95 protein-coding genes, 1 tRNA gene and 2 pseudogenes (2 of these 98 only partly in view) are annotated in these 115343 nt (G+C 57.1%); 62 read left to right on the top strand and 36 right to left on the bottom strand.

Annotated elements, in window-relative coordinates:
- The 4 genes from ACU6HM_RS08630 to ACU6HM_RS08615 form a co-directional block, all read left to right on the top strand.
- A protein-coding gene (locus tag ACU6HM_RS08630) for a class II aldolase/adducin family protein (protein WP_446763674.1) crosses the window boundary here: on the top strand, positions 1–741 show its 3' portion. 51 nt of this gene lie to the left of the window's left edge; 741 of the gene's 792 nt are visible here — the last part of the coding sequence; its start codon lies beyond the left edge, outside the window; it ends in the stop codon at positions 739–741.
- A 27-nt stretch (positions 742–768) separates the two neighbouring features.
- Positions 769–954: a 4-oxalocrotonate tautomerase gene (locus ACU6HM_RS08625; RefSeq protein WP_009461108.1), complete on the top strand. Its 186-nt coding sequence runs from the start codon at positions 769–771 to the stop codon at positions 952–954.
- 373 nt (positions 955–1327) lie between these two features.
- Positions 1328–2812: a nucleobase:cation symporter-2 family protein gene (locus ACU6HM_RS08620; protein WP_022983253.1), complete on the top strand. Its 1485-nt coding sequence runs from the start codon at positions 1328–1330 to the stop codon at positions 2810–2812.
- A 195-nt stretch (positions 2813–3007) separates the two neighbouring features.
- Positions 3008–3883 carry an outer membrane protein OmpK gene (locus ACU6HM_RS08615; RefSeq protein ID WP_446763673.1) on the top strand — a complete coding sequence of 292 codons (876 nt, stop codon included), beginning with the start codon at positions 3008–3010 and terminating at the stop codon, positions 3881–3883.
- 61 nt (positions 3884–3944) lie between these two features.
- Here ACU6HM_RS08615 and ACU6HM_RS08610 read toward each other — a convergent pair whose 3' ends face one another.
- Positions 3945–4862: a LysR family transcriptional regulator gene (locus ACU6HM_RS08610; protein WP_021446969.1), complete on the bottom strand. Its 918-nt coding sequence runs from the start codon at positions 4860–4862 to the stop codon at positions 3945–3947.
- Between the two features lie 110 nt (positions 4863–4972).
- Here ACU6HM_RS08610 and gcl point away from each other — a divergent pair, with 110 nt between their 5' ends.
- From gcl to pyk, 6 genes are all read left to right on the top strand, one after another.
- Entirely contained in the window at positions 4973–6748 is a 1776-nt protein-coding gene (gcl, locus tag ACU6HM_RS08605) for a glyoxylate carboligase (RefSeq protein WP_009461112.1), read from the top strand.
- Between the two features lie 28 nt (positions 6749–6776).
- Positions 6777–7565: a hydroxypyruvate isomerase gene (hyi, locus tag ACU6HM_RS08600; RefSeq protein ID WP_026485030.1), complete on the top strand. Its 789-nt coding sequence runs from the start codon at positions 6777–6779 to the stop codon at positions 7563–7565.
- A gap of 39 nt (positions 7566–7604) precedes the next feature.
- Complete coding sequence (locus ACU6HM_RS08595; RefSeq protein WP_254499765.1) at positions 7605–8489, top strand: 2-hydroxy-3-oxopropionate reductase; 885 nt, start codon at positions 7605–7607, stop codon at positions 8487–8489.
- Positions 8490–8710: 221 nt separating this feature from the next.
- Complete coding sequence (locus tag ACU6HM_RS08590) at positions 8711–9988, top strand: glycerate kinase type-2 family protein (RefSeq protein WP_035271254.1); 1278 nt, start codon at positions 8711–8713, stop codon at positions 9986–9988.
- 22 nt (positions 9989–10010) lie between these two features.
- Complete coding sequence (locus ACU6HM_RS08585) at positions 10011–10409, top strand: GlcG/HbpS family heme-binding protein (RefSeq protein WP_009461115.1); 399 nt, start codon at positions 10011–10013, stop codon at positions 10407–10409.
- 29 nt (positions 10410–10438) lie between these two features.
- Complete coding sequence (pyk, locus tag ACU6HM_RS08580; protein ID WP_446763672.1) at positions 10439–11860, top strand: pyruvate kinase; 1422 nt, start codon at positions 10439–10441, stop codon at positions 11858–11860.
- A gap of 606 nt (positions 11861–12466) precedes the next feature.
- On the opposite strand, the gene coq7 is transcribed toward pyk, so the two are convergent.
- Genes coq7 through ACU6HM_RS08550 form a run of 6 tightly spaced genes read right to left on the bottom strand, consistent with a single transcriptional unit; the run spans position 12467 to position 17355 of the window.
- Entirely contained in the window at positions 12467–13135 is a 669-nt protein-coding gene (coq7, locus tag ACU6HM_RS08575) for a 2-polyprenyl-3-methyl-6-methoxy-1,4-benzoquinone monooxygenase (RefSeq protein ID WP_250756696.1), read from the bottom strand.
- 31 nt (positions 13136–13166) lie between these two features.
- On the bottom strand, positions 13167–13802 hold the full coding sequence (locus ACU6HM_RS08570; RefSeq protein ID WP_239055110.1) for a hypothetical protein: 636 nt from the start codon (positions 13800–13802) through the stop codon (positions 13167–13169).
- On the bottom strand, positions 13802–14437 hold the full coding sequence (locus ACU6HM_RS08565) for an SCO family protein (protein ID WP_009461119.1): 636 nt from the start codon (positions 14435–14437) through the stop codon (positions 13802–13804). Before ACU6HM_RS08565 ends, ACU6HM_RS08570 begins: the two co-directional genes overlap by 1 nt.
- A gap of 21 nt (positions 14438–14458) precedes the next feature.
- Positions 14459–15046 carry a c-type cytochrome gene (locus tag ACU6HM_RS08560; RefSeq protein ID WP_009461120.1) on the bottom strand — a complete coding sequence of 196 codons (588 nt, stop codon included), beginning with the start codon at positions 15044–15046 and terminating at the stop codon, positions 14459–14461.
- A 55-nt stretch (positions 15047–15101) separates the two neighbouring features.
- Complete coding sequence (locus tag ACU6HM_RS08555; RefSeq protein ID WP_026485025.1) at positions 15102–15692, bottom strand: cbb3-type cytochrome c oxidase subunit II; 591 nt, start codon at positions 15690–15692, stop codon at positions 15102–15104.
- Positions 15693–15699: 7 nt separating this feature from the next.
- Positions 15700–17355 carry a cbb3-type cytochrome c oxidase subunit I gene (locus ACU6HM_RS08550; RefSeq protein WP_446763671.1) on the bottom strand — a complete coding sequence of 552 codons (1656 nt, stop codon included), beginning with the start codon at positions 17353–17355 and terminating at the stop codon, positions 15700–15702.
- A 593-nt stretch (positions 17356–17948) separates the two neighbouring features.
- Here ACU6HM_RS08550 and ACU6HM_RS08545 point away from each other — a divergent pair.
- From ACU6HM_RS08545 to ACU6HM_RS08535, 3 genes are read left to right on the top strand one after another with little or no spacing between them, the layout of a single operon-like run.
- Positions 17949–18371: an OsmC family protein gene (locus tag ACU6HM_RS08545; protein WP_009461122.1), complete on the top strand. Its 423-nt coding sequence runs from the start codon at positions 17949–17951 to the stop codon at positions 18369–18371.
- A 7-nt stretch (positions 18372–18378) separates the two neighbouring features.
- A complete protein-coding gene (locus ACU6HM_RS08540; RefSeq protein WP_009461123.1) occupies positions 18379–19179 on the top strand; it encodes a thymidylate synthase in 801 nt (266 codons plus the stop codon).
- Entirely contained in the window at positions 19176–19670 is a 495-nt protein-coding gene (locus ACU6HM_RS08535) for a dihydrofolate reductase (RefSeq protein ID WP_376911190.1), read from the top strand. The genes ACU6HM_RS08540 and ACU6HM_RS08535 overlap by 4 nt, the downstream gene beginning before the upstream one ends.
- 171 nt (positions 19671–19841) lie before the next feature.
- On the opposite strand, the gene gcvH is transcribed toward ACU6HM_RS08535, so the two are convergent.
- The 7 genes from gcvH to apbC all read right to left on the bottom strand — a co-directional run bounded on the left by gcvH (position 19842) and on the right by apbC (position 31442).
- A complete protein-coding gene (gene gcvH / locus ACU6HM_RS08530; RefSeq protein WP_446763670.1) occupies positions 19842–20216 on the bottom strand; it encodes a glycine cleavage system protein GcvH in 375 nt (124 codons plus the stop codon).
- 86 nt (positions 20217–20302) lie between these two features.
- A complete protein-coding gene (locus tag ACU6HM_RS08525; protein WP_009461126.1) occupies positions 20303–21532 on the bottom strand; it encodes an NAD(P)/FAD-dependent oxidoreductase in 1230 nt (409 codons plus the stop codon).
- A 6-nt stretch (positions 21533–21538) separates the two neighbouring features.
- On the bottom strand, positions 21539–23812 hold the full coding sequence (locus ACU6HM_RS08520) for an arginine/lysine/ornithine decarboxylase (RefSeq protein ID WP_009461127.1): 2274 nt from the start codon (positions 23810–23812) through the stop codon (positions 21539–21541).
- 9 nt (positions 23813–23821) lie between these two features.
- Positions 23822–24385, bottom strand: a complete 564-nt coding sequence (gene dcd, locus ACU6HM_RS08515; protein WP_446763669.1) for a dCTP deaminase — start codon at positions 24383–24385, stop codon at positions 23822–23824.
- A gap of 128 nt (positions 24386–24513) precedes the next feature.
- Positions 24514–28572, bottom strand: coding sequence for a translocation/assembly module TamB domain-containing protein (locus tag ACU6HM_RS08510; protein ID WP_404833538.1), 4059 nt, complete (start codon positions 28570–28572; stop codon positions 24514–24516).
- Positions 28572–30350, bottom strand: a complete 1779-nt coding sequence (locus ACU6HM_RS08505) for an autotransporter assembly complex protein TamA (RefSeq protein ID WP_009461130.1) — start codon at positions 30348–30350, stop codon at positions 28572–28574. Before ACU6HM_RS08505 ends, ACU6HM_RS08510 begins: the two co-directional genes overlap by 1 nt.
- Before the next feature lie 6 nt (positions 30351–30356).
- Positions 30357–31442 carry an iron-sulfur cluster carrier protein ApbC gene (apbC, locus tag ACU6HM_RS08500; protein WP_009461131.1) on the bottom strand — a complete coding sequence of 362 codons (1086 nt, stop codon included), beginning with the start codon at positions 31440–31442 and terminating at the stop codon, positions 30357–30359.
- A 102-nt stretch (positions 31443–31544) separates the two neighbouring features.
- Between apbC and ACU6HM_RS08495 the strand changes: the two genes are divergently transcribed.
- The 3 genes from ACU6HM_RS08495 (at position 31545) to ACU6HM_RS08485 (ending at position 35183) form a co-directional block, all read left to right on the top strand.
- Complete coding sequence (locus tag ACU6HM_RS08495) at positions 31545–31802, top strand: hypothetical protein (RefSeq protein ID WP_009461132.1); 258 nt, start codon at positions 31545–31547, stop codon at positions 31800–31802.
- Between the two features lie 218 nt (positions 31803–32020).
- The gene (gene metG / locus ACU6HM_RS08490; RefSeq protein WP_446763668.1) at positions 32021–34090 is read left to right on the top strand and encodes a methionine--tRNA ligase; all 2070 of its coding nucleotides are present in this window, start codon (positions 32021–32023) and stop codon (positions 34088–34090) included.
- Positions 34091–34286: 196 nt separating this feature from the next.
- On the top strand, positions 34287–35183 hold the full coding sequence (locus tag ACU6HM_RS08485; RefSeq protein WP_009461133.1) for a cation diffusion facilitator family transporter: 897 nt from the start codon (positions 34287–34289) through the stop codon (positions 35181–35183).
- A gap of 42 nt (positions 35184–35225) precedes the next feature.
- Here the strand turns inward: ACU6HM_RS08485 and ACU6HM_RS08480 are convergent, their stop codons facing one another.
- A complete protein-coding gene (locus ACU6HM_RS08480; protein ID WP_021446976.1) occupies positions 35226–36131 on the bottom strand; it encodes a LysR substrate-binding domain-containing protein in 906 nt (301 codons plus the stop codon).
- 231 nt (positions 36132–36362) lie between these two features.
- Here ACU6HM_RS08480 and ACU6HM_RS08475 point away from each other — a divergent pair, with 231 nt between their 5' ends.
- The 10 genes from ACU6HM_RS08475 to ACU6HM_RS08430 all read left to right on the top strand — a co-directional run bounded on the left by ACU6HM_RS08475 (position 36363) and on the right by ACU6HM_RS08430 (position 47083).
- A complete protein-coding gene (locus tag ACU6HM_RS08475; RefSeq protein WP_009461134.1) occupies positions 36363–37199 on the top strand; it encodes a bifunctional allantoicase/(S)-ureidoglycine aminohydrolase in 837 nt (278 codons plus the stop codon).
- Positions 37200–37373: 174 nt separating this feature from the next.
- On the top strand, positions 37374–37847 hold the full coding sequence (locus tag ACU6HM_RS08470; protein WP_446763667.1) for a nucleoside deaminase: 474 nt from the start codon (positions 37374–37376) through the stop codon (positions 37845–37847).
- Between the two features lie 131 nt (positions 37848–37978).
- Positions 37979–39148 (top strand): YncE family protein, encoded by a 1170-nt coding sequence (locus ACU6HM_RS08465; protein ID WP_446763666.1) that lies wholly within the window; start codon positions 37979–37981, stop codon positions 39146–39148.
- 370 nt (positions 39149–39518) lie between these two features.
- Positions 39519–40928, top strand: a complete 1410-nt coding sequence (locus ACU6HM_RS08460; protein WP_446763665.1) for a GNAT family N-acetyltransferase — start codon at positions 39519–39521, stop codon at positions 40926–40928.
- Between the two features lie 13 nt (positions 40929–40941).
- Positions 40942–41121 carry a hypothetical protein gene (locus ACU6HM_RS08455; RefSeq protein ID WP_137430725.1) on the top strand — a complete coding sequence of 60 codons (180 nt, stop codon included), beginning with the start codon at positions 40942–40944 and terminating at the stop codon, positions 41119–41121.
- 181 nt (positions 41122–41302) lie between these two features.
- On the top strand, positions 41303–42088 hold the full coding sequence (locus tag ACU6HM_RS08450; RefSeq protein ID WP_026485007.1) for an aldolase: 786 nt from the start codon (positions 41303–41305) through the stop codon (positions 42086–42088).
- A gap of 39 nt (positions 42089–42127) precedes the next feature.
- Complete coding sequence (locus ACU6HM_RS08445) at positions 42128–43456, top strand: MFS transporter (protein WP_446763664.1); 1329 nt, start codon at positions 42128–42130, stop codon at positions 43454–43456.
- Positions 43453–44061: a 2-hydroxychromene-2-carboxylate isomerase gene (locus ACU6HM_RS08440; protein WP_009461141.1), complete on the top strand. Its 609-nt coding sequence runs from the start codon at positions 43453–43455 to the stop codon at positions 44059–44061. The genes ACU6HM_RS08445 and ACU6HM_RS08440 overlap by 4 nt, the downstream gene beginning before the upstream one ends.
- 692 nt (positions 44062–44753) lie before the next feature.
- Entirely contained in the window at positions 44754–45632 is an 879-nt protein-coding gene (locus tag ACU6HM_RS08435) for a response regulator transcription factor (protein WP_035271274.1), read from the top strand.
- A gap of 311 nt (positions 45633–45943) precedes the next feature.
- Entirely contained in the window at positions 45944–47083 is a 1140-nt protein-coding gene (locus ACU6HM_RS08430) for a calcium:proton antiporter (RefSeq protein ID WP_446763663.1), read from the top strand.
- Between the two features lie 132 nt (positions 47084–47215).
- Here the strand turns inward: ACU6HM_RS08430 and ACU6HM_RS08425 are convergent, their stop codons facing one another.
- Together ACU6HM_RS08425 and ACU6HM_RS08420 are read right to left on the bottom strand one after the other, a co-directional pair.
- Positions 47216–47671, bottom strand: a complete 456-nt coding sequence (locus ACU6HM_RS08425; protein WP_009461144.1) for a GNAT family N-acetyltransferase — start codon at positions 47669–47671, stop codon at positions 47216–47218.
- Positions 47672–47739: 68 nt separating this feature from the next.
- The gene (locus ACU6HM_RS08420) at positions 47740–48642 is read right to left on the bottom strand and encodes a LysR family transcriptional regulator (protein ID WP_060186258.1); all 903 of its coding nucleotides are present in this window, start codon (positions 48640–48642) and stop codon (positions 47740–47742) included.
- 193 nt (positions 48643–48835) lie between these two features.
- Here ACU6HM_RS08420 and ACU6HM_RS08415 point away from each other — a divergent pair, with 193 nt between their 5' ends.
- Complete coding sequence (locus tag ACU6HM_RS08415; protein ID WP_009461146.1) at positions 48836–49609, top strand: SDR family oxidoreductase; 774 nt, start codon at positions 48836–48838, stop codon at positions 49607–49609.
- A 129-nt stretch (positions 49610–49738) separates the two neighbouring features.
- On the opposite strand, the gene ACU6HM_RS08410 is transcribed toward ACU6HM_RS08415, so the two are convergent.
- The 3 genes from ACU6HM_RS08410 to ACU6HM_RS08400 all read right to left on the bottom strand — a co-directional run bounded on the left by ACU6HM_RS08410 (position 49739) and on the right by ACU6HM_RS08400 (position 51551).
- Positions 49739–49948 (bottom strand): helix-turn-helix transcriptional regulator, encoded by a 210-nt coding sequence (locus ACU6HM_RS08410; protein ID WP_009461147.1) that lies wholly within the window; start codon positions 49946–49948, stop codon positions 49739–49741.
- On the bottom strand, positions 49949–50359 hold the full coding sequence (locus ACU6HM_RS08405) for a hypothetical protein (RefSeq protein WP_009461148.1): 411 nt from the start codon (positions 50357–50359) through the stop codon (positions 49949–49951).
- Between the two features lie 244 nt (positions 50360–50603).
- Positions 50604–51551, bottom strand: coding sequence for a helix-turn-helix domain-containing protein (locus ACU6HM_RS08400; RefSeq protein ID WP_446763662.1), 948 nt, complete (start codon positions 51549–51551; stop codon positions 50604–50606).
- Positions 51552–51836: 285 nt separating this feature from the next.
- Here ACU6HM_RS08400 and ACU6HM_RS08395 point away from each other — a divergent pair, with 285 nt between their 5' ends.
- Positions 51837–52472, top strand: coding sequence for a cysteine hydrolase family protein (locus tag ACU6HM_RS08395; RefSeq protein WP_009461152.1), 636 nt, complete (start codon positions 51837–51839; stop codon positions 52470–52472).
- Between the two features lie 108 nt (positions 52473–52580).
- Here the strand turns inward: ACU6HM_RS08395 and ACU6HM_RS08390 are convergent, their stop codons facing one another.
- The 3 genes from ACU6HM_RS08390 to ACU6HM_RS08380 form a co-directional block, all read right to left on the bottom strand.
- Positions 52581–53618, bottom strand: a complete 1038-nt coding sequence (locus tag ACU6HM_RS08390; protein ID WP_446763661.1) for a DUF72 domain-containing protein — start codon at positions 53616–53618, stop codon at positions 52581–52583.
- Between the two features lie 245 nt (positions 53619–53863).
- Positions 53864–54277: a helix-turn-helix domain-containing protein gene (locus ACU6HM_RS08385; RefSeq protein WP_009461154.1), complete on the bottom strand. Its 414-nt coding sequence runs from the start codon at positions 54275–54277 to the stop codon at positions 53864–53866.
- A 436-nt stretch (positions 54278–54713) separates the two neighbouring features.
- Positions 54714–55355, bottom strand: a complete 642-nt coding sequence (locus ACU6HM_RS08380; RefSeq protein ID WP_415302137.1) for a substrate-binding domain-containing protein — start codon at positions 55353–55355, stop codon at positions 54714–54716.
- Positions 55356–55476: 121 nt separating this feature from the next.
- Here ACU6HM_RS08380 and ACU6HM_RS08375 point away from each other — a divergent pair, with 121 nt between their 5' ends.
- A complete protein-coding gene (locus tag ACU6HM_RS08375; protein WP_071037998.1) occupies positions 55477–55782 on the top strand; it encodes a helix-turn-helix domain-containing protein in 306 nt (101 codons plus the stop codon).
- 37 nt (positions 55783–55819) lie between these two features.
- Here the strand turns inward: ACU6HM_RS08375 and ACU6HM_RS08370 are convergent, their stop codons facing one another.
- Positions 55820–56710 (bottom strand): LysR family transcriptional regulator, encoded by an 891-nt coding sequence (locus tag ACU6HM_RS08370; protein WP_446763660.1) that lies wholly within the window; start codon positions 56708–56710, stop codon positions 55820–55822.
- Between the two features lie 278 nt (positions 56711–56988).
- Here ACU6HM_RS08370 and ACU6HM_RS08365 point away from each other — a divergent pair, with 278 nt between their 5' ends.
- The 13 genes from ACU6HM_RS08365 (at position 56989) to ACU6HM_RS08305 (ending at position 78996) form a co-directional block, all read left to right on the top strand.
- Positions 56989–57903 (top strand): WYL domain-containing protein, encoded by a 915-nt coding sequence (locus ACU6HM_RS08365; RefSeq protein WP_415302135.1) that lies wholly within the window; start codon positions 56989–56991, stop codon positions 57901–57903.
- 4 nt (positions 57904–57907) lie between these two features.
- The gene (gene brxF, locus ACU6HM_RS08360) at positions 57908–58432 is read left to right on the top strand and encodes a BREX-3 system P-loop-containing protein BrxF (RefSeq protein WP_415302134.1); all 525 of its coding nucleotides are present in this window, start codon (positions 57908–57910) and stop codon (positions 58430–58432) included.
- Positions 58417–62169, top strand: a complete 3753-nt coding sequence (locus ACU6HM_RS08355; protein ID WP_446763659.1) for a DUF6079 family protein — start codon at positions 58417–58419, stop codon at positions 62167–62169. Before brxF ends, ACU6HM_RS08355 begins: the two co-directional genes overlap by 16 nt.
- 36 nt (positions 62170–62205) lie before the next feature.
- Complete coding sequence (locus tag ACU6HM_RS08350; protein WP_022580054.1) at positions 62206–63576, top strand: SIR2 family protein; 1371 nt, start codon at positions 62206–62208, stop codon at positions 63574–63576.
- Complete coding sequence (locus ACU6HM_RS08345; protein ID WP_415302132.1) at positions 63573–65705, top strand: ATP-binding protein; 2133 nt, start codon at positions 63573–63575, stop codon at positions 65703–65705. Before ACU6HM_RS08350 ends, ACU6HM_RS08345 begins: the two co-directional genes overlap by 4 nt.
- Positions 65706–67049, top strand: a complete 1344-nt coding sequence (locus tag ACU6HM_RS08340; protein ID WP_446763658.1) for a hypothetical protein — start codon at positions 65706–65708, stop codon at positions 67047–67049.
- The gene (locus ACU6HM_RS08335) at positions 67042–67710 is read left to right on the top strand and encodes a hypothetical protein (RefSeq protein WP_415302130.1); all 669 of its coding nucleotides are present in this window, start codon (positions 67042–67044) and stop codon (positions 67708–67710) included. The genes ACU6HM_RS08340 and ACU6HM_RS08335 overlap by 8 nt, the downstream gene beginning before the upstream one ends.
- Complete coding sequence (locus ACU6HM_RS08330) at positions 67694–70534, top strand: DNA methyltransferase (RefSeq protein ID WP_446763657.1); 2841 nt, start codon at positions 67694–67696, stop codon at positions 70532–70534. The genes ACU6HM_RS08335 and ACU6HM_RS08330 overlap by 17 nt, the downstream gene beginning before the upstream one ends.
- Positions 70535–70556: 22 nt before the next feature.
- On the top strand, positions 70557–72347 hold the full coding sequence (locus ACU6HM_RS08325; RefSeq protein WP_415302128.1) for a Fic family protein: 1791 nt from the start codon (positions 70557–70559) through the stop codon (positions 72345–72347).
- Positions 72344–75157: a DEAD/DEAH box helicase gene (locus ACU6HM_RS08320; RefSeq protein ID WP_446763656.1), complete on the top strand. Its 2814-nt coding sequence runs from the start codon at positions 72344–72346 to the stop codon at positions 75155–75157. Before ACU6HM_RS08325 ends, ACU6HM_RS08320 begins: the two co-directional genes overlap by 4 nt.
- Positions 75154–77196, top strand: coding sequence for a BREX-3 system phosphatase PglZ (gene pglZ / locus ACU6HM_RS08315; protein WP_446763655.1), 2043 nt, complete (start codon positions 75154–75156; stop codon positions 77194–77196). Before ACU6HM_RS08320 ends, pglZ begins: the two co-directional genes overlap by 4 nt.
- Entirely contained in the window at positions 77193–77915 is a 723-nt protein-coding gene (locus tag ACU6HM_RS08310; RefSeq protein WP_446763654.1) for a hypothetical protein, read from the top strand. Before pglZ ends, ACU6HM_RS08310 begins: the two co-directional genes overlap by 4 nt.
- A gap of 67 nt (positions 77916–77982) precedes the next feature.
- Positions 77983–78996, top strand: coding sequence for a DUF4917 family protein (locus ACU6HM_RS08305; RefSeq protein ID WP_022580065.1), 1014 nt, complete (start codon positions 77983–77985; stop codon positions 78994–78996).
- Positions 78997–79093: 97 nt separating this feature from the next.
- Here ACU6HM_RS08305 and mobH read toward each other — a convergent pair.
- Positions 79094–80935, bottom strand: a pseudogene (mobH, locus tag ACU6HM_RS08300) (MobH family relaxase).
- A 319-nt stretch (positions 80936–81254) separates the two neighbouring features.
- Here mobH and ACU6HM_RS08295 point away from each other — a divergent pair.
- The 13 genes from ACU6HM_RS08295 to ACU6HM_RS08235 all read left to right on the top strand — a co-directional run bounded on the left by ACU6HM_RS08295 (position 81255) and on the right by ACU6HM_RS08235 (position 99972).
- Complete coding sequence (locus ACU6HM_RS08295; RefSeq protein ID WP_446763653.1) at positions 81255–81881, top strand: integrase; 627 nt, start codon at positions 81255–81257, stop codon at positions 81879–81881.
- Between the two features lie 12 nt (positions 81882–81893).
- Positions 81894–82526, top strand: coding sequence for an RES family NAD+ phosphorylase (locus tag ACU6HM_RS08290; protein WP_058195259.1), 633 nt, complete (start codon positions 81894–81896; stop codon positions 82524–82526).
- Between the two features lie 17 nt (positions 82527–82543).
- Positions 82544–82915, top strand: a complete 372-nt coding sequence (locus tag ACU6HM_RS08285) for a DUF3742 family protein (RefSeq protein ID WP_121738022.1) — start codon at positions 82544–82546, stop codon at positions 82913–82915.
- A gap of 17 nt (positions 82916–82932) precedes the next feature.
- Positions 82933–86889 (top strand): AAA domain-containing protein, encoded by a 3957-nt coding sequence (locus ACU6HM_RS08280; protein WP_446763652.1) that lies wholly within the window; start codon positions 82933–82935, stop codon positions 86887–86889.
- A complete protein-coding gene (locus ACU6HM_RS08275; protein WP_446763651.1) occupies positions 86886–89294 on the top strand; it encodes a PIN domain-containing protein in 2409 nt (802 codons plus the stop codon). Before ACU6HM_RS08280 ends, ACU6HM_RS08275 begins: the two co-directional genes overlap by 4 nt.
- Entirely contained in the window at positions 89203–90444 is a 1242-nt protein-coding gene (locus tag ACU6HM_RS08270) for a hypothetical protein (RefSeq protein ID WP_239003420.1), read from the top strand. Before ACU6HM_RS08275 ends, ACU6HM_RS08270 begins: the two co-directional genes overlap by 92 nt.
- Positions 90441–92303 carry an AAA family ATPase gene (locus ACU6HM_RS08265; RefSeq protein WP_446763650.1) on the top strand — a complete coding sequence of 621 codons (1863 nt, stop codon included), beginning with the start codon at positions 90441–90443 and terminating at the stop codon, positions 92301–92303. The genes ACU6HM_RS08270 and ACU6HM_RS08265 overlap by 4 nt, the downstream gene beginning before the upstream one ends.
- A 20-nt stretch (positions 92304–92323) precedes the next feature.
- Complete coding sequence (locus ACU6HM_RS08260; RefSeq protein ID WP_200973296.1) at positions 92324–92893, top strand: 4Fe-4S single cluster domain-containing protein; 570 nt, start codon at positions 92324–92326, stop codon at positions 92891–92893.
- 186 nt (positions 92894–93079) lie between these two features.
- Positions 93080–94039: a hypothetical protein gene (locus ACU6HM_RS08255; RefSeq protein WP_415302120.1), complete on the top strand. Its 960-nt coding sequence runs from the start codon at positions 93080–93082 to the stop codon at positions 94037–94039.
- Positions 94036–94902 (top strand): histidinol-phosphatase, encoded by an 867-nt coding sequence (locus ACU6HM_RS08250; protein WP_058195286.1) that lies wholly within the window; start codon positions 94036–94038, stop codon positions 94900–94902. The genes ACU6HM_RS08255 and ACU6HM_RS08250 overlap by 4 nt, the downstream gene beginning before the upstream one ends.
- A gap of 2 nt (positions 94903–94904) precedes the next feature.
- A complete protein-coding gene (locus ACU6HM_RS08245) occupies positions 94905–96029 on the top strand; it encodes a hypothetical protein (protein ID WP_153163444.1) in 1125 nt (374 codons plus the stop codon).
- A 770-nt stretch (positions 96030–96799) separates the two neighbouring features.
- On the top strand, positions 96800–98887 hold the full coding sequence (locus ACU6HM_RS08240; protein ID WP_446763649.1) for a capsular polysaccharide synthesis protein: 2088 nt from the start codon (positions 96800–96802) through the stop codon (positions 98885–98887).
- A 62-nt stretch (positions 98888–98949) separates the two neighbouring features.
- Positions 98950–99972 (top strand): IS30 family transposase, encoded by a 1023-nt coding sequence (locus ACU6HM_RS08235; protein WP_415302119.1) that lies wholly within the window; start codon positions 98950–98952, stop codon positions 99970–99972.
- A 49-nt stretch (positions 99973–100021) separates the two neighbouring features.
- Here the strand turns inward: ACU6HM_RS08235 and ACU6HM_RS08230 are convergent.
- The 7 genes and pseudogenes from ACU6HM_RS08230 to ACU6HM_RS08200 form a co-directional block, all read right to left on the bottom strand.
- A pseudogene (locus tag ACU6HM_RS08230) lies at positions 100022–100801 on the bottom strand (ParB family protein); the annotation flags it as partial.
- Positions 100794–101042: a hypothetical protein gene (locus tag ACU6HM_RS08225; protein ID WP_012205954.1), complete on the bottom strand. Its 249-nt coding sequence runs from the start codon at positions 101040–101042 to the stop codon at positions 100794–100796. The pseudogene ACU6HM_RS08230 and the gene ACU6HM_RS08225, both read right to left, overlap by 8 nt.
- Positions 101026–101901 carry a ParA family protein gene (locus ACU6HM_RS08220; protein ID WP_446763648.1) on the bottom strand — a complete coding sequence of 292 codons (876 nt, stop codon included), beginning with the start codon at positions 101899–101901 and terminating at the stop codon, positions 101026–101028. Before ACU6HM_RS08220 ends, ACU6HM_RS08225 begins: the two co-directional genes overlap by 17 nt.
- Positions 101902–101943: 42 nt before the next feature.
- A complete protein-coding gene (locus ACU6HM_RS08215; RefSeq protein WP_077575457.1) occupies positions 101944–102156 on the bottom strand; it encodes an AlpA family transcriptional regulator in 213 nt (70 codons plus the stop codon).
- Positions 102157–102274: 118 nt separating this feature from the next.
- Entirely contained in the window at positions 102275–103030 is a 756-nt protein-coding gene (locus tag ACU6HM_RS08210) for a hypothetical protein (protein WP_446763647.1), read from the bottom strand.
- 564 nt (positions 103031–103594) lie between these two features.
- A complete protein-coding gene (locus tag ACU6HM_RS08205; protein WP_446763646.1) occupies positions 103595–105523 on the bottom strand; it encodes a tyrosine-type recombinase/integrase in 1929 nt (642 codons plus the stop codon).
- 238 nt (positions 105524–105761) lie between these two features.
- A tRNA-Gly gene (locus tag ACU6HM_RS08200) sits at positions 105762–105835 on the bottom strand.
- 202 nt (positions 105836–106037) lie between these two features.
- Between ACU6HM_RS08200 and trmB the strand changes: the two genes are divergently transcribed.
- The 4 genes from trmB to lysM all read left to right on the top strand — a co-directional run bounded on the left by trmB (position 106038) and on the right by lysM (position 108566).
- The gene (gene trmB / locus ACU6HM_RS08195; RefSeq protein WP_009463250.1) at positions 106038–106805 is read left to right on the top strand and encodes a tRNA (guanosine(46)-N7)-methyltransferase TrmB; all 768 of its coding nucleotides are present in this window, start codon (positions 106038–106040) and stop codon (positions 106803–106805) included.
- Positions 106802–107749: a prolyl aminopeptidase gene (gene pip / locus ACU6HM_RS08190; RefSeq protein ID WP_009463248.1), complete on the top strand. Its 948-nt coding sequence runs from the start codon at positions 106802–106804 to the stop codon at positions 107747–107749. The genes trmB and pip overlap by 4 nt, the downstream gene beginning before the upstream one ends.
- A gap of 42 nt (positions 107750–107791) precedes the next feature.
- Complete coding sequence (gene thiS, locus ACU6HM_RS08185; protein WP_026484989.1) at positions 107792–107992, top strand: sulfur carrier protein ThiS; 201 nt, start codon at positions 107792–107794, stop codon at positions 107990–107992.
- 130 nt (positions 107993–108122) lie between these two features.
- The gene (lysM, locus tag ACU6HM_RS08180; RefSeq protein WP_009463244.1) at positions 108123–108566 is read left to right on the top strand and encodes a peptidoglycan-binding protein LysM; all 444 of its coding nucleotides are present in this window, start codon (positions 108123–108125) and stop codon (positions 108564–108566) included.
- Positions 108567–108667: 101 nt separating this feature from the next.
- On the opposite strand, the gene ffh is transcribed toward lysM, so the two are convergent.
- Positions 108668–110092: a signal recognition particle protein gene (gene ffh, locus ACU6HM_RS08175; protein WP_009463242.1), complete on the bottom strand. Its 1425-nt coding sequence runs from the start codon at positions 110090–110092 to the stop codon at positions 108668–108670.
- A gap of 103 nt (positions 110093–110195) precedes the next feature.
- Here ffh and ACU6HM_RS08170 point away from each other — a divergent pair, with 103 nt between their 5' ends.
- Genes ACU6HM_RS08170 through ampD form a run of 3 tightly spaced genes read left to right on the top strand, consistent with a single transcriptional unit; the run spans position 110196 to position 111931 of the window.
- Positions 110196–111047: a cytochrome C assembly family protein gene (locus ACU6HM_RS08170; protein WP_009463240.1), complete on the top strand. Its 852-nt coding sequence runs from the start codon at positions 110196–110198 to the stop codon at positions 111045–111047.
- Entirely contained in the window at positions 111040–111291 is a 252-nt protein-coding gene (locus ACU6HM_RS08165) for a PP0621 family protein (protein ID WP_009463238.1), read from the top strand. Before ACU6HM_RS08170 ends, ACU6HM_RS08165 begins: the two co-directional genes overlap by 8 nt.
- 4 nt (positions 111292–111295) lie before the next feature.
- The gene (ampD, locus tag ACU6HM_RS08160) at positions 111296–111931 is read left to right on the top strand and encodes a 1,6-anhydro-N-acetylmuramyl-L-alanine amidase AmpD (protein ID WP_250756689.1); all 636 of its coding nucleotides are present in this window, start codon (positions 111296–111298) and stop codon (positions 111929–111931) included.
- Here the strand turns inward: ampD and ACU6HM_RS08155 are convergent.
- From ACU6HM_RS08155 to ACU6HM_RS08145, 3 genes are all read right to left on the bottom strand, one after another.
- Positions 111919–113031, bottom strand: a complete 1113-nt coding sequence (locus ACU6HM_RS08155; protein WP_446763645.1) for an alpha-hydroxy acid oxidase — start codon at positions 113029–113031, stop codon at positions 111919–111921. The genes ampD and ACU6HM_RS08155 overlap by 13 nt on opposite strands.
- 21 nt (positions 113032–113052) lie before the next feature.
- Positions 113053–113733: a Fe2+-dependent dioxygenase gene (locus tag ACU6HM_RS08150; protein WP_250756687.1), complete on the bottom strand. Its 681-nt coding sequence runs from the start codon at positions 113731–113733 to the stop codon at positions 113053–113055.
- Between the two features lie 98 nt (positions 113734–113831).
- A protein-coding gene (locus ACU6HM_RS08145; RefSeq protein WP_251196513.1) for a TonB-dependent receptor crosses the window boundary here: on the bottom strand, positions 113832–115343 show its 3' portion. It continues 684 nt past the right edge of the window; only the last 1512 of its 2196 coding nucleotides appear in the window; the start codon falls outside the window, past its right edge; its stop codon occupies positions 113832–113834.

The following is a 115343-nucleotide window of genomic DNA, read 5'->3' as shown; positions in this document are numbered from 1 at the left end:
CGTCCGGCCGATATTGATCCTGAGCACTGGCGCGCCCGTGTCAATCTGGCCGCCGCCTACCGGCTGGCGGCCCGCCAGGGCTGGGACGATATCATCTACACCCATATCTCCCTGCGCCTGTCCGGCCACGACGACACTTTCCTGATCAATCCCTTCGGTTTGCGCTTTGATGAAATCTGCGCTTCCAATCTGCTCTTGATTGATACCCAGGGCCAGGTTGTGGACGGCACTGGCCGTCGTGCCAACCCCAGCGGTTTTGCCATTCACGGAGCCGTTCACCGCGCCCGAGCGGATGCACACTGTGTCATCCACTTACATACAGATGCCTCGATTGCCGTCTCGGCTCTGTCCTGTGGACTGCTGCCTCTATCGCAACACGCCATGCGGTTCTGGCAGGATATTGGCTATCACGACTATGCCGGTCTGGCCTTCCCGCCCCAGGAGCAAGAGGCCCTGCTCAAGCAATTAGGCTCCTATCCCGCCCTGCTCTTGCGCAATCACGGTGCCCTGACCTGTGGCCGTACTGTTGCCGAAGCTTATGTCCTGATGGATGCCTTGGAGCGCGCCTGTCGCATTCAGCTCTCGGCCATGGCTGCCAGCCCGCAACTGCACCTGCCCCCGACGGATGTGCTGGATTTGACACATCGCCAGCTTTTACCCGGGGATGAGCCAGAGGGCTTGTTAGAATGGCCAGCCTTGCTGCGCAAGCTCTATCAGAGCGAGCCGGATTTTTGCCGCTAAGACCCTTTCCACCCCTACGGAGCTTTTATGCCTTCTATTAACGTACAACTATTCGACGGCCGTCCCGTGGAAATCAAGCGTGAGCTCGCCCAGGCCCTGACTAAAGAAGCCTGTCGCGTGCTTGGCTGTACCCCGGAGGCCGTCGATGTGGTCTTTACCGATGTCAAACGCGAGGACTGGGCCACGGCCGGCGTCCTGTGGTCGGACAAGTAAATCAGACCCATGAAAAAGCGGCCACAGGGCCGCTTTTTTTATATCTTTCAGCACCTTAACGGCTCTTCAAACGTAAATCAAACAGTAGTTTGGAGGCTACTAACATAGATTTTCAGGATGGACTAGGTGGGCAATACCCCTAGCGCTGAAAAATGCATGAAAAAAGCAGGAATCTGCTAGGGCGTGGCCTGAACACAGGCCCCATCTACAGGGCATATATCCTTCCCCCCCTGTCAGCATCAGCCTGCCATACGCTTTTACGTATTCTACTTATCAAGCCGTACTGCCTTCCAGTGATAGGGCCCATCCGATAACTTTATGCTTACGCGGCCCAGGCATCGGCTGCGCATAACGTATTAATAAGGAGACCCGGATGTCCGCCAACCCAGAAGTGTCCACACCTGCTGCTTGTGACGGTGTAGACGAACGCCTACCAACGGGGCGCCTGGCAACCCTTGGTTTGCAACACGTCATGGTGATGTACGCGGGCGCAGTTGCTGTCCCCCTGATCATTGGTGCGGCCTTGGGCCTGTCCAAGGAACAGATCGCATTCCTGATTAATGCCGACCTGCTGTGCTGTGGCCTGATCACCATCATCCAGGCTCGTGGCCTGGGTATGTTCGGCATCAAACTGCCCGTCATGATGGGCGTATCCTTTGCAGCGGTCAGCCCCATGATCGCCATTGGCCTGGATCCACAACTGGGCCTGCCCGGTATTTTTGGCGCCACCATCCTGGCCGGTATCTTCAGTATTCTGATTGCTCCGGTATTTAGCCGTCTGATGGGCCTGTTCCCCCCGGTCGTGACCGGCATCATCATCACCGTTATTGGTGTGACACTGATGCGTGTAGGTCTGAACTGGATTGGTGGCGGCGCTCCCACTATTACAGATCCGGCCACCGGCCTGTCCATCCCCAACCCCGAATACGGCTCGCTGGAAAACCTGGGCATTGCCCTGATGGTGCTGACTGTGATCCTGCTGATCACCAAGTTTGCACGCGGTTTCCTGGCAAACGTGGCAGTGCTGATTGGTCTGCTGGTCGGTTTCTTTGTCTCTTTGGCCATGGGTCGCATCACCTTTGAAGGTCTGGATCAGACCAGCTGGTTTGCGGTGGTGACTCCATTCCACTTTGGCGTGCCTACTTTCAGCTGGGCCCTGCTGGGCGCAGCGGCAGTCCTGTCCCTGATCATGGTGGTGATCATGGTTGAGTCTCTGGGCATGTTCCTGGCATTGGGTTCCATCTGCGGCCGTCCTACCGACCGAGAAGCGCTGGTGCGCGGTCTGCGTACCGACGGTCTGGGTACCCTGGTGGGCGGCATCATGAACACCTTCCCGCACAGCTCGTTCTCGCAAAACGTGGGCCTGGTCAGCGTGACCGGCGTGCGCAGCCGCTGGGTATGTGTCATGGGTGGTGCCTTCCTGATCATGCTGGGCCTGTTCCCAAAAATGGCTTTCATTGTGGCCTCCATCCCCAACTACGTTCTGGGCGGTGCTGGCATTGTGATGTTCGGCATGGTGGCCGCTACCGGCATCAAGATCCTGATGTCGGCCAACCTGAACCGCAACCCTTACAACCCCTATATCGTGGCCATCAGCCTGGGCTTTGGCATGATTCCCCTGGTTGCCGAGCACCTGCTGGACAAGATGCCCCCTGCTCTGGCTCCCTTGCTGCATAGCGGAATCTTGCTGGCTGCCGTATCTGCCATCTTGTTGAACCTGTTTTTCAACGGCATGGAAAAATACGCCGACCAAGGCCACACCGTTGAATCCACCGCTGCTACCCAGGCCCGCAAACAGGCCGCTGCTCAAAAAGCGACTGAAGACAGCGGCAATCACCTGGCCTCGCAAAACGGCTAAGCCCCTTTTTGAACAGCCGTCCTGCCTGAAATGGGCGGCTGTTCAAATTTCCGCAGTACCTTCATAAAAGTATCGACTGCCCATAATTAATCTAAGCAAGGTCAGTAACACCCACTCAAAGAAAACTAAGGCCGCAGGCCATAAGGGACATCAGATCCCAGGGACCTGCTTGTGCTCAAACAAAGAGGAGACACCATGAAAAAGCTACACCCTGCTCGCTGGGCATGCGCCCCGCTGGCCGCCGCCCTGCTGTCCAGCCCCGCCTTGGCAGCTGACTGGAGCGACACCTTTTTAGGCTACCGCTTCAGCACGCAATACACCGAGCCGATGAACGATCGGACTATTCAGAAGCACATCCTGAGCCTGACACACGTCAACGGCTACAGCCTGGGCCAGAACTTCTTCAACCTGGATATCCTGCAGTCGGACCGCTACGATCCCTCCAACGGGAATGGCAGCAATGGCGCCACCGAGTTCTACGCCACCTATCGTCACCAGCTCTCCATGGGCAAGGTATTCGACAAGGATCTGAGCTTCGGCCCCGTAAAAGATGTGGCCATCACAGCGGGCTTTGACCTGAACACCAAAAACACCGCCTTTGCACCGCGCAAACGCCTGCTGGTACTGGGCCCAACCTTCAAATTCGATGTACCCCGAGGCTTTGTGGACCTGAGCCTGATGGTGGGTAAGGAGTGGAACCACTGCGGTCTGAGTGCTCCCGCCTGCCCGGACAGCCGCCGCTCTTTCGACACCCAGTTTTTAGCCAGCCTGAACTGGAATCTGCCCTTTGATGTGGGTTCAGTGCCTTTGAAGTTCCAGGGCTTTGCCAACTACGCCGGCCCCAAAGGTGATGACTACGCGGGCATCAGCACCAAGTCTGAAGTATTGGTCCGTACATCCCTGATGGCCGACGTGGGTAAAGTGGCCTTCGACAAGAAGAACACCTTGTGGGTGGGGATTGGCTACGAGTACTGGTACAACAAGTTCGGTAACCGCTACAAGGCAGACGGCAGCCTGAAACCCGGTATCAAAACCAGCGCTCCAACCGTACAGCTGGAATGGCATTTCTAAGTCGTACGCAGCAAAAAAACCGCTTTTCGAAGCGGTTTTTTCATTCCAAAGCGTAAAAATCCTAGAACTGCACCTCACCGTCCCAGTAACCCGGCGTGTTGTAGATGGCACGCAAATAATCAATAAAGCGCCGCACTTTGGCCGGCAGATAGCGCTGCTGCTGATACACCGCCTGAATGTCATAACTGGGAATCTCGAACTCGTTCAGCACCGTCACCAGCTCGCCCCGCTTGAGCTCTGGCTGAATTTCCCAGGTGGAGCGCCAACCTATCCCCCAGCCCTGCTTGACCCAGTTAAAAAGCAATTCACCGTCATTGCAATCCAGATCACCATCAACCCGTACCGCCAAAGGACGACCATCCCGCAAGAAGGTCCAGCCGCGTTGCTGCCCACCCTGCAAGTTGAAGGCCAGACAGTTATGACGGGCCAGATCTTCCGGTACGCGCGGCACCCCGTGACGCTCGAAATACTCGGGCGTACCACACACCACACGGCGGTTCGGATACAGACGTACCGCCACATAGTTGGGGTCAGTGACCTCGCCAATACGCAAGGCCATGTCATAACCTTCGCGCACCAGATCCACCACGCTGTCGGTGAAGTTGAAAGATAGTTTCAGCTCGGGGTAACGCTTCTTGAAGGACAAGGCATGCGGTGCCACATGACGGCGCCCAAAGGCAGCCGGAGCCGATACCACCAAGTGCCCGCGCACCACTCTACGCTGGGCGCTTATGCTGGCTTCGGCTTCTTCAAAATCCTTCAGAATTTGTTTGCACTGCTCCAGAAACTGCTCGCCCAGATCAGTCAACGTCAGCCCGCGCGTGGACCGGTGCATCAAACGCACCCCCAGTCTCTGCTCCAAGGCATCCAGGCGCCTACCCATCACCACCGGGGTAACGCCTTCGATCACGGAAGCAGCCGCAAAACTGCCTTTTTCAGCGACCAGCGCAAAACTTCGAATTTCGGTATAACGGCTCATTCAATACTCCAAGTATCGATAGAAACAATCGTACCACCATTTCTAGGCAGGGCTATCACTCCTTATTATCGAGTTGTGAATTTCGTCAAACGATGATCTAGGAGATATCAATGGCTCGAATGAGAGCAGTGGACGCCGCCGCCGCGATTTTACGTAAAGAAGGCGTGAGCACCGTATTTGGCGTGCCTGGCGCCGCAATCAACCCCTTCTACTCCGCACTGCGCAAGGAAGGTGGCTTTGATCACATTCTCGCCCGCCACGTGGAAGGCGCTTCCCACATGGCCGAAGGTTTTACCCGTGCCAATCCCGGCAATATCGGCGTATGTATCGGTACTTCCGGCCCCGCTGGCACAGACATGATCACCGGCCTGTACTCCGCATCGGCTGACTCGATCCCAATTCTGTGCATTACCGGCCAGGCCCCTCGTGCCCGCCTGTACAAGGAAGACTTCCAGGCTGTGGACATTGAATCCATTGCCAAGCCCGTGACCAAGTGGGCCGTCACCGTGCGCGAACCCGATCTGATCCCGCGCGTGTTCCAGCAGGCTTTCCACATCATGCGCTCTGGCCGTCCTGGTCCTGTGCTGATCGATATGCCTATCGACGTGCAGATGGCCGAGATCGAATTTGATCTGGATACCTACTCCCCGCTGGAAGCCTACAAGCCTGCTGCCACCCGTGCCCAGGCTGAAAAAGCCATCGAACTGCTGAACGCTTCCGAGCGTCCGCTGATCGTATCCGGTGGCGGCGTCATCAACGCCAACGCATCCGAGCTGCTGCAGGAATTTGCCGAGCTGGTCAACGTACCCGTTATCCCGACTCTGATGGGCTGGGGTACTGTGGCCGACGATCACCCATTGATGGCTGGCATGGTTGGCCTGCAAACCTCGCACCGCTACGGCAACCAGACCTTGCTGGCATCGGACTTTGTATTCGGTATCGGTAACCGCTGGGCCAACCGCCACACCGGTTCCGTAGACGTCTACACCGAAGGCCGCAAGTTCGTGCACGTGGACATCGAGCCTACACAGATCGGCCGCGTATTTGGCCCTGATCTGGGCATTGCCTCGGACGCTGGCGCTGCATTGAAACTGTTCATTGAAGTCGCCAAGGAATACAAGGCTGCTGGCAAGCTGCGCGACCGCGCCGCCTGGGTAGCCGACTGCCAGAAGCGCAAGGCCACCTTGCAGCGCAAGACCAATTTCGACAACGTACCCCTGAAGCCTCAGCGCGTTTACGAAGAAATGAACCGCGCCTTTGGTCCTTCGACCACCTACGTCAGCACCATTGGTCTGTCGCAGATTGCTGCCGCCCAGTTCCTGCACGTGTACAAACCACGTCACTGGATCAACTGCGGTCAGGCAGGCCCATTGGGCTGGACCATTCCCGCCGCCCTGGGTGTGGTCGCCGCTGACCCAGGTCGTGAAGTGGTGGCCATTTCGGGCGACTACGACTTCCAGTTCATGATTGAAGAACTGGCCGTGGGCGCGCAGTTCAAGCTGCCTTACATCCATATTCTGGTCAACAACGCCTACCTGGGTCTGATCCGTCAGGCACAGCGTGGCTTCGAGATGGACTATTGTGTACAGCTGGCCTTTGACAACATCAACGCCCCTGAAACCGAAGGTTATGGTGTGGATCACATCACCGTGGTGGAAGGTCTGGGTTGCAAGGCCATCCGCGTACACAAACCCGAAGACATCCAGCCCGCCATTGAACAGGCTCGCGCATGGATGAAAGAGTTCAGCGTGCCGGTTGTGATCGAACTGATCCTGGAGCGCGTCACCAACATTGCCATGGGTACCGAACTGCACAATGTGACGGAATTCGAGTCCCTGGCCGAAGCGGGTATTGACGCCCCCACCGCCATCTCGCTGATGGACTGATTGCTGATTTAAAAAACGGAGTAGCACTATGCCAAAATTTGCCGCCAACCTGACCATGCTGTTTAACGAGCACGACTTCCTGGATCGCTTCCAGGCAGCGGCCGAAGCTGGTTTCAAGGGAGTGGAGTACCTGTTCCCCTACGCCTACGACAAACAGCAGCTGGCTGACAAACTGCAACAACACGGTTTGACCCAAGTGTTGCACAACCTGCCTGCGGGCGACTGGGACGGCGGCGAGCGCGGCATTGCAATCCTGCCCGAGCGCGTGGGTGAATTCCAGGACGGCGTAGGCCGTGCCATTGAATACGCCACCGCGCTGGGCTGCAAGCAAGTCAACTGCCTGGCTGGCAAGCTGGCCGAAGGTGCAGACCGCGAACTGGCTCACAAGACCTTGGTCAGCAATCTGCAGTTTGCTGCCGCCAAGTTGAAAGACGCCGGCCTGCGCCTGCTGGTTGAACCCATCAATACCTTCGACATTCCCGGTTTCTACCTGAACCGTACCGAACAGGCCGCGGCGCTGTTGCAGGACGTGGGTTCGGACAATCTGTTCATCCAGTACGACGTCTACCACGCCCAGCGCATGGAAGGCGAGCTGGCTGCCACCATGAAAAAGCACCTGGACAAGATTGCACACATCCAGATCGCGGATAACCCAGGCCGCAACGAACCGGGCACAGGCGAGATCAACTACGCCTGGCTGTTCAAGTACATCGACAGCATTGGCTACCAGGGCTGGATCGGCGGCGAGTACAAGCCCGCCGGCGTGACCAAGGATGGCCTGGGCTGGATGACTGAACTGACTGAAGTCACTGCCTGATCGTCGAATACCTGCAGATAATTATTAGGAGATTACACAATGGCTAAAATCGGTTTTATTGGTTTGGGCATCATGGGCGCACCCATGGCCGTCAACCTGATCAAAGGTGGTCATGAGCTGTTTGCCTACACCCGTGGCGACTTCCCCAAAAGCGTGAAAGAAGCTGGCGCCACCGTTTGCGCCAACGGCACCGAAGTAACCCGTCAGGCTGACATCATCATCACGATGGTGCCCGACACCCCGCACGTGGAAGATGCGCTGTTTGGCGAAGACGGCATTGCCGCCGGTCTGACCGCTGGCAAGATCGTGGTGGACATGAGCTCCATCTCCCCCGTGGCCACGAAAGACTTTGCCGAGCGCATCGTCAAGCTGGGCTGCGAATACCTGGACGCTCCTGTGTCCGGTGGCGAAGTCGGTGCCAAGGCTGGCTCGCTGACCATCATGGTCGGCGGCAAGCAGGAGGCCTTCGACAAGGTCAAGCCCCTGTTTGAACTGATGGGCAAGAACATCACCCTGGTCGGCAGCTACGGCGACGGCCAGATCACCAAAGTGGCCAACCAGATCATCGTGGCCTTGACCATTGAAGCCGTGGGCGAAGCCCTGTTGCTGGCCTCCAAGGCCGGTGCCGATGCAGGCAAGGTTCGTGAAGCGCTGATGGGCGGTTTCGCAAACTCCCGTATTCTGGAAGTTCACGGTGAGCGCATGGTCAAGCGCACGTTTGATCCAGGCTTCCGCATCGAACTGCACCAGAAAGACTTGAACCTGGCCCTGACCACGGCGCGCCAGCTGGGTGTAGCACTGCCCAACACCGCAACGGCCCAGGAGCTGTTCAATACCTGCGCCGCCCACGGTGGCGCCGCACAAGATCACTCCGCCATGGTCCGCGCTCTGGAAATCATGGCCAACTACGAGATTGGTCAATAAGATCGGTTCAAGGATGCTCCTGTCCGGGCTGGTTTCTTCCATGCATCAAGCCACCACGGTCGGGGCATCCAGCAAGCGGGCTGCGGCCCGCTTTTTTTTACCGCCAAGCCCCCCAGACAGCACAATCTTTCTCGAAGGCTGCAAGTCAAAGCGGGGAGGTGAAGGCGTGTTGTAGCGCAGTAAGATGGTTTGTTGCCGTCACTCTGCATTAGGATTGACCCATGAAGATCGAGCCACAAGACTTACTCAGCAAAATGTTTCAAGCTGCCGTCAACGCGGCTCAGCCTGAACATTGCATCCCGCCTTATCTGCCCGATGCTCCCAAAGGCCGCACCATTGTGATCGGTGCTGGCAAAGCATCGGCAGCGATGGCCCAGGCACTGGAGCGTCACTGGGACAAAGGCCCCATCAGCGGTGTTGTCGTCACCCGCTATGGCTACGGCGTGCCTTGTGATCACATCAAGATTCTGGAGGCCTCTCACCCCGTGCCGGACCAGGCCGGTGAAGACGCGGCCCGCGAAATTTTGCGCACGGTCAGCGATCTGAACGAAGACGATCTGGTTATTTGCCTGATTTCCGGTGGCGGCTCGTCTCTGCTGCCTTTGGCCGGAGAAGGCATCACCCTGGCGGATAAACAAGCCATCAACAAAGCGCTGCTGAAATCGGGCGCTTCGATTGGTGAGATGAACACGGTACGCCGCCACCTGTCCGCCATCAAAGGTGGCCGTCTGGCAGCGGCTTGTGCCCCCGCCCGCGTCCTGAACCTGCTGATTTCCGATGTTCCCGGCGACAAGCCCATGGACATCGCTTCTGGCCCCACGGTGGCAGATCCCACCACATGCGAGCAAGCGCTGGAAATCATTACCCGCTACGGCATCGAAATTCCTGCCGCAGCCCGCGCCCTGCTGGAGAGCGGCGATGGCGAAACCATCAAGCCTGACGATCCACGCCTGGCTCATGTCACCACCCATCTGGTCGCCACACCCCAACTGGCCCTGCTGGCTGCAGCTCGTGTCGCTGAAGCCCGTGGGGTGCGTCCCGTCTTGCTGGGCGACAGCATTGAAGGCGAAGCGCGCGATGTAGGCAAAGTCATGGCTGGTATTGCCCTGAGCGTTTCCCAGCATGGCCAGCCTGCCCAGGCCCCCTGCGTGCTGCTCTCGGGCGGAGAAACCACCGTGACCTTGCGCGGCCAGGGCCGTGGCGGTCGCAATGTGGAGTTTCTGTTGTCCACCGCCATTGCCTTGAACGGGGCACCCGGTATCTACGGTTTGGCCGGCGATACCGACGGTGTGGATGGCCAGGAAGAAATTGCCGGAGCCTTCTGCGGTCCGGACACTTTGGAGCGTGCCTGGCAACAAGGTATACGCCCAAGGGCCAGTCTGGACAATAATGATGGTCATGGCTTCTTTGAAGCCTTGGATGACGCTTTGGTTACGGGCCCTACCCTGACCAACGTCAACGATTTCCGTGCAATTCTGGTTTTAACCCCTAGCGATTAACGCTTTTCTTAAAGGACTGGACATGAGAGACACGAAAGTACTGACCCTGGCCGATGTTAAAAAAATTGCTGCTGCTGCCGAGCAAGAAGCGCTGAAGAACAACTGGGCTGTCAGCATCGCCATTTGCGATGCAGGCGGTCACGCGCTCTGGATGCAACGTATGGACGGCGCTCCCTTGATGAGCGCGCAGGTTGCTCCCGCCAAGGCACACACATGCGTGCTGGGCGGTGGCAAGCCCAGCAAGGTTTTTGAAGACATGGTCAACAATGGTCGCTTTGCCGCTCTGTCCATGCCCATCACGCCACTGGAAGGCGGCGAGCCGATTGTGGTGGACGGTCAAGTCATTGGTGCAGTCGGCGTGTCCGGCGTAAAGGCACCTGAAGACGCTCAGATCGCCCGCGCCGGTATCGCTGCTCTTTGAGCTATCGATCCCCCTAAGGACAACAACCCATGAAACGTCAACGTCATTCCCGCATTCTGGCTACCCTGGGTCCTGCCAGTTCTACGCCAGAACGCATTCGTGAACTGTTCGAGGCCGGCGCTGATGTGTTCCGCCTGAACTTCAGCCACGGCACACATGAAGACCATGCCGCGCGCTATCACACCATTCGTCAGATTGAACAGGAAACCGGTCGCAGTATCGGTATTCTGATGGACCTGCAAGGGCCCAAGCTGCGCGTTGGCAAAATGCAAGATGGCCGCGTGACATTGGAAACCGGCCAGAAATTCCGCCTGGACCTGGACCCCGCCGAAGGGACCAGCCAGCGTGCCTACCTGCCTCACCCCGAAATCTTCGCTGCACTGGAAGATGAGACAGACCTGCTGCTCGATGACGGCAAGCTGCGTCTGCGTGTGGACAGCTTTGGTCCGGATTTTGCAGAAACCACGGTCATGGTCGGCGGCCCGCTGTCCGACCGCAAGGGCGTGAACGTACCCGGCGTGGTACTGCCTATCTCGCCCTTGACCGAAAAAGACCTGATCGATCTGAAGTTTGGACTGGAATTGGGCGTGGATTGGGTTGCGCTGTCCTTTGTGCAACGTCCTGGCGACATCCGTGAAGCCCGCGAGCTGATCGGCGACAAGGCCTGGATCATGGCCAAGCTGGAAAAACCGCAAGCGCTGGAACACCTGGAAGAAATTGTCCAGCTGTGTGATGGCGTGATGGTGGCACGTGGCGACCTGGGCGTGGAAGTCCCACCCCAGCGCGTGCCTGTGTTGCAGCGTCAAATCGTGCGTACTGCCCGTGCGGCAGGCCGTCCGGTGGTTGTCGCTACACAGATGCTGGAATCCATGATTACCTCGCCGGTGCCTACACGTGCTGAAGCTTCCGACGTGGCTACCGCCATCTATTCGGGTGCCGATGCCGTCATGCTGTCCGCCGAATCGGCCTCCGGCCAGTTTCCACTGGAAGCAGTGTCCATCATGGATAGCATCATCAAGGAAATCGAAAACGATCCTAGCTGGCGCACCATTCTGGAAGCCAACCACAGCACCGCTGAAGCCAGCACCGCAGACGCGATCTGCTGCGCCCTGCGTCGCGTGGCCAGCATTCTGGAACCGGCAACGAACGTGGCCTACACCACGACTGGCTTTAGCGCCTTGCGTGCCAGCCGTGAACGGCCCATCGCCCCTATCCTGGCACTGACACCCCGTGTGGAAACCGCACGCCGTCTGAGCTTGGCCTGGGGTGTCCATGCCGTGCCTTGCGAGGACGTCAGCGATCTGGGCGAGATGATCGACCACGCTACCGATATGGCAGCGCAACATGAGTTCGCCCAGGCGGGCGACACCATCGTGATGATTGCCGGTGTTCCTTTTGGCACCAGCGGTCGCACCAACCTGCTGCATGTGGCCACGGTTCCACAGAAGTAAGTTCGCTCAACCTTGGCGATAAAAAAAGCCTTGTCCATCCACTATGATGGGCAAGGCTTTTCCTATTCAGACTGTGCAGTATTTTTTTTCATGTGAAGCCAAAACAGCGGCGGCGAGCCGCACGGGTATCAACAAGGCCAGAAGCCCCGTAAATGCTGGCCCTTCAAGACAGGACACTCACAAACAAAAGATACGGGCAAAAAAAACCCGAGATCTAGAGATCTCGGGCAAATCCACCAAAGGAGGAGGGTGGAGGAGACAATCGTGGCAAGTTGGGCTACCAGATAAAGTATCGAGCCAGAAAGCTAAGGGTTATTACGCTTGTTTTTCCCGCTTTCTTTTCAACATCCAATAACTAAAGTCTACCCACAAAAATGGTGCAATGCAAGATAAATGCTGTGGAAAACCCTTAGATGCGTATCTTGTCGCATTAATGCATCAATTTCCTAACGCAAATATCAGTCCAGGTATCTAGTCGTTAACCCTAAGCCGCCAAACAAGCTCCAAACCCACAAAGAAAAACGGGTCAGTAATTGACCCGTTATTGCTGCTTGCATCCCTGAAAGCTCAGCACTCACGAAGAAGTGACTAGGCCCAGAACCCCTTTTACAAGCGATACGCCGTTGTCGTCATGACTTTGGACATCATGCGCATCAAGGTTTTGACAGGTGGAGGCAAACCCACAGCCCCATGATTCTCGGCGGTACGACGATGCTCAATCTCGTCATCGCGCATTTTTTCTACGATCCGGCGCGAACGATTGTCTGTAGCAGGCAAGGACTCCAGATGGCTTTCCAGATGCTCTTCAACCTGGCGCTCGGTCTCGGCCATAAAGCCCAGGTTATAAGGCACCCCTGCCCGGCTGGCGAGCAAGCCTAACGCGAAAGAACCGGCATACCACAAGGGGTTGAACACGCTGGGGCGGCTATCGAGCTCGCGCAAACGGTCATCGCACCAGGACAGGTGATCCACCTCTTCCTGCGCAGCTTGCAGCAGCACTTCGCTTGCCTGGGGATCTTTGCACAACATGGCCTGGCTACGGTACAAGGCTTGGGCGCAAATCTCGCCTACATGGTTCACACGCATCAGGCCGGCAGCATGGCGGGCTTCGTCAGCCGTGATCTCGGACACTTCCTTGCCAGCGGGATTCGGGCGCGACGCGCGTGCCGAACGTCCCAATACTTCCAGGGCCCGATTCGTCTCGCTCAGAATCTGGTCAAAAAAGCTGTTGCGTCGGTACAGACGGGTATCGCTGTTGGAAACGGTATGGCTCATGAGGACACCTGCAAAACAAAATGGATGGGTATTATTGCCGCAAAAAGGCGATCACTGCCTTGCTCTCAGACAAGAGCCAAAGCAATGGCAGCACACAAGCCATGATAACCAGGCCTATGCCGGCAATCTCTTGGTCAGACTGCAGATAGAAATTACAGAGCCGAACCGGATTGTCGTAATACAGCAGACCAACAATGGCCATCATCCAACTGAAGTTACCAAAGAAGAACAGACGAAACACCAGATGGGCGCGGCGCCAGGACTCCATGAACAACATGCCCATCAAGACCAGACCGATATATTTGGCAGTAGCCATGGGAGGCGATACCAGCACATCGTCCAGTGCTTTGGGAACCATCCAGTAAGCCGCCGCAAAGCTGACCATGATCAGGCCAGGCAAACCATATTCATTCAAGGCGTAATACGGGCGTAGTAAAGACTGCATGGCAGCCGAACGTCCAACTCCCTGGTAGCGCAAGGCCAGTTGCAAGGTAATGCCCGACAGGACCAACAAGGGAATATGCACCAGCATGTGCAGACTCATGGAGGCGGTCAGCGGGCGATCCCAGAAGGCTGCGGCAGCAAACAGCAAAGCTGCCACCAATGCCAGGGCACTACCAAAATAAGGACGTACTTTAGGGGAGTCGACGACACGTTTTAAGGACATTACATCGCTCCCTTCTTATCCAGATCCTCGAGGGCACGCTTGGCATACGCCAGGGCCAACATAGGTTCACCGTAATCCACGATACGACCCAGGCGCGGTTCGGCACTGACAACGTGATAGGCCGCGTTGTGCTCGTACTCATCAAAAGGGGCGGGAATAACGACGATACCAAAATCATCCAGCACACGTTGACGCTGTTCGCCGGGCATCATGGTGACAAATTGCCAGACGTCCGGATTGGCCTTCATGGTTTTGCTATAGCGGCGCAGGTGATCAGGCGAATCGGTGGGATCAAAACTGATGCTCAGCAGGCGGATACGGTCCTGCAAGCCTTCGTCCACAATCGCTTTTTGCAGTTGCTGATACTCCGAGCCCATCGCCAGACATAGCGTGACACAGCGGGTATAGATGAAATTGACGATGGTAATACGGCCATCGTTTTGCAGCAGAGAGCTTAGTTGGGTACTGCCCCCGGCAGGGAGCAGTACTTCGACATCGGAGATCAGACGCGGCGAGGCGGCAACATCATTGCGACGGGCCGTCTCGGCTGTCAGGGCGGAGAACCCTTGCGTCAAATGGGCCAGTGCCCCAATACCCAGGGCGAAGACCAGGAGAATACTTATAAATAGTCTCATCGCTGGCCCATCATTTCAGTCTTACTCTTCCATGGGAGCCAGATCAGCGTCCCCATTCCAAGGATCGGTTTTATCAGCTGTTTTTTCACGTTCGGCTTTGACAAAGGCCACGTCCACAGGATCGGCGCTATTGCCACCCAATTCTGTACGCAGGTAATTAACAACGGCCGTCATTTCCTCGTCATTGAACTTCTCGCGGAACTCGGGCATCGCACCATTGTACTTATTACCCTTGACCGTGATCTCACCCGTAATACCGTGCAGCATGATCTGGACCAAAACTTCAGGCTTGCGCAGTACCCATTCGGAACCCACCAGCGGAGGGAACACGCCTGGAACACCGGCACCCGTTGCCTGGTGACAGGCGGCACATTGGGCTACGAACAGCTGCTGACCATCTACCGCGCCTTCTGGCAATTCGAAGTCGGCAACGATACGGTTGTCGCCCACGGTTGCGTCATGGCTCAGGTCACTGCTGAAAATATAGTAGATGCCCCACAGGAACAGACCTGCAATGATCAGCAGAACCACCCAAGGGATCGGTGCTGCGTTTTCTTCCGGATCGGAATGCTCACGCAGCTGTGCTTCATATTTACGATTGTCGCTCATTCTAATTCTCCGAGGCGCCCCGCCTTGCGGGGCGCGCTAGCTCAGCAATGCCTGTTTATTTGATAACGCTGGCTGGCGCTACGGGATACGTACGATCCAGCGCCAACAGGTATTCAACCAGGTCCAGGGCCTCTTGCTTGGCCACAACCACCTTGCCTTCTGGTGCGAAATCACCTGGCAAGTTGACAACCTTGTCGCCTTCCTCTGCCTTGTCCTTGAGCTCGAACATGAAGGGGTAAGAAGGCATATTGCTGCCAGGAGTATAAGCACGAGGCTGATACAAGTGACCCAGGTGCCAGTCCACGCTAGGCTGACGAGCACCAATATTGAGCAAGTCTGGACCAGTACGCATGGTGCCGAGCAGGTGAGGTGTGTCGTAGAAGTAGTCGCCTGCTACCGAGGCACGACCCCAGCCACGCTGGAAGTCAGGAGCCTGGTTCTGGCTGCGTGGCTGCTGCGAGTGACAGTAGACACAGCCCATATCAATGTATTGCTGACGGCCGCGCAGTTGCACTTCCGTGTAAGGCTTCAGACCTGGAGAAGGCTCCACCTTTTTAACTTGCAGGTAAGGGACAACGACCAGAGCCGATGTGGCCAGGGCGAGCGTCACCATGGCGCCGCCCAATAGTTTGTATTCGCTTTCCATGACTAAATCATGCCTCCACTACATTGCGAGTTGCCGAGCGCTGGTGAAACAGGGCTGGACCAATACGACGGCTGCCATAGCGCAAAGCCATTGCCACAAAGTGGAAGGCAAACACAAGGTGACCCAGAGTCATCAAACCACCACCAATCGAGCGCGACTTCAGGTAAGGCATCGTGACAAACACCGATTCCATGAAGGCTTTGGCAGGATCAAGCATGGCCAGACCTTGCAGCCAACCGCCAATGCTCAGACCAATAGCGTAGATGGAGAAACCAATCACAACCAGCCAGAAGTGCAGGGAGATCAGTTTAGGGTAAGGCCATTCCCAGGACAGCACGCGTGGCATCACGTAGTAGATGGCACCGAACATCACGATGGTAAAGAAGCCGTACAAGCCGATGTGGGCGTGGGCAACCGTGAAGTGCGTGAAGTGGGTAATCGTGTTGATGCTGCGCAGCGCTTCAAAAGAACCTTGAATGGAGCTGACGGTGTACATCATGCCGCCCAGCACGATAAAGCGCAGGGTAGGCGAGTGAATCAGGGTACGGAAGTGACCCTTCATGGTGTAGTGCTGGTTGATCGAGAAAGCCAGCACGGGGATGATCATCATCATGCTTTGCACGATGGACAGGGTAACCATCCACTGCGGCACAGGACCGCCAACCAGGTGGTGACCACCAACCTGACCGTAGAAAAATGCCAGACCCCAGAAACCCACCAGAGACAGGTTGTAGGAGCTGATAGGCTGACCGATGATCTTGGGCAGGAAGTAGTACACCGAAGCCAGAGCCATCGGGGTGTAGAACAGACCCAGCACGTTGTGGCCAAACCACCAGTTCATGGTTGCTTGTTCAACACCCACGTGCACGGCAGGCAGGTTACCGACCAGGAACAGGATGGGGAACCAGAACAGGGCTGCGCCCATGTACCACACCGACACATACAGGTGGTGAGCACGACGGTTTTGCAAGGTGAAGACCAAAGGCAAGGCAGCCAGAGCACCACCGATAACCATCAGGATATCAACCTGCCAAGGCATTTCCAGCCATTCCATACCGTCGGTGATACCCATCGCGATACATGTCAGACCGATAGCCAGGCCAATGTTCCACAAGATCCCGCCCGTGATGGCATAACGCGCACCGATCAGGGGAGTCTTGAGCAAACGAGGCAGCATCCACATGGCAACGCCGAACGCGGCCATTGGAGCCCAGCCGTAAGCCACACCGTTCAGGTGCAACGTACGCATGCGACCAAAGGTCATCCAGGCGTGTTGCGTCAGAAATTCGGGATCGTGCAGCTTGATCGAGCTGATCAAGCCTGCCGTCGAGGCAAAGAGCAGCCAGAAGACCGAACAGGCCAGCAAAATGAAAGTGACCTTGGCGGAGGAGCGGTCGGCTTCCACGCGTTCTGCCAATTCAAGGCTCAGCGCCTGACGATCTTCAGCCGAAATTGCCTTGCGGCCCATTTCTTCTTGAAGTGCCTGACGTTGTTCAGGGGTGGCGGAGGGGTCATCTACCTGCCCGATTTCGCCTTTGGAGAAGATCTCTCGCGAAGCAGCGGGACTGTGGTCAAAGAAGTTACGGCGTAACGACCAGATGAAAACAAAGAGTCCTGTAACGGACAATATGAAAGCTAGTAGCAGTATTGAAACGGTATTCACAATGATCCAGGCCTGGTTAATGTGAAGCTGCCAAGCAGCTCGGCGGCACCTTGACGCGTCGCAGATCAAAAGAGCATGGACGCAAAAAATCTGCGACTGCCTAGGTCGCGAGAGCCGTCATGTTAAAACACCCGCTTGTGACGTCCGAATAAAGCCCCCATTGAAAGCAAGGTTTATTGAGACAGAACAAATACGAGCACGACATTTTTTGGTATACGGGCGACAGCCATTATAGGCGAGGGTAAACCCCTGTGACATATCTGTTTCAAAATGCCGTGTACCGCACAGCAGTTTATCCTAGGACAAACAACAAAACCAGTCTAAATCTTACAAAGAGCATGGTTCTGCTCTGATTTGTCCATATGGAATTTCTTATACGGGTGCCACATCCGCCACCATCAGATGCCCTGAGAAGTAACAAGGCCCACATCCGGGCTTCACATTTCAATTAGCAATAAAGCTGCAAAAATCCGCATCAAATCACGCTAAACCTGGTTTCCATCCAGGCGCGACACAGCCCTCATCAAAAAGTACAATCACCGCTATCAATCTACTGACGAGTCTTGGCTCGCACTGCAAACAAAGGAATTCTTATGGAATGCACAATCGACTGGGGCGGCAAAGACGGAATGTTGTTCGTTGCCCGTACAGGCAGTGGTCATGTGACGGCCATGGACGGTGCACCCGAAGGTGGCGGCAATAACCTGGCTCCACGCCCCATGGAAATGCTGCTGACCGGCGCCGGTGGCTGCGCAGCCTACGACGTGGTGCTGATCCTCAAGCGTGGTCGTCACGCCATTACCGGCTGCCAGGTCAAGCTGACGGCCGAACGCGCCGACACCGACCCCAAAGTCTTTACCAAGATTCACTTCACTTTTGTGGTCACTGGCAAGGATCTGCCCCAGGCCGCGGTTGAGCGTGCCGTACAACTGTCGCACGACAAGTACTGCTCCGCTTCGGCCATGCTGGGCAAAACAGCCGAGATCACCTATTCCGTCGACATTCAGCAAGCCTGAGGCCACCATGTCCCTGTATCCCTACGAAGACCTGCTGCGCCTGGTCTACACCCAAGGCACTCCCAAAGGGGACCGCACCGGCACCGGCACGAACTCGGTATTTGGTCACCAAATGCGCTTCGATCTGTCGCAGGGTTTCCCGCTGATCACCACCAAGAAACTGCATACCCGCAGCATCTTTATTGAGTTGCTGTGGTTTTTGCGTGGTGAGTCCAACGTGCGCTGGCTGCAAGAGCGCGGCGTCTCCATCTGGGACGAATGGGCCGACAAGGACGGCAATCTGGGCCCGGTCTATGGTGTGCAATGGCGTTCCTGGCCCACTCCCGATGGCCGTCATATCGACCAGATCAGTCAGTTGGTGGAACAGATCCGCAAAAATCCCGACTCACGCCGCCTGATTGTTTCGGCCTGGAACGTAGCGGATGTGGGCCAGATGGCCCTGCCCCCATGCCATGCCCTGTTCCAGTTTTATGTGGCAGACGGCAAGCTGTCTTGCCAGCTCTACCAGCGCAGTGCCGATATTTTCCTGGGCGTGCCCTTCAATATCGCCAGCTACGCCTTGCTGACTCACATGATGGCGCAGCAATGTGATCTGGAAGTGGGTGATTTCATCTGGACTGGTGGTGACTGTCACCTGTACTCCAACCACTTCGAACAAGCAGAGCTACAGCTCTCGCGCGAGCCTCGCCCCTACCCCAAGCTGACGATCAAGCGCAAACCTGCCAGTCTGTTTGATTACGAGTACGAAGACTTCGAAATCACCGACTACGATCCTCATCCCCACATCAAGGCGCCGGTTGCCGTATGAGTTCCACTCCTTTCATTCGCCTGGTCGTTGCCTATGCGGCCAATCGCTGCATTGGCAAGGACAATGACCTGCCCTGGCGCCTGCCTTCCGATTTGCAGCACTTCAAACGCGTAACCATGGGTTTGCCCATCATCATGGGCCGTAAAACCTGGGAGTCTCTGGGCCGCCCCTTGCCCGGCCGCCCGAATCTGGTGATCAGCCGCAATGCGGATTACCAGGCAGAAGGTGCGCAGGTATTCAGCAATCTGGACGATGCCCTGGCAGCCTGCCCCGGCTTTGAAACCGCTTGTGTGATTGGTGGCGAACAGCTTTTCCGTCTGGCCCTGCCTGTGGCGCAAGAACTGATTGCGACCGAGATCAAGGCTGATGTGGACGGAGATACTTTCTTTCCGGAACTGCCCGCCGGTGAGTGGCAAGAAGTGGAGCGCCTGCCTCAGCCTGAGGAAAACGGTTTCACTTACGACTACGTGACGTACCGCCGCCGTAGTTAAGAAAACCGGCTACTTGGCCCAAGCTATCCGTCTCACTGCACGCTTAACCGCGTAGGCTCGAAACCAAATAAAAGGCCTGAATCCGATGACACGGATTCAGGCCTTTTTTGCGATCAGTCCGCCAAAATCAGGCAAGACCAAGGCGTATTCCTGCTAACTCAATATCTGAACTTACTCAGCCACCGCGGCATAAGCAGGGCCATCCAGCAAACCTTGCAGATCAGCCGGATTGTCAGCCTTGAGCTTGAAAATCCAGGTATCAAATGGAGCTTCATTGATCAGATGCGGTGCATCGGACAAGGCCTGGTTGAACTCCACCAGCTCGCCCGCTACAGGCGCGTAAATGTCGGAGGCGGCCTTCACCGACTCCACCACACCCGCTATAGCACCCGCAGCCAGACGCGTCCCTGGGGTGAAGTCACCCACAAACACCAGGTCGCCCAACTGATCTTGAGCAAAGTCGGTAATGCCAACCAGCACAACACCGTCTTCATCTTTGGCCCACTCGTGGCTTACTACGTACTTTCTATCTCCTGGCAGCTGCATATCGCCTCCCTGACTGACCAGCCAACAATCCCGATGATTTCAGAAACGGCAGCAGACCATGCCCACTGCCCTTCCTGCTCGCATACTTAACCCTGCTCTGCCTGTGTCTTCAAGGCGCGTGCACACGCTGCTGCCGACGCCCAGGCCCATTGGAAGTTATACCCGCCCAGCCAGCCGGTGACATCGACCGCTTCACCGATGAAGTACAGACCAGGTACTTTACGCGCTTCCATGCTCTTCTGATTGAGCTCGCGTGTATCCACGCCACCGCTCATCACTTCCGCCTTTTTATAGCCTGCGGTGCCACTAGGTTTCAACTCCCAGCCATTAATCACCTGTCCCACCGTGCGCAACACGCGATCCGGCAGATCAGCCAGACGTTGCTGTCCCACGCCTTTGGGCAACAAGTCCGAGGTATCCAGCCATTGTTCGACCAGACGGCGCGGCCACAAGGTCGACAAGACCGTGACCAGTTGCTGACGGTTACCCGCTTTCAGATCCAATAATTGTTGCGCGATGTCCTGACCGGGAGCCAGGTCCACACTAATGCTCTCGCCCGACTGCCAGTAGCTGGAGATCTGCAAGATACCCGGCCCGGACAAGCCACGGTGCGTAAACAGCAGATCTTCCAGAAAGGCCTGACGTTGCTTGCCCTGCCCTGTGCTGACTTCCACCTCCAAAGCCATGCCACTCAAGGCAGAAAATGGCTTCCAATCCCGACCGTCAAAGGTCAAAGGGACTAGAGCGGGGTGTGGCTCAATCACTTTCAGCCCAAAGTGACGCGCCACGCGCAAGGCATAGTCCGTGGAACCCAGCTGCGGAATCGCCATGCCGCCCGTGGCAATCACCACTTGCAAGGCATTCAAATCCCCCTGACCGGTGCGCAGCACAAAGCCGTCCTCGGTACGGCCAATGGACTGCACCGAACAGGGCATGCGCCAGGACACCTGCCCTTTCAAACACTCCTGACGCAGCATCTGGATGATGGACTCGCTGGAGTCATCACAAAACAACTGGCCTTTGTGCTTTTCATGAAAGCCGATGCGGTACTCCCGCACCAGTTCCAGAAAATCCTGAGGGGTATAGCCCGCCAAGGCCGAACGGCAAAAATGCGGGTTCTTGGAGAGAAAATTCTCGGGTGAGGTGCCCGTATTGGTGAAGTTGCAGCGCCCTCCACCGGAAATACGGATTTTCTCGGCCAGCTTTTCAGCGTGATCAATCAGTACCACTCGCAAGCCACGCTGGCCTGCGATACTGGCAGCCATCATACCGGCCGCACCTGCGCCGATGACGGCAACATCAAAAAAAGGGATCACGCGGATTTACTCGTTGGTTTCAGACTCAAGCACACAATCTACGTAGTAGCGTGGCAGTCCATCAGGGCCGATATCCTGCGCCAGTCCATGCACATAGGTCTCAAAGCCAGGGAAGCGGGCATTGAACTCGCGTGCAAATTGCAGGTACTCCACAATGCGCGAGTTAAAGCGTTCGCCAGGAATCAGCAAGGGAATACCGGGCGGGTAAGGCGTCAGCAAGACACCCGTTACACGGCCTTCCAGTTCGTCAATGCCAACGCGCTCGATATCGCCGTGCGCCATCTTGGCATAGGCATCCGAAGGCTTCAAAGCGGGAACCATGTCGCTCAGGTACACCTCGGTCGTCAGACGGGCCAGATCATACTTGCGATAGGCTTGGTGAATCTGCTGACACAGGTCACGCAAACCCATGCGCTCGTAGGTAGGCTGAGTCTTGCAGAAGTCCGGCAAAATGCGCCACATGGGCTGATTGCGGTCGTAATCGTCCTTGAACTGCTGCAAGGCGGTCAACAAGGTATTCCAACGGCCCTTGGTGATGCCAATAGTGAACAGAATAAAGAAGGAGTACAGGCCGGTTTTCTCGACTACCACGCCGTGCTCGGCCAGATACTTGGAGACCAGAGCGGCAGGAATACCCTGTTCAGCAAAGGTGCCGGAAATATCCAGGCCAGGAGTCACTACCGTGGCTTTGACCGGGTCCAGCATGTTGAAGTTGGTCGACAACTTGCCAAAGCCGTGCCACTCCGCATCGGAGCGCAGAATCCAGTCGTCGCGCTCGCCTATGCCTTCTTCAGGCAGATTGTCCGGGCCCCAGACCTTGAACCACCAGTCGTTCTCGCCATATTCCTTTGATACCTTGCGCATGGCGCGACGGAAGTCCATGGCCTCGCAAATGCTTTCCTCGACCAGGGCGGTACCGCCGGGCGGCTCCATCATGGCCGCCGCCACATCACAGGACGCAATAATCGCGTACTGCGGGCTGGTGCTGGTGTGCATCAGGTAGGCTTCGTTGAACACGTTGCGGTCCAAGGGGCGGTTCTCCGCATCCTGCACCGTAATCTGGGACGCTTGCGACAAGCCAGCCAGCATTTTATGCGTGGAGTGCGTGGCGTAGATCATGGTGTCTTTGGTGCGCGGACGGTCCGCACCAATGGCGTGCATGTCGTGATAGAAATCGTGGAACGCCGCATGCGGCAACCAGGCTTCATCAAAGTGCAGCGTGGGGATCTTGGAGTCCAGGGTTTCCTTGATCATTTCCACGTTGTAGATCACACCGTCATAGGTGCTTTGCGTCAGCGTCAGAATACGGGGCTTCTTGTTCTTGGCCTTGCTGGCAAAGGGGTTGGCCTCGATCTTGCGCGCAATGTTTTCCGGCAGGAACTCATCTTGCGGAATCGGGCCAATAATGCCCAGGTGGTTGCGCGTGGGGCGCAGAAACACCGGGATAGCGCCCGTCATGGTAATGGCGTGCAGAATCGACTTGTGGCAGTTACGGTCCACAACCACCACGTCGTTATTGGCCACATTGGCGTGCCAGACGATCTTGTTGGACGTGGACGTTCCGTTCGTCACGAAAAAGCAGTGGTCGGCATGGAAGATACGGGCAGCATTGCGCTCGGCCTCGGCCACCGGGCCGGTGTGGTCCAGCAGTTGGCCCAATTCATCGACCGCATTACAGACGTCGGCACGCAACATGTTTTCACCAAAAAACTGGTGAAACATCTGACCAACCGGGCTTTTCAGAAAGGCTACGCCTCCCGAGTGCCCTGGGCAGTGCCATGAATAGGAGCCGTCAGAAGCGTACTTGACCAGCTCGCGGAAAAACGGCGGCGCCAGGCTTTCCAGGTAGGAGCGGGCTTCGCGGATGATGTGACGCGCCACGAACTCGGGCGTGTCCTCGAACATGTGAATGAAGCCGTGCAGCTCGCGCAAAATATCGTTGGGGATATGCTGCGAGGTGCGTGTCTCGCCGTACAGATAGATGGGGATGTCCTCGTTGCGGAACCGCAGCTCGCCAATAAAGGAGCGCAGGTTCTTGATCGCATTGGCGACATCCTCCGGGGAATCCACATCGAATTCCTCATCATCAATCGACAAAATGAAGGCGCTCGCGCGGCTTTGCTGTTGCGCAAAAGAACTAAGGTCACCATAGCTGGTGACCCCGAGAACCTCTACGCCTTCGGCCTCTATCGCCGAGGCCAGGGCTCGAATGCCCAGGCCCGACGTATTTTCGGAACGGTAGTCTTCGTCGATGATGACGATGGGAAAACGAAACTTCATCCAGAACTCCTAGGTACGAGGCAGGGTAACGCCTAGCTGACCTTGATATTTGCCGCCGCGGTCGCGGTACGACACTTCGCACACTTCATCGCTTTCAAAGAACAACATCTGTGCACACCCTTCACCGGCGTAAATCTTGGCTGGCAGCGGGGTGGTGTTGGAAAACTCCAGGGTGACGTGGCCTTCCCACTCGGGTTCCAGCGGAGTCACGTTCACGATGATGCCGCAACGGGCATAGGTGCTCTTGCCCAGACACATGGTCAACACACTGCGAGGAATACGGAAGTACTCAACCGTGCGGGCCAGCGCGAAAGAATTGGGCGGAATAATGCACACATCACCGACAAAATCCACAAAGGATTTCTCATCGAAAGCCTTGGGGTCCACGATGGTCGAGTTGATGTTGGTGAAAATTTTGAATTCGTTGGCACAACGCACATCGTAGCCATAGCTGCTGGTGCCGTAGCTGACGATACGTTGTCCGTCTACATTGCGCACTTGGCCTGGTTCGAAAGGCTCGATCACGCCCTGGGCAGCAGCCCGCCGAATCCAACGGTCGCTTTTGATACTCATAAGAAATTAGCCGCCTTAAATCAGTAACCGGTTATTTTATCGTTTAGATACACACACAAGCCAATTGCGGCGCAAATATGTCATTTGCGCCACAATTCTCTGCCCGCTTTGCGCCGGGCAAGCCCGCATCAATCCTTCGAGAACCAGCGGTAAATCAGGGCCAGACCGTTTACCGTACCGGCGCTGACCTCAGCCGTCAGGCCTCGTGCCAGGCGGTAGCTGGCTCGACCCACCGTTCCGGTATCGGCCATGGCCTGCTCCAGGCTAACGGAAATATCCGCCGTCAGTGCCTTGGTGATCGCAATAAACTTGCGCTCTTCGTTGCTGGTGCCGCTGTTCAGGGATTTGACCACACTTTCCACCGGCAAAATGCTACCGGCACTGCCCAGGTCGCCCGAGCGCATGGCCACTTCATCAATCCCGAACTTGCGGTAGAAGGGCTCGCCATCGCCCAGGAAGGACGTCCCGACACTGAGCAGCAAGGCCATGTCACCACCAGAATCATCCGGCCCGTGGCCCAGCAGGAGCCAGGACAGTTTTTCAACTTCGCTGACTTCCGGGTAGGACACCAAATCAATTCTGGGCTTGCGAGCCGTACCGGCTACCTTAACACCTGCCTCTACTGCCTGACCGGTACGCAAGGCTTCGATGTCCAGAATAGGCGAGGTAATGTCACCCTGGAAGGTCACGGTTCCACGCTTGAGCAGCAACTTCTGACCATAGAGCTCAATTCGCCCGCCACGAGTGCGCAAGGCACCCATGCCGGTCAACTTGCCGCCGATCATGGTGACCCTCAGGCTGCCAACCAGACCGGAGTTCACGCCGTAACCCGTCAGGTAAAAACGCGGCCCCAGATCCACATCAATTTCCATGCTCATGTCGGTTGCAGCCTGGGAAGGCTCGGAAGCCGGTTCGTCGCCTGCCCGCACAATCACCACATCGCTATCAACAGTGGGAATACCACCCAACATGTCCAGGTTGAACCAACCCGCATCAGCAACAACCTTGCCGGTAATGGCAATACGCGGCAGTTCCATGTCCAGATTGATATTGCCGGACATCATGGCGTAACGATCGGAGCGCTGCAGAATCGGGAAGCGGAAAATATCCACGTCAAAGGCCCCTTGCTGAGTGCTCAGGTTCCACTGCCCCGACACAGTCAGCTTGCCATCCTTGGCGTCCGGGCTCTCTTTCAGCCAGGTTGCGGTACGCCATTCCTGCGGCTCTACTCGTGGGCGAGCCGGGAACGTCAAGGACTCCAGGCGGAAAATGTCACCATCGAAACGGGCATCCAACTGACCGTCAATTAGACGGATGCCGTCATCCAGACGTGTGAAACGCAACTCGCGGCCCCTTACCGTGCCACGACTGGTCCAGGCCCATTTCGCACCCACATCAATATTCACGTCTGCATTCAAGCGACCGCCCAGCTCCATGGCATCGCCCAGGAACAGGCGCGTCCAGCTCAAGTCATCAATATTGGCTTGTATGCTGACCGTTTTGCGATCGTTCTCATTCAAGGCCAGCCCGTGAAGAGGGGTCTGGGCCTTGGCTGTGACGTAACCCATTTCCTTGGTACGCACATCCATCTGGGCATCCAGACGGCTGGTCGTGGCCGAGGTAGGTTTCGCATTGATGACGATACTCAGATCTTCCAGCCCCAGGGACATGGGCGGCTCAGCAAAAACCTGTACATCCCCCGCCACGCGGTCGACGCGCACCTGGCCGGACAAGGCGCCATTAAATTTCAGGTCCCAGCGCGCTTTGATATCAATTTCGGGCGGCTGGGTTTTCTTGTTCTTGGCAATCTTGACACCACCCTTGGCCTTGTCAGCGTTCTCTTCTACGCCAACTTTGCGCAGCAAGCGCGCGATGCGAGGCTCGGACAGGACCAGATCCAACAACTCACCACGGCTGGCCCATTGTCCAGGCTGGTAAGTGGATTCCTGATGACGCAGATTGATCCAGGGTTCGCCATCAACTGTGGTGCTCAACGTACCGGCACCAACTCGCACTGACCAGGGAGCCAAAGGCTCGGGTGCCTTGGGAGCGTTTGCTGTTTTATCGGCTGCGTTTTCGGGAACGCCAGCCTGTGCCTTCGCTTGCTCTGCTGCCGATGAAGCAGACGGAGCAGCATTGGCCGCAGCAGCAGGCTTAGTATCGGGGTTGTCCTTAGTTTCCGGATTTATACCGGCCTGAGCCGCTCCTTCTTCCTTGGCGGCCCCCTGGCCTGCTACATCACCTTCAACCTTGGATTGGCCCTTGGCCTCTGCTGTGGCAACTTGAACAGGAGGCTCCGGCGCCCGCAGAGCATCGGTAAAACGCACAGGCAGTGCCGACTGCAAACGCACGATCAAACCGGCATGGTCGGCCACCAAACGATTTACCTTGCCATCCCAATACGCGGCCTTGCCCTGATCGGCAAAATGCCAGCCACCTTCCAGTGCCAGATCGGCCTCGGCCATGCCTTGGCCCAACTGCCCCTTGGCCTTGCCGCCCAAGTCGTACTGACCCTTCAACTGCAGGGTGTGATGAGCGATATCGCCACGCAACTGCCCTTCTGCCGACGCCTTGCCCAGCTCCAGGCCAGGCCACAGTTGCTCGGCACGAGGCATCTTCGCCAGCAAATCCAGCTCGGCCTTGCCAGACATGCCAAAACCACCTTTCAACTGAACCTGGTTATCCCCGATCTTCATATCGGTGAGCACATCCGAAACCGACAGCAAACGCCACCAATCCGCTTGGCCCGGCTGAGCCGGAGCCGACGCTTTTGCCTTAATCTGCCCGATAGCGGCCTGCTTGTTCCAGCGACTGCCCTGCAAAAGCTGCACATCCACATCCGCGGAGAGCAATTGTTCTTTATCCGCCAAGACCACATCGAACTGACCTTGCGTATTAATCAGGGCGTCGGGCAGCACATCGCCCAACAAGGCATGCAGATCCAGCTTGTCGCTGCGGAACTGACCTTTGAAATGATCCTGAACGTGCACACCTTCCTGCGTGGCATCCCAGGCGAAGTCTGCATCCAGCGAGGACTCGTCCGGCAGTTTCACCGCCACCTTGGCCTGACGCACTGGCACGGAATCCAGCGGGCTCAATTCTGCGCTGGCGTCCAGGCTATAGCCCTGGCCCTGACCGTTAAGCAGCAAGGTGGCTTGTTCCAGAGAGCCATTCAAGGTGATTTGAGCGTTGACCACACAATCGGGCAAAGGCTCGGGCTCAGGAACAGCAACTGGTTCCTGGATACGTTCTTCATCGCCAAGACCCGTACTACCCTCGGGCTCGGAGCTGATGACTCCGGCGACACCATGGGCGTCTACGGGCTGATCGACCGGCTGGCTGGCAGGAGTTGCATGACTCGGTGCGCTGGCCTCAGCTTGACCTTGCTGTGTTATTGCAGCCTTGGCACTGGTTTTGGCCGTTTCAACAGTGGCTATTTTTTTGGACCGATCGACTACTGCCTTCTCGGCAGGTTTGCCGGATTTCGACGGCTCTGCATAAGCAGGCAAATACTGTTTCGCACAAATAGGCGAATCGGCCGTCAAACCGCGAGCAATGATTTGAATATCGGCTCGTGCCGGGTAAGGCGCTTGCAGTCCCGCCAGTTCCACCTCACCCTGAAAACCAGCGCGGATGGACTCATTAGCCACCATCAAATCGTACAGTCGAAGCTGCGCGCTGTCGGAATCCAACGCCAGTGCCGAAGACAAATCCGCAATCGCGACCGGCAAGGGCGTGCCATCCTGCGTTAACAAGAACTGCCCCAAAGCCAGCTTATCCACGGCAATACTGATAGGCAGCTCGGGCATTGTGAAGGGCTCCTCGGACTTGGGCTCGTCCGAGGAGGTCAAGGCCACATCCACTTTCTGAGCACTAAGCTCTACCACGTGCAGGCGGCGTTCCCACAGTTCTTTCCAGTTGGCCTGCAAGCGAAAACGCTCGATATCCACATGGGTGTCCGGCAAGCCCAGCACTAGGTGGTCGATACTCAAGCCATCCCAGATGGTTCCGCGCACGCCTTGGGCGCTGCCCTGCGCATAGGGCAAAGCCGTGCGCAAGGCCCAGCTTGTACCGGCCTGACTGGCGAGCACCCAATACACAAAGCCGCAAACAAGCAGCAGGGCAATCACCACAAAGGGAATGCCCCACAAAGCGAAATATCGGAACCAGCGCCGAACCCAAGCCATTAAAATGCGATTCCCAAAGAAAAGCTCAAACGTACGCGTTTGTCTCGCTGACCATAGGCCAGATCAAGATTGAAAGGGCCAGCAGGGGTGCGCACCACCGCACCCAAACCGTAGCCCCAGGCTAAATCCATATCACCAAAGCTGGGCGCAGCGTCACCCACGTCAACAAAAGCTCGCATGCCATACATGCTGGTGAAAAAGTGCGTGTATTCCACGCTGGCTACGGCCATGGCTGGCGCACCCACCACGGCATCGCCTTGTCGAAGGCCAATGCTTTGATATTTGTAACCACGGACACTGCGAGCGCCCCCGGTGCGATAACCGAAGTCAGGCGGTGTGCGGTCCGTCATGCGCCAAACCTTACCGATTTCACCCCGCAGGGACAAAATATCCCGCTCCCCAACTGGCCACCACTGCTGCAATCGCAAATTACTGCGGTAAAAGGTCTCGCCCTTGTCCAGCGTGACACCGGCGCCCACGCCGAAATCAATCAGATTGCCTTCGCGCGGATCGTACTTCTTGTCTACGTCCCGACGCAGCCATTGCCAGGTTGCAATGGCAGAAGGTGTTTCACGGGTGGGCAGGCCGGAAATCTTGGTCTTGTCCCAGGCGCCCAGTAAGCCCCATTCGGTTTCATATTCCACGCGGCTATTGCCCGCTGCCTGTCGCTCCTGGCGCAGCTTCCAGCCCAGGGCCGCCCGCTCCGTGTCCAAACCTTCAATGTCTGAGCGATCGTACAAGACACCAAAACTGTTCTTGTAGCCGCTAATGGTGGGCGGCAAGTGAATGTCATAAAAGGCCCGCTGACGTTTTTTATCCACGCCAATACCGGCCTCGGTCCAGATCGGCAGGCCAAACACAATATTCTTTCGATACAAGGCCTCAACACGCGCGCCGTGGTCACTGTCAAAACCCAAGGAGCCGGTGAACTGCCTGGATGGCGCTTCTGTAACCCGTACACGTACAGGCAGTTCTACATCACCATCTGGAAGCTCTTTCTTTTTGCCGGCTTGTTCATCCAGGGTGACAAAGGCACCCCGGAAAAAAGTGGTGGCAGCCAAAGATTGCTGCCACTCGTCCAGCTTGTCCTGATCGTAAGGATCACCGGGGGTATAGCGCACATAGCGGTCTACCAGAGACTGGGGAACTCGCTTCAGGCCAGTGGTTTCCAGCGGCCCCATGCGAACCCTCGGCCCGCTATCCACTTTCAGGGAAAGGTCGGCCACGCCTTCATCGGCCAATACGGTTGCCCGCGTGTCTATGTAACGAGCGTAGTAAAAGTCCTGGCGCTGTACACTTTCCAGCAGATCCGACTTGGCGGAGGACCAGACCGAATTCAAAAAGGGATCGTCCACTTTCAAAGGAAAGCTGGCTTTGATCCCTTCCAGACGCACCTGATATTCCGGCTCCTGAATCTTGCCTTTGAAGTCCAGGGCAATGTCTCGTACGCGCGTGATTTCGCCCGGCTGAATAATGATGTCCCAATATTCACCGCTGGAATCCTCACCCACCTCCAGCGTGACCACAGAGTCAAAATAACCCTGAGTCTGCAAGGCAGAGACGGTCGCATCGTGAGCCCGGCGCCGCAGACGCGAGACCTCTCCCAAGTCCTGGTCTTCCGCCAAACGTGTAATGGCACTGACCGCGCGCTGAATTTCTTTCAGCGCCTGGGGGGGCACTCCCCCCGGATCAATAATGACATCGGGAACGGAAGACTGAGCCCATACTGCAGGGCTCAGGACTATCGAAAACAACAGGCAAAAGCCGGATTTGCGCATACGTACTCAAAGAGGACGAGGAACAACCTTGGGGCGCTGCCCCGACGTGTCTGGAGGAAGTTGCGACAAGTTAGCCGAAACGCGATTGGCAATCTCGTGATACAGGCGGGCCTCGGGACTGTCTGCGCTGGCAATCACCGTCGGGGTACCGGAGTCGGTCTGAGCCCGAATGCTCATTGCCAACGGCAAGGCACCCAGCCAAGGCACGTTGAACTGGCTGGCCATATCGCGACCACCATGCTGACCGAAGACCGGGTCAGCATGACCACAGTTCGAGCAGATATGGACCGACATGTTTTCCACAATACCCAGAACAGGCACATTCACCTTCTGGAACATGTTCAAGCCACGCTTGGCGTCGATCAGCGCCAGATCCTGAGGGGTGGTCACAATTACCGCACCCGTCAAAGGCACTTTCTGCGACAAGGTCAAGGCGATATCGCCAGTGCCGGGAGGCATATCGATAATCAGGTAGTCCAGATCATCCCAACGCGTTTGTGTAAGCAGCTGTGTCAACGCCTGGGTTGCCATCGGGCCGCGCCAGATTGCGGGAGCGTCTTCGTCCAGCAGGAAACCAATCGAGTTGGCTTGCAGACCGTGACCGATCAGCGGCTCCATCATCTTGCCGTCTGCACTGCGCGGGCGCTCGTGCAGGCCCAGCATGGTGGGCACGCTAGGGCCATAAATATCCGCATCCAGCAAACCAACACGCGCACCTTGCATATGCAAGGCCAAAGCCAGGTTCACCGACGTTGTACTTTTACCCACACCGCCCTTGCCCGAGGACACCGCAATAATGTTGCGGATATTGGGCATGGGTCGCAACCCTTCCTGCACAGCATGCACGCCAATGCGGGGATTCAAATGCAGCTTGGACAGGGTGGCACCCACGCCTGTCAAGGCTTGCTCGATACGTTCGCGCAGCTGTCCCTGAATGTCATAAGCCGTATAGGGCAGGTGCAAAGTCAGCTCAACCTGGTTCTGGTCAATGCTCAGCTCGCATCGACCCGCATCGACCGATAACTTCTTTAACGTGTTGGGATCGGTCACACTCGCCAGGGCTTGCAACACGCGCTCGGAACTCACTGTCATTTATCCAAAACCTTGATATAAAGAAACATCACCATACCTTTAAACCAGAAAATTAGCGGTTCAAGAGGAATTTTTTTACACTTATGATGTCATACTAACCCTATGAACACATTTAACCAGATTATCCGCACAGCCCTCTTTGTCTTGCTGACAATTTTCGGTGCAATCATGGCGTTTATCTTCATGGTTTCTACCGCTATTGCGATCGGCATTTTATACATTGTGGCGCGTATTAGTGGCCGTCCTTTCGGCGTCAAAGCCTATTGGGACCAGCGCCGCCGCCCTGCCGCTGCCAGCAAACAGTCGACCACACCACGTTCGCGTGATGTCACCGACATCGAGATGCGCGAGATTCCTTAACAGTTCTTGACTGTTCGCCAAGCCTTTGGCGAGCAGCAACGCTGATTAGGCACTGCCCCCGAACACCCTGAGTCGTCAAAGGCTCAGGGTGTGTGCATTTGTATCATTCGCAATTGCCGATCAGCACTTTGCCCGTGGACATTCCTCGGTCTGGCGCAGCACAAGTGTGCAATAGACCGTAGAATCCTTGTTCCCTTTCTCTTTTATTTTGTTAAGTCATGTCACGAACGATATTTGTTACGACCGCCCTGCCGTATGCCAACGGCTCGTTTCACATCGGCCACCTCATGGAATATATCCAGGCCGACATCTGGGTTCGGTCCATGCGAATGTCGGGACATACTGTGCATTTTGTGTGTGCGGACGACGCCCATGGCGCGCCCATCATGCTCAAGGCAGAAAGCGCTGGCATTACCCCCGCTCAGTTGGTAGACAAGATCGCGGCCGAGCGCCCCACCTACCTGAACGGCTTTAACGTCAAATTCGACCACTGGCACCGTACGGACTCGCCAGACAACGTCGAACTGGCCCAGGATATCTACCGCACGCTGAAAAGCGCCGGCTTTATTGACACCCGCACCATCGAACAGTTCTACGATCCGGTCAAAGGCATGTTCCTGCCCGATCGTTACATCAAGGGCGAGTGCCCCAAGTGTCACGCCAAGGACCAGTACGGCGACAGCTGCGAAGTCTGTAGCGCGGTTTACGCTCCTACCGAACTGATCGAGCCCTACTCCACCCTGACCAATGCACGTCCGGTGTTAAAGACCTCGGAGCACTTTTTCTTCCGTCTGTCCGACCCGCGCTGCGTAGCCTTCCTGCAAGAGTGGACCACGGGCAAGAACGCCCAGGGCAAGCCACGTCTGCAATCGGAAGTGCTGGGCAAGACCCGCGAATGGCTGGGTACAGGCGAAGGCGCAGAGGCCTCTCTGAACGACTGGGATATTTCCCGCGACGAACCCTACTACGGCATCCCGATTCCGGACGCTCCCGGCAAATATTTCTACGTCTGGCTGGACGCCCCTGTTGGCTATCTGGCCTCCTTGAAAGCCTACTGCGCCAAGGCCGGTCTGGACTTTGATGCCTTGCTGGATCCGGAAGGCAGCACCGAGCAGGTCCACTTCATCGGCAAGGACATCGTGTACTTCCACGCCCTGTTCTGGCCTGCCATGCTGAAGTTCTCCGGCCGTAAAGTGCCTGACGCCTTGAACGTGCACGGTTTCATCACGGTTAGCGGCGAGAAAATGTCCAAGAGCCGTGGCACCGGCATTTCGCCTCTGCGCTACCTGGAGCTGGGCATGGATGCAGAGTGGATGCGCTATTACATGGCCGCCAAGCTGAACTCGCACGTCGAAGACATGGATTTCAATCCTGACGACTTCATTGCCCGCGTCAACAGCGACCTGATTGGCAAGTACGTCAACATCGCCAGCCGTGCCGCCAACTTCATCAGCAAGCATTTTGATGGCAAGCTGGCATACCAGGGCGACACTTCCGAACTGCAAAACCAGCTCAAGGAAGTCGCCGAGAAAGTCCGCACCGACTTGGAAAGCCGCGAGTATGGTCGTGCCGTGCGCCAGATCATGGCTCAGGCCGACATCATCAACCAGGCTTTTGATACCGCCCAACCTTGGGTCATGGCCAAAGGCATTGCGACCGCCGAGCAAGCTCAGAAAGATGCGCTGCAAGATATTTGCTCGCGCACCCTGGCTGGCTTCAAGGGCTTATCCGTCATGCTGACCGCCATCTTGCCCACCCTGACCCATCGCGTGGCCCACGAACTGTTTGGTCTGGACCGCGACTTTGTCTGGGACGACGTGGCTGCCTTGCCTGATCACATCGCTCCCTTCAAGCATCTGATGCAGCGAGTAGACAGCGCCATGGTGGACGAGCTGCTGGCTCCGCCACCCGCTCCCGTCGTGTTGCCCGGTGGTGAAGCCATTGCCGAAACCATCGACATCAAGGACTTCATCAAGGTGGACCTGCGCATTGCCAAAATCGTCAGTTGCGAAGCCGTAGAAGGTTCGGACAAGCTGCTGCGTCTGAGCCTGGACGCTGGCGAAGGCCGCTTGCGCCAAGTGTTCTCCGGCATCAAGTCGGCTTACCAGCCCGAAGATCTGATCGGCAAGCTGACGGTACTGGTCGCTAACCTGGCTCCTCGCAAGATGCGTTTCGGCGTATCCGAGGGCATGGTGCTGGCGGCCAGCCATGCGGATGATGCGGTGGATCAAGGCATCTATATTCTGGAACCATTCCCCGGTGCCCAGCCCGGTATGCGCATCAATTAAGACGCATTCCTGATACGCAAAAGAGCCTCGCCGAAAAAGCGAGGCTTTTTTGTCTACATCTACCAAAGAACAGGCTCAAAACAGTCTGCCAAGCCCCTTTCAGCGCCCCGTAACCCCGGAAAGCCGATACACTCTTTATCTTGAAACTGCTGTATTGATGCACAGTCTGCTGCTTTGAATGCAAGGACCTCTTGGCATGGAAAACATCCCCCCTACTGAACTGGATCGGCACCTTGGTGCACAGCGCTCCACCTGGGTCAGTGTCATCGTCAATATCAGTTTGAGCGTGCTGCAAATTGTGGTGGGTCTGTTTGCTCATTCGCAGGCCCTGATTGCTGACGCCATCCACTCCCTGTCCGACCTGCTGTCGGACTTTGTAGTGCTGATCGCCAACCGCCATAGCCGTCGAGGTCCGGACGCAGATCACCCTTACGGACATTTGCGCTACGAAACGGCGGCCACCCTGGCCATTGGCGGCCTCTTGCTGGCCGTCGGACTGGGCATGCTATGGAATGCCGTGTCTTCCTTGCGCGACCCCAGCAGCATCGAAGCAGTACACCCGATTGCCCTGGCCATTGCCTTCATCGCGCTCTGTAGTAAAGAACTCCTGTTTCGCTACATGTTGCGTGTCGCGAAGCGCTTGCGCTCGACCATGCTGGTTGCCAATGCCTGGCACGCGCGCTCCGACGCAGCCTCCTCGCTGGTCGTCAGCGTCGGGGTGATGGCCAACCTGGCAGGTCTGCCCTTGGGCGACCCCTTGGCCGCCAGTATTGTGGGTTTGATGATTCTGCGCATGGGCTGGAAGTTTTCTATTGGCGCATTTCACGACCTGACCGATAAAGCGGTCGATCAGGAAACGGAAGAGCGCATTGCCAAGCTCTTGCGCGAGACCCCCGGTGTGGAAGGCATACACCAGCTAAGAACCCGCAAGCTGGGTGACATGATCTGGGTAGAAGTGGATCTGGAAATGGACGGCACCCTGACTATTGCACAAGGTCATGCCATTGCCGTGGCCGCACGGGACCGTGTAATGGCCGAAGAGCCCGTGCTGGATGTCATGACGCACTTTGATCCGGTCACACCCAAGCGCTAAACCCTGTCTAAGCTCTACGAGCCTCGCCAGCCCAACAGCAGGCTATCCAGGACGGCGGGCGCTCTCGGGTGCCAGCATCTCTACCAGTACACGGGACAAGGCCGTCACCATCTCATTGGCATGAGGCCGATGCAAAATCGCCAGTTCAAAAGCATCGATACGGGGCAGACCTTGTGCTTGGCCCAATTCAACATGGTCATCGCGCACCGCACGCCGCGGCAGCAAGCTGATCCCCATCCCGTCTGCCACCGCCCCCTGAATACCGCTCAAGCTGGAACTGGTAAAGCTGATACGCCAACGACGTCCCAAGGACTCGACAGCACTGATGATTTCCTCTCGATACACACCCCGACGCGGGAAGGTCACCAAGGGGATGGGGTCCAGATGAAAGACCGGATCAGTCGCACTATCCACCCAGGCCGTCTGCTCGGGTAGACAAGCCACCGCTTCACGGGCATTGTGACGCTGCTTGACCAGCACCAGATCCAGCTCACCCTGATCGTAAGCGGCCAGCAGGTCGCTGCTCAGGCCGCTACTGACTTCCAGACGCACCTGCGGGAAGCGACGGTTGAAGCCCGCCAAGGCCCGCATGGTCTGTCCATTGGTAAAGTCCTCAGGCACGCCCAGACGCACGGAAATAGTCACCAGAGAACCGGATAGGGCTTCAGACAGCTGATGATTCAAAGCCAGCATCTGGCGGGCGTAACCCAACAGGGTCTGCCCCGCTTCAGTCGTGCTGACGCCCCGGCTGGCCCGGTCCAGCAGACGCAGCCCGGCCAGTTCCTCCAGGCGCCGCACTTTCTGGCTGATCGTGGACTGTGTGGAATGCAAACGCGTTGCGGCCGCCGTGAAGCTGCCGCAATCGACTACCGTCAACAAGGCCCGCAGCAGGTCCAGGTCGTACAAGGGCCGGTTCAGGCTGGGACTGCTTGATAGTTGATGATCCATATGCTCAAACCCTTTCTGAAATCCGCCAGGGTAATCCACCCCGCCGCCCGTTTATTCAAAAAACAAATACTAGAGATTTATACATTTAATTTGTAAATATCACCAGCAGTCGTTAAGGTGTATTGGTCCCGCGCATTACAACGACATCCCGCCTGTGCCTTTTGCCAGCCGCCGGGATTGCGCCGTGCCGTTCGACAGATTTTTCCTTACTGAATTTCAATGGGAATCAACATGTCCAAAGTCAATTACTACGCCCCTCCAGGTGGCCATCCTCCTCAGACTCAGTTGCTGACGGACCGCGCCATGTTCACCGAGGCCTATGCCGTGCTGCCCAAAGGCGTGCTGCAAGACATCGTGACCAGCTTCCTGCCCGGTTGGGAAAATACCCGTCTGTGGGTATTGGCACGTCCTCTGTCCGGCTTTGCCGAGACCTTCTCCCAATACATCATGGAAGTAGGCCCACAGGGTGGCAGCAACAATCCTGAGTCCGACCCCGAAGCCGAAGGCGTGATTTTTGTCGTCAAGGGCCAGCTGGAACTGGTTCTGGAAGGCACCAAGCACATCATGGAAGAAGGCGGCTATGCCTTTATTCCTCCTTCCACCAACTGGACCTTGCACAACCGCACGGGCGAGCTGGCCAACTTCCACTGGATTCGCAAGCGCTACCAGCGTGTGGAAGGCCTGGATGCCCCTGAAGCCTTTGTGACCAACGAAAAAGACGTGAAACCTGGCGTCATGCCTGGCACCGAAGGCCGTTGGAGCACCACCCGTTTCACCGACATGTCCGACCTGCGTCACGACATGCACGTGAACATCGTGAACTTTGAACCCGGTGGCGTGATCCCCTTCGCTGAAACGCACGTGATGGAACACGGTCTGTACGTTCTGGAAGGTAAGGCGGTGTACCGTCTGAACCAGGACTGGGTTGAAGTGGAAGCCGGTGACTTCATGTGGCTGCGCGCTTTCTGCCCGCAGGCTTGCTACGCAGGCGGACCAGGCCGTTTCCGCTACTTGCTGTACAAAGACGTAAACCGTCATGCCAATCTGACACTTGGCGGCACTCGCTAATAGGGTCTGAAACAGAACAGCCGCTGCCCGTCAGCGGCTGTTTTGCATTACAAACACGCCAAACCGGAACGCGTCCCCCTGATGCCGACTGTGCCCGCAGGGGTCCCACACGGCACAGATAGAGACTCTGGTTTCAAGGCTCATTCCAACCTTGCTTCTCTACAGGAGAAAAACATGAACGATAAACACTATCTGCTGCGCTCCATCCAGATCGCCGAAGAGAATGTCGCCCGCGGCGGCCAGCCCTTTGGCGCAGTGCTGGTGCGCGATGGTCAAGTTCTGGCCGAAGGGGTTAATGAGACCTACATTGCCCATGACCCCACCGCGCACGCTGAGATCCAGGCGCTGCGTACTGCCAGCCAGAACGTGAAAAGCAGCAGCCATGCAGGCAGCACCATGTATGCCAGCGGCATCCCCTGCCCCATGTGCATGGCCGCCATGATCGCCTCGGGCGTGGAGCGCGTGGTGTATTGCGCCGACGATCAAGAGGGCGAACCCTTTGGCTGGTCCACCGAATCCTTCTACAAGAAAATGCAGCAGGACTTTGGCAAACAGGGCGTGAAAATGGAACACCTGCCCTTGCCTGAAAAACGCAAAGTGTATGAAGCCTGGCAAGCCCGGTTTGGGCAAGGCTCCAAGCAGGACTAAAACAACGACCATTCAAAGCCCTGCCATCAAGCAGGGTTTTGCGTATTTACATAGACAGACAAGTCAGAAAAGTTTATAAAACAGAGCAGTTATAGTAACGATTCTCATTTATTGAATCCCAAAGGAAATACATGATTGCGTCCCGCCCAGCCTCTTTAAAAATGATTGTTGCCTCCGTAATGGGCGCTTTGCTGCTCAGTGCATGCCAGACTGCACCGCAATCGCAACAAGCGGGCCAAACATCGTCCTTTAATGCGACTGCGCCTCAGGCACAGGTCACTTTCCGTCAGGACACCATTGATGGTGCCTACGAAATTCTGGCCGCCAAGGACAGCAAGCAGTTGTTTGTTGCTGCTACTCCTTTGTTTGAAGACCGTGCTGCTGGCTTCCTGCACGTTCTGGACCAGGACACGCTGCGTGAATCGCAGCTGATCCAATTGCCGCGCCGTGCCTTTGCACTGGGCCTGAACCAGAAAACTCACACTCTGTACGTGGGCAACACCCTGGACGGCTCGCTGCTGGCAATCAACAGCCTGAATGGCACCGTCAAGCAACTGATCCAACTGGGTCAAAAAGAAGACAAGGGCGGCTGGGAACACACCCGTAAAGTCGTTATTGACGAGCAAGACAACCGCATCTTCGTGACCAATCCCTCCGAAGGAGGCCGCGTATGGATTGTGGATGGCGCCGACGGTCGTATCCTGCACAATATCGATAACGTGGGCTTGTGGCCTGCTGGCGCTGCCTACGATGCCAACACCAAGCGTCTGTTCGTGGGCCACGGCGGCAAGGATGAAATTGCCGTCATCAACCCGGCCACCGGCGCTATCGAACAGCGCTTCACCACTGGCGATGCAAAAAGCGATAAACGTGAAGATTCCCGCCACTTCTTCGTGAACATCGCCCTGAGCGCGGATGGCAAGAAGCTGTTTGGTGCTGACGCCAATACCGGCAAGATCTACCAATTCGACACCAGCTCCGGCAAAGTGGAAAACACGGCTGAAGTGGGTCTGGGGCTGCTGGATATCGTGTACAACGACGCTCGCAAAGAGCTGATCGCCACCAACCGTGGCGTGGATCGTGAAACACCAGCCGGTACCGGTTCGGTCACCATTTTGGATGCCAACACCTTGGCTGTTAAACAACGTATCAGCGCCCCTGTGCACCCCAACAGCGTCACGCTGAGCGCTGACGGCCAGACCGCTTTTGTCACTATCAAAATCCCTCATGGCGACAAGAGCCCGCACTACCTGAAAGGTGCCAAGGACAGCGTTCTGCGTCTGAACCTGAATCAGCTCTAAGCCCCTGGCTTAAAGCCTGGTCCCAAGCCGAGACTGCCCACAAGGCAGCTCGGCTTTTTTTGTACCTGCCACTTTGGTCTGCCAGGCGGCCTGCCCCTCATCTGTGCCTTGGCCGCAGGATAGTTTTGTCCGCTGTTCAAGCTCTAAGCCAAGGCCCGCCATCACTGGCTCTTGGGCGTTTCAACGCTGTTTTAGCAATGCGGTCTGGAAACAAGCAGCAAAGCGGATTGCTGCAACCGGCCACTTGCTCAATAGAATCAATTAGTGGCCTAGCAAGACGCCTCTTGTCTCCCGGCCCCACACTCCCTTTCCCGCCTCCAGCTATGCCACAGATTGGCATTTCTGGAGCGTTTTCTATTGAAGACAAGTCATGGTTCAGCTGAACGCGTATCACCAGCCTATTGGCCCCTCGCTCCCTCATTGGCAGGCCCGCCCGCAGCCAGCACGCTGCGTTCTGCACGGCAAATACTGCCGTCTGGAAGCCGTGAACCCGGAACAACATGGCGACAGCCTGTACGAGGCCTACAGCAACGCCAGCGATGGCCGCGACTGGACCTATTTGTCTGTAGGCCCCTTTAACAACCACGCACAGTTCGACCAGCACCTGCAAACCATCAGCCAGGCCAGCAATGCCGTGCATTACGCCGTCGTCGAACAAACCACGGGTCGCGCATTGGGGACCTTGTCCCTGATGCGGATCGACCCACAAAACGGCTGCATTGAAGTGGGCTTTGTAGCCTGGTCGCCCGCTCTGAAACAAACACGTATGGCCACCGAAGCCCACTACCTGTTGATGGCTTATGCAATTGATGGACTGGGCTACCGTCGCTACGAATGGAAGTGCGACACACACAATGCCCCCTCCCAAGCCGCTGCACGACGATTGGGCTTTCGTTATGAAGGTATCTTCCGTCAGGCGATTGTGTACAAGGGCCGCTCGCGCGATACAGCCTGGTTCTCCATTACCGACCAGGACTGGCCAGCCCTGAAAGCGAATTTCCAGGCCTGGCTGGCACCTGAAAACTTTGACGATCAAGGTCGTCAGAAACATCGTTTGGGGCAGCAAATAACTGTCGCTCCAGCCGGTCCCGGGGCCCGCCGCTTAAAGCAAATGCTGGCCCTGCAAACCGAGCTGAATCAGCTGATTGATCCGAACTGGCGAGTGGCCAAGCAGGACTACTACCGGGCGATCTGGGTGGAATGTGCGGAGCTGGCGAATTACCTGGACTGGAAGTGGTGGCAGCATAACGAGCGCAATCTGCCGCAACTCCAACTGGAGCTGATCGACATCCTGCATTTTGGTCTGTGCGATGTACTGCGTGCCAACGATGCGCTGCGCGAGCAAGAAGCCGCCACCGCACTGGATCAGCTCCAGCACGCTTCAGCCACCGCCAGCGACTCTACGGCCATCATGACGGCTCTGGAACGCTTTACCTTACGCGTTCTGGAGACACGCCAGTTCGATTTCAGCGGCTTTACCCAACTGGCTGCTCTTTGTGGTCTGACACTGGACACGCTCTACCACTCCTACGCGGGCAAGAATGCCCTGAACCGCTTGCGCCAACTGCGCGGCTATCAGCACGGCCACTATCACAAGCAGTGGGGCGGGCAGCAGGACAACGAGCATCTGGCACAGCTGCAATTGCGTCTGCCCACCGAGCATGACCATTACCCCGAAATGGTCCTGCATGCCCTGCAAGAAAGCTACGACACGTTTTTTTCGGGAGCCTCCCAGGTCCGGAACGGAGCCTGCGTACCGCCTCCCCTTTCTTCACGTTGACAAAGGACTGTCCATGTACCTCGATTGCGATTGTTCCATCAATGTCTTTCTGGACTCGCCTAAACCGGACTCCAATCCCGTGGAAAGCAATGACACGCGACATCCACCCGACCCCCGGCCACAGCCGCATAAGGTGCAACATCCCTGGTCCCGCTCGCGACGCCGCGAGCGCTCCCGCTGGCGCCAGGGTTAAGCAGCCCCAGCGCTTGTCTCCCGGCCCGGCACCACTGCCGGGCTCGTCTCCTTGATAAGGCCCCAAGCAAATGGAATAGGAGCTATGAGCCAGCGCGCATAGCTCCTCTTGATGTAAATCAAGACAATGAATCCCATCGTCGGCACAAGGATCGACGAGGCCTACCAAAGGAGACAAGCACATGGATACCCCACTCAGAGACAAATCCTATTTTGATGAACGCGCCACCAAAGAGATGGCCACTCATCTACAGCAAGTGCAACGCGACACCCGCGAAACCATGGCATTTGCCTGCCGCATCCTGGCCATGACCGAGCAGGAAGCTGGTTTGGCCGGCCAGATCAGCGTCCGTTCCGAGCGCCCCGGTGCGTATTGGACCTTGCGCTTTGGTCTGGGTTTTGACGAAGCCACCCCCGAAGACTTCATTGAAGTTGACCGCGACTTGAATACCCTTAGCGGCGAAGGCATGGCCAACCCGGCCACCCGCTTTCACCTGTGGGTCTACGAAGCTCGCCCCGACGTCAATTCCATCATCCATACACACTCGCCCTGGGCCACGGTATTGGCCACCGCCCGCCAGCCCTTGGTAATTTCGCAAATGGACATGACGCCTCTGCATAATGACTGTGCATTTTTGGGCGAATGGCCTGGAGTGCCCATTGCCGATCAGGAAGGCGTCATCATCTCCAAAGCCCTGGGTGACAAGCGTGCCATTATTCTGGCCCACCACGGTTATCTGACCGCAGGTAAAAGCTGCCAGGAAGCCACTTACCTGTCGGTGTATCTGGAACGCGCTGCACGTCTGCAAGTGCGTGCACAAGCGGCCTTTGGCCCACTTACCCCTGTGGACGATACCTTGGCGGCCGAAGCGCACGACTATCTGCTCAAGCCCTCCATTGTTAACGCTACCTTTGACTACTGGTCCCGTCAGACCCAAGGCATTGCGCCCTTAACTAAAACTCGCTGACACCCGCAACCAATACCCCGCTTCCACCAGGAGGTCGCCATGACGATGCCTAACAATGGACAGGCGCGTTCGTCGCGCCAGTACGTTACCGCTGGCTTGGCCAGCATGATGGGAACCACTATAGAGTGGTATGACTTTTTCCTGTACGGCACCGCTGCCGCACTGATTTTCAACAAGATCTTTTTCCCCGCCTTCGACCCGATTACGGGCACGCTGGCGGCCTTTGCCACCTACTCTGTGGGCTTTTTCGCCCGTCCTTTAGGAGGATTTGTTTTCGGCCATTTTGGCGACAAGCTGGGCCGCAAATCCATGCTACTGATCACGCTCTTTCTAATGGGAATCCCCACCATCCTGATCGGCCTGATTCCCTCTTATGAAAGCATTGGCTACTGGGCCGCTGTGCTGCTGGTACTGATGCGCTTTCTGCAAGGTATCGCAGTAGGCGGAGAATGGGGCGGAGCCGTGTTGATGGCGGTTGAACATGCCCCGGAAGGCAAAAAGGGCTTTTTTGGCAGCTTGCCGCAAACAGGGGTGGCCCCCGGCCTGATCCTGTCTTCCCTGGCTATGGGAGCCGTCGCCAGCTTGCCAGAGGAAGACATGCTGTCCTGGGGTTGGCGCCTGCCCTTTCTAGCCAGCGTCGCCCTGCTGCTGGTGGGTTGGTGGATACGCGCCAAAGTGGCCGAATCCCCCGACTTCGAGCAAATGAGCAAAAAGGGCAAACAGGTTCCGATTCCTGCTCTGGAAGTTCTGCGTCATTACCCACGCGAAGTCCTGCTGGTCGTGGGAGGCCGTCTGGCAGAAGTGACCTGGTTCTACACCGTGGTGACCTTTGCCCTGGCTTACGCCACCACCACCTTGGGAGTAGAGCGCAGCGTCATGCTGGATGCCACCGTCTGGGGTGCCTTCGCGGCCTTGTTCACCATGCCCCTGTTTGGCGTATTGGGCGACCGAATCGGCTTCAAATGGGTCCTTATGGCAGGCACGATCTGCATGCTGGCATTCTCCTCCACCTTCTTTTCCATGCTGGGCAGCCTGGATTCCAGGACCATCACCCTGGCTTTGGTGATTGCGATTGGGCTGGTGTATGCCGCGCTGTATGGCCCGCAAGGTGGCCTGTTTTCCACGCAATTTCCACCTGAAGTGCGGTACAGCGGCATCTCCATTGCCGTGCAGGTATCCGGTGCCATCGGTGGCGGCCTGGCTCCCTTGGTGGCGACCTCCCTGCTGGCCTATGGCGACGGTCAACCCGACTACATCGTCTGGTACCTGAGCGCGCTGGGTCTGATTGCTTTTGCCAGTACCTGGTTCATGCATGGGCCGACGCACTTCTCTCTTCCCGCCCTATCCAGCCGAAAGGTACGCACATGAACGCAGCCGGTATTCACTACTACTTCTGGATGAATTCGGACTGGGCCTACCTGGGAGCCGACAGACTGGAAGCGATTGCTCGCAAGCATGGCATCCCTATCCACTACAAACCCGTGGACTTGCCGCAAGTCTATGCACGTACAGGCGGTGTCCTGCTGGGACAGCGCTCACCAGAACGTCAGGCTTATCGCATTGCAGAGCTTAAACGCTGGTGTCGCAAATTGGGCATACAGGTAAATCCCACACCGCGCTTCATGTGCCCAGACGCCACGCTGGCCTCCACCCTGGTGATTGCTATCAATCAGGCTGGTATGCCGGTGCTGGATCTGTACAAAGCCATTTTGCGGGCACAATGGTGCGAGGAGCAGAACATTGCTGACCCCACGCAACTGGCTCGAATCCTGCAAGCACAGCAGCTGGATGCAGACTACTGGCTGAAACAGGCACCGCTGATGCAGGCGCAGTATCAAGCCCACACCGAAGAGGCCATTAAAGCCGGTGTCTTCGGTTCGCCCTCCTATGTGTATCAGGGCGAACTGTTCTGGGGTCAGGACAGGCTGGACATGCTGGACGAAGCCATCGCCCTGCATCCTGCGCCAGCTTGAAGCACAAGCCCGACACCAAGCCTGACTGTTTTTAAAACAAGGGCGGGGCAAGGTTTATCTACCTTGCCCCGCTCTACTTGTTTACAGCTTGGTTCGCAGGCTCAAACCCTGCCCCCAAGCCATCAAAATGATTCAAACGGTCTATACCGAAATCGCTCTAATAGCCCTAACAGTCATCAACGGCGAGCATCCGTACTTGGTCAAAATCTAACAAAAAAGCGGCGAATAAACGCCTCGCTACGGGCTGCGCTTGCTGCTTGAACAAATCGTCACCCAAAGAGCCTCACAATCTTCCCCGGACGACCTCATCCAGATGCACACTAGTGCGGGCAAAACCGCGGCTGGCCTGCCTGAACATAGTCCTTTATTCAGAGGTAAAAGCCGTAGAATCACGCCTTTTCCTGCCAGGAAAATTCACCGATACGCCAGCGTAGCATTCCTGAAATTGGACTTTTGGGTCCGCCTTAAGGCCCGAGTTTCGGGCTTTCGGCATGCCGCCTGCCAAAAATGAAATGCAATGAGCAATTTTGAAAATTTACTTTTTCCATTGATACAGAATGTTATGTCTGCCGTACGAATCATATCGATAGATTTTATCTATTCATTGAGTCTGTATTCTGAGGAAATTGGCTACTTGAGCAATGCCAGTAAAGGTAGCCGTCTTCGTCAGAAGAAGGGCGCGGGGCTTTATATTGAACAAATACGCCACTATAAAGTATCAGCCAGATCAAAAAATCAGGATTCTGCTGATCTCCAATAACACTCGACAGCACGAACAACTTCTTCAAGCCCTGCTGGCTGGTGCTTTTCGGGTTTCTGTTGCTGCTGACGGAGTGCAAGGATATACCAAGGCCCAATTAACGCTACCCGAGCTTATCCTGATGGATAAGCAATTGACGGGGATAGACGCTCTGTCCTTGACCCATATGTTGCAAGGATTAAAAGCCACGGCTCAAATCCCCATCATCATTCTGGATTCACGCATGGATGGCAGCAGCGATGAATGCGTCACTTTTCTAAAGGCTGGTGCGGTTGATTACATTGGCAATCCGTATGCGGTCGATGAAGTCAAAGAACGTATCAACGTGCCCTTGCGCTGCCCCAAGCAGATGGCGCCTGCACTTGTACCGGGCAAGATGCCAAGCCAGCGGCCCAGCACGACAGCCGAAACCAGCATGCTGATCCATGCCATTCAGAAAACCATTGATGCCAATCTGGGTGCACCGCCCAGTCAAAAAGAACTGTGCGATATGTTCAAGATTTCACGTCGAAAAATCATGAATATATTTCAGCGTAATTTTGGCCTAAGTGTGAGCAGTTATATCCGATTGCAGCGTATGTATCGGGCCGAGTATTTGCTGAAGACTACGGCCTTGAAAATTGATGTGATTGCAACCGATTTAGGATTTTCCAGCCCGGCCAATTTCTCTACCGCATTCAAAACGTATGCGGGAGTGTCTCCCGGAAAATTCCGCCAGGCTATGGAGAAGAACAAACCCTATACAGAAAACACACCATGTATTCGCTCCATGGGCCCACCTGTTTTCTCATCTGGATGGTGTCCGCCGTAAATAGCAACAGGAAAAGAACAAGGTCCACAGGAGACTCGCGCCAGACTCACACAAAAATAAAACAGCCGAACGAAACAATGCCAGGAAGGTGATAAAGGAACCCGCCCTTCACGCCTCCACCGTGGCCAGATACAGAAAAAGATGGCTGCACGCCACACAAATCCGGTTTCAGAGGGTCCGCACTTGCCGCCAGGGGGCAAGGTGATAAAATCGTGGCTACTTGAATAGTTCAATTCAAAACAGATCCGGGACGACCTGGATCTGCCTTTTCAGTACAGGGACGGCCCTACCTCTTTGGCGGAGCATCCACGATGGCCCACCCTGCATCACCCTCAACTCAACTCATTACTCCCATCACCTGGCTGCGTCTGCTCGGTTCCTGGTCCATTGTTGTCCTGTTCATGATTTTCGGCAGGCAATGGCTGGGAGACTCCCTGAACGGCACCACGGCGGCCATCGTCTTTCTGGTGCTGTTCGTGACCATCCTGGCGGCCTCGTTTGGTGTGGTCCGTGAAGCCGACCACCTGGCCCACCAACTGGGCGAGCCCTACGGTACCCTGATCCTGACCCTGTCCATTGTGCTGATCGAAGTTATCCTGATTGCCTCGGTACTGCTGGGGCCGGGCGACTTTCCCACCATAGGTCGGGACTCGATCTACGCCGTGATGATGATCATCCTGAACCTGATCACCGGCCTGTGTCTGATTGCCGGCGCAGCGCGCAATGGCGATCAGGAGTTCAATCGCCAAGGCACCAATACCTACTTGTCCATGATCGTCTTGCTGACCAGTGTGGGCCTGATTCTGCCCAACTACACCAGCAATGCGGGCGAGTTCAGCACCACCCAGGCCATTGGCATTTCGGTTCTGACGGGCCTGGTCTATGCCATCTTTCTATATCTGCAAATGGGCAGTCACCGCCATGACTATGTGCAGCCCAATCAGGCGATTCAAAGCACTGAAGATACGACACCCACATCGCGTGATCCCCAGGCGACTCGCGCGATGCTGATACGCAGTCTGGTGCTGATCGCCCTGATCCTGCCTATCGTCCTGTTGGCACACCATCTGGCCATTGTGACGGACTACGGTATCGCCGCCTCGGGCGCCCCCGTTTCCGTCGGCGGTGTACTGATCGCAATTATCGTATTCACCCCGGAGTCCATCACTGCGATCAAGGCGGCCATGAACAATGAAATGCAGCGCGCCATCAATCTGTGTCTGGGTGCCTTCGTCTCTACCGTGGGGCTGACTGTGCCAGTGGTGCTGATGATTGGTCTGATCACCGGCAAGCAAGTGATCATGGGCATCAGCAATATGGAAATCGTGTTGTTTCTGATCACGGCACTGCTCAGTATCTTGAGCTTTAGCGGCAAGCGAACCTCACCCATTCAAGGCTATATGCATCTGATGGTTTTCGCCGTGTTCGGGCTGCTGCTGTTTTATCCCTGAGAAGAACAAGGCAAACAGAGCCAAACCAGCTTTGTTTGCACCTATCCAACGGGACAGACAAGCATAACGGGCCTTCGTGGCCCAAGCGCCTGTCACTCAAGGTCCATGATTTACTGACAGAAACCGAGCTGCTCAGGATCGATCCGGTTCCGAACGAACACACTTATACTCGAACTCGTTCATACCATCGGCAAAGTCCACGTGTTCCCACCCCAAGCGCGTAAAAAAGCGGCAGGCACGCTGGTTTTCCGGGAACACAAAAGCCACCCATTTACGACATGGGGGATGGCCTGGCCAAGCCAATACCGCTTCCAGCATGGCTCCGGCCTGACCATTGCCGCGTAATGGCGGCGCAACGGCAATATCGGTAATTGCATGTGGCAGATTTCGCCCGTCTCCCCAGGCACACCCAATCAAACCAATGGGCTGACCGTTCTGCTCGGCAACCAGCTGGACGCCATCGCTTTGGTTCAACACGTGCTCCAGCCACTCCTGATCCAGTGGCCCCAACTCGCGGTTCAAGTCCTCGTCCTGGAACCATTGCTGTATCCAGTCCCAGTCCGTCGCACGAATTCTTCTGATTTCCATCGCTACCCCGTTTTGAGTTGTCCGCTGCAGCTTGGAGCAGCCCCAGACAAAAACGTTCGAGACCAGCCTCATTCCAAGGCGGAATGACGCAACAAATTTTCCAGCCAATCCGCAAACACCTGAAAACGGCGCGACAAGTGTTGGCGATGCAAATACAGCAAGGACATGGGCATGGGAGCGGCACGGTGATCCGGCAGCACCTCCACCAATTCACCTGATTGCAAATGCGCCTGCACATCGTAAGCAGGGATCTGAATTAGCCCCAAGCCTGACAGACAGCAGGCGATATAGGCCTCGGCATTATTCACCGTCACACGACCTGGCAGATCCAGCACCTGACGCTTGTCCTGCTCCATCCACTCCCAAGGAGCCACACGCTCGCTGGTAGGCGAGGCATAACGGACCACTTGGTGGTTCTCCAGATCCGTTGGCGTCTGGGGCATGCCATAACGGGCAAGATAAGCGGGGCTGGCTACATTGATCAAGGGCAAGCTGCCCATTTTTCTGGCGATCAGGCCCGAATCACTTAATGGTCCCACGCGCAGCACACAATCCACCTGCTCCTCAATCAGATTCACCTCGCGGTCCGTCACGCCCAGATGCACATGGACATGCGGATAGCGCTCCAGAAACTCCGGCAGCGCAGGTGCCACAATCAGGCGGCCTACCCGCCCCGGCACATCCACCTTGATCGTGCCACTAGGCCCCACACTGGCTTGGCGAAACAGGTTTTCGGTTTCCTGCACATCAGCAATCACGCGCAGACAGCGCTCGTAAAACGCCGCACCATCTTGCGTGACTGTGACTTTGCGCGTGGTGCGATTCAACAGGCGAGCGCCCACTCGCCCTTCCAGCTCCTGAATGGCGGCCGACACCGAAGAGCGCGGCATACCCAAGGTATCCGCCGCGCGGGTGAAATTGGCACACTCCACGACCCGCGTAAAGATGCGAAACAGGTCAATGCGGTCCATAACTTTCTCCAGATAAGCAGCAGCAAAACACGGGCTGAACTGCTAGACCCGGTTGACTCAAGCAGCGGTGCGTATTGTTCGTTTTTTCAGACAAATGATGTCAGAACTAGATGATTTAAACAATTTCAGCGACTTATATCATGAAAAAACGAAAAGGCTTGCAGCCCGCAGCCCACACTAGCAAGGAGTCATCATGGCAAAGCACAGCATCAAAGGTAAAACCGTTCTGATTGCAGGCGGGGCAAAGAATCTGGGCGGCCTGATCGCCCGCGACCTGGCAGAGCAAGGAGCGAGCGCCATTGCCATTCACTACAACAGCGACAGCTCCAAAGCGGATGCCGAAGCCACCGTCAAAGCCATCCAGGCAACTGGTGCACAAGCCGTCGCCTTCCAGGCCGACTTGCGTTCGGCCAGTGCCATGGAAAAACTGTTTAGCGATACCGTCGCCGCAATTGGCCGCCCTGATATCGCCATCAACACGGTGGGCAAAGTACTGAAAAAGCCACTGACCGAAGTGAGCGAAGCCGAGTACGAGGAGATGAGCGACATCAACTCTAAAACTGCTTTTTTCTTCCTGAAAGAAGCCGGCAAACACGTACAGGACAATGGTAAAGTCTGCACCCTGGTCACATCCCTGCTGGGTGCCTTCACCCCCTTTTACGCCGCGTATGCCGGCACCAAAGCGCCGGTAGAACACTACACCCGCGCCGCCGCCAAAGAATATGGCGCACGCGGTATTTCCGTCACGGCGGTGGGCCCTGGTCCTATGGATACGCCCTTCTTCTATCCAGCCGAGGGCGAGGATGCCGTGGCCTATCACAAGACCGCGGCTGCCCTGTCTCCCTACTCCAAGACCGGGCTGACGGACATTGAAGATGTTGTGCCCTTTATCCGTCATCTAGTCAGTGACGGCTGGTGGATTACCGGCCAGACCATTCTGATCAACGGTGGTTACACCACCAAGTAAGAAGGCAAGCCAGTGTCTGAGCCTGCAAGATCACTGCTTCGGGCTTGAGCACTGGCTTTTCTCAATACCTGCGCATGGATGTCCAAAAGGCATCCACAAGTGGGAATGCCAGCCAGAACGTAACCGCGTTCAAACCCGAGATTCCTGATACGGGTTCTCGAAAATATCTTCTACGGTCTGCTCGAACAAGGCACTGATCTTGAATGCCAAATCCAGGGACGGTGCATGTTTGCCCGTTTCCAGCGCATTGACCGCCTGCCGGGACACCCCCAAGCGCTCCGCCAAATCTGCCTGCGTCCAGTTCGCCTCGGCCCGCAATACACGCAATCGATTTTTCATTTAATCGCTAGTCCGGACAAAGGGTGAAACCAGAGCGAACACCGCCCAAAAGAAGGGGTAAATCAGCCAGGCAGGAATATGGGGCGCAGCGGCGTAGGTTTCCCCAAAGCCCCAGGCTGTCCACAAGGTCAAGGTTGCGCCTGAGGCCAGCACAAAACACTTGGCCACGATCACCCGCACGAACTCATCGCTTTGCGCCATCAAGCGCAAGGTGGCCCAGACTTGTCCGGCCACAGGCAAGGCGACGGCTATGGCAATCAGCCAACCAACAGGCCGACCGAGCAGGCTGTCGAACAGCCCCAGAATGGTCAAGGCATTGACCAGGATATACACGCCCATAAAGAGCAAAGTGCGAATCAGATAGCTACGACCTGGTGACGGCGCAGAGGAAGAGTTCCGGTTGGCAAGCATGGTTAAGCACCTGAATGTAAAGTAAACCTGACTTTATAGAAGTCAACACTACTTGTCAATAAGTAATGTTTACTTTACATTTTTGAATATAGAGCCAGTCAACCAGCAAACATTCCGATTGGCTGGCTGGTCTATTTGGGCCTACACGTTCTGACCATAAAAACGAGATTTGCAGCTACCACCTGCGCGCGTTGCTACCCCCCAACACGCAGCCTGGATATAAAGCCACTTGAACAGGCAAAGTTCAAGACCTGCCCGTGTAGCCTAGCGTCGACGGAGATTGCCCAAACCGCGCCTGAAATAGACGGCTGAAATGAGAGAGGTCCTTGAAGCCACAGGCCATGGCCACTTCGGTCACCCGTTTAGGTTTCCCGCCCTCCAGCAAACGGTAGCTATGGATCAAACGCTGCTCCCACAGCCATTGCATGGGGGTTGTCGCCTCAAAAGCAAAGAGTCGGTACAAAGTGCGAGTCGCCATAGACGAAGCACGGGCAATCTGGTCCACATCCAGCGTATCCTCATGCAAATGTGCACGCATATAAGCCTGAACCTGCTCCAGCCGCCGCTCCTGACGAGTACCCCGAGAAAGCGCAGGAGCGTCAGACTCGAATACCGCGGAGAAGATATCCAGCACAGAAGCCGTCACACGCTGATCCATACCGTCCGCTGCCGCCTCCCCCATACCAAGCAGTTGCTTGACCAAGGCGCCAGCCATCGGCCCCAGACGCGAGTTGGCTGCAATACGACGCGCTGCCAGATTGCCCACCGAGGGCAAGCGCGATGCCAATAAGGGGCGGGGAATCATGACCATGGCCGCGTGAGCCAAAGAGCCCAGCTCCAGATCAAAAGGCCGAGATTGATCCTGAAGTACCAGATCCCCTGTTCCCAGGCTGACGTAGCGTCCGTCCTGGCTCAGTTGAATATGACCATCCAGCATGAGCCACAGCATGAAACAGTCGCGCTGATCTTTACGGATATCGGCCTGCCGTCTGCTCACCCGTATCGCCTCCCCCTGAGGGGTGGCAGACCAGATGCTGCTCAGGCCCAAACCACCAAAACTAGTGAGGGTGACCCGCGCCTGAAACTGGGGCCGGGCAATCTGGCTGCACTCGGTCTGTGAAAACTGCCTGCAAGTGACCTCGTGCCAGTGCTCAAAGCTGTCTCCGGGCTTGACCGCTATGATCGCTGTCATAGGTTCAGTCTCCATAATCGGGGCTATCTGCACCGATGGATTAATCATTTTTCAACAAGATTACGTCCATTACCCAAAGACAGACAAGCCCTGACAATACCAAGCCTCAGCTCCCTGCCCGTGTACTGTCCAGGATGGCAGGCACAGTCAAAAAAAACGTAAAACTGGCAGTGGCAGCCAAGCCAGAACTGCGCCACCCTCCTACTCTACAAGCGTCTATGACACCGGCAGCGGCAATACCAAATACACAGTCGCCAGGCCGTGAGCAAACCAAAGGAGAATGAAATGGCTATTCAGATTGATCAAATCAACCCCAGCAGCACGGCGGTCATTGTGATCGACATGCAGAACGACTTCATCGCACCCGGCGCCCCACTGGAAACACCCATGGGCATGGAGTTGATGCCCCGCCTGCAAAAACTGCTGGGCCACGCTCGCCAAACTGGCATGGAAGTGATCTTCACCGCCCACGCCCACCGCCGCAACGGCTGCGATATGGGCCTGTTCGGAGAGATTTACCCTCCGATTCAAAACCAGGTGGGGCTGGTAGATGAGACAGCGGGCGTTGATATCTACCCCGAAGTAGCCCCACAGGGGGATGAAGTCGTCATCAAGAAGCACAGGTACAGCGCGTTCTTTGGCACCGACCTGGACATCATCTTGCGTACTCGCAAGATCGACACCGTTGTCATCACCGGCGTGACCACCGAAAACTGCTGCCACGCTACGGCTCGCGATGCCATGTTCCATGGCTACAAAGTGGCCTTTATCTCTGATGCCACAGGCACCTACAACTACCCGGATATGGGCTTTGGGGCGATTCCGGCTGAAGAAGTACACCGCGTCACCTTGGGGGTGCTGGCAGTATCCACCGCGCATGTCATGACGACGGATGAGCTGATTCACAAATCCAGACAATAATCACGAACCGGACCAGAACCCGTATGCATTGAGCCTCCAGCTCATCAGGCAACACCACAGGTCTTGTGAACTGCTCCACTTTTAAGGATCGCTTCTCAAGACCTGTGGTTATTTTTCTTGTGCCACAACAAGTTGCGCCAGCCGCTGAATGGAGAGCGGCGCACAGCCTTCCGCATCATTGCTGATCGTCACATACGCCGCCTGCCCCGCCCCCGTGATCCCGCGAATCGTGCGGGCCAGCACCGTGCGAGTATGCACGTCCTCGCTGACAATGGCATCGAAGGGGGTATGCTTTTTTTGAGCATCGGCATAGCCGTAAGCACCAAACTCCCGGTTCAAGTTCCAGCGACACACCAAGGGTCCCGGCCACAAGGCGCGCAAGACGGGCAGTTGCTCTTCAATCGGCGGCATCTTGCCATGCAGCCCCAGACAAAATGTCGCGCCATTGGCCTTGAGCGTATCGACAAGATGTTGAGTCAACAGCTCTGGATCTCTTACCTCTACCGCAAGTACCACCTGTGAGCCTTGCGGCAAAGCCTCACGCGCCGCTGCCAGCATCTGCCCCAACTTGTCGAACAACTCTGCCGAACGATTCAACCAGCCCCAGGACAGAGGGCTTAACTGGAAGACCAAGACGCCCAACTTGGCACGCAAGCCCTCGACTGCAGGCTGCACGAACTGCTCTACAGCCAGACGAATATCCAGAAAGTCCGGATTAGATTTGCGTACCTTGCCCTGCTCATCACGAACTTGGGCATCCGTAATCATGGAAGGACATTTCACAACGAAGCGGAAATCTTCATCAACCTGAGCGGCATAGGCGGAATACTGCGTGACCGTCAAAGGACGCCAGAAGGTGCGATCCACACAGACGGTGCGCATCAAGGGATGCTGGTGATAGGCCTCCAGGCCGTGCTTGGACAAGATACTCGACTCGTACTCCCCATCCCAGATCAAGCCTTCCCAACCAGGGTAGGACCAGGTGGAGACACCGAAACGCAAGGTTTCAGGAAGCTGGGTGGCCAGATCACTTAGCTCCAGCGCGGAAGCAGCAAGGCTGACTTTGGTGATTTTGCGTCGGGAAGGAGCAGCGGGCTTTGAGGCGGGTGGCTGAGGAATGGCATCGCCGAAAAGATCTTCTTGCATGCTGGGTATAGTGCCATGGGAATGAAGTTAAGCAAATGCCGGCTCAAAATCCACCAGATCCGTACTTTGCATGCCTAGCCCTTTGGCGACGCTACGCCGACGACTAACAGCCTGAACAATCTCCGCCCAGATTGCTTCTGCTTCCTTCACCGTTAACCTGAAGTATGGTGCCCCACAACATGCGCACTGGAACCTGGAACCCAGGCGCACCTCCAGGTCTGAGCGCTTGGCAGATCGTGTCGTCATCAGAAACCTTCCAACTTGTCAGGATTCACAGAGGCCGAATCATCTTGCGACTTGGCCCCCGAGGTTTGATCCGCTTTGATACGTCGTGGCCGCCTGACGCGCTGGGGCAACTGCTCACGCAGCAAGTCCATCCCCAAGGCATCATTTTCCATGGTCATTACTTTAGTCACATCATTCAAGCGTCCCAACACATGCAAAGCGCTTAAAAAGGTATGCAAGGCAGTACCGGCATTACCATCCTCCATGCGCCGGACTGTGCTCAACGACGTACCAATACGCTGGGCCAAATCCTCTTGGCTTAATCGTCGCGCACGGCGAGCCGCAGAGATATCCCGCCCCAGCCGCAGCAAGGCACGGTCTACAGGACGGGAGATGACACTACGAGGAGCATTTTTATTCTCTGAATCAGTCATATTTTTATCCATTCATATATGAACAAATATAAATCATAAGAACTCAAATATGAACAATAAGGACGCAGTATATGCTTTCAGTGAAACTCTCCATACCCAAGTGGGTACAGGTGCTTGATCACACGCCAAGAAGCGGCACAGCGCTACAAGACACCTGTACAAGCAAATGGCCAATATGCTCATCACGCGACAGTGCGGTGAACAGCCGATAAAAGTATTGGGGGAGATATCAGAACTGGAGCGGGTGATGGGAATCGATCCAATCATTCAACCCATTGATTAATAACGGGTTTCCCAAGTTCGGATGTCCGGTTTGGGCCGTAAATGATACCAGTTTTGCCCTCCTGATGGATAGATGCATCCACTGCGGTCTTAGGGCAGCCACTGACAGCCACTGAGTTGTGTGCCCAGCGGTCTGCTCCTAAGCGAAGCGGCATCAGGCGCCCTGAGCTTGTGCTACATGCAGAGCTCTGCTCTCGAATCGCACGGAAACAGAGTTCGCTTGCCCCTGGGGCCTATGCAGGTGCGTCACGATCTCGTAGGGGCCGTCGTCCAGGGGGCGCATGCTGACTCCCCATCCATGGGCGTGCTTGATGCGCGATTGCGCGGATAGCCCGACACCGTAGCCGGCAGAAACCCATAGCGCCATCATCTCGAAAGACGTCACGTATTGAAGTTTTTGCGGGTCGGCGGACGGGAGCGAGAGCAGCCGATGATCCAGTGAAGAACAGGCCTCAGCCTGCAAGCGAAAGATCGGGTAGTTCTGTAGGTCAGCGATGGTGAGCGATGCCTGATCCAGCAATGGAAACCGCAGCGGCATCGCAACGGCCATGCTCTCAACCCACAAGGGCTGGGTTTGGATGACCGGATCGCTCGCCTCTTGAAGCGACACCCCTACGTCGTAGCGGCCTTCACGAAGTCCATCAAGCAACTCGTCACCTGCAACCTCAAAGAACCCGATGCTGACCTCTGGTTCTTGCGCACGTTGCAGCGCGAGCAGCGCCGAAAGCCGAGATGACGATACGCCTGGCGCTATCGCAAACCTGAGGTGGGCGGGCTGGCTGGTGATGTTGTTCATGGAGAACCCACAGAAGCGACAAAGCAGGTCAAGGGCAAACCAGCATCATATTAAAGAGAGAACTTTAACGTCTATATGTTTAACGTGGTTAATTTAAGAGGATTGTTTGACGCTTCTGCCGATGCAGAAGCTTACTATTCAGCCAGGTCGTCCACCTGGCACACCCACCTATGAATCCGAACCAGCATTAGCTTTCGGGCGGGCCGTGCGCGCGGCCCGCGTCGCGCACGGCGTCGCTCAAGACGACTTTGCATTTCAGGCTGGAATATCGCGTTCACACATGGGCAAGATCGAACGCGGGGAGCATGTGCCGACGCTTCCCCTGATACTGAAAATTGCCGCCGCGCTCGGGATTAGCGCCAGCGAGTTGATGGCGGCGACTGAAAAGAACCTCAACTCTGGCAGTGAGCCGCAAGACTCGCCATAAACAGCCGCGAACTTCAGTCACAGCTCGTGCCGCCGCATCAATCGCCCGAGTGCTCGCGCAGGCGCGCAATGAACCGCTCCACCGATACCGGCAAATCCTCGCTGACGGGCCGCAGCAAGTAGGTCGTGATGATCGCGGAATCCATAGCCAGGGGACGGATCACCACATCGGGGCGCGGGCTCGCCGCGACCCTGGTTGCCGTGATGAAGCCAACGCCGTAGCCAGCACCGACCAGGGTGAGCATCATATCCAGCGAGGACACATGCTCGACAACGTCGGGCTCACGCTCCAACGGCCGCAGCAGCCGCGTCAGTTCGCGGTAGCAGCCTTCGCATGTCTGCGGGTCGCATAAGACCAGTGGGTAGCTCGCAAGCTGGTGCAGCGGAACGGCCTTGTGTGAAAGCAAAGGGTGCCGGGCAGGTACGGCGACCACCAGCGAGTCGTGCCAGAGTGGCTCGGTCAGGATGTCATCGCCGACCTCCGCCGTGTGAGCAAACCCGATCGAGAAGTCGCCCGAGCGCAACCCGCGCAACTGCTCGGCCAGCGGCACTTCGGACAGGCGAATCTCGATCTCCGGCTCCTCCTCGCGGCAGCGGGCCAGGAGGGCCGACAGCCGGGGATCGATTGCGCCGTCGGACACTGCAATGCGAAGGCTTCCGCTCAGGCCCGCCGCGACCGCCTGAGCGTTCTCCTGAGCCTGCTTCAGCGCGGCGAACACCCTGCGCACATCTTGCAGGAAAGTTGCGCCCGCCTCGGTAAGCACCGTACCTCGGCGGTTGCGCACGAAGAGCACCACGCCCAGATCGCCCTCAAGCTCCTTGATGGCGCGGGACAAGGGTGGCTGTTCGATATGAAGGCGCTCGGCGGCCCGTGTGAAGTGCAGCTCCTCTGCGAGAGCCACAAAGCAGCGAAGGTGTCGCAGTTCCATGGGCCATGCTCCTGTTCCCTATCAAGGATCTATTCGCACCAGTTTTCGTCCGCGATGGCCTGCTGGATGCACCCCTTTCCACGCCGTTCCTGGTGCGCTCCGCTGGGCTGATCGTCTACTCGTCCGTGTCAGATCACTCATTTGCGCCTCAAAAAATGGTTATCATAATGCAGCGCACTAGCAAACCCGCTTGGATTTATAGACGTCTTTTTAAGCAGCTCATATACTTTCTGCAGAAATCTGCATAAGCATTCGCTAACCCGAACGAGCCAACCAAGATGCCCCACGAACAGCTTGCCGATCTAACCCAGCCACAGCGTGACCGGCTCGCGTTCGTGGAGTTGCGCGTGCGCTTCATTGGGGAGATGCGCCGCCAGGACTTGGTCGCGCGGTTTGGTATCCAGTCCGCTGCTGCGTCCAGGGACCTGGCGCTGTACAAGGAAATCGCCCCCGGCAACATCGACTACGACGGCAAAGGCAAGTTCTACGTCCTCGGCCCGAGCTTCCAGCCGATCTTCACCTTCCCGCCCGAGCGGGTGTTGTCGTGGCTGACGCAGGGTTTTGGCGACGGTGAACCGATGCGCATCAAAGCCTGGGTGGCCAGCGAGAGCCCGTCCCGGCTCACCCACCCTGACCTGGACATCCTGGCGAGCGTGACTCGTGCCATCCACCACGAATGCCCGCTGGGTATCGAGTACCACTCCATCTCCAGTGGCCGCACCACACGCGAGATCGTCCCGTTCGCGTTGATCGACAACGGCCTGCGCTGGCACGTCCGCGCCTTCGACCGCAAATCGCAGGAGTTCCGGGATTTCGTCATCACCCGGATCAAGTGCCCTGTGGTGCGCAAGGGGCAGCCCGTGGCGCCCCACGAAATGAACGATCAGGACATTCAGTGGACCCGGATCGTCGAGCTGGAGCTGGTTCCTCACCCGGATCAGCCCCGGCCAGAAATCACCGAAATGGACTACGGCATGCAGGGTGGTGTGCTGCACATGAAGCTGCGCGCCGCCACCGCCGGATACATCCTGCGCAAATGGAGTGTGGACTGCTCCCCCGACCACAACCTGCGCGGCCCCGAATACCGGCTTTGGTTGAGGAACCACCTCGCCATCTATGGTGTGCGCAGTGCGGTGCTGGCGCCGGGTTACCGCTCCCCTGATCAACACCGGCTCGAAGCCGAGACGGACTGATGGGATGAGCATGCTCGCGAAACTGGAACGACTCATCGGCGAAATCGGCGACCTCAACAGCAAGTTGATCCTGCTGGTCGGCCCCAGCCGCAGTGGCAAGACCCAACTACTGCGCCAGCTCAGCGCCAAGCTCAACATCGAGCCGCTCAACGTTGGCCTGGAGCTGGGGCGCCGGCTGGCCGCTACGCCGAACAACAAGCGGGGTTTCTCTGCCGGCGAATTGCTGCGCGAGATTGCGCTGCTTGAACAATTCGGGGAACGAACCGAAACCCCGCTGCTGCTCGACAACCTGGAGTTGCTGTTCGAGCCCAGCTTGCAGATCAACCCGCTTGACCTCGTCAGGCGGCTGGCTCACGCCAGGCGTGTCGTGGCCGTCTGGCCTGGCGAGCTGCGCGGTGATCGGCTGATCTACGCCGACATGAGCCATCCAGAACATCGTGACTACAGCCAGGACGGTGTGGTCGTACTCGAAATTTGGCCGAATTTACGAAAACTGCGGGAAGAGAGAAGCATATGGGTACGAACATGAAATACGGAGATTTGATCCAGTTTGAGCAGATCGAGTCAGTCATTCAACTGCTCGATGCCGGACGCCCGGACGAAGCCAAGAAGCTCGTCGCGACCTATGTCATCTCCGACGACATGGCCGAGCGAATCTCCAAGCTCATGGTTCCCCAGCTCAGTTTCGAGGATTCGGACGATCACAAGGGCGTGCTGATCGTCGGCAACTACGGCACCGGTAAATCGCACTTGATGTCGGTGCTGTCGCTGGTGGCAGAAGACGCCGCTTATGCGCCGATGATTCGCCACCCCAAGGTCGCCGAGGCGGTTGCCTCCATCGCCGGGAAATTCAAAGTTCTTCGCATCGAGGTGGGCGGTCTGGAAATGCCGCTGCGCCAGGTCATCACCCAGCAGCTTGAGCGCTTCCTCGACAAACTGGGCGTCAGCTACAGCTTCCCGCCGGCAGATCAAGAACTCAACAACAAAGAGTCTCTTGAAGAAATGATGGCCGCTTTCCATGAGGTCTACCCAGACCAGGGCCTGCTGCTGGTGGTCGATGAGTTCCTGGAATACCTGCAATCGCGCAAGGACAACGAACTGATTCGCGACTTGGCCATCCTGCGGCAGATCGGCGAAATCACCAAACATCTCAAGTTCCGCTTCGTGGCCGGCGTGCAGGAAGCCATCTTCGACAGCGTGCGCTTCCAGCACGTTGCCGACAGCATGCGCCGGGTCAACGAGCGCTTCACCCAAATCCTCATCGACCGCCAGGACGTCAGCTTCGTCGTCTCCGCGCGCCTGCTTAAGAAGACTGCCGACCAGCAGAACAAGATCCGCGAATACCTCACGCCGTTCGCCAAGTTCTACGGCTCCATGAACGAGCGCATGGACGAGTACGTGCGACTGTTCCCTGTGCACCCGGACTACCTGAAAACCTTCGAGCAGATCCACTTCACCGAGAAGCGCGGCGCGCTCAAGACCATCGAGGCCGCCATGCTGGCCATCCTCGACCAGGAAGTGCCCGCCGACAAGCCGCTGTTCATCAGCTACGAAAGTTTCTGGAACACCATCAAGGCCAACTCGGTCTTGCGCGCCGACCCGAACATCAAGGAAGTGATGCGCGTGTCCGAAGTGCTGGAGTCCCGCGTGCAGCAGGCTTTCACGCGCCCGGCCTACAAGCCGATGGCACTGCGCGTCATCAATGCGTTGGCCGTCCACCGCTTGACCACCGGTGGCGACATCCACATTCCGATCGGCTCCACCGCCGCCGAGCTGCGCGACGCCCTGTGTCTGTTCCAGCCGGGCGTGGAGGACATGCCGGGCGACCCCGCCGAGAACCTGCTGTCGATGGTGCAAACCGTGATGCGGGAAGTGCTGAAGACCGTCAACGGCCAGTTCATCTCCAGGGCACCCGATACGGAGCAGTACTACCTCGATCTCAAGAAAGACATCGACTACGACGCGCAGATCGAAAAGCGCGCCGAAGCCCTGTCCGACGACGCGCTGGATCGTGCCTACTACAGCGCCGTCAAAGCGCTGATGGAGTGCAGCGACGACCTGCGTTACCCCGGCTTCCAGATCTGGCAGTACCAGCTCGAATGGCAAGAACGCCGTGTCGAGCGCATGGGCTACCTGTTCTTCGGCGCCCCGAATGATCGGCCTACGGCCCAGCCCGAACGCGATTTCTACGTCTACTTCATCCAACCCTTCGACAAACCGAAGTTCGCCGACAACAACCTGTCGGATGAGGTCTTCTTCCGCCTCACCGGGCTGGACGACGATCTCAAGCGGCACCTGTCGTCCTACGCAGCGGCGCTCGATCTGGCATCCACCGCCAGTGGCGGCGCCAAGGCCATCTACCTGTCCAAGGCACAGGATTTCCTGCGCGCCATGAGCAAGTGGCTGCAGGAAAAGCAGATGACCGCCTTCGAGGTCACCTACCAGGGCAAGAAAAAGAACCTGCAGGACTGGGCCAAAGGCGTGTCGCTGCGTGACCGGGCGCGCCTCGGTGCGGACGAGCGCATCAACTTTCGTGACGTGGTGAACGTCATTTCGGGCCTGGTACTGGGCCAGCGTTTCGGCGATCTCGCGCCGGAATACCCCAGCTTTTCCGTGCTGGTCACCGAGACCAACCGCAAGCAACTGATCGGCAACGCATTGCGCGCTCTGGCTGGCGGCACGCGCACCAAGGATGCCGCGGCCATGCTCGATGCGCTGGAACTGCTCGATGGCGACCGCGTCGATCCGGCCAACTCCCGCTACGCGCAGGAAGTGCTGAGCCGGCTCAAAGCCAAGGGCCACGGCCAGGTGCTCAACCGCAACGAGCTGTTGTCAGGCTCGTCCGACATTGAGTATTTCGCCCCGATCAAGTACCGGCTGGAACCCGACCTGCTGGTCACCGTGCTGGGCGGGCTGGTCTATTCCGGTGACATCGTGCTGTCGATCACCGGCGACAAGATCGACTCCGGCAAGCTGACCCAACTGGCAGAACGCTCACTGGAGGAACTCAAAGCTTTCAAGCACATCGAGGCGCCCAAGGAGATCAACCTCGCCGTGCTGCGCGCCTTGTTCGAGTTGTTCGATCTGCCGTCTGGCTTGGCGCAGAAGGCCAGCCAGGGCGACATTGAACCGGTTATCAAACTGCAGGAGAAAGTCAGCGCTCTGGTGCCGCGCGTGCTCAAGGCCGGCTCCGATCTGCAGCAAGGCAAGCTCGGTTTCTGGGGCCAGAACCTACTGCGTGAGGAAGAAGCCAAGGACTGGTACGCCCGGCTCGATTCGCTGAAGAAGTTCACCGAGTCGCTGACACCCTACAACACCGTCGGCAAACTCAAGAACCTGCGCGTCACCGAGGAAGACCTGGACGGCCAGAAAAAGAATCTGGAAATCCTGGCTGCCGTAGAACGTCTGCTCGAACTGGTGGCGGAGCTGGGCAGCACGGCGTCCTACCTCTCGCAGGCCGAGATGGTGTTGCCCGCCGAGCACCCGTGGCTGAAACAGGCTGAAGCCGCCCGCAAGGCCATCTTCGAGAAGATCAGCCAGGACCGCAGCGCCGAGCACGCCGCCCTGATCCTGGGTAATGGCCGGCAAACGCTGGCCCAGCTCAAGAAGGACTACATCACCGCCTACATCGCCAGCCACAGCAAGGCACGGCTCGGCGTGGCCGAAGACAAGACCCGCAACGCCCTGCGTCGCGACGAGCGTCTGCTGGCACTGCGCGTATTGGCCGGCGTGTCGTTGATGCCCACCAGCCAGCTCACCGCCTTCGAGGAATCGCTCAATGGCCTCAAGAGCTGCTCTTCGCTGGATGAGCCGACCCTGGTCACGGCCGCCGTCTGCCCGCACTGCCAGTTCCGCCCGGCTGCCGAGCAACTGGAGCTGCTGCCTGCCGCCAACCGCCTGCACAAGCTGGACGATGACCTGGATGCGTTGCTGGCCAACTGGCAGCAGACCCTGCTGGAAAACCTGGAAGACCCGTTCACCCAGGACAGCCTAGGCCTGTTGCCCGCAGCAAGCAAAAAGCTGATCGACGCCTTCCTGACCTCACGCAAGCTGCCGGAGCCCTTGACCCAAGAGTTCGCCAACGCCGTGCAAGAGGCCCTGTCGGGGCTGGAGAAGATCGCGGTCAAGAATGAGGAGATCAAGCAGGCACTGCTGCAAGGCGGATCGCCGGCTACGCCGGATGAGCTTCGTAAGCGCTTCGATGCCTTCATGAACGAGCGCTGCAAGGGCAAGGACGCCACCAAGCTGCGCTTCGTGATCGAGTGATGCCATGACTCTGCAAACGAACAGGAAACTGCTGCCATGAGCAACACACTGAAAGTCAGGGACGACCACGCCCCTATCTGCTTCGAAGCAAGCGCCGAGGATGCCGGCAAGTTCAAGCTTTGCGAAGGGGCAGAAGCCGCCTGGCTAACTCAGAGCCAAACTTTCGACATCAAGGCGTTGCGAAGCCGTGTCGAGCCCTGGCTGACCGCCTTATTTCAGTCGGAGCATCTTTCGCTGCTTGCTGGCTCAGGATTGACCCATGCCGTGCACCATCTGGCGACAGGAAAGCCCGCTGCCGGAATGAACGAAGTCACCCTGACCATCTACGAGGATGCAATCAGGAAAGCGGCGAAAGAAGCCGCCCAAAGATCAGGTCGGGAAACAGGCAATCTGGAAGACCAGCTTCGCGCCGCCAACGAATTGCTGCGAGGGCTAGAGATACTGGGCAATTCAGCAGAAGCCGAAACGCTGCTGACTGAGCTGACCAGCACGCTGGAAGACTTCTCCAAGTCCATCCTCGAAAGCGAAGCTGGGATTGCCAGGGCAGATGAAGACAAACGTGAGCAAGCGCTCAATGTGCTGGTCACATTCCTGATGAGCTTCGCCAGCCGCACCGGCGTGCGCGACCGGCTGAATATCTTCACCACCAACTACGACCGACTGATCGAAGCTGGTGCCGAACTGGCCGGGCTGCATCTGCTGGACCGCTTCCTCGGCAACCTCATGCCGATCTTTCGTTCATCACGGCTGGATCTGGACATGCACTACAACCCGCCAGGCATTCGTGGTGAACCGCGCTACCTGGAGGGAGTAGCCCGCTTTACCAAGCTGCACGGCTCGGTGGATTGGGTGCAGGTTGATAGGGATATCCGCCGCGTCGGGCTGCCCTTCGGCGCCGACGATGTCGCGCCCTATCTGCAAGCGCCTGGGCTTAACGGTGCCAGTGCTCACAAGCTGATGATCTACCCCAATGCCGCCAAGGACCGGGAGACTTCGGATCACCCCTACGTGGAGCTGTTCCGAGACCTCGCCGCAGCGGTGTGCCGCCCTAACAGCACGCTGATTACCTATGGCTACAGCTTTGGTGACGAGCACATCAACCGCGTCATCCGCGACATGCTCACAGTGCCGTCCACCCATCTGGTCATCATTGCCTATAACGATCCGCTTGGCCGCATCATGCAGACCTATCGAGAGTTGGGACGCCCCTCGCAGATCAGCCTGCTGATCGGCCCCGCTCTGGCTGATTTGCAAATCCTGACCGAAAACTTCCTGCCCAAGGCTGCTATCGACAAAACCACCTTCCGCATGAGCGAACTGCTTAAGCAGCGGTTCGGCACCGAAGCCCATCCAGGCCCAGCAGCAGCGAAACCTGGTAGCGATTTTGACGGGGCAGACCTGGTATGAGCTTCTCGCCCCTGGCCTACGCCGACTCACTGCGTATCGGCAGCATCGACTTTGTCTCACCCGACGAAATTAAGGTTCTGCTGGACATCGAAGCACCCGACAACCTCGCGCTGAACACAGGCACTCCACGGCCGTTCCCGCGTATCAATGGTTATGTCCTCGTGCCTAGTGAGACAGGCTATCTGGTCGCACAGGTGGAGTGGATCACCATCGAGCGGTCTCAGTACCCCAAGCGGAAGGGCATGCAGGATTTCGGCCTGGTTGATTTGCCTTATCCGCTGCGCAAGATGAGCCTCAACCCGCTGGGAGGCCTCGCTTACGAGGGTCAGATTGCTGGAAAGGAACGCTATTCCTTCCGGCGTGGTGTGGAAGCCTACCCGACGGTAGGTGACCCCGTACTGCTACCCACCCAAACCCAGCTACGCGCCATCGTCGAATCCGGCGATAACCGCCGGGTGAAAATCGGCGTCAGTCCGCTGGCCGCCAATGCAGAGGTCAAGATCGACCCTGATCGCCTGTTCGGTCGTCATCTGGCCGTGCTGGGCAACACCGGCAGTGGCAAATCCTGCTCAGTCGCCGGTTTGATCCGCTGGTCGATGGAAGAAGCCCGCAAAGCACGCGGCGGAGCAGACCCCAATGCCCGCTTCATTGTGCTCGACCCCAACGGCGAATACGCCAAGGCATTTGATGGTTTGGGGAAAGTGCGCGTATTCGCTGTCGAGCCGAAGCCTGACAGTGGCATTGAGCAGCTACAGGTGCCGCTTTGGTTCTGGAACAGCGCTGAGTGGAGTGCGTTTACTCAAGCCAGCGAACGTGCCCAACGACCACTGCTTCGGCGCGCTCTACGCGAAATGCGCAGTGGCGCTGACGTCACAGAAGATCCGGTTTTTATATTACGAAGAAAAATTAGCTCAATACTGATCACGCTTAAAGCTCAAGTCAGGAATGGCGAAAACTATGAAGGCTGGAAGTTTGGCCCCAAGCTCCCTGTATTCATAGAGGACCTGGAGGCATATTCACGCGAGTTCTCTGATCACAGTGACAGCATTGAGTACCTGCGCGATCAAATGCAGGCATTACTCAACCGGCCTCAGCAGACTTACCGAAAGCAAAATGGGCAAACCGGGTATAACGATTTTCCTGCCACAGCAGTGGAAGTCGTTATATCCAACCTTCAAGGCTATCTGAATAGCATTGGTGGCATCGTCTACCAGGCTGGCCCTAATGAAGATGCACCTTTGAGTTTTAACGGTGCACAATTTGCGGATCACTTGGAAAGTTTGGCCAGCCAGGAAAACAACGCGCAGTTTTTTGATTACCTGATTATGCGTATCCGCACTATGTTGTCGGACACAAGGATCAGCCGAATAACTACAGCTTCAGATCAGGTAAGTTTGCAGGACTGGCTGGCCAACATCATCGGCGACAACCAAGCGTCCAACGGCACGGTAACTGTCATCGACCTATCGCTGGTGCCCGCTGAGGTGGTGCACATCGTCACCGCCGTTATTGCTCGTATGACGATGGAATCCATGCAGCGCTACCGCAAGCTCAACCACGGCAAAACGCTGCCTACCGTTCTGGTGATGGAAGAAGCGCATACATTTATCAAACGCTACCAGGACGATGCTGAGAACCAGAACTCAGCCGCCATTTGTTGTCAGGTATTCGAGAAAATTGCCCGCGAAGGCCGCAAGTTCGGATTGGGTTTGGTGCTGTCATCCCAGCGCCCCAGCGAGTTGTCGCCTACAGTGCTGTCTCAATGCAACAGCTACCTGCTGCACCGCATCAGCAATGACCGTGACCAGGAATTGGTGCACAAGCTGGTTCCTGACAACCTGCGTGGCCTGCTGCGCGATCTTCCTTCGCTACCTTCGCGCCACGCCATCCTGCTGGGCTGGGCCTCTGAGTTGCCCGTGCTGGTGCAGATGAATGCCTTGCCTGAAGGCCAACGGCCAAAATCCGATGACCCGGACTTCTGGGCGGTATGGTCGGGCAAGAAGGAGAACGAAACAGGCGAGATCGAAGCTGTCGAGCGCACCGTGGATTGGACAGCGATTGCAGAGGACTGGCAACAAATAGCACCTGCTCCAGACAAGGAAGCATCGGATGAAGGCGGAGCTTCCTAGATGGCCAAGGCAAGCGGCTTCGCCGTATCCCTCTCGAAGGATCGGATGGACACATTCCTTGAATGTGTAGCCGAGGAGCACGCGTTTGCTGAGCCTGTCGCTGACTTTCAGCACAGCCGAACTACACCATTGGTCTGCTTTGTCGTCAACGCAGGAAAATTGACGCATATCGGCCTGGGGCGTCGTGGCGTGCGCGCTGGTACGGGGTTGAGTCGCTTGAATATCGACAAAGTCGAAGAACTCGCCGAACCGCTGTCTGTGCGGAAACTGCTGAATCGTCTGCCCAAGCGCAATGTCGCATCCGTGCGCAATCGGTTTCAGTCGGGCGGCTTGTTGACCGAAAAGGGCTTCTCCGCTGTCGTTGAAACCATTCGCCAGATCGCCCCCCAAGCCAGCACCCTGCTGGATCGGTTCAGTCAGTCACGAACAGAACGCATCCGGCGGTTGTCAGCCAAGGCCAGAGACAGCTTGGCCCAGCAAAAAGAAGCGCTGCTTACGGCGCTGTCGATAGCTGGCCTGAGCCGCGACCCTGTTCAGGAATGGACGCCATTGGACGAAACACCGGTGTCTTTTCTCGACGGCCTGCCCAGCGTTCGGCTGCGCGAAGACCCGATGGTGGTCAACGACTTGCAAAACCTGCCCGGTTTCGAGGTGATCAAAACCTACCCCTACGGCGCGGCAGTCTTCGAGTCCGAGGCGACGTCGGAACGCCTCACTGTCATTCTCGCCAACCGCCTGCCGCTCGAAGAACAAACTGGCACCGACCTCATCTACTTCAACGAAACCTACCAAAGTTTTGTCATGGTTCAGTACAAGGCGATGGAGCGTGAGGATCGGCGCGTTGGGCCAGTCGAAGCGGTCTATCGCTTGCCCAACGCGCAATTGAAGGAAGAAATCGACCGCATGGATACCGTGCTCAGCGCACTGAGGGCCTGTGCGCCAAACACCGGCATTGGCGGATTCCGCCTGTCCGAGAACCCGTTCTTCCTCAAGCTCTGCTCCAGATTGGTATTCAACCCGGATGACGTGGGCCTTGTGCCCGGCATGTACCTGCCGCTGGACTACTGGAAGCTGTTGGAAAGCGACCCCGGCATCCAGGGGCCGAAAGGTGGCCTGCGGATCACCTATGACAACGCGCAGCGCCATTTCGACAACACCGCGTTCACCACCGTAGTGTCCAAGGCTTGGGTTGGCACGACGCCCAGCCAGTCGCAGGTGCTTCAGGATGTGATTCGGGCAACTCTGGAAACGGGTAAAGCGGTAGCCATTGCGATCAAGCCGAAAAAGCCCGACGAACCCCGAGAAGATGATCAAGAAGTAGAAGAGGAAACACTCAATGAATGATGTCACCTCATTGATGACGCCAGCGAACTTGCCAGAATGGTTGACGCTGGCCAACGTCCTGTTGACCGCGATGTTCGCCGGGCTCACGTTTTTTATCCTGCGTGCCAACCGCGCAGCAGTTGGTGCAATGCGTGAGCAGATAGAAGATCAGAATCGCCCGTTTGTCGCCGTGACTGCGCAGGTGCGCATGGGCACACCTGTTATCCAGTTGCTGATCAAGAATGTGGGACGCTCGCCTGCGCAGAATTTTCGGCTACGCCTGGATCGAGATTTTTTTCAGTTTGGCGAGCGAGTTGATCGTCGCAACCTCGCCAAGCAATCTGCCTTTTCGCAATCTATCGACTGCCTGCCGCCAATGTCGGAGCTGCTGTTCGATCTTGGAATGGGCTTCGAGATATTTGCAAGTAGAGCTGATCTGGCGATTTGTCCGCATACGTTCCAAGTGTCAGCCGAATACGAGTATGGGAAAAACAAGTACAGCGAAAAGACCCACGTAGATCTCCGCCCCTATATCGGCACCAGCGTGCCCAAGCATCCTGTGGTGGAAGAGCTGGAACGGGTTCGGCAGTCCATTGACAAACTGACCGCCACAATCAAGCAGTCTGCGAGCGCGGTAATCAAGGCCCAAAGCACCGAGGAAAAAAATGATCGATCTATTTAGCACTTCACAACAAAATTCTGGCCCAGTTGAATGTCTCGGGCAGACGTTCCCGAGCGATGAGGTTCGCCGCGAGCATTACTTGAAGCTGCTTGCCGAGAAACTCAAGGATCCCGAGTTCCGGAAGATCGAAGGGTTTCCTATCGGCTCGGATGAAGACATCCTGGCGCTGTCTGATCCACCGTACTACACGGCATGCCCAAACCCGTTCATTGAGAATTTCATCCAGCACTACGGAAAATCATACGACTCGTCCGTCCCATATCTCAGAGAGCCATTCTTTGCAGATGTGAGTGAGGGAAAATACGATCCGCTCTATAAGCTCCATCCGTATCACACCAAAGTTCCGCATAGAGCGATCATGCGCTACATCCTTCAGTACACCGAACCGGGTGATTTAGTCCAGGATGCGTTTGCGGGCAGTGGTGCAACCGGCGTCGCAGCTCAACTTTGCGGAAACAAGGCTGTTGTTGAGTCTCTTGGATACAAAGTCGACTCAAATGGCGTTGTTTATAGAGAAGAAATTGTCGATGGAAAGGAATCGTGGCTTCCGTTTTCAAAAATTGGCGCAAGAAAGGCCATATTGAGCGACCTATCTCCAGTCGCAGGATTTATTTCATATATTTACAACACCCCTTCTGACCCTATTTCATTTCAGCACGATGCTCAGAGAATACTCCGTGCAACTGAGGACAAGTATGGATGGATGTTTCAAACCGCGCATAGCCCGACTAACGATCAGATTCAGCTTGCCGTAGAGGAGATAAACTCCAAAGACACCCCCAATCTAGGGAAATTTTGTGCGGTCGGAAGAGTCAATTACACGGTCTGGTCCGATGTATTCACATGCCCGGAATGCGCTGGCGATGTTGTGTTTTGGAATACCGCTGTTGATATAGAAGGAGGGAAGGTTAATGATCAATTTAGCTGCCCTTCATGCGCCGCGTCACTTACGAAGCGCTCAATGGAAAGAAAGTGGCAAAAAATGATGGACCCCTACCTTGGGCATATAGTTGAGCAGGCTGTTCAGGTGCCAGTAATGATCAACTACAAGGTAGGCAAAAAAAGATTCCAAAAAATCCCTGATCAAGCTGACGTTGCCCTGATTCTAAAAACGGAGTCGCTACGGGCAAGTGAATGGTGCCCAACTTTTCCGTTGCCGACTGGTTTTAATACCCGGCAACCAATTGAGTCGCATGGATTGACTCATATTCATCATTTCTATACGGGAAGAAATCGTATCGCATTGGCGGCGTTTAATGCTTTGTGCGAGCACCCGCTACTAAAGTCACTGGTGACAACCGTCGCTTTTCGTATAACAAAAAGATATGGCTTGACTTATCAAGCAGGCACTTGGGGTGCGGGAGGCGGACCGACTAACGGAACTCTATATATTCCATCTCTTGTCAAAGAGTTGAATATGTTTGAGATGCTAGACAACGCTGTCTCAAAAAGCGAATCAAAAACGGATATTAATGAGCTGAATGCAATATTGTCCACGCAATCAACGCAGGGGCTGAAGCTGCCGCCCAATTCAATTGACTATGCGTTCATAGATCCGCCTTTTGGCGCCAACATCATGTACTCGGAGTTAAATGCGCTCTGGGAGGGTTGGATTGGTGCACTGACTGATACCAAGGCGGAAGCAATCGAAAGTAAAGCACAGTCGAAATCACTGAACGACTATAGAAAAATGATGGCTGATGCATTAATAAACGTCTATGAGGCACTTAAGCCCGGCCGCTGGGTTACCATCGAATTCTCAAATACGCAAGCAAGTGTTTGGAATGCAATTCAAACGTCGTTACAGGAAGCCGGGTTCGTAGTTGCCAACGTCGCGGCTCTTGATAAGCAGAAGGGAAGCTTTAAGGCCATAACAACAACAACGGCGGTAAAGCAAGATTTGGTTATTTCTGCATACAAGCCGAATGGCGGCCTTGAAGATCGATTCTCCCAGTCCGGAGGAACTGAGGAATCTGTTTGGGATTTTGTTCGTACGCATTTGAAATACCTCCCTGTCGTCAAGGCAAAGCGAGATGAACTGGAGTTCATCGCAGAGCGTGATCCAAGGATTATTTTTGATCGCATGGTGGCATGGTTTGTCCGGCACAACGCACCTGTTCCAATGTCAACACACGAGTTTCAGTCGGGTCTCTATCAGCGGTTTGTAGAACGGGATGGAATGATCTTTTTGCCTGATCAGGTCACCGAGTACGACAAGAAGCGTATGCAAGTCGCTATTGCACCGCAAATGGAGATGTTCGTTTCCGACGAGCGCAGCGCGATTGATTGGCTAACCGATTTCTTGAAGCGTCGCCCGTCAACCTACCAAGAGGTCCACACCGACTTCATCAGTCAGCTCGGAGCGGGCTGGAAGAAGCACGAATCGAAGCCGGAACTCGCCGCCCTGCTCGAAGACAACTTCATTCAGTACGATGGCACAGGTGATGTGCCAAGCCAGATCCATAGCTACCTCTCGACCAACCACAAGGATTTGCGCGGTTTGGAGAAGAACAGTCCAGCCCTTGTGGCGAAAGCCAAGGAGCGTTGGTACGTTCCCGACCCGAACAAAGCCCAAGACCTGGAGAAAAAACGCGAGAAGGCCCTGCTCAAGGAGTTCGATCAGTACCGGGCATTCACGGGGCGACGCCTGAAGGAGTTCCGCCTGGAAGCGCTGCGGGCTGGTTTCAGAACGGCATGGGGCAATAAAGACTATCAGACGATCATCGACATTGCGGCCAAAGTGCCCGACGCTGCGCTGCAAGAGGACGAAAAGCTGCTGACGCTGTACGACCTCGCCCTGACCCGTACCGAGGACGGTATCTGATGACACCTCGCGGAGCCGCTCGATGAATCAAGATGAACTGCTGGCACGACTCAACGGCATCGAATGGAACGATTTCGAGTGCAAGAAGGCCCAGCGTGCCGTGCCGGAAGATGCCTACAAAACCGTTTCAGCCTTTGCCAATACGGCAGGCGGCTGGCTGGTGTTTGGTGTCAGTGAGGTCAATGGCCGGTTGGAAGTGACCGGCGTTGAAGAGCCGGACAAGGTTCAGAATGATTTTCTGGCGGTACTGCGTGGTGGGCAGAAACTGAATCGGGTGATCAGGGTAACGCCCCATCGCTTTGAACTGGACGGCAAGCATGTGTTTGCCTTCCACATCCCGGAAATGCCGCGCCTGGAGAAGCCGGTTTACCTCAAGGGCGACCCGCGCCAGAGTTATTTGCGACGTGGCGCGGGCGACGAACAGTTCACCCAAAGCGAACTGGAGCGTTTTTTACGTGACGCGGCACAAGAGCGGTATGACGGCACGGTGCTGACCGAGCTTGCTGCGGACACCTGCTTCGATCTGGATACCGTCAAGTGGTATCAGGCCCAGTTTGCACGGCGTAACCCGGAGCATGCCGAGATCACCGACCCGATTGCCTTCCTGCTGAACTGGAATTTCGTGGTCGAGCAAGGCGGCAAGCTGCACCCCACCCGCGCAGGCGTGCTGCTATTTGGCACGGGGCGTTTTGTGCGCCAAATTCTGCCCAGGCCGGTGCTGGACTATCAGCGCATCGACACGGCTTTTGAGCAGTGGTCTGCCGAGCAGCGCTGGCATGACCGCTATGTATTCGAGGAGAACGTCTTTCAGACCTGGCAGGGCCTGGTGGCGCGCTACATGCGCATTGCCGAACATCCGTTCTCGCTCGATCCGGCCACCCTGCGCCGCAACGATGATCCGCCCGACTATGTGGCTTTCCGTGAAGCCGCCATCAACCTGCTGATCCACCAGGACTACGGCGACCACGGGCGCAAGGCATCGATCAAGCTATTTACCGACCGCACGGTGTTCTGGAACCCCGGCGATGCCTTCGCTACAGAAGCCGAGTTGTTGGACCCCACTGAAAAGGAAGTGCGCAACCCTGCCATCGTGAAGGCATTCCGGCGCATTGGCCTGTCAGATCAGGCCGGCACCGGTATTCGCGCCATTTTCCGTAACTGGCATGAGCTGGGGCGCACCCCACCCCAGTTGAAGAACGACAAGGCGCGCAAGGATTTTGAGCTGGTGCTGGTCAACAAGCCCCTGGTCACCGAGGCCATGCAGCGCTTGCGCCAAACCCTAGGGGCGAGCTTGACGCCCGAGCAAGCGGATGTGCTGGCTTTGTCGCTGTCGCTGCCAGATGGGGAACCGCTCACCCTCACGGCAATCCGCAGCCTGGGTATCAGCACCACCCAGCAAGCCCGCGCGGTGGCCGACCATCTGGTGCGGCAGCAGTTGCTCGATCCGCTCAGCGATACCCAGTTTCAGGCCCGCGAGGCGATTCGTCAGCGCTTTGCCCAAGAGGCGCAAGCGCAGGCCAGGGATCAAGCCGGGGCCAAGTCGGGACCAAGTCGGGACCAAGTCGGGCCTAAGTTGGGACTCAGTGCCGAGCAACACAGGTTGTTGGCTCAGATGACCGATGAACACGATGTGGCAACCTTGATGCAGTGGGTCGGTCGCAGCAACAGGAGCAAGTTCCGCGAGGTGGTGTTGACGCCTTTGCTGGCATTGGAACTGGTCGAAATGACCATCCCGGACAAGCCTAACAGCAGCAAACAACGCTATCGCCTGACTGCGCAAGGCAGAGCGCTGCGCGATGAGGTGGGCCAATGACGCAAGCCGGGCGCGACTTCACCGTCGGCAATTGGTGCTGGTTCACCCGGCAGGCATCGCCGTGCCGGGTGATCGAGCGGCAAGACGTGTGGGGCGAGGTGGCCTACCGCGTGTGGCTACCCGCCAAGGACGCGGTGGTACGTGCACGGGCGGTTGACCTGGCCGCGCTGGAAAGCGTGCGCCCGAGTGTGGAGCAGATTCTGCACACCACAGCCGCCGCCAAGTTGCTGGATGCACTGGAGGACAACCTGCTGTTGGCGCCGATCCAGTCCAGCGTGGTGCCGCTGCCGCACCAGCTCTACGCACTGAACCGCGCCATCAGCCGCGACCGTATCCGCTACCTGCTGGCCGATGAGGTGGGCCTGGGCAAGACCATTGAGGCCGGTTTGGTGCTGCGCGAGTTGAAATTGCGTGGCCGCGTGAAGCGCATCCTGGTGGTGGCGCCCAAGGGGCTGGTACGCCAGTGGCAGGCGGAAATGCGCCTGCACTTTGGCGAGACGTTTCAGTTCATCGAGCCGTCCGAGCTGGCGGCCTTCCGCCAGTGGCGCAGCGGCGGCGCGGGCGAGGAAGAGAACCTGTGGCGCATGCACGACCAGGTGATTTGCTCGCTGGACTCGGTCAAACCCATGGAAAGTCGGCGAGGCTGGAGCCTGGAGCAACTCAACACCTACAACCGCGAGCGCTTCGAGGACCTGATCTCGGCGTCGTGGGATCTGGTCATCATCGACGAAGCCCACCGCATGGGCGGCAGCACCGAGCAGGTGGCCCGCTACAAGCTGGGCGCAGCGCTGGCTGAAGCCTCGCCCTATCTCTTGCTGCTGTCGGCCACGCCGCACCAGGGCAAGACCGACCAGTTCATGCGGCTGATGCAGTTGCTGGATCGAGAAGCCTTCCCGGACGAGGGCAGCGTCAACCGTGAGCGGGTGCGGCCTTTCGTGATTCGCACCGAAAAGCGCGCATCGATCAACGCCGAAGGCCAGCCGCTGTTCAAGCCGCGCGTGACCCGGCTGCAGGCGGTCGCCTGGCAGGCCCGGCACGGCGCGCAACAGCGCCTGTATGAGGCGGTGACCGACTATGTGCGCCACGGCTACAACCAGGCCATGGCGGCCAAGCAGCGCCACATCGGCTTTTTGATGATCCTGATGCAGCGGCTGGTGACATCCAGCACTGCGGCCATCCGCACCACGCTGGAGAAGCGCCAGGCCCTGCTCGATGCGCCGCAGCCGCAGGCCAACCTGTTTGAGCACACCAGCACCGACGAATGGGCAGACCTCGACGGCCAGTCTCAGGTGGATCTGGCCATGCAGTCCAGTGGCTGGGAGCTGGAGAAGTCCGAAGTTGAGATGCTGCTGGAGCTGGCCCGCGAAACCGAGGCCGCCGGCACCGACGCCAAGGCCGAAGCGCTGCTGGAGCTGATCTACAAGCTGCAGCAAGAGGAAGGCGACCCGGCGTTGAAGGTGCTGATCTTCACCGAGTTTGTACCCACCCAAGCCATGCTGGCCGAGTTCCTGGAAAGCCGTGGTTTCTCGGTGACTACGCTTAACGGCAGCATGGATCTGGAAGCGCGCACGCGGGCACAACAGGTGTTCTCCAAGGATGTGCGCGTGCTGATTTCGACGGACGCCGGTGGTGAGGGTCTGAACCTGCAGTTCTGCCATGTCATCGTCAATTTCGACATGCCGTGGAACCCCATGCGGATCGAACAGCGCATTGGCCGGGTGGACCGTATCGGCCAGAAGCATGTGGTCCGCGCCATCAACTTCGTGCTTGAAGACACGGTGGAGCACCGGGTGCGCCAGGTGCTGGAAGAAAAACTGGAGGTCATCGCGCAGGAGTTCGGCGTCGATAAGGCGGCCGACGTGATGGACTCGGTCGAAGCCGACCCGATCTTCGACGAGCTGTTCGTGCATGGCTTGCAGAACCCGGAAGCCATCGAGCAGGAGTGCGACGCGGTGGTGTCGCAGTTGCGCTCAACGTTGGCAGAGTCCCAGAACAACAGTGACCTGCTCACCACCGAGCACGATCTGGACGTCGAGGATGCCCGCAAGTGGCGCGATCACCCGGCGCAGTTCTGGCTGGAACGGGCCATCATCAACGGGCTGGCTGCGCGCGGCGGCTCGGCAACGAAGGCTGGCAAGGCGTGGCAAGTGAAGTGGGCGGACGGCAGCGAGTCGGCCCAGGCCTGTTTTGACGCGCGCACGGCGGATGAGAACCCGGAGTTGGAATGGGTCACCATGGAAGACCCGCGCGCTCGGGCAGTGATCAGCGAGCTGCCGCGCTTTGTCGCCGGGCAGCCGCTGCCGGTGATCCGCGCGACGGGTTTGCCGGATTCGGTGCGCGGCATCTGGTCGCTGTGGGAAATCAGCCTGGCGGCAGAAGGCCTGAGCCGCAAGCGCTTCCTGCCGGTGTTCATCAACGAAGAAGGCCGCCCCTTCGTGCCGACTGCCAAGCGCGTGTGGGATTTGCTGCTGACTGAATCTGTAGACGTGCACGCCGTGACCTGTGCCGAAGCGTCTGCGAAGTGGTTTGAAGCATCCCATGCAGCGGCCAGTACCCAGGGTGAGCGAATCTTCACCGAGCTGCTGACCGAACACCGCGCCCGGTTGAAGGAAGAACGCGAACGAGCGCTGTATGCCTTCGAGGCCCGGAGCCAGGCCATTGGGCGAATCGGCCTGCCCGCCGTGCGCGAGCACCGCCGCAAGCGGCTGCAACAGGAACACGATGCACGCATGGCCGCCCTGGACGACATGGAGGCCAGCGTGCCGGATTTGAACGCCGTGATGATGGTGCGCGTCGGAGGTGAGGCATGAGCCTTTGGACGGAACGCATCCTGAGTCACTTCACGGTCGATCTCACCCGGCTGTGGGTGGCCTGCGACCCCGACGACGTGCTGTTGGACGAAAAGCTGCTAAGCGAACTGCGCAGCCGAGGCTTCGAGCTGATGCTGTACGAAGACCCATTCGCCTTCCGTGCGGAGTACGAGGAGCGCTACCGCGCAGCATGGGATCGGGGGGAGCAGGGGCCAGCGCCTTCGTTGGTTCTGCATTTGCGCAGTGCCGATGCGAATGCCTTGCCGTGGGACATCGTGCATCACGGGCGCGTGGTTCGGCTCAGTCTTGCTGAGATTTTCCCCAGGCTGGCATACAGCGCGGTACAGCAAGTCGAGCCGGAGCATTTTGCCGGGCTGTTTCATGCCCACCAGACCGAATTGCAGTCTGCGCGCGGCGAGAACGAATCGAAGGACTTCATCCTTGAACACGTCTACCAGCTTGCGCCCAGGTCTATCCGTAACCCGGTGGACTTCTGGCGCGAACTGCTGCGGATGCACTTTGCCAACCGCTCGTTGCCGCCCCTGTTCGCCCAGCACGCGGCAAGCATCATCCAGGGCAAGGGATTATTCGCAGACCTGCCCGTCGCCACCTGGCTGACTTCCAAGAGTGCGTTGCTGCGCGTGGTGCAGGATGCGTGGTATCGCTACCTGACGACCCTGGGACTTGATGGCACGCGTACAGGGGAGCCACCACCACCCGCTTATGTTGAGAAAGACGGCATCGCCAAGATCGAGATTCCGTTCGACCACTCCGATGTGCAGGTGCTGGTCGATTCCATGTTTCTCGACGGCAGCTTGCATCCGCTGGCGGTGCACAGTGTTCCGGCGAGGATGCCGAGCTGGATCAAGGCTGGCATTGTTCAGGACCCGGCGGCGTTGCAGGCTTTGGTACTCAAAGGCATCGATGGTCTGATCGAGACGACGCCAACGGCAGCCTCTTCGCACAAGGACTGGAGCGAATTCGCCAAGCGTTACGGTGAAATCCTGGCCCGCATGCAGGGCCTGCCGGGCACCGAAGGCAGCGCGAGCCTGCCGGTCTTGTCTCAACAGATCGGAGAGCGGATCAAGACCTTGCAGGCGCAATCTGACGAGCGTCTGCAAGCCTGGGTCGCGGCCAAGCATTACGCCGACCTGATCCTGCAGCCGGTGAGCAAAGGCCCGGTAATGGTGCACCACGTGCCGCGCTTCTTGCGCCATCGGCGATCCGCAGGGGAAACCAAGCTCGCTTTGCTGGTTTTCGACGGGCTGGCCTTTGACCAGTGGGTGCAGATCCGCGAGCGGCTGATTGCCACCACAAAACGCTTCGCATTTGACGAGGGAACCGCGTTCGCATGGCTGCCGACGGTGACATCGGTGTCACGCCAGGCGCTGTTCTCCGGCCTGAAGCCGCGTGAGTTCGAGGACTCCATCGACCGAACGGACAAAGAGGAATCCTTGTGGAAGACGTTTTGGCAGAACGAAGGCGTCAACTCGAATGAGGTGATGTATCGACGCGCACTGCGCCAAGTCAGTCAGCTCGATGCACTGGAAGTCGATTTGATCGACCGGCGGCCGAAGGTCGTGGGCCTGGTCATCGATGAGGTGGATGAGCGGCTCCACAAGGAACGATCCAAGAAAGACGTGGCGATGTGGATCGGCAACTGGCTGACGACCGGTTTCGTTGACCGGCTGTTTTCGATGCTGCTGGACAAGGGGTATCACATCTACCTCACGGCGGATCACGGCAATGTGGAGTCCACCGGCGTCGGCAGACCCAACCAGGGCGTGATTGCCGAGACGCGCGGCGAGCGCGTGCGGGTGTATCGGAGTGAGCCATTGCTGGCCGACTCCGCAGCGGCCTATCCCAACACGGTCAAGTTGGACGTCGCAGGCCTTCCCGCGAATTTCATGCCCCTGTTCGCAGGCGGACGAACCGCCTTTGTGCCGGAGGGCGACCAGGTGGTGGTCCACGGCGGGGTGTCGGTCGAAGAACTGATCGTGCCCTTTGTGAAAGTCAGTTATGTGATAGGTACCGAATGAATTCATCAGCCCCAAAAATAGGCTTTGATCGGTTCATTCAGCTTGATTGGGCGGCTGCGGCACTGAATATACGTGCAGGCGTGGCTGGGCTAGATGATCTGAATGCACTGCTCGATGCAGCCGAGCTTGGCGTGGAAGCCAAGAAGAAAACGCGTACCGTGTTGAATCGGCTGTGGCTGGAGCCGCGTGCCGAACTGGTCGAATACGCCGATCGCGGCGTGGCCATCCACAAGACGCAGCCGGACATTCCCGTCTCAGCACTGTGCTGGGGCATATCCGTGGCGACCTACCCGTTCTTTGGCAAGGTGGCCGAGCTGGTGGGCCGCCTGTCCGCTATCCAGGGCGACTGCGCAGCCGCCGAAGTGCATCGGCGCATGAGCGAAACCTATGGGGAGCGCGAAGGCACCCGACGCATGACCAACATGGTGATTCAGAGTCAGGCGAGCTGGGGCGCGGTGGAACGGGTCGAGAAAGGCAAGCGGGTCATTCGCCTGCCACAGACGGGCATCGACAACGATGCACTCACGGTTTGGCTGATCGAAGCTGTCGTGCGCTACGCCGGCAAGCCGGTTTCAGTGCCCAGCCTGCAGTCGCTGCCCGTGCTGTTCCCGTTCAACTTGACGCGGCCTTTGGCTTACTTGGTGGCGAACAGCCCGAGCCTCACCCTCCGGTCGGAAGGACCGAGTAACCAGTTTGTCGCGTTGCGAGGCACGATTTGATGTGAGCGGCTTGCAGCTGAGACTCTGCGTGCCAGACCACGCGATGAAGACGGGTACATGAAAGAACATGGACAGAATCGAAATCGACACTTGGGCAAGCATCAGCGCGGAAAGTTGGAGCTCCCTCCTTCTGGGCAACGGCGCCAGCATCGCCATCCACAAGGAGTTTGCATATCCAACACTTCACAGCGTTGCCGACGCAAAAGGGTTGCTCGCAACCACTGCGCCAATATTCGCCAAGCTCGGGACGACTGACTTTGAGCATGTGTTGCTCGCATGCTGGTATGCGGAGCACGTCAACGCCGCCCTGGGATCACCGTCTGCCGACATCTCTGCGGCTTATGCGGAAGTGCGCACGGCATTGGTCGAAGCTGTGCACAGTGTGCATCCGATACATGCCGATGTCGCCGCCGACCTACAACGGATGGGTGCGTTTGCCAGCGTTTTTCCGACCGTCGTTAGCCTGAACTACGATCTCACCCTGTACTGGGCCATGCTGCTGTTCAATGCGGCAAATGGCAGCTGGTTCAAGGATGCGTTCCACGGCGGCGAGTTCCAGACAGACTGGGAATATCTGCGGCGGCCCTATGGGCCTGCTGGAGGAGCAACATTGGTTTTCTATCCTCACGGCAGTCTTGCGGTTGCGCGTAACTACCTTGGTGATGAGACAAAGCTCGCAGTTGGGGCAGGATCTGCAGGTGACTTGCTTGACACGATCACCCGCAGGTGGGCGTCCGGGCACTATGTGCCGGTGTTCGTTAGCGAGGGAACCAGTCAGCAGAAGGTCGCTGCGATCCGCCGGAGTCACTATCTGACGAATGTGTATGAGGAGGTGCTGCCGGCGCTCGGGGAGGGTCTGGTCGTCTATGGCTGGAGCTTTGACGAACGAGACCAACATGTGCTTGATGCCATCGCGGCGAATAAGCCAAAGCGAATGGCCGTCTCGGTTTTCACTGGTCAGCCAGATGGAGATCAGCAAGCGTTCTGCCACCAAGTTCTGAAGGCTGCTGGCCGATCCTTGCCTGCCACAGATGTGACGTTCTTCGATTCGCGAAGCCCAGGTTGCTGGAACAATCCATGACCTGCTTAGCGATGAGCCTCAGCCGAGCGAATCTCGCGCAGGGGCCGGTGTGCAGATGGCGGCAGCCACGAGCAATTGCACAGGAAGTTCGCGTAAATTATGCCAGCTTCAAGAATGGGTTATTTGCAGGCGCATCACTGAATATCGAGCTGGGTTCGAGAAGCAGGTAGCCATGTAGCTTCCGTGATTTTCTGGGGCCAGTGACTTCGCATGTCCAGATGTTCAACCCGCTGGATTGCTTGCGATGCAATTGCAGCCGCTCGAAGCGCTTCTGCACCCACTGCCAATCCTGCAGGCTCTCCTGCCTGGCCAGTTTGCCTACCTGCGGATGTTCCTGCGCATAGCGCTGAAATACGCCCGGGCTGACCAGGTAGGCGGTGTCGCTCACGGTATGCACTAGCGCTTTCGCATCGTTGATGATGAGTCGCCGCGTGGCGATGCCCTGTTTCAGCCACGCCATGAAGTGCTCGCCGGATGGCTGTGCCGTCGAGGACGTGAAGGCCGGCCGCGAAGGCGCAGCGGCGGCCAAGGTCGGTAGGGGCGTATCGGAAAGAACGATGGGTGTTTCGTCCGGGGCGGTTTCCACATCTTGATCGGTGGTTGGCGAATTTCCCGTTCCCGCCATCGCCAGTATGTCCTCCATGACGTCGGGGCTGGCCGGGGCCTTGGATGGAGGGGCCGATGCGATGCCACTACCTTCCGCTGGCGGAGCGTTTTGGTTCTCCAAAGCGGACGTCGCGCCGTCCGCAGAAAGGATGGCCGCTACCTCGGCATCTTCACCTGCGGGGGGCGTGTCGATCGTCACCGTCCCGGCAAAGAGCACCGGTCGCTCACCAGATTCCCAGATCAGCGCGGGTGCCAGCCGTAGCAACGTAAACGAGTGGATCCAGCCGGTGGAACTGGTCACGGTAGCGCGCCAGATCGCCTTGCCGTCTGCTGTGGGCTGCAACATGCCGTGATCCTGCAGCACGTTGAACACGGCGGTGTTGTTCGCAGGAATACCGTCAATGCCCTGGGATAGCAGATGCGCCCGAAGCTTGTCCGAGACCGTCTTGCTGACCAGCCACAAACCATCCTCGGTGAGCCAGCCATCGGAGGCTTCGGGCTGGTTCAGCTTCAACTCCTCCTTGAGCAGGTAACGCAGTCCGTCGAGCAGCTTGCGTTGCAGCGCGTGCTTGGGCGCGGCCATGGCGCGTGTGGGGTCGCCGCCCAGTTCCTGGGCCACGGAAGCACGGTCGGCCTGCACCACCAATTCGCCCAGCACCCCGGCGTGCTCGTACTGCCCGGCCAGAACTTAGAGCAGTGACGCCCACAGCGACGGATAGCAGCTGAGCCAGTCCAGGACTTCGAGGTCAAGCAGTTGCCGGTAGAGCAAGCCTGTCGCGGCGCTGTGGAGCCGGTACTCGCGATCGTCACGATAGCGGAAGCGGTATGGCTGGTGCAGCGGGCCGTGCCACGGGTGCCAAGTGCTGCCGTCGGCCTGTTCGACGTGCAGATCGACGGCGATCTTGCCGATGTCGTGCAGCAGTGCGGCGTAGGCGACGGCAGCAGTCCAGGCCTCGGCTTGCGCGGCCTGATCCTCTGGGTTGGCGCCGATGGGCAGCAGATGAGACTGCCGCAGCCTCAGGCTGTAGGCGACGATTTCCAGCCCGTGGTCGAGCATGCCGCCTGGGTAAGCGTGGTGATGCGCTTCGGAGGCAGGGAAAGCCTGAACCAGCTCGGCATAACGTTCCAGCGGCGCGCGGTACAGCGCGGCGAACTGCTTGCGCGAGAGCGAGGTGCGCTGCCAGATGTGTTCCAGCAGCTTCTGCCGGCGCGGTGTCGCCAGCAGCGATGCGGCCGATTCCGGCCAGATCAGCCCTTTCGGGAGGTCGGTGGTGGGTGCTGGCGATGGAGCGGCAGCGACCGGAGGCCGTTTCCGCTGGAACAGAGAGAGCATGTGGGTGTCCTGGTGGCGGGCCAAGCGGGAGGCCTTTTCGCCTTTTCGGGTAGGGCCTTTCCCCTTGCACCCCATTCCCTTGCCATTTCGGCCCTTTGGCCTTCAACCGTTTCGGTATAGCGGGGCGCGGATTGCGGCTCCAGCGTCAATGTGGAACCCGCTCGAATGGATTGAACGGCGACCCGGCGCTGGCCTCGGCCTATGCTGCGGGAACGCTGCTTCCGCCAGGTAGGTTGCTTTCACTCCGGGCGTCTAAGTTGACAAATGCGACAAGGGCGACTAGAGTGAATCCTGTCTCAAACCTACTTGGGAGATGACCATGCCCACTGCCATTGAATTCATTGCCGACCGTCTGCCGCGCGTCACGGTGAAGGATGTGCGTCGCTTCGCGGATACCGTCGAAATCCGGGACGCCAAGGCGTTTGCGGCCGAGTTGCAGGCGTTCGTCCACGAGCGTGTGGCAGCGGTAAAACTGCCCGCCAACCTGGAGGGTGAGACGGTGGAGCAGGCCCTTGCACGCAAGGCGGCCGCGCTGCGTGCCGAAACGCGCTGGGCACCGAGTAAAACCGACGTCCAGCGTGGCCGCGCCGTGCTGCTGGAAACCTTCAACCAGCCACACAATCTGCCGATCCCCGAGTTCGCCAAACTGGCGGACAAGTCCCGCCAGCAGATCTACAAGGACATCGTTGCCCGTCGGCTGCTGGCGCTGAACGTGGGGCCGCGCGGTCAGAAGCTGCCCGACTGGCAACTCGACCCGGTGAAGCAGCAGTTGACCCAAACCGTACTTCAGGAGGTCGAGGGCATCGACCACTGGACGATCTACCGCGCACTGTCCGAACCGCTCGAAGGCTTGGGCGGTCGCTCGCCGCTGGATGCGGTGACGCATGGCACGATCGACGACGTGGCCGAGGCGGTGTTCAACGTGCTGGGCGTCCAGGTGCATTGAAGTGAAACCGTCATGAACCGCGAGTTGCCATCCTTCCTGATCGATGCCGGTGAACTGCTCCAGCATGTGAGCCGCGTCGTCTATCGGGGCAGCCCGCTGTACTATGGCCGCAGCCGCACCAATCGCTACGATGACCCGACGCGGGCCTACGGCGTGCTTTACTTGGGGCGCGACTTGCCCACGGCGCTGATGGAGTCGGTGTTCCACAAACATCAGTGGCTTGCGGACAAGAAACGCTCGATCGCGCTGAAAGAAGTCCAGAGCCGGATGGTGCGCGCCGTAGGCGTGGTGGCTGACGTGCTTCTGGCGGATCTCACAGCACCGGGCGTCATGGCGGGCTACTTTGGCCTGAATCTGGAGCAGTTGGCCAGCCGCGACTACAGGCATACGCAGCAGGTGTCCGCACAGGTGCATGCGATGCTCGGAGATGACGGCCAGCCGCTGTTCGACGGCGTGCTCTATCCGTCGCGCAACAACTATCCCGCCAAGAGCATCGCCCTGTTCGAGCGTGCGGGCGCGAAAGTCAGCGTCATCGAGGACATCGACCTGGTTGACCATGTGGATTGGCCACGTTTCGTTGCCCGCTATCGCATCGGTGTGGAACCCGACCCCGGCCCGATGGAACCGGATGACGAAGCGTCCTGAAGCAGCCGGAGACGACCATGAACACCACGACCCGCACCAGCACCGCAGAACGCCTCGGACGCACCCTTGGCCGTGGATGGCGCGCCTATGTGCGTGGCGAACGGCGGGCGTCGAACTGGTTGGTATCGAAGGGAGTGCCGCAAGCGGGTGCCTCCGTGTTCGTGTGGGCGATTAAGCTGGTTGTGTTGGGATTGCTGTTTTATGTAGCTTTCTGGATGACGCTGTTGCTGGTGGGCTTGCTGCTTGTCTCTCGCGGTTTTCGCAGAAGCAGTGATGATTTTTCGCAACCACGCGACGAACTGCGCCATGGTGAAGCAGGATTCGGCTTGTACTCGCCGGACGGGTATCGCCTCGACCCGCATGACCCCAACAATCCGTATGACGACTAACAAGGCTATGTTTTTTGATGAATTTGTATATTGCGCTTGACCTAGGTAACAGAGGAATTAATCGAGCTATCGCCGATATTCAGCGCAGCCATCAGACATTCAAAAACTGGTGCAATGGCCGTGAAGGGGTGGAAGTTTTATATGAGCTGCTCTTTCCAAACAATATGCCAATCACGGGCTATGTTTCCAATCGGCAGCGGGACAAGCAGAATCCACGATACGCACAGATGGCGATTCGAGTTAACGCCGCTGGGCGGGATTGGCCTTTTCCGGAAGGATGCGCCTTCATCGCCACGGGAAGTTGGCCCACCGAATCCTCTTCGCCACTCTTTCTCATAAACGGCTTCATCGAGACCGCCGATCTGCCTGCGCGATCTTTCGAGCGCGAAGTCACTGCATTTGCCGTGCATGACAGTCTGCAATTCACGCCGGGCCAGCAGCGCATTCAGCGCGTCAATAATCTGCTCACGCCGCAACTGCTGGCCGACTTGCCACCAATCACGCAGCAAACCGAAAAGCAGTTGACCGAGTGGACTGAATTTCTTCGATGGAAAGAAAGCCTCATCCGCCACAAGGCGCGCGGCTTGCGCTACATCAGCCGTGAATGGCGTGACGAGCAGTTGGTTTTTTCCTTGGTCGCGCAGAGCGCACAGGCTTTGCAAAAAGACCGCAAGGCTTTGGGGCGGGATGATCTGGTGGCGTTTCAGGTTGGTCAATCCAAAGAACCGTGGGTGTTCGAATTGCCTGAACGGGAGGAGCGCCGCCTTCCTCGGCTAGGGCAAGCTGGCAAACTCTCGGAGCCTGCATCGGTGCCGAAAGATCGGCAATTACCCAAGGACGACAACTTGCCGGAATGTCCTTGGCCTACGCCCGTATTTGCCGAGCTGACCGTCTCACTGACCGAAGACGACGCGAATGATCTCGCCAATGCCGAGGAGCCGGATGCCCTGCGCCAGCGCATCCTGAGTCAAATTCCGGAGTCCGGTTTTCTGTCCATTTCAACGGCAGGCGACATGAGCCTGATCAAGCGCCATCAACAGGCGTTGCGGCAGCTGCAGGAGCAAGGCGGCTATGCGCCGTATCTGACTGATTATCTGTTCGAAGCTGCACAGGTTTCCGTACCGCAGCGTCTGGAGCCGGTTACGCAGTGGGCCAATGACAAGCTCAACCCGGCCCAGAAAGAAGCCGTGGTCAAGATTCTGTCTGCACCGGATTTATGCTTGGTTCAAGGGCCGCCTGGCACGGGTAAGACTACAGTGATCGCGGAAGCCATCGTCCAATTGGCGCGGCGCGGGCAGCGGGTACTGCTGGCATCTCAGGCGCATACCGCAGTGGACAATGCGCTGGATAGGTTGGGGCATGACGGTTCCTTGCGCGTAGTGCGGTTGGCACGAAATGAACGCAAGGTGACAGAAGATGGAGCAGCCTTCGCGGGGCAGGCAGCCTTGCAGCGTTACTACAAGGCCTTGGCCGGGCAAACCGAAGACCGTCTTGTAGTGTGGAAGCGTGCTGACGAAGACTTGCGTCTCTTGCTGGAGTGGCATGACCGCGCGGCTTTTGTGTTGCACGACGAGAAGGAGCTGACCAGCAGACGCGGGCAGCTTGAAGCGGACTTTGCATCGGCCCGCAGCCAGACAACGCAGACACAGCAGGCGTATGACGCTGCCTGCGCGCTGCTGGAGGAGGACAAGGCCAAACGTCAGCGCCTACACAGCATTCAGGCCTTGCTGCATGGCGAAGCCGAAACGTTGCATGGCGACTTGCGGGATGTGGAAGCGCCTGCCAGAAATCTGGTGCAAGGCCTTGCTTCCTGCGAGGCTGCAGGATTGCTCGTGAAATTTTCGATGGACGATTGGCTGGCCGATGCAAGCAGTCGGGGCGCAATGCTGGCGCATATGTTGGCCGCGTGGCGGCGTTTCACGAATGCGCGAGAAGCTATTGCTGCGGACATCCGTCGTCTTCGCGAAGCAGCGGGCGCCCCGATTCAGGATGCCAGCACCCGGTTACGTATTGAATCGCTCCGAAGCGAGGTCAAAGCCTTGGAGGAGCAGATGGAGAAGGACGATGCTTACGTAGATGATTGGAGAGCCGCGCGCAAGGAGCTCAAAGAGTTGGAGCAGGTTGGTGTGGGCTTGGAGCGCAGCCGTTATGACAGTCTGTTTCGCCAAGCGTCCGAATGGTGCGCTCCGATTAAGAACGCTACTCAACTGGCAGACGAAATGGATGCCAGCCTAACTGCATTGGAGAGGACGCGGCCGGTCATCGATCAGGCCATCGAAATCGTGAAGCAATCCACGCAGGCTCAATTGTCGCAACCCGCACCTGAAGCCCCGAACGATGGCCTTGTGCGAGCCGCGCGGAACCAGGAGCGCAACGCCCAAAGCAAGATCGATGACTGGGTCGAGCAGCGCAGACAGCATGAGCAGAAGGTTCAGGCCCTGTTGCAGGATGATTCAATCACGCAAGGCAACCGCTTGCCGCTGGAACCTGCTGCGACCTTGTCGCAGCGCGTCGAAACTGTTGCCCAAGTCATCAAGGTCTTGGAGCAACGTCAGGCCAGCCAGCAACATCAACGCCAGACATGGGGGCCGTTGCTGGATGATTGGAAACGCGATTTGAGCCGCAACAACGCCGCAGAAGAAGATTGGCAGCATCTGGGCGCGGATTTTCTGGCGAGCTGTAATGTGGTGGCCATTAGCTGCAATGAAAACGAACGCACGTTGGACGATGCCGGGCAGACGAGTTTTGATGTTGCCATCATTGACGAGGTGAGCAAGGCCACTCCGCTGGAATTGCTGATGCCCTTGATGCGTGCGCGCCGCGCTGTGTTGGTGGGCGACCACCGCCAGTTGCCGCCGCTGTTTCAGGAAGGCGACGAAGCTCGTAGCTTCATGGATGAAGTAGAAGAAAGCGAAGCGGCCAGTGCAGAGGAAAACAGCGCTGGCAAGGTTGCCGAAGCGCAAGCCTTGCTGACCCGCGACAACCTACGCCGCTTCGAGAGAATGGTCACAGCCTCGTTGTTCAAGTCGCATTTCGAGATGGCGGACGATGCGATCCGCGCACGACTCAGTGTGCAGTTCCGAATGCACCCGCAAATCATGGCGATGGTGAACCACTTTTACGAAGGTCAGTTGGAATGCGGCCTCCTTCGGCCTGACGACGATCCAGACCCGAAGCTTCGCCGTGTTCACGGACTGACGTTGAAGAATGTGAACGGTGGCTCACCCTTACTCACTCCGGATGACCATGCGTTGTGGGTGGACACAACCTACAACCTGCACAACCAGATTCACCGTGAAGATATGGACGGTAACCAGCCTCGGCGCACCAATCGCTTGGAGGCGGAGTTGATTGCGGAAACGCTGGAGCAAATTGAGCGGCAATCTGCTGCACAGGGCTACTCACGAACGAACAAACGCAAAGTCGGCGCGGTGTCTTTCTATGCGAATCAGTGTCGAGAAATTCGTGCTGCTATTCGCCGCCGTCGTCCAAAGGGTTCCAATGGTCGGTTTGAATATCTCGATGTTGAAGTCAATACCGTGATTCGTTATCAGGGCAAAGAAAAGGAAATCGTGCTGGTCAGCATGGTGCGCCACGATGGGTACGACCCTTTGCGTTCGGGCAATCAACCCCGGCGTCGTTCCAGCAAGGCCAATGTCGCCCGGTTCGAATTTATTAATGTGGCCTTTTCTCGCGCGCAGGCCTTGCTGATTGTCTTCGGCGCAAAAAGCATGTATGCATCCTATGAGGTGGATTTGCCGCGCATGGACAGCGCAGGTAGCGTGAAGCGAGCCGTTTACAAGGACATTCTGGATCAACTGGAGCGCGATGCACGGCTGGTTCCGGCAAGGCAATTGATGTCGCCTGAGATGCTACCCCAACAGCAACAACAGCGTGGCAGGTTCAATGCTCCGACTCATCGGACGGCTGCGCCCCAAAACGACAAGTACGGTAGCCGGGGAGGCCGCGCATGAAGCTAGCAGAAATTTCCGTCCCCTTGCCCTTGTATCGCATTGAATCCGATGTGACCTATCACACCGAGCGCAAGCCCACAGTATTTGAACGGATGGTGTTGCGACTGTGTGATCCTGGACTCCATTTGCCCGACAAACAGAACTTGTCTTTGCTGGCCGTTTTCCGCGATCAATTGGGTGCAGGTGATGTGCGTGAACTGCTGGAAGGCTGCGTATCTGAACTTTCCGCTTTGGGAGCGCTGCCCAAGCGTTACGCTCAAGATAGGCTTGAGGCCCCTTTAACTGAGCTTGAATTGACTGCCGATGGCTTGCAATTTTTGCGTAGCGACAGCCTGCCGGTGCGCTCGCGCACGGTTAAGGTCTGGCACCGCTATGATCCCATCAGCGACGAGATTAAGTCCACACAGAATGATGGAGCGCGTCTCAGCCAAAGTGATTTCAGTCGCGTTAGTGTCGCTGATCAAGCTTTAAGGCCGCAAAATCCGCTGCCGCAGGTTGAGCGCGCCATAGCGCAGGAAACGTATGACTGGAAAACCCCTGCGACAGTTATAGACCGCATCGCGCCCATTGTTCAGCCAGCGGGACGGATAGAGCGCCGACTTGAAGTCTCGTGCAGCGAGGATGGTGCACTGTCTGCGAGCGCTCCGCGTGATGCAGCGTTGCAGCGTTGGCTGGAGCAAGCGCAACTCGAACTGGCATGGGAGGTTCTGCTTGCTGATGCTCTGACAAGCGAGCCAGATTCCTTGCTGCCCATCGTTCACTCTTCTGTTTTACGAGAGGCCCGCACTGCCCGCCCCATTGCCGCTAAAGGGAGCACAGCCAGGGCGCGGTTCTGCATCGTTGCGCAAGGGGTTGCAGCAGCGGATGCAACAACACCCATTATCGTTTTATCGTCTGAAGTGAATGCACCAGAACTGGTTGCCAATGGCAAACAACCGACCGTGTACACACTGCTTGTGCCTACCCCCGCAGGAATTACGACGGGATTTCGTAGATTGTCTCTGCCTCAGATCGATGGGGCGAGCGTTCAAGTAGAAGTAGCCGGTAACCTCCGCCTCTATTGGGCCGGGCAGCCGCGCCTGTGTGGCCTGGCGGTAACTTTGAACGACCAGGCTGCAACCGAGCTTTGGGCCAAGCTGCGCAGAGATTTAGAAGGGGCTTGCGAGCACTCTGATGACCCACGCATTGCCTTCATGCCCGTGGCATGGCGGGATGTCGATGCACTCGGCGAAACGGTGTGGCCGTGGCTTGCCACACGTGCTAAACAGCCACTGGGCGATCTGATTGCATTGGTCGAACCCGCTACACAAGCAATTGGTTTGTGGCGGCCTGGTGGGAAAGACTGGAAACCTGCGTGGGAAGTATCTCTGGCAAGAGCCATTGATGAATCGTTGAGGCATACGCCCAATCAGCTTGAGCCTGAAGAAGTCGCTTCTCTTTTGACTCAGGTGGCTCAGATGCTGCCTGCTGACAAGGCTGTGCCTCTGCAAGCCGCGCTACTGCATCATGCGGCGCCCATTCGCGCCTTGGAGTCATTGGCAAAGCTGCGATCTGCCTTGCCTTCCACCACTGAAATTCCAGAAGAACTGCTCTCCATCGCATTGCGGCAAGTGTGGCTGGAACACGCATTGGAGCGCAAAGAGTTGAAGCTGTATGGCCCGCACGCCATACAGCAGCCGATGCAAGATATACAGAAAGCCGTTCAGGACGTTTATCGGAGTATTGGCGAACAGGCGTTGAAAGCGGCTGGTAATAGCCAAATGGATGTGCGCACCTTGACCCCTCATGCCTTGGATGCTGTTCGCACTTGGCGCAAAGCTGCGGGGAATCTCCACACTCTAAACGTATCGTCACTCCTCTGGGATGCGTTGAATGAAGAGGTAGAAAGCTGGGGCCTTCTGGCGCAAGAGAAGCTGGCTCCAGTCGAGATTGGGCATCGTATCGTCGTAGTGGATACCAGCGCTCTGATGGAGCATCCTGAGCTTTTGCATGGTCTGATCTCCAACGATATTTTGGTGGTGCCGCTTCGTGTGCTGAGCGAGTTGGATGGTTTGAAGAGCAGTGAAGATGAGGCTCGCGCGGTCAAGGCGCGCGCGGCCATTCGCCAGTTGGATGCAAGCGCGTCCCGTATCCGCCATGAAACAGACTACGCAGCCTTACTGCCTGCTGAATGGGATGCCAGGCAGCCCGACCATGCCATTCTTTCAACGGCGTTATTCTTTCGGCTGAATGATGTTTTGTTTGTGAGCAATGACATCAACCTACGCACCAAGGCGCAGTCTCTTGGCCTGAACACGCAAGATTCCAAGTCATATGCGCCTTCGCACCTTGTGCCCGCTGCTGCTGCTGGTGCGCCAAGCATACATTCACGGAAGCAAGATAAAAGAAAAAATCAAAGGAAATGAAACCATGAGTCGGGCAGACGAATATCGCTATCAAATTCAACGGCAACGCAAACAAGAGCTTGATCGACAGCGTGTGCGCGAGACAACGCGTCCGTTCCTTGAGCGCTACCGCAGCGTATTGAATGATGTCGCCAGCCAAGGGCTGGGCGATGTGATTCCAGCGGAGTTTCGTGAGCTGAGTTCTGATCTTCAGCGCATGGAGGCTCTGCTGGAGTCTGACCCGTTTGCTGCCAGAGATATGAGCCGTTCCCTGGGTGGTCGATTCCACGGATTACCACGCTTTGCGCGTGAGCAACGCCGTTCCCGTCAAGAGGCGGAGCTAGCCGCAGCTGAGGCATTCCGCAACGCGCAGCAAGCTGAGGTCGAACGACAGTTGCAGGTGAAGGCAGAACTTGAAGCAGCATGGCGCGAGGGTTTGAGTGGCTGGAGCACACCTGTCGCACTCAACGCAGCGTTTGCCGAGTTGCAGAAACTACGGGAGCGGCTACTTGGCAATGCTGCCAACAACATGACCTCGGCGCAAATTTCAGCCGCCTTACGCGAAGTTCGGCAGCGATATGAAGTGGACGCTGAGCGCCAATTGCAAGAAATGAAAAATCGTGTGCAGCGCGAGGCCGTGACCGACGTACTGACGCTGCAAAGAGAGCAGTTGGAGCAGGAAGCGAATAAGGACGGTGGCGAACGCGCTGCCAAGTTGCGCGAGGCATTGGCTCATGCAATAGGACTGGCTCCTGCAGAGCAGGCTGAAGCCTTGAACCAACTGGTGCAAGAACAAGATGAAGCTGCCGTAGACGAAAGCCAGCGTCGTGAAGTCGTGCGGGCGGTTTATCAGTCACTGCAACAAGCTGGCTTTGTTGTGGATGGACCAGAGCATCTTGTATCGGAAGGGGAAGACCAAGTGCTGATTCGCGCCCGTCGCCCTGCTGGTGCGCAAGCAGATTTCCGCGTCAACTTGAGCGGTCATCTCAGCTACAAGTTTCATCAATACAAAGGCAAAACGTGCGAGAAAGATGTCGCCCCCGTCATGGCAACGCTACAAGATGCTTACGGCATCAGCCTGAGTGACAAACGCGTGATTTGGGTCAATCCCGACGACCAGGATCAGGATGCTCGCCCTTACCCTGATGCGACACAGGAGAGAAGCAAATGAGTTCAGCTTTGTTGCCGTGGCAGGAAGACTTTCGCCGCGAATGCGGCATACGGCGCGGTGTTATCTTGCACGGTAAGACGGGTGATTTGACATCCGATCCCGAAGCACCAGGGCAATGGACAGCGTTGCCTACCGCGTTGATGAACCTGCTGCGTCAGCGTGGGTATCAGCATGTAGTTTTCTGGAACCGCGTCAATGGTGTCAGCGGCGTTGATGCGAGGACTTGGGGGGAATTGCAAAGCTCAGTTACCCCACCTGCCGCAAGAGAAAGCACATCTGAGGGGAATGCCTATGACATGGGTGATTTGCCGCCTACACCTGTGGCGAGCCCCGCATCCAACGGCATCACGGCCAGCGCGGATGACTTACTGACTGTTGCTGCACAATGGCTGCGGCAACCGCGCGCCGAAAAGTCAGTCGCTTTTGTGTTGGACTGGACGCAATACTTGTTTGGTAGCGTCAACTCGCTGAGTGAGAACGAGCGTGGCTGGCTGCTGCGTCTGGGGCAAGCGACTCGTGATGCCGCCGTGGTTCGCAATGCTGAAAGCATTGGCCAGCCTCAATCACTGCTAGTGCTGCTGTGCGGGGGCTTGAATGTGCTGCCACCATCGCTCTACCTGAATAATCCACTATTTAGGGAAATAGCAATTCCCTTGCCGACAAGGCAGGTTCGTGAGTCTGCTGTACTGGGTTTGAAAGAAGTGTTTCGGTTGCAGCCCCCTTTGCAGCAAGGAGGGCGTGAGTTGGCTGACTTCGTGGACGGATTGGAAGGCCAGAGTATCCGCGACATTCACAATCTCGCACGACTTTCACGACAGGAGACTGAAGTCTCAAGTGCCTTGTCTTTACTCAATCTTTATCGCCACGGACGCAGACACAGTCCTTGGGAACAACTGGATCACAAAAAACTTCAGACCATTGTCGAAACCCTGGGGCGTCGGGTCAAAGGTCAAGGGGAAGCAATTGAATCGGTACGGCGCATCCTCGTGCGTGCCTTCACGGGGCTGTCGGGGCTTCAACACTCGTACAGGCAACGCACTCCCAAGGGCGTGTTGTTTTTTGTTGGCCCAACTGGTGTCGGTAAAACCGAACTGGCAAAGTCCATTGCCGAATTCCTCTTTGGCGACGAAGAAGCCTGTCTTCGTTTCGACATGTCAGAGTTTAATCACGAACATGCCGATCAGAGGTTGGTGGGCGCACCTCCAGGATATGTGGGTTACGAAGCTGGCGGACAGTTAACCAATGCGGTCAAACAAAGGCCATTTTCCCTGTTGCTGTTTGACGAAATCGAGAAGGCGCACCCACGCATTCTCGACAAGTTTTTACAGATTCTTGAAGATGGGCGCTTAACGGATGGCAAGGGTGAAACGGTGCTTTTTTCGGACACCGTCATCGTATTCACTTCAAACATCGGCGCAGCCGAAGTGAGCCATGAAAGCCAGGATGTGCGCAATGCATTCATCCAAAAGGTGCGACAGCATTTCGTGCATGAATTAAAGCGCCCTGAATTGCTAGGGCGCATTGGCGAAGCCAACATCATTCCTTTCAACTTCATGCGTGATGATGGATTTTTGATTGATATCGCTCGAGCCAAGCTGGAGCCATTGCGTAAAGGGCTGAAGGATAAATGGGGTGTTTCGGATTTGAGGCTAGTTAAGGAGGCCGAGATACTGGCCTTGCTGGTCAGGGAAGTGGATCGCGGAACGGGTGGTCGCGGCGTCCCTAACGCACTGACCAATAAGCTGATTGATCCATTGGCCGATTTTCTATTTGCACAAATGGCCGCCCCTGATCAGATCCGGGGAAAGGCAATTGAAGTTCATATTGCCGGTGGAAAATTGTTATTCGAACTGGAGTGAAATTTGTGCATTGGCTGAATATGGCATCTCGCCTACCTTGCACCGAAGCAGAAGGGCCGGGGCGAAGAGCAGCATTGTGGGTGCAAGGTTGCAATAAGCGTTGCCGTGGCTGCTGCAACCCCGCGTATTTGCAGCTGGTTGAGCGTGAGTTTGTTTCGGCCTCATCGGTTCTCGACTGGCTTGAAGACGCGCACCATGCGCATGATCTTGAAGGGGTGACCTTTCTCGGTGGCGAGCCCATGTTGCAAGCACAAGGCTTGACTGTTGTTGCGCAAGGAGCGCAGTCGCTGGGGCTGTCAGTGATGGTATTTAGTGGATATACAAAAAACGAGCTTGATGTGCTGCAGCTGCCTGGGGTTGACCAACTGATTCGCTACACGGATGTGTTGGTAGATGGCCCGTATGAGGTGAATTTGCCGGAGCAAAATCGCCGTTGGGCAGGCTCCACAAATCAACAATTTCATTACCTGACAACGCGTTACGACGCACGGATTGAAAGTGATGGTGAAGTCGAGCGTGTGCTTGAAGTTCGCCTGAGAACTGATGGCTCAATGTTTATAAACGGATGGCCAGAAAAAGTATTGCGCTGAATGATTTGGCGCGGACAGGCGGTATTGGTTCGCATAGATTTCATCCGTCATCGCAATCATCTCAAATTGTTTACAAAAAAACCTGTGCATTGGCGCAAGGTTGGATTGAGGCTTTGAATGCATCTTCAGGGACACCTCCTATACATCGACATTACACAAATATGCGGCATCGGCTGTGCCTTCTGTATGTACGCCGACAAGCACAAAGCGGGCATTAGCATGGAGCTATCAACGTTAGCGCGGGAAAACCTTGCTAGGTTGATCAATGCTTCGGAGGTCAAGCGCATCTCCATCAGTGGTGAAGGCGAACCACTCAACAACGCCAAAGTGTTCCACGAGATTCTTGGGTTGTCAGAAGGTGGTAAGTGCTTCGAATTCATCACCAGTGGGTTCTATCCACATGACAAGATGGAGGAGTTCTACGACACGACAAACCGGATTGTCTTGACCAATGGCGACACCTGCAACATCCGCCTCAGTGCAGACAGCCATCATATCGAGAAGGTCAAATGGCGGGCCCATGGTTTCAGCTTGGACTTCCTGCGGCGTCGGCGACCCTCTGGGTTGAGTTTCTCGTTCCGCTCAATCGATACCGATCGCGATTTCACTCGCGAGTACCTAAAGTCTGAACTCGCTTGTTGGGGGCTTGAGGCAACCATCGAGCCGAGGAGCGTGCTGGAAGACGTACTGGCCGCGGGCGGCGATTGCTTCGGTATCGACTACAAGAACCTCGTTCACCCAGCTCTAGGAACCGCCCCCGGTTATCTGGATATGCTGGGCTACATCAAAGCGATCGAGTCCAAGGTCAACAAGCCCTTCACCTTCGGCAGCCTGAACAAACCGCCGCAGGCCAACGGTTTGGATGTCACGGTAAAGCCTAGCGGCGATATATACCTGTATGGCATCGAGAATCAGCGCCTGGGCAACATTCACTTTGACCAGGTCGACTGGCAACGGCTGGTCGACCACGTGCGGGAAACACCGTTAACCCGAGCACTTTATACGCAACCCTTGACCGAGTTGCTGGCGCGCCTTGATAACACAGACCTGCTTCGTTCGATCATCGCCAAGGTGAACAACCCCTACTGGCTGGTGAAGGAGCTGGCAGGTCATGCAGGGTTGCTTGAACAGTGGGACGCTGCATGATCGACTCACACAGCCACACCTTTTATTCGAAGCATGCGATCGGCACTGTCGACGAGTTAGTTCGTGCCTCGATCGCCGCAGGCGTGACCGTCCTAACCATCACCGACCACGCGCCGTTCCCTGTGGATATGGACAATCGTCTGCTCGCGTCCGAACTTGATCGCTATTTCGCTGACATCGAGCGGGCGCGGGAGATTTATCAGGGGCAGATCACCATCCTGTGTGGCCTAGAGCTCGACTACATGCCAGGCACCGACGCCTTCAATCGCGAGCTGCTTGCTCGTTACCCGATGGACTTCGTAATCGGCTCGATTCATTACGTGGAAGTTCCAGATGAAGCGATGGTGAAGGTCTGGGAGCTGCCACGCCTTGCCGGGCAGGCGTTTCTAGATCGCTACTTCGCCAATCTCGAAGGTCTGCTAGACAGTGGATTGTTTGATGCTGTAGGGCACGCTGATACCTTGCTGCGTGGCGTGCCGGAAGACATCTTCCTGCGCCGTTTCGAGCCTTTGCTGGCGCCGCTCGCCAGAAGCGGCATTGCATTCGAGCTCAATGCCTCAGGTCTTCGAAAGTCGAGCCTGGACCCTGCAACGGGCAGGGAGATTCAGGGATTTTGGTCTTATCCATCTCGGGAATTGGTGGCACAGCTTATCGCACATGGGGTGCCTTTCACGGTTGGGTCTGATACCCATGCCCCGAGCGATGCTGGTGCGGGCATTTCTGAACTGCTTGAGGCCCTGAGGCCTTTGGGGCTGAAGAGCATTAGTTACTACGAGAGGCGCCGACGAATCGATGTCTCCCTCGACAGCCTGACGTTACCGGGCACACCGGCAACTTTGACAGCAGGACTTGAACGGCCTTGAACATGATTTACCCCGAAAATTCTCCGCCATGGTTCGAGGTACTTAAGAGCCCGATTGATGTCCAGTTGGCGATGTTCCGTCAGGCTTCCGCTCAGCCCCGTGCGAATGATGTGAAAACTGGATTCCGCGCGTTCGCTGCCGAGCTGTTTGCACGTGACCTGATCAGCATGACCGAGTATGTTTCGATTTTTGGCGGTACTGCCCTGCACTGCCTTACACCTGCCGAGTCGGGGGTGTTTCGCGACATGGCCACGGGCAGCGATGCCTCAGCACTGGCGGGGATCTACAGCCGTGCAAAATACGGCGGTGTGCATGACATCCGGTATCTCGCAAGACAACTGATCGACTACCTCTGTGGTGAGCTGGATAGGCCAGACTCGCAGTGGTCATACCTGTTCCAGAACGCCAAGGTCCGTGGTGACAACGTGGTGATGATGACCACTGGTTGGCGCAACGTGCCGTCCACGGCGAACGTGCTCTATGAGTTCGTGGTCGAGGAGGTCAACGTCAAACTGGCGCATATGGCGTTGCCGACCATCATCAACGTCAAGCTACCCAGGATTGCGCCGCCCTGCGAGGACTACGCCAGCCTCAGTACCGAGGAGCGGGAGCGCGTCAATCTGGTCCAAGACCACGTCATTCCGGCTGAAAATTTCTATCGATGGAGCGGTGTGCATGTGATCTTCGGCGACGATGTGTTGGTTACCGGATCTACTGCCGACAAAGTGCTTTATGAATCCATGCGTAACGGTGCAAAGTCGTTCCGCGCAATCTATCCGGTGGCGATCGACCCCCGGGTGGCGCTAGGCGACGCCTCGGTTGAGGATCGGCTGAATAGTGTGGTGGTCGAGCAACGGCTGGACGATACCGTTGCGGAGCTGTTGTCTGCGCGGGACTACCAGCCAATCCTGCGCACCCTGCGCTTGTTGTTCGGGGAGGGAAACCGAGAGTCGCTCGCCGCCTTCCTGCCGAAGGTGCCTGCGTCGACCTGGCTGCGCCTGTACAAGTCTGCCTTGGGCAACGAGTTTCTAGGCCAGCCGCAATGTGCTCCTTCCTTGGTGCTGCTGAGGGAGTACCTGACAAATGCCGGGTTGTTAAGTACCAATGGCAGGGCTATTTACCCGTGAGCAGCCAGCCTTGAGGCTTCGTTTGTGAATGTGTGGGTGTCAGTGTTACTGCGCTTGCGCGCAGATGAATTTGGCACTCACTGACCTCACTCAGGTTTAACTGCTGAGTTATCACCTCATGAACGGTCGGGGTGCCACGGTGAGGGGATGCGTGGGCAACGTACAACCAAGCGGGCACACGCGTCGGTAGTGGGCCGAACTCGAGCTCAATACGTACTAGGTCGAATACTTCAGTCGTTCGTCCGCTCGGAGTCCAGGCGAGCGGAGGAGTGCGATGATCGGGCTGCGTCACTTCGAGAGGACATTCGAGCTCCATATTTATGGTCCCAGGGTAACAGTCTACGACCTCGGGGAAGCCTTGGCTGATCAGTGGCAACTGGCGAGCGAGAGTTCCCTGCGCCACGCCTAGGCCGGGCACTATCCGTGCTTTAAGCGAATGGATTCGCTCAGCATCGGGCATTGTGGCTAACAACTCATGAAGATTGTCCAATAGAACCTCTGTCGATAACGCATTCATATCCTTCTGCCGGTACGCCGAATTTGACCAGCGTCTTGCCGACGATAGACGATCCTGGCCAAAGGCGGGGTCTAGTTCCGTATGATCACATTTATCACCGCATCCTGAAACTTGCAACGGCACGCGAGATTTTGTTAAAGGTAATCTTCTGGCAAACCTCAAGGTCAAGGAGTCGTCCGGGATTGGACAGCCACCCGCAGGCGTCCAATTATCGGTCAGGAAAAACTGTCCAAACAACCGGAGCCAGCTCTAAATGAAGACTCTATTTCCTGTGCTTAGTGAGCTCCTGATACGGCTTCTTGATTGGTCATTTGTACTCATCAAGCGGTTTACGAAAAAAAATAGCAACGTCAGGCATATTGTTTTCGTTAACTGGAATGGTAAGTACGGTGACGCTATCGCTTCGGCCCCCATCATCGAATTCCTAACTTCTCACTGCGGTGTAAGAGTTAGTGTAATTACCAACGAACCACTGCGTGCGCTCTATTGCTCGGTGATACAAGTAGATTCAGTTCACGTACTTGAGAAGAATTTTGGATGGTTTGATCTAGTTAATATCGCATTCAATGTAAAAAGGTGTGATGCAATCGTCCCACTCTTTGGCAAGCTTGGAGTTAAGGATGTTCTGTGTGTTCTTCTCTTGAACCCTCGAGTCATTTTTAGCACAGATAGCGCCTTAAAGATGTCAAGTAAGGAATTCATAGATAAGTCGAAAAACAATGATATCTACGGAATCTACCAGTCGATTGTCGATATGGCAATTAGCGGGAACAATACTTTGGCTGGAGCTTCATTTTGTGTAGAGAACGACTGTTTTTCAAAAAGTTATGATTTTCTGATCAACCCTTACGGGAGTCGGGAAGATAAGTCACTTTCTATCGAAAAAACTAAGTCTCTTATAAGACACCTAGCTACGTATCATCGTGATAGTAGCTTTGGCGTTATGCACTCTCCTAATTCTTTACTGTCAGCCTCACAGTTGGTTGACGACTTGAGCTTGCCTAATGTTGAGCTGGTAAAAGGAATAACAAATTTTGAAAGTGTTATTCCGATCATTCGCAAATCAGGACTATTGATCTCAGTAGACACATCTCTTGTCCATGTTTCTAAGGTACTAAATAAAGGTGTTGTCGCTATCTACCCTGAGACTAGGTATTTTAATATTTGGCAACCGACAACAAGTCGAAACTTTGAAGTTGTTCAGAGCAAAGGTCTGGTTGACTTTGGAGGCATTAAGGATATGAATCAATTCGAAAACGCAGACGTCGATTATGCGTTAAACCGAATTAAGAACAGTGATAGATTGGAAAATAAAAAAGTGGTTTTCTTGTACTGGCACTCTTCTAAAGAGGACATGCCTATCGGCCATGCCTTAAACATAAGAAATTTAGAGACTAGGCTAAGTAACAGTGATTGGATTGTTATCGTTACTACGTTAGACAAGCGCGCGCCTGATTACATTGAAAACTACATACCCCTCCCGCCATACTTTCATCAACTGATAGAGAAGGTTGGCGATCCTAGCGTTCAGCATGGAAATCATAGTGACATTATCAGGCTTAGGCTTTTGGAAAGATATGGTGGTGTTTATCTAGATACGAGCACTATTTTTCTCAGGAATAACTTTGACGAAGTGTCCTTGTACAAGAATCTTATTTATTCAACGAGTGCTTCGCTGGCTGGCTATGCAAACGTGACATTTACTCGCAAGGATGAAAAAGGGCGTAATTACTTTAAAGAGGCAAAAGATGGTATTGAATTAGGCGTTTTGTACGCAAAACAAAAGTCTAATATCCTGCGGATTTTTAACTGTGAAATCGACAAGTACTGGAAGTGGAAAACATCCGATAAAGACTACAAGGATTATCCGCCATTTATAGAGTATGGCTTAGGTAAAATAAGTTTCCTGAATGAGTATCATGTCCATTACTCTATCTACCATCTTATCATTACCAGGCAACCAGAATTGCTTGGAGAGGTTGTAGTGCAGAGCATACATAGAAGTGGTAAGGAAACCGCGCTTGCGCATGGCCCTTATGCTATCTCCGACATATTCTGCCGTGGAAAAACTTCTTATGAGCCAGCTTCACCTAGAAAGATGCTGCAATGTTTTATTGAGGGGGAGATGGATACGTGGGATGGCATTTCAACCTCACTAGATGGGCGTATTGATATCTGTCGAGAAGTAGATTTGTTGGTAATCCCAGGGTATTTGAGAAAGGATTTGGAGCAAGAGTTTACTTGTCTAGGCGACTATTTAAACAAGAAAAGTCTCTACCACGCATTCTATGGTTTTTTAGCTGCTGAGGCCGAGCAGGCCTGTTTATTGACAGGCCGATGAATTATGACAAGGCGGTTTCAAACCCGAAGTGCAACAGCCCTGCGATAGGGTAAGTTGCACAGATGACCACCGGATACCAACAGTTGGGCGCCGATGAGCGCGTGGCGATTTCGGCGCTTCGACTCCAGGGGCTGAGCCTGCGCGGCATTGCCACCCGCCTGGGGCGCAGCGCCAGCACCATCAGCCGCGAGCTTCGGCGCAATGCTCTGCCCGATCAGCCCTACCGCGCCGAGGCCGCGCACACGCAGAGCCGGCGGCGTCGCAAGCAGGCCCGTCCGGCGCGCAAGCTCGATCCCCATGGCCCGCTGTGGCCGGTGGTGTCGCACATGCTGCTGTGGCGCTGGTCTCCAGCCCAGATTGCCCACACACTCAAGCGCATGCACCCGCACCAGCCGCGCCTGCAGCTCTCCCACGAGACGCTGTACAACGCCATCTACGCCCACCCGCGCGGCGAGTTGCGCTCGCAGCTCATCGCCTGCCTGCGCCAGGCCCGCAGCACGCGCCGCCCGCGCAGTGCGGGCCAAGACCGGCGCGGCCAGATCCCCGAGATGGTGAGCATCCATGTGCGCCCGCCCGAGGTGGATGACCGGCTCATGCCCGGGCATTGGGAGGGCGACCTGATCAAGGGCGCGGGCAATGCCTCGGCCGTGGGCGTGCTGGTGGAGCGCTCCTCGCGCATGGTGATGCTGTGCCGCATGCCCGATGCCACGGCAGAGTCGGCCCTGGCGGCCTTCACCTACAAGCTCAACCTCATCGCGCAGCCGCTGCGCCAGACGCTGACCTACGACCAGGGCAAGGAGATGGCGCGTCACCGCGAGCTGGCCCGCCACACGCGCATGCGGGTGTACTTCTGCGACCCCCACAGCCCCTGGCAGCGCGGCAGCTGCGAGAACATCAACGGGCTGATCCGCCAGTTCCTGCCCAAGGGCACGGACCTGTCGGTGCATGACCAGGCCGCGCTGGACTCGATCGCTGATCTGCTCAACAACCGGCCTCGCCAGACCCTGCAGTGGCAAACGCCCTACCAGGTCTTCCGCGAGTTCATGCAGGCGTTGCAGGACAAAGATTCGACCCTCGTACACTGAACAACTCCTGCTTCATTCAAACCGCTGTTGCACTTCGGGTTTGAAACCGCCACTCGTCGGCCTGGACATCGAATTGCGACAGCACTTCCTGAAAGAACTCGTCGAAGTCCTGAATCAGTGAGCGGCCTTTGGCGTAATGCTCCCAGGTGCGCTCGCAGGCCTTGCGCATGACCGACAACCGCTCGACCTGGTGACGCCCCAGGCCGGCGTAGAGCACGGTCGGGATTGCGGGCAGCAGGTAGCGTACGGCGTCGGCCATCCGGCTGATGTGCGACTGCTGCACGGGGTATCCATCGGCGGCCAGGCGGCGGGCCAGCTCGGATTGGCTCAGGGGGGAGCCGCTTTCCAGTTCGTAGAACTCGCGCGCTTTCTCGACGCCCAAAGCGCGCTCGATGAAGGTGAGGCCACCGCGCAGTTCGTTTTCCGCAAGATGCCCGGTGAGCGCGACGATCTCGCCACGCTCGGGCCACGGGCGGAACAGGCATGAGACCCGAAAAAATCGTTCGTCCCTGGTCTCCGACCAGAGTTCGCGCAGGATTGCCAGTCGCGTGTTGCCGCCATTGCGGATGATGTAGTGATCGTCGCCGGGCCGCCGGGTGATGGTCGGTGCCGCGTCCAGACCACGCTCGCGGATGGATGCCTTGATTTCCTCGTACACCGGATTGCGCTTCTTGCGCGGGTCGTGGTCGTAGGGGCGCAACTGGTCCAGGGTCACGACCATGGGCGTGTCGGCGATCGGGTCGCTCAAGGACGTTGCTGACGGGCCGCTGCGCTCGAACCCGGATGCAAGCAGTTTGCCGGCCATCTGCTGGGAGGTGATCTCAGTCATGGCCGCCCCCCTGCGCTTGGGACCGGGTCTCGCGCTCAGCACGACGGATCTGCGCACGGGCGTTGAGGGCTGCCCGGTGATCGCTGGCCGTCGAACTGGTGTAGATCGCGGCGCAGCCTGCCTTGGTGAACTTGAGGTGACCGCCCGCCGTGCGCTTTACGTGCCAGCCTTCGCCGACGGCGAACTCAATCAGAGCGCGCAGCCGGCTGTGGCCTCGGGCCAGTTCATGTGCGTTGGCCATGGGGCCTCCTGGTATCAAGAGGCTGTGGCGGACGGCCGGGCACAGCGGCAAATCGATCCTGCCACTGTGGGAGCAATTCGCCGGCAAGATCGCGCATGGTGGCGAGCGCGGCGGGAGCGACTCTGCCCACTGGTTGGCGGTACTCGACCCGATGCACCGGCAGGCCGCGCGTCGCAGCACGCGGATAAGCCTCAATGGCCGGTACGTCGGTGGCCAGAATCCGAATGTCGGTGTGGCCCTGGAAAAGATCGCGCAGCGCCTGCTGGATCAGCCGGGCGTTGGCGGACACCGGATGGACGCGGTTGATGAGCAGGTACAGCGGCGGCGGCCCGATACCCAGGTGCCGGTATGGTGCAATGTCCTCCAGCAACTGCATGGTGCCGCGCCGCAGTTCGCGGGCGGCGAGGATTTCCGGAGTCACGGGCGACAGCGCGAGGTCGGAGGCAAGCACCGCCATCTCCAGCAGCACCGAGCGCGCGCCCTGGGTGTCGATCAGCACCAGGTCGTAGAGGGGGTTCAGTATCGGCAGCAGATGCCGCAGCCGCAGGCGCCCGTCTGGCGCATGCAGCAGCAAAGTGTTCAGTTCTCCTCGGTGGTCGTTGGAGAGCACCAAGTCCAGGCCCGCGATGATCGTGCGGGACACAAGCTGGTCGAGGTCGCGCTCGTTGAAGGCCAGCAATTCATAGATGCCGCCGGGCGCGCGGTGAGCCAGCTCATAGTAGGAGGACAAGGTGGGCTGCACATCGAGATCGAGCAGCAGCACGCGCAGTCCGGCGTCCGCAGCGAGACCGCCCAGGTTTGCGGCCGTGGTGGTCTTGCCGACCCCGCCTTTGGTTGAAATGATGGATACGACCTGCATGGTGTTCTCCGTATGAGGATGGAAAGTCCGCGGGAGAACGGATCAGGCCCGGTTGTTGACGCGCTCGTCGATCCACTGATCGATTTCGATGGAGTCCCAGCCCACGGCGCGCACGCCCAGACGCAGCGCTTGCGGGAACTGGCGTTTCTTCATCAGGTTGTAGATGTGGGCGCGCTTGAAACCGGATTTCGCTTCGACTTCTTCCAGGCGCAGGATGCGGCGCTCGTTTGGCAGCAGTACAGGTGTTTGCGACATGGCGGTCACTCCTGAACGCTCAGTGGCGTTTGTTGGCGTGACCTCTATTCAATAGACACGGCAGCGAAAAGACATTGCAAATGCAATCTCCGCTACTGCACATACAAGCTGGCAAATCTCAGAGGGAGGCGCTACGCAACCGGCGCCTGGCGGTGGCGAACTTGCCGTTCAATGTCCGCTCCGCGATACCCATGGCGCCGCTGTGATGGGCGACCAGCGCGCTGACCACGGCCTCCTGCGTCTTGAAGCTGGAGTACGGCGTGCCCGATGGCGACTGGCCGAGCATCAGCTCTAACAGGCCGCCAACGATGTTCAGGTAGGTGGCCTCGGCCCGATCACTGATCGGACACTGCGCGCATGCCGAAATCACCGTGGACTGCTTGAGCAGCGCGTCATGCTTGTCCTGCAACTCGCGAAGCTGACGTTTGGTCTGTTCCAGGGCGGATTTCAAAGCCTGGCGTTCGACCAGCATGGCTTGCCCTGTTTCTAGGGAGATGAAGGGATGGATGATGCGCTCGCTGCGGGAGAAGAGAAAGCCGGGCCGCTGCTCGGGGTAGTGCTGGCGCATCCAGCACTTCAGATCGACATGACGTACCGTCAGATCAGGCGATTCGATCAACGCGGTGTCGCATGTCGTGATGCCATGCTGCCCGAAGGGCAGTTCCCCGTTGAGGATGCCGTCATAGATGCGGTCGGTGTACAGCCGCAGTTCGCCCAAACGCGGGCAGTCCAGCGACTGCGGCAGATCCATAGGCGACGAGACCGAAGCCAGGATCACCTGCTCGTATCGCAGCAGTCCGGCCCAGCGGATGGACGCTTCGAGCGGGCGGTAGAACACCTTTGATGTTGGTGCATCATTTTTGTTCTCGTGCATGCTCCGTCTCCTTCCAGGAGAAGAACTACATGGCCGACTGCTTTTGCAGCCGTCCTCATGGTCGGCCTGTTGTCCGCGCAAGACGCGAGTGATGACGCCCGCTTTTGATGACTTCTGATCAGTTCGCGCAACGAGTAGGCGTTGTGTGCTCGATGTGCAAAAATCCATCGGGCACAAGAAAACCGAGCGTCTGTCGCGGCTCGACAGTGACGCTTGCGCTATCAGGATCGTGAGAAGTGGCTGCTCTCGCAAAACCGTATCGGTATGGTCTGATGCGCCAGCGGTTTCAAAAAGCGGCGAACGCTCGGAATCTATTGATCGGGGCTTGAGATTGGCAACGAAAATCCGCTGGTGTCATATCCGATCGAGATACTGATATAGCGAGATAGCATTACCGAGAAGTCGCCTATGGTGACTGCCGAGCGCTGATCCGACGCTAAACGCTGCCTGCCAAAACGTGGAAATTGCTAGTTGGCCGCGCAGAAGACGGATCGGCGGCCATGCGAAGCGATCGACGTTCCCTCCTTTGACCTTGACCGGACGGTGCTGCCGCCCGGCCTCAGCTCAACGGGCGACGGGATCTTCGGGCATATCAACCAACATTGCCGTTTTTACCAGGCGCTCTACAGTCTGCCTGGCCAGCACCGGAGACGCCTCCGATTGCTCTGCAAGCTCATCGGTTTCTATGGCATGTGCGGCGACCAGTCGAGCTGCAAGATGCAGGTTGGTCGGATCGACGGCCTCGATGACTGGACACTTGCCCAGGGCATCGTATGGCCGCAGCAGTGCGTGATAGATGTGCCAGGTGTCGATACCGCGCGGCACCAGCTTCAGGACAGCCTGAATCAGCTTGCGCTTGATGGGGTCGAGTTGCCAGTCCGGGACGCGCTGCCCACGGTGACCCAGATGGATCGACAGGAGATTGCCGGCCTGAATCTCGTAAGTGATCCAGCGGCGGGACTTGCCAACCAGCTTGGCGTAATCGGCCACCGACAGGTTGTGGGATGCCTCGAATATCTCCAGCAATTGCAAGCGCTCGCGCTGCACCTCTGACAGCGTGGGTCGCGCGTACTCGGGCAGATGCACCGCCGAAAGTCGATAGACGGAAGCTGGAACCGCTGGTGCATCGGGTGCAGGCGCAACGATCAACTGAGGGGCGTTTGGATTCAGGGCGGGCGGCTGCGCTGCCGCCTGTCCGGCGATTGTGGGCAGGCCCTGCAACGTGATGGTCAAGTGCGTGCTGGCAACTTCGACCTGATTCTGCTCGAACAAGTCCAGCCGGTCGGCCCAGTCCTGCATCATGACGCGGCGTTGCTCGACGTACTCGGCGTGGTTGTAGGTCGCGCTGATCCGATCCGGATCGGCATGCGAAAGTTGGGCGTCTACCCACTTGGGCGGATACCCCAATTCATTGAGCGCAGTCGAGATGGTGGCGCGAACGCCATGCCCAGTGAGTTGGTCTTCATAGCCCATACGCTTGAGCGCGCCATTGAGCGTGTTCTCGCTCAGAGGGTTTTTCAGGCACCAATCACCGGGGATAAGATACACCTGTGCTGGCTTCAGATTTCCCAGCAAATGACGAACGACCTCTTGTGCCTGCAACGACAGTGGCACGATGTATGGCGGGATGTCGGCGAAACGCTGGCGCTTCTTCTTGGTGAGCTGCTTGCGTTGCTTGAGCCTGACAACCGGGATGATCCACAGACCGCGCTCCAGATCAAACTGATCGGGCGTGGCGTAGCGCAATTCACCGGTGCGCACGCCCGTGAGCAGCAGCAGACGTAGACCCAGTTGCGTATTCAGGCGACCGCTGTACTTGCGCAACGTCTGCAGCATTGCCGGCAGCTCGGGCATGCGCAAAAAGGGATTGTTCTCCACCGGGGGCAGCGGCATCGCCACCACGTCCAAATCCTTGACCGGGTTGTCGCCCATGTTGGGCACCACCACCGAGGCGTAGGTGAATAGCTGGCTGAACCAGGTGCGCAGCTTCTCGGCCACCGACAGCGAGCCACGCTTTTCCACTCTGCCGATGATGTCCAGCAGGTGGGCGCGGGTGACGTCGTAGATGGTCAGGTGGCGCAATACGGGAAACACGTCCTTGGCGAAGACGCGCCCGATCTGCTTGGGCGTACTTTGGCGGCCCTCATTTTCCAGAGAGAGGCTGCGGTGGGCCAGCCATTTGTCGTAGATGGTCTGGAAGGTGTGCTCGCCAGCCAGGACAATCACGTGACGTTTGCGCTTGCGTTCCGAGTGCGGGTTGATGTCCTTGGCCAGCAGCGCCCGCGCCTCTTCACGCAAGTCGCGAGCCTGTTTCAAGGAGAGGGCCGGATAGCCGCCAAAGGTGATGCGCTCACGCTTGCCCAGCCAGGAATAGCGGAAGTGCCATACCTTGCTGCCGATGGCGGAGACGTAGAGGTAAAGGCCGTCGAAATCGGCAAGCGAGTACGGCTTGCCGGTGGCCTTGGCTTGCCGAGCCATGAGGTCCGAGAGCATATGCCCAACTCCAGAAGGCGAGTTGAATGCAATCGTTCTCTTCTAGCGCCAGCTCCTCCAGCAACAATGCGGATTGGGAACCTCGCACATTGTTTGGGCCACTTTTTGTACCAGTTTGGGCCGGTTGTCAGTGGTTCTCGCTGGATGTCAGTGGATCGAGGTTAGGTGAAAAACATCAATCCTGACAATGACTTGCGACATTCCTTGGCGTTCGGTGGAAGTCCCTGGAAAGTCGAAGTGGAGCGGGTGATGGGAATCGAACCCACGACGGATGCTTGGGAAGCATCAGTTTTACCATTAAACTACACCCGCCCTGATGGAGAGGTCTGCCTCAAAAGCAGACGATCCCGCGAATGGGCAAGCGAAAATTATAGCGCGATCTTTTCTTCATGCGTCGCCCCGGCCCTATCTTTTTCGCGCGCCACCACATGAATTCGGCGGCAAGACTCACTACAATAGAGTTTTCCCGCTTTTAGCTGATACGCGAGCCATTCCTGATGCCCGCGCCACAACCATGACCTCCAGCAACGAAAAACAATCCCTGCTGTCGCCCAATGTCGCGAACAGCAATTCCGGCGAGACCCATATCCGTAGCTTTGTTCATCGGCGCGCGCACATTACGCCCAGCCAGGAACAAGCCCTGGCGCGCCTCTTGCCCCTGTGGTCGATCAGCTACCGCGACAACATCCTGAAACCGGAAACGGTGTTTGGCAATGACAATCCCCTGATTCTGGAAATCGGGTTTGGCATGGGTGAAACCACCCAGAAAATTGCTCAGGCCCGCCCGGACGACAATTTCCTGGGCGTGGAAGTCTTTAATGCCGGTGTCGGTGCCTTGCTCAAGCGCATTGATGACAACCAGATCAGCAACATCCGCATCATCCAGCATGACGCGGTGGAAGTGGTACGCGACATGATCGCTCCCGGCTCGCTGGCCGGTATTCATATCTACTTTCCCGACCCCTGGCCCAAGAAGCGCCATCACAAGCGTCGTCTGGTGCAATCGCCCTTTATTCAGTTGCTGACCAGCCGTCTGAAACCCGGTGGTTACATCCATTGCGCCACCGACTGGGAAAACTACGCCGAACAAATGCTGGAAGTGCTGTCCGCCGAGCCCATGCTCAGCAACACGCACGAAGGCTACGCACCCCGCCCCGACTTCCGTCCACTGACCAAGTTCGAGAACCGTGGGCTGCGTCTGGGTCATGGCGTGTGGGATCTGATCTTCACCCGCAATGACACCCCTACCCCTGAACTGAACTGGCCCAAGAAAGAACAATGAGCGCTACCCTGTTCCCGCCTATAGAGCCTTACGCCCAAGGCACGTTGCACACCGATGATGGGCACCATATCTACTGGGAATGCTGCGGCAACCCGGCAGGTAAACCGGCCATTTTCTTGCACGGTGGGCCGGGATCAGGATGTTCTACCGATCACCGTCGCCTGTTCGACCCGCAAAAATACAATGTGCTGCTGTTTGATCAGCGCGGCTGCGGGCGTTCCTACCCTCATGCCAGCCTGGAAAACAACACCACGTGGCATCTGGTTCAGGACATGGAGCGGCTGCGCAAGGAAAAGCTCAAGGCCGACAAGATGCTGGTGTTTGGCGGCTCCTGGGGCTCGACTCTGGCGCTGGCCTACGCCCAGACTCACCCCGAGCACGTCAGTGAACTGATTGTGCGCGGTATCTTCATGGCCCGTCCTGAAGAGCTGCACTGGTTTTATCAGGAAGGTGCCTCGCGCCTGTTTCCCGATATCTGGGAACAGTATCTGGCCCCCATTCCCAAGGAAGAGCACGGGGACCTGATTACCGCCTACCACAAGCGTCTGACAGGCGATGACCCCGCTGTGCAGTTACGGGCCGCACACGCCTGGTCGCAATGGGAAAGCAATACCATCACGCTCTTGCCCAGCCAGAATCACCTGGATGCCAAGTCCAGTGATAAAGCTGCTTTGGCCTTTGCGCGTATTGAAAACCACTATTTCATGAACCGGGGTTTTCTGGAGCCGGATCAGTTGCTGAAAAACGCCCACCGCTTACATGGCATTCCCGGTGTCATCGTACAGGGACGCTATGATGTGTGCACTCCGGCGCATACAGCCTGGCAACTGCATCGCGCCTGGCCCCAAGCAGAATTTCATATGGTTGCGGACGCAGGCCACGCCTACGACGAACCCGGCATTTTGGCCCGGCTGCTGGCCGCCACCCAGAAGTTTGCCATCTGAATCACTCGTCCGGCCCTGGCCGGACCATATCCAGAGACAAGAATGAACATTACCCTGAACGGCCAGAGCAAGACTCTGGCAAACTCCGACACGGTTGGCACGCTTATCATCGAGCTGGGCTACGAGAACAAGCGTATTGCCGTGGAACTGAACGGCGATATCGTGCCCAAAAGCCAGCACGGCAGCACCCCGATCAAAGAAGGCGACACCATTGAAATCGTGGTTGCCGTCGGTGGCGGCTGATACTCGCCCTTTAAAATGCACAATTGCTGACATTCAGCTACGGCTTCGGGGATAAAAATGAGGTCATAATGGGCCGTCTCGCCTGCCATCAAGCAGGCAGCCGTAGAACCCTAACTTCAGGAGCAAAGCGATGGGCGTATTCAGTTTTCTTAAAGATGTCGGCGAAAAACTCTTTGGTGCCAACGAAGCCAAAGCAGCAACAGCTGACGAACTCCAGAAAGAACTGGCCAAACACCAACTTTCCGCCGACGGTCTGAATCTGACGGTTGATGGCGACAAAGTCACGGTTAGCGGCCAAGCAGCCTCCACCGAACAAGCCGAAAAAATTGTGCTGGCTCTGGGTAACACCCTGGGTGTCTCTCAAGTCGACAACCAGCTCAGCGTTGCTCAGCCTTCCGCACAAGCCACCATGTACACCGTACAAAAAGGCGACACCCTGTGGAAAATTGCTGAAACCAACTACGGCAAGGCAAACGGCGCAAAATACACGGTTATTTTTGAAGCCAACAAGCCTATGCTCAGCCATCCTGACAAGATCTATCCCGGTCAGGTACTGCGTATTCCAGCGCTGTAACAACAACAGCCCAGGACGAACAAAAGCCCGCGTATGCGGGCTTTTTTCTTGGTGGTCCTGCCAGAGCGAGTCACGCCCTTGCGGCAAGCTCCAAGCGCTTCTTAGCGAAAACCCTTGAAGCCCTTGCCAGCCAGACCTTTCAAGGCACCCATACCGCCCAGGCCGCGCATCATCTTGGCCATGCCGCCTTTTTTCATCTGCTTCATCATGCCTTGCATTTGCTCGAACTGATTGAGCAAGCGATTGACCTCTTGCACTGGCACGCCAGAACCGGCAGCGATACGACGCTTGCGCGAGGCTTTGAGCAGTTCGGGCTTGGCACGCTCGGCCGGGGTCATGGAGTTCAAGATCCCTTCCGTACGACGCAATTGCTGTTCAGCCTGACCACCTTGCAACTGAGACGCGGCTTGCGAGAACTGGGCAGGCAGTTTTTCCAGCAAGGAGCCCATATCACCCAGCTTCTTGACTTGCTGCAGCTGGTCACGGAAGTCGTTCAGGTCAAACTTGTCGCCCGATTTGATCTTGTCGGTAATCTTCTGCGCTTCGGCGATGTCGATATTGCGCTGAGCCTGCTCAACCAGCGAAACAATATCGCCCATGCCCAGCACGCGCTGAGCCATACGCTCGGGGTGGAATGGCTCCAGACCATCCAGCTTTTCGGAAACACCCACAAACTTCAGCGGCTTACCGGTGACATGACGTACGGACAAGGCCGCACCACCACGTGCATCACCATCCAGCTTGGTCAGCACCACACCCGTCAGCGGCAAGGCATCAGCAAAGGCCTTGGCCACGTTGACCGCGTCCTGCCCCTGCATGGCATCGACCACGAACAAAGTTTCAATCGGGTTCAGCAGATCGTACAGAGCGCGAATTTCGCGCATCATTTCTTCGTCAATACCCAGGCGACCGGCCGTGTCGACAATCAGCACATCAAAGTGATGACGCTTGGCGTGATCCAGGGCATTACGAGCAATGTCGGCCGGTTTCTGGCTGGGATCGGAGGGCAGGAACTCGACGCCCACCTGGGCGGCAACGGTTTTCAGCTGCTCGATAGCGGCTGGACGATACACGTCGGCACTGACCACCAGAACTTTCTTCTTGCCTGTCTTGCGGCCATGCTGAACGTGGCCGCCTTCGCTCAGCCATTTGGCGAGCTTACCGGTGGTGGTGGTTTTACCCGCACCTTGCAGACCGGCCATCAGAATAATCGCGGGTGGCTGAGCCGCCAGGGACAGCTCACTGGCGTTGTCACCCAGGTCTGCGCCCATCAGATTGGTCAGCTCCTGGTGAACAACACCCACCAGTGCCTGGCCAGGATTCAAGCTGTCGGCAACTTCAACACCAAGTGCCTTTTCTTTGACCCGTGCGACAAACTCGCGCACGACGGGCAAGGCCACGTCCGCTTCCAGCAAAGCCAGACGCACTTCCCTCAACATATCCTGAGTATTGGATTCGGTCAGACGAGCCTGTCCGCGCATGGTTTTCACCACACGCGACATACGCTGGGTCAGATTTTCAAACATAGGACTGGGTTCGCTTAAACTAGGTTATCGTGTGGTCTACGAATAAGAATAAAATGGCCACTTGAGGTACGCCCCGTACCGTTTTTCAGGAAATCCGGGACTTATGTCTGCAAGTATTGTATTTCACTTGCTCGCCGCACTGGCGTACATCGTGCTGTCGATCTCGCTCTGGCGTCCGTTGACTCGCGGCAGCACCCGAACCGTACTGAACGCCCCCAGCCGGGTGGCCTTGCTCTGCGCCATCATTGTGCACGGAGCGGGCCTGCTACTGACTATTGTGCTGCCTCAGGGGCTGCATCTGAGCTGGGCACTGGCCCTGTCAGCGGCAATCTGGCTGGGCATGGTGGTGTTCTGGTTCCAAAGCCTGTATCTGCGTCTGGACAGCCTGCTGCTCATTCTACTGCCTGCAGCCACAATCGTCAGCCTGCTGGCCATGGCCTTTCCCGAAGGCCATATCGTCAACCATGTCGGCAATGAATGGCTACGTATTCACTTGATGATTGCGCTGGTCGCCTATGGGCTTAGTACCGTGGCGGCTTTGCACGCCGTCTTGATGACGGCTCTGGACCGTCAGTTGCACCGCCCTATTCTTCATCAGGAGCAACGCGGTTTGTTCAGCCGGGTTCTGGACACCATGCCGCCCCTGCTGGTGCAAGAGGAGCTGCTGTTTCGCCTGATCCGTGTCTCTTTCGTAATTCTGACCTTCACGATTCTGAGCGGTGCCGCCGTCTCCATGGCGATAGACGGTAAATTTTTGCCCGCCGACCACAAAACTGTCTTTACCTTGCTATCCTGGGTTACATTTGGTGGCTTATTATGGGGTCGAAAACAGTATGGATGGCGTGGTCGCGTTGCCTTGCGCTGGACCTTAGCCGGTTTTGCCTTCCTGCTGCTGGCCTATACAGGCAGCCACTTTGTACTAGACGTCATCTTGCAACGAGGGAAAATTGGGTAAAGTCTTATTTTGGGTTGTCGCCATCCTGGCGGCCATGATCATTGCCCGCATCGTGTCGCAAAACAAGGCCCGCAAGCGCAATCCACCCAATCCCACCATGCGTCCCCCGCGCAAGCAAGGCGCTGCTGAAGAAATGGTCCGTTGTGCACACTGTGGGATTTATCTGCCACGCTCCGAAGCCTTGATGAGCAATCATCACACCTGGTGCAGCCTGGAACACGCCAAGCGCGGCCCACGCAGTTAACGCCATGGCCCGCATGCACCACGCTTACGACCTGGACCGACAGGGCTGGCTGAAACCTCATGCCAATGTCTTGCGCGCCCTGTCACCCAATCAGGATGACCGCCCCGAGGGCGACACCCCGACCTTGCTGGTGCTGCACAATATCAGCCTGCCACCGCAAGAGTTCGGCGGCCCCTACATTCGGGATTTTTTTCAAAACAAGCTGGATATCAGCGCCCACCCCTGGTTCGAGAACATCCGGGACCTGAAAGTTTCGGCCCACTTTCTGATCCAGCGCACTGGCCACATCATCCAGTTTGTTCCCACTACCCGCCGCGCCTGGCATGCGGGTGTGTCGCGCTTTGAAGACCGCGAGCGCTGCAATGATTTCTCCATTGGCATTGAGCTGGAAGGCAGCGATTTCGAGCCATTCACAGAAGCGCAGTACCGGGAGCTATCCCGCCTGAGCCGCGCCTTACGTATGCGCCATAACTTGCGCGCCGTACGTGGCCATGAGCACATCGCTCCGGGGCGCAAGACAGATCCGGGCCCTTTCTTTGATTGGGAACGGGTGAAGCGGGAACATGGCTGGCCCAAAGAAACATTGCCGGAACAAGAGTTGGGACCAAAGCAAAGACAAGTGCCAGATCAAGACCGATAAAGTAGTTCAGGGCCAATATCGGCCAAGGTATTGCAGCCGGTCAGCGCCATCGCCACTTCCAGCTCCGCCCGCAAAATATGCAGGACATGAGCAACACCGGCCGCTCCTGCAGCGGCCAGACCATAAATATAGGGACGGCCAATCATCACGGCTGTTGCTCCCAGCGCCAATGCCTTGAGCACATCTGTTCCGCGACGAATACCGCCATCCATCAGGACCGGCACCCTGCCCTGCACGACCTGACAAACCTGAGCCAAGACATCCACAGAAGTGGGGGCACCATCCAAGGTTCGCCCACCGTGATTGGACACAACAATCCCGGCAACCCCCATCTCCAGGGCTCGCTGAGCATCACAGGGTCGCATGATTCCCTTCACCCAAACAGGCAAAGGACAGTTCTGCACCAGCCAGGCCAGATCATCCCAAGTCGGGGCCGTATCTAGCAAACCACTGCCAAACAAAGGACTGGTGCCTGCTGCGCCTAAAACCGCCTGCTGCGTTGGGGCACCCCGCAAATTCACGGCATCCACACCTGCGGGCAAGGCAAAGCCCGCACGCTGTTCCTGATTACGCACACCATTGACCGCAGCATCCACTGTCAGCATCAGCGCGGTATACCCTGCCGCTTCAAGCCGCCCCAGCAAATTCAGAGTAAATGCGCGATCCCTTTGCCAATACCACTGCGCCCACAAGGGGGCATGCGCCTGTGCGGCAATCTCTTCAAAGGAATGACTGGACTGCATGCTAATTACACTGGTCGCTCCCATCGCACCCGCGCCCAACACACTGGCCAATTCACCATCAGGGTGAGCCAATCGCTGATAAGCCACGGGAGCCAGAAGAATCGGGTAGTCCATGGACTGCCCTTGCAGCGTCAAACAGGTGGAAGGCTGATCAAACGTGCTTAAAGCAGCAGGCCATAAGCCCCAGCGCCCGAAGCTGGCCAGGTTGTCTTGCAGCGTCAGCTCATCCGCCGCCCCTGCACTGAAGTAAGCCCAATCCTGCGCACGCATACGCTGACGGGCATACGGTTCGTAATCCGTCAGACAGGCAATCTGAGCTGGAATGCTACTGAGCGGGGGCAGTCGTTCTTGGGACATGGTCAATCAAGCTCCAGGCGATCAGACATCGCTCCATTCACGCAGCAAATTATGATAAATCCCCGTCAGGCGTGATAGCTCCTGGGCATCCGCATTCTGCTTGGCCAGTTGTTGAATGCTCTGATCCAGCTCCCATAGCAACTTGCGTTGATGCGCATGGCGCACCATGCTTTGCGTCCAGAAAAACGAGGCATAGCGCGTTCCTTTAGTGACAGGCTGGACGCGATGCAGACTCGTTCCGGGATACACCACCATATGTCCTGCAGGCAGCTTGATGGACTGCGTGCCGTACACATCCTCGATGATCAGCTCTCCACCTTCGTATTCATCGGGATCGCTGAAAAACAAGGTCGTGGACACATCCGTACGCAAGCGCTGAGCCGTGCCAGGAACCGTAAAAATCGCGTTATCAATGTGCTTGCCGTACTCCCCGCCACCCTCGTAACGATTAAAGCGTGGCGGCAGCATACGCAGGGGCAAAGCAGCGGCAATAAAGCCGCTGTGCTGACCCAGTACGTGCATCAGAAACTCGCCCATCTGGCGAGACACTGCTGCATCCAGAGGCAGTTGCAGGTTCCGTTTGCTGTGCTGGGCCAGATAACCCGCCGTCGCACGCCCATCCTCCCACTGCGCCTGCTCCAGGGCCTGGCGACAGTCTCGCAATTGCTCAGCGTTGAGAACGTCCGGGATAGTAATCAGCATGGGATACCTGCAAGAACAAAAAAGCACAAAGTCGTACAAGAAGCAGACAGGCCGCCTCAAGAGGGCGGCCCATCCGACTTTACACTACAAGCTGCAGCTTACTCGAAGCGGTAAGAGGCATTGAACATGTAGGAGCGGCCTGGGCCGACGTTGGCAAAAATACCAACGTGAGAGGCATCATACATGCGCACATTGCTGATGTTGTTGACGTTGAACTGGAAGGACACGTTCTTGTTCAGGTCGTAGCGCGCCATCGCATCGTAACGCCAGTAAGAAGGCAGTTTCAATTGGTTGGCGTCATCCACAAAGCGCTTGCCTACAAATGTGGCACCTGCGCCCAAGGTCAACTCGGGCATGATTTTGTAGGTTGTCCAGATATTGAAGCTCTGCTTGGAGATGAACTTCATCTGGTTGCCGTCAAAGACATTGTCTTTGTTGCGGTACTTCTTGATCTTGGGATCCAGGTAGGTGTAGCCAGCCCACAGATTCCAGTTAGGGGTAATTGCACCAGCCGCGCCCAACTCCAGACCACGCACACGATTGCTGCCACTCAAGGACACGTCACCGGTCAACGGATCAGTAGAGCGAGCATCTTTCTTGTCGGTCTGGAAAATGGCCGCTGTCAAAGACAACTTCTCGTCAGCCACATCCCACTTGGTCCCCAGTTCCCAGCTGTAGCTGCGCTCTGGCTTCAAGTCACGAATTGCTGCTCCGCCTGCCGGGCCATCTGCACCACCGGCCTGCCCCAGGTTTTCACCCGTAGGATTTGAAGATGTACCGTAGCTCAGATAAATGGAACCATTTTGTGCGGGTTTGTAGACCACGCCCAACTGATAGTTCCACATATCGTCTTTGCGAGACTCTTTGGTGTTGTCGGCTTCAAAGCGATCAAAGCGCAAACCACCATTGATCATCCACTGATCATTCAAGGTCACAGTGTCAAAGATGTAGGCCGAACGGGTCTTGATATCGCCGGTTTTGGTCTTGGGACCGTACTGCAGCGAATAGTTGTACTGTCGATTAGGGTTCGGGTCGTAGAACGAGTCAGTATCACGGCCTGGGCCACCCGTCATCGCTTTGTTGTGGATTTCCTCCTTACTGATTTCCACACCTGCAACGATGTCATGCTTGATCGAACCAGTATTAAAGCTGCCGTAGACATCTGTCTGGTTCAGCAGAGACTCTGCAACACGGTAGTTCGTCCGATCATCGCGGCGAAACTGCAAGCCAGCACCTTCCGTCGCGCAAGCCCCACCTGCACCTGCGGCGCAGTTATCAAAAGACGGACGCGTCATCAGATAGTGATTCAGAGTCTTGCTGTAACGCGTGACGTTACGCACCGTGAAACGATCATTCAGATCATGTTCGACGCTGGCCGAAGCGGTATCGGCAATGTACTTGCGAAAGTCCACATTGCGGCGACCGTAAAAGTTATCGCGGTCCGCTTCCAGTGGGGTGACGCGATCCGGATTGGCAGCATTCTTGAAAGGAAAGCCCAAGTCCGGCATGTCCTTGTTCTCAAGACGCGAGTAAGACAAGGTCACACGCGTTGGCGTACCCAAACCAAAGGCGATGGAAGGAGCAATGCCCCAGCGATCAATCTTTACACC

The sequence above is a fragment of the Alcaligenes sp. RM2 genome, from assembly GCF_052931795.1.
This window is presented reverse-complemented; position numbering and strand designations above follow the sequence as displayed.

Excerpts from the sequence above, each read along its gene's own strand:
- ACU6HM_RS08625 (WP_009461108.1), top strand. The coding sequence starts at position 769 with ATGCCTTCTATTAACGTACAACTATTCGACGGCCGTCCCGTGGAAATC.
- ACU6HM_RS08620 (WP_022983253.1), top strand. The coding sequence starts at position 1,328 with ATGTCCGCCAACCCAGAAGTGTCCACACCTGCTGCTTGTGACGGTGTA.
- ACU6HM_RS08615 (WP_446763673.1), top strand. The coding sequence starts at position 3,008 with ATGAAAAAGCTACACCCTGCTCGCTGGGCATGCGCCCCGCTGGCCGCC.
- ACU6HM_RS08610 (WP_021446969.1), bottom strand. The coding sequence starts at position 4,862 with ATGAGCCGTTATACCGAAATTCGAAGTTTTGCGCTGGTCGCTGAAAAA.
- gcl (WP_009461112.1), top strand. The coding sequence starts at position 4,973 with ATGGCTCGAATGAGAGCAGTGGACGCCGCCGCCGCGATTTTACGTAAA.
- hyi (WP_026485030.1), top strand. The coding sequence starts at position 6,777 with ATGCCAAAATTTGCCGCCAACCTGACCATGCTGTTTAACGAGCACGAC.
- ACU6HM_RS08595 (WP_254499765.1), top strand. The coding sequence starts at position 7,605 with ATGGCTAAAATCGGTTTTATTGGTTTGGGCATCATGGGCGCACCCATG.
- ACU6HM_RS08590 (WP_035271254.1), top strand. The coding sequence starts at position 8,711 with ATGAAGATCGAGCCACAAGACTTACTCAGCAAAATGTTTCAAGCTGCC.
- ACU6HM_RS08585 (WP_009461115.1), top strand. The coding sequence starts at position 10,011 with ATGAGAGACACGAAAGTACTGACCCTGGCCGATGTTAAAAAAATTGCT.
- pyk (WP_446763672.1), top strand. The coding sequence starts at position 10,439 with ATGAAACGTCAACGTCATTCCCGCATTCTGGCTACCCTGGGTCCTGCC.
- coq7 (WP_250756696.1), bottom strand. The coding sequence starts at position 13,135 with ATGAGCCATACCGTTTCCAACAGCGATACCCGTCTGTACCGACGCAAC.
- ACU6HM_RS08570 (WP_239055110.1), bottom strand. The coding sequence starts at position 13,802 with ATGTCCTTAAAACGTGTCGTCGACTCCCCTAAAGTACGTCCTTATTTT.
- ACU6HM_RS08565 (WP_009461119.1), bottom strand. The coding sequence starts at position 14,437 with ATGAGACTATTTATAAGTATTCTCCTGGTCTTCGCCCTGGGTATTGGG.
- ACU6HM_RS08560 (WP_009461120.1), bottom strand. The coding sequence starts at position 15,046 with ATGAGCGACAATCGTAAATATGAAGCACAGCTGCGTGAGCATTCCGAT.
- ACU6HM_RS08555 (WP_026485025.1), bottom strand. The coding sequence starts at position 15,692 with ATGGAAAGCGAATACAAACTATTGGGCGGCGCCATGGTGACGCTCGCC.
- ACU6HM_RS08545 (WP_009461122.1), top strand. The coding sequence starts at position 17,949 with ATGGAATGCACAATCGACTGGGGCGGCAAAGACGGAATGTTGTTCGTT.
- ACU6HM_RS08540 (WP_009461123.1), top strand. The coding sequence starts at position 18,379 with ATGTCCCTGTATCCCTACGAAGACCTGCTGCGCCTGGTCTACACCCAA.
- ACU6HM_RS08535 (WP_376911190.1), top strand. The coding sequence starts at position 19,176 with ATGAGTTCCACTCCTTTCATTCGCCTGGTCGTTGCCTATGCGGCCAAT.
- gcvH (WP_446763670.1), bottom strand. The coding sequence starts at position 20,216 with ATGCAGCTGCCAGGAGATAGAAAGTACGTAGTAAGCCACGAGTGGGCC.
- ACU6HM_RS08520 (WP_009461127.1), bottom strand. The coding sequence starts at position 23,812 with ATGAAGTTTCGTTTTCCCATCGTCATCATCGACGAAGACTACCGTTCC.
- dcd (WP_446763669.1), bottom strand. The coding sequence starts at position 24,385 with ATGAGTATCAAAAGCGACCGTTGGATTCGGCGGGCTGCTGCCCAGGGC.
- ACU6HM_RS08510 (WP_404833538.1), bottom strand. The coding sequence starts at position 28,572 with ATGGCTTGGGTTCGGCGCTGGTTCCGATATTTCGCTTTGTGGGGCATT.
- ACU6HM_RS08505 (WP_009461130.1), bottom strand. The coding sequence starts at position 30,350 with ATGCGCAAATCCGGCTTTTGCCTGTTGTTTTCGATAGTCCTGAGCCCT.
- apbC (WP_009461131.1), bottom strand. The coding sequence starts at position 31,442 with ATGACAGTGAGTTCCGAGCGCGTGTTGCAAGCCCTGGCGAGTGTGACC.
- ACU6HM_RS08495 (WP_009461132.1), top strand. The coding sequence starts at position 31,545 with ATGAACACATTTAACCAGATTATCCGCACAGCCCTCTTTGTCTTGCTG.
- metG (WP_446763668.1), top strand. The coding sequence starts at position 32,021 with ATGTCACGAACGATATTTGTTACGACCGCCCTGCCGTATGCCAACGGC.
- ACU6HM_RS08485 (WP_009461133.1), top strand. The coding sequence starts at position 34,287 with ATGGAAAACATCCCCCCTACTGAACTGGATCGGCACCTTGGTGCACAG.
- ACU6HM_RS08480 (WP_021446976.1), bottom strand. The coding sequence starts at position 36,131 with ATGGATCATCAACTATCAAGCAGTCCCAGCCTGAACCGGCCCTTGTAC.
- ACU6HM_RS08475 (WP_009461134.1), top strand. The coding sequence starts at position 36,363 with ATGTCCAAAGTCAATTACTACGCCCCTCCAGGTGGCCATCCTCCTCAG.
- ACU6HM_RS08470 (WP_446763667.1), top strand. The coding sequence starts at position 37,374 with ATGAACGATAAACACTATCTGCTGCGCTCCATCCAGATCGCCGAAGAG.
- ACU6HM_RS08465 (WP_446763666.1), top strand. The coding sequence starts at position 37,979 with ATGATTGCGTCCCGCCCAGCCTCTTTAAAAATGATTGTTGCCTCCGTA.
- ACU6HM_RS08460 (WP_446763665.1), top strand. The coding sequence starts at position 39,519 with ATGGTTCAGCTGAACGCGTATCACCAGCCTATTGGCCCCTCGCTCCCT.
- ACU6HM_RS08455 (WP_137430725.1), top strand. The coding sequence starts at position 40,942 with ATGTACCTCGATTGCGATTGTTCCATCAATGTCTTTCTGGACTCGCCT.
- ACU6HM_RS08450 (WP_026485007.1), top strand. The coding sequence starts at position 41,303 with ATGGATACCCCACTCAGAGACAAATCCTATTTTGATGAACGCGCCACC.
- ACU6HM_RS08445 (WP_446763664.1), top strand. The coding sequence starts at position 42,128 with ATGACGATGCCTAACAATGGACAGGCGCGTTCGTCGCGCCAGTACGTT.
- ACU6HM_RS08440 (WP_009461141.1), top strand. The coding sequence starts at position 43,453 with ATGAACGCAGCCGGTATTCACTACTACTTCTGGATGAATTCGGACTGG.
- ACU6HM_RS08430 (WP_446763663.1), top strand. The coding sequence starts at position 45,944 with ATGGCCCACCCTGCATCACCCTCAACTCAACTCATTACTCCCATCACC.
- ACU6HM_RS08425 (WP_009461144.1), bottom strand. The coding sequence starts at position 47,671 with ATGGAAATCAGAAGAATTCGTGCGACGGACTGGGACTGGATACAGCAA.
- ACU6HM_RS08420 (WP_060186258.1), bottom strand. The coding sequence starts at position 48,642 with ATGGACCGCATTGACCTGTTTCGCATCTTTACGCGGGTCGTGGAGTGT.
- ACU6HM_RS08415 (WP_009461146.1), top strand. The coding sequence starts at position 48,836 with ATGGCAAAGCACAGCATCAAAGGTAAAACCGTTCTGATTGCAGGCGGG.
- ACU6HM_RS08410 (WP_009461147.1), bottom strand. The coding sequence starts at position 49,948 with ATGAAAAATCGATTGCGTGTATTGCGGGCCGAGGCGAACTGGACGCAG.
- ACU6HM_RS08405 (WP_009461148.1), bottom strand. The coding sequence starts at position 50,359 with ATGCTTGCCAACCGGAACTCTTCCTCTGCGCCGTCACCAGGTCGTAGC.
- ACU6HM_RS08400 (WP_446763662.1), bottom strand. The coding sequence starts at position 51,551 with ATGACAGCGATCATAGCGGTCAAGCCCGGAGACAGCTTTGAGCACTGG.
- ACU6HM_RS08395 (WP_009461152.1), top strand. The coding sequence starts at position 51,837 with ATGGCTATTCAGATTGATCAAATCAACCCCAGCAGCACGGCGGTCATT.
- ACU6HM_RS08390 (WP_446763661.1), bottom strand. The coding sequence starts at position 53,618 with ATGCAAGAAGATCTTTTCGGCGATGCCATTCCTCAGCCACCCGCCTCA.
- ACU6HM_RS08385 (WP_009461154.1), bottom strand. The coding sequence starts at position 54,277 with ATGACTGATTCAGAGAATAAAAATGCTCCTCGTAGTGTCATCTCCCGT.
- ACU6HM_RS08380 (WP_415302137.1), bottom strand. The coding sequence starts at position 55,355 with ATGAACAACATCACCAGCCAGCCCGCCCACCTCAGGTTTGCGATAGCG.
- ACU6HM_RS08375 (WP_071037998.1), top strand. The coding sequence starts at position 55,477 with ATGCAGAAGCTTACTATTCAGCCAGGTCGTCCACCTGGCACACCCACC.
- ACU6HM_RS08370 (WP_446763660.1), bottom strand. The coding sequence starts at position 56,710 with ATGGAACTGCGACACCTTCGCTGCTTTGTGGCTCTCGCAGAGGAGCTG.
- ACU6HM_RS08365 (WP_415302135.1), top strand. The coding sequence starts at position 56,989 with ATGCCCCACGAACAGCTTGCCGATCTAACCCAGCCACAGCGTGACCGG.
- brxF (WP_415302134.1), top strand. The coding sequence starts at position 57,908 with ATGAGCATGCTCGCGAAACTGGAACGACTCATCGGCGAAATCGGCGAC.
- ACU6HM_RS08355 (WP_446763659.1), top strand. The coding sequence starts at position 58,417 with ATGGGTACGAACATGAAATACGGAGATTTGATCCAGTTTGAGCAGATC.
- ACU6HM_RS08350 (WP_022580054.1), top strand. The coding sequence starts at position 62,206 with ATGAGCAACACACTGAAAGTCAGGGACGACCACGCCCCTATCTGCTTC.
- ACU6HM_RS08345 (WP_415302132.1), top strand. The coding sequence starts at position 63,573 with ATGAGCTTCTCGCCCCTGGCCTACGCCGACTCACTGCGTATCGGCAGC.
- ACU6HM_RS08340 (WP_446763658.1), top strand. The coding sequence starts at position 65,706 with ATGGCCAAGGCAAGCGGCTTCGCCGTATCCCTCTCGAAGGATCGGATG.
- ACU6HM_RS08335 (WP_415302130.1), top strand. The coding sequence starts at position 67,042 with ATGAATGATGTCACCTCATTGATGACGCCAGCGAACTTGCCAGAATGG.
- ACU6HM_RS08330 (WP_446763657.1), top strand. The coding sequence starts at position 67,694 with ATGATCGATCTATTTAGCACTTCACAACAAAATTCTGGCCCAGTTGAA.
- ACU6HM_RS08325 (WP_415302128.1), top strand. The coding sequence starts at position 70,557 with ATGAATCAAGATGAACTGCTGGCACGACTCAACGGCATCGAATGGAAC.
- ACU6HM_RS08320 (WP_446763656.1), top strand. The coding sequence starts at position 72,344 with ATGACGCAAGCCGGGCGCGACTTCACCGTCGGCAATTGGTGCTGGTTC.
- pglZ (WP_446763655.1), top strand. The coding sequence starts at position 75,154 with ATGAGCCTTTGGACGGAACGCATCCTGAGTCACTTCACGGTCGATCTC.
- ACU6HM_RS08310 (WP_446763654.1), top strand. The coding sequence starts at position 77,193 with ATGAATTCATCAGCCCCAAAAATAGGCTTTGATCGGTTCATTCAGCTT.
- ACU6HM_RS08305 (WP_022580065.1), top strand. The coding sequence starts at position 77,983 with ATGGACAGAATCGAAATCGACACTTGGGCAAGCATCAGCGCGGAAAGT.
- ACU6HM_RS08295 (WP_446763653.1), top strand. The coding sequence starts at position 81,255 with ATGCCCACTGCCATTGAATTCATTGCCGACCGTCTGCCGCGCGTCACG.
- ACU6HM_RS08290 (WP_058195259.1), top strand. The coding sequence starts at position 81,894 with ATGAACCGCGAGTTGCCATCCTTCCTGATCGATGCCGGTGAACTGCTC.
- ACU6HM_RS08285 (WP_121738022.1), top strand. The coding sequence starts at position 82,544 with ATGAACACCACGACCCGCACCAGCACCGCAGAACGCCTCGGACGCACC.
- ACU6HM_RS08280 (WP_446763652.1), top strand. The coding sequence starts at position 82,933 with ATGAATTTGTATATTGCGCTTGACCTAGGTAACAGAGGAATTAATCGA.
- ACU6HM_RS08275 (WP_446763651.1), top strand. The coding sequence starts at position 86,886 with ATGAAGCTAGCAGAAATTTCCGTCCCCTTGCCCTTGTATCGCATTGAA.
- ACU6HM_RS08270 (WP_239003420.1), top strand. The coding sequence starts at position 89,203 with ATGCGCCTTCGCACCTTGTGCCCGCTGCTGCTGCTGGTGCGCCAAGCA.
- ACU6HM_RS08265 (WP_446763650.1), top strand. The coding sequence starts at position 90,441 with ATGAGTTCAGCTTTGTTGCCGTGGCAGGAAGACTTTCGCCGCGAATGC.
- ACU6HM_RS08260 (WP_200973296.1), top strand. The coding sequence starts at position 92,324 with ATGGCATCTCGCCTACCTTGCACCGAAGCAGAAGGGCCGGGGCGAAGA.
- ACU6HM_RS08255 (WP_415302120.1), top strand. The coding sequence starts at position 93,080 with ATGTACGCCGACAAGCACAAAGCGGGCATTAGCATGGAGCTATCAACG.
- ACU6HM_RS08250 (WP_058195286.1), top strand. The coding sequence starts at position 94,036 with ATGATCGACTCACACAGCCACACCTTTTATTCGAAGCATGCGATCGGC.
- ACU6HM_RS08245 (WP_153163444.1), top strand. The coding sequence starts at position 94,905 with ATGATTTACCCCGAAAATTCTCCGCCATGGTTCGAGGTACTTAAGAGC.
- ACU6HM_RS08240 (WP_446763649.1), top strand. The coding sequence starts at position 96,800 with ATGAAGACTCTATTTCCTGTGCTTAGTGAGCTCCTGATACGGCTTCTT.
- ACU6HM_RS08235 (WP_415302119.1), top strand. The coding sequence starts at position 98,950 with ATGACCACCGGATACCAACAGTTGGGCGCCGATGAGCGCGTGGCGATT.
- ACU6HM_RS08225 (WP_012205954.1), bottom strand. The coding sequence starts at position 101,042 with ATGGCCAACGCACATGAACTGGCCCGAGGCCACAGCCGGCTGCGCGCT.
- ACU6HM_RS08220 (WP_446763648.1), bottom strand. The coding sequence starts at position 101,901 with ATGCAGGTCGTATCCATCATTTCAACCAAAGGCGGGGTCGGCAAGACC.
- ACU6HM_RS08215 (WP_077575457.1), bottom strand. The coding sequence starts at position 102,156 with ATGTCGCAAACACCTGTACTGCTGCCAAACGAGCGCCGCATCCTGCGC.
- ACU6HM_RS08210 (WP_446763647.1), bottom strand. The coding sequence starts at position 103,030 with ATGCACGAGAACAAAAATGATGCACCAACATCAAAGGTGTTCTACCGC.
- ACU6HM_RS08205 (WP_446763646.1), bottom strand. The coding sequence starts at position 105,523 with ATGCTCTCGGACCTCATGGCTCGGCAAGCCAAGGCCACCGGCAAGCCG.
- trmB (WP_009463250.1), top strand. The coding sequence starts at position 106,038 with ATGACCTCCAGCAACGAAAAACAATCCCTGCTGTCGCCCAATGTCGCG.
- pip (WP_009463248.1), top strand. The coding sequence starts at position 106,802 with ATGAGCGCTACCCTGTTCCCGCCTATAGAGCCTTACGCCCAAGGCACG.
- thiS (WP_026484989.1), top strand. The coding sequence starts at position 107,792 with ATGAACATTACCCTGAACGGCCAGAGCAAGACTCTGGCAAACTCCGAC.
- lysM (WP_009463244.1), top strand. The coding sequence starts at position 108,123 with ATGGGCGTATTCAGTTTTCTTAAAGATGTCGGCGAAAAACTCTTTGGT.
- ffh (WP_009463242.1), bottom strand. The coding sequence starts at position 110,092 with ATGTTTGAAAATCTGACCCAGCGTATGTCGCGTGTGGTGAAAACCATG.
- ACU6HM_RS08170 (WP_009463240.1), top strand. The coding sequence starts at position 110,196 with ATGTCTGCAAGTATTGTATTTCACTTGCTCGCCGCACTGGCGTACATC.
- ampD (WP_250756689.1), top strand. The coding sequence starts at position 111,296 with ATGGCCCGCATGCACCACGCTTACGACCTGGACCGACAGGGCTGGCTG.
- ACU6HM_RS08155 (WP_446763645.1), bottom strand. The coding sequence starts at position 113,031 with ATGTCCCAAGAACGACTGCCCCCGCTCAGTAGCATTCCAGCTCAGATT.
- ACU6HM_RS08150 (WP_250756687.1), bottom strand. The coding sequence starts at position 113,733 with ATGCTGATTACTATCCCGGACGTTCTCAACGCTGAGCAATTGCGAGAC.